Source organism: Streptomyces sp. Sge12 (genome assembly GCF_002080455.1).
GTDB lineage: Bacteria > Actinomycetota > Actinomycetes > Streptomycetales > Streptomycetaceae > Streptomyces.
The window spans coordinates 6,618,057-6,731,894 of the sequence record NZ_CP020555.1 but is presented as its reverse complement, the minus strand read 5'-3'; the positions used below and the strand labels follow the sequence as shown (position 1 = coordinate 6,731,894).

Below are 113,838 nucleotides of genomic sequence, written 5' to 3'. Positions count from 1 at the left end.
GCCACCGTCACGACCCAGCCCACCGGCCGGGACGCCCTGAACGCCGTGCTCGGCGGCCAGGCCCAGCTCGGCGTCGTGGGCGACCTGCCCGCCGTGACGGCCGCCCTGGGCGGGCGCGAGCTGCGGGTCGTCGCCGACCTGTCCCGGTTCTCCGACTGGCGCCTCCTGACCCGGACCGACCGGCAGATCACCGGCTTCGCCGCGCTCAAGGGCCGCAAGGTGGGGGTTCCGCAGGGCACGAACGTCGAGTACGCCCTGTCGCGCATGCTCGCCTCGGCGCAGCTGACGGCGGCGGACGTGACCGTGGTCAACCTCGCCCCGAACCAGGTCACTTCGGCGCTGGCCCGGGGGGACATCGACGCCGGGGTCACCTTCCCCAGCTTCTACGACGCCGCGCGCACCGCCCTCGGCGGCTCCTACGCCGAGCTGCCCTTCACCGGGTACACGGCCAGGACCCTCCTCGTCGCCGGCCCCTCCGCGAACGAGGAGAGCACCACCGCGGTCCTGCGCACGCTGCTGCGCGCCCAGCGCGAACTGGGCGCCGACCCGGCCCGTGCCCGCAAGGCCGTACTGACGCAGTCCAAGGGCGCCCTCCAGGCCGCCTACGTCGACGCCTACCAGCCGCGCTACACCTACGGCGCCACCCTCTCCCCCGAACTGCTGGCGCAGTTGGAGGAGGAGGCGGCCTGGGCCAAGGCCGCCCAGAAACTGCCCGGCGCCGCCGACCGCGCCGCGCTGCTGCGGTACCTGAACCCCGGACCCCTGACGGCCGCCGACCCGGCCGCCGTCACCGTCCGCTGAGCCACGCCACCCCGTCCCGCCCCACCCGCCCCACCACTCCCAGGAGATGTTCATGACCGTCGACCAGAACACCGTGCGCCGCCGCGGCGTCGGCCTGATCGCCCACGACCCCGAGCGCAGCTACGGCGGCCTCACCCTCTACACGCCGATCACCAGCGCCGGCGAGATCCACCTCGTCGACATCGAGGGCCGGCCGGCGCACACCTGGAACTCCCCGCACCCGCCCGGCCGCCAGGCGCAGCTCCTGCCGGGCGGCAACCTCTTCTACGCGGCCAAGGACACCACCGGCCCGACCCTGTTCCCCATCTGGGACGTCTACCACGGCGGCATCTTCCAGGAGCTGGCGCCCGACTCCACGGTGCTCCGCGAGGTCCGGCACCCCTTCCACCACCACGACGCCTCGATCCTGCGCAACGGCAACCTGATCATCGGGGCGGTCGAGCCACTGGACCCGGCCGACGCGGCCCGGATCAGGGGTGGCATCCCCGGGTCCGAGGCGCCCGGTGGGGTGATCTACGGGGACGTGGTGTACGAGCTGACCTGGGAGGGGGAGATCGTGTGGCGCTGGGCCGCCATCGAGCACCTGGACCCGGAGGAGGTGCCGCTGAACCGGCACTTCGCCCGCAACCACTGGCCGATGGCCAACACCGTCAACGAGAGCGCCGACGGCTCGATCGTGGTGGGCTTCCGCAGCGCGTCCACCACCGTGTCGGTCGACCGCGCCGACGGGTCCGTGCAGTGGCGCATCGGCCCGGACGTGCTGGCCCAGCAGCACCACCCGCACGAACTGCCCGGCGGCACCCTGCTGGTCTTCGACAACGGAACCTACCGCGACACCACCTCGGTGCCGTACTCGCGGGTGCTGGAGCTCGACCCGCACACCGGCACGGAGGTGTGGTCGTACGAGGACAACCCGCCGCAGAACTTCTTCAGCCCGTACATGTCCAGCGCGCAGCGCCTGCCCAACGGGAACACCTTCGTGGCGGAGGGCTCCTTCGGCCGGCTCTTCGAGGTGACGCCGGACGGGGACGTCGTGTGGGAGTTCGTGGTCCCGCAGTTCCGGTCCTTCGGCGAGGGCGTGGGCCTGGAGTCCTCGGCCGGCGCCCAGAACTCGGTCTTCCGCGCCCACCGGTACGCGGCCGAGCAGATCCCCTGGCTGTGAGGGATACCCCGGCCGGGCCGAGTTGACGAAGTCACCGACAGGACTCGGCCATTCTTTGGCCGAAATTGCTTTGCAGAAAATGTTGTTGAGAACCCTGTGAAGGCTAGTACGATTTACACCGAACATGTGCCCTTGGCAACCATCGACCCGGACCTCGACCATCCAGTTCTGCCGCCAAAGACACATGCCGCACTGCTGTTTGTTCACCGACACCGCCAGGTGCACGGCCGAGGTCACAAACCTTGACGGGCGGGATACGGCGGGCGCGCGCCACATGCGCGCCTTCCGTCCCTCGCCGGGCAACAACTAGGGGAGTATTTTTTCGTGTCTCACATGCGCAAGATCGTCGTCGCCGCCATCGCCGTTTCCCTGACCACGATCTCGATTACGGCCAGCGCTTCGGCCGACCCCTCCAAGGACTCGAAGGCCCAGGTCTCCGCCGCCGAGGCGGGCATCACCGGCACCTGGTACAACCAGCTCGGCTCGACCTTCATCGTGACCGCGGGCGCCGACGGCGCCCTCACCGGCACCTACGAGTCGGCCGTCGGCAACGCCGAGAGCCGCTACGTCCTGACCGGTCGTTACGACAGCACCCCGGCCACCGACGGCAGCGGCACCGCCCTCGGCTGGACGGTGGCCTGGAAGAATAACTACCGCAACGCCCACTCCGCGACCACGTGGAGCGGCCAGTACGTCGGCGGCACCGAGGCCCGGATCAACACCCAGTGGCTGCTGACCTCCGGCACCACCGAGGCCAACGCCTGGAAGTCCACCCTGGTCGGCCACGACACCTTCACCAAGGTGAAGCCGTCCGCCGCTTCCATCGACGCCGCGAAGAAGGCCGGCATCAACAACGGCAACCCGCTCGACGCCCCTCAGCAGTAGTCACGTCCGGGCACCGGCGGGTGCCGGGACGCCGGACCGCTCACGTGCGGGCCGTCCGCAGACCTGACTTCGGACGGCCCGCCGTCCGCGGCCCCGCCCCAGGGCGGCGTCCGCGCGAGACGCGGCTCACACAGATTCTTCCCCGGCCGGTATTCAGCGCGATCACCAAGGCTTGATACCTTCGAACGGGGGAAGGTGGAATTGACGTGATGTTGGCAATGCCCGTTGACAGTGTGGATCTTTTCGACCAGGGATATGCGCTCGACCCATATCCGGCGATGGCGGCACTCCGGGAAAACGAACCCGTGAAGTTCGACGAGAACACGGGACTTTGGCTGATCAGCCGATACGAGGACGTGCGGTCCATTCTGCTCGACCCGGAGAACTTCCTTCCGGACAATGCGATCGACGCGATCGGGCGATTCTCGGTACAGACGCTTCGCGTCCTCGCGAGAGTCAGGTTCGACCTCCCGCAAACACTTGCAAACAACAGCTCGGACAGCCACGCCGGCTATCGGCGCATCATGACCAAGCTGTTCAACGCCCAGGCCGTGAACGCCTCGATGCCGATGGTCGAGAAGGTCGTGGCGGAGGCGCTCGACGACGTCGAAGGGCGGCTGGCCGCCGACGGCACGTGCGACCTGGCGACGACCATCGCCCGGGACGTTCCCTTCCGGGTGATGCTGCGGCTGCTCGGTCTGGAATCGGCCATCGACGTGGACATCGACACCCTGGCCCGCTGGAGCGACGCCTCCCTGGAACTGTTCTGGGGGCGGCCGCGGGGCGAGCGGGAGGTGGCGCTGGCCCGCGAGGCCGCCGCCTTCTACTCCTGGCTCACCGACCTCGTCTCGCAGCCGGCGCCCGAGGCCGGCACGCTGCTCGGCGCGCTCGCCGAGCACCGGTTGCCGGACGGGGAACCGCTGGGCGTGACCCAGAAGGCGGCGGTGGTCTACTTCATGATCATCGCCGGTCAGATGACGACCACCCAGATGCTGAGCACCATGTACCGCAGGGCACTGCGGGAGCCCGGTCTGTGGCAGCAGTTCGCCGCCGAGCCGGCGACCGTGGCGCCCTGGACCGAGGAGGTGCTGCGCCGGGATCCGCCGATCACCACCTGGCGCAGGGTCACCGGCCGGCCGATGACCCTGTCCGGTGTGGAGCTCCCGGCCGGAGCGCCGCTGCTGCTGATGCTGTCGTCCACCGGCTCGGACACCGAGGTCTTCGAGAAGCCCGAACAGCTCTGCCCGTACCGGTCCAATGTGCGCAAGCACCTGTCGTTCGGCATCGGGCGGCACCGCTGTTCCGGTGCCGAACTGGCCCGGATGGAGGCCGATGTGGTGATGCGGATGACGGCCGCCCGCCTGCCGGACCTGCGGCTCTCGGACGGGACCTCGCCGCGGATGCTGGCCCTGCTCTCGTTCCGCGCCCCGTTGCAGGTACTGGTGGAGCGGGGCTGAGAAGCCGTACGGAGTCGGCCGCCGCGGCCATCGGCCGGTGCGCTTCACCGCACCTCCCGCATGCTGTGGCGGCCGTCCAGCAGAAGGCTCCGTACCCGCCCGTGGTCGATCTTCCCGCTGGAGGTGTGGGGCAGCTCGTCCGTCTCGAAGAGCCGCCGGGGGCACTTCTGCCGCGACACGTGGGCCGAGGCCCGCTCGCGCAGCTCCGCGAGACCGAGACGGGCCCCGCGCCGCCACCTGACCACCGCGCACACCAGATCGCCCCAGCGCTCGTCGGGCAGTCCGACGACCGCGGCCTCGGCGATCTCCTCCAGTCGCAGCAGGGCGGCGGTGACCTCCTCCGGGTACACATTGAGCCCGCCGCTGATCAGCATTCCCTGCTTCCTGCCGACGAGGTGCAGATAGCCGCGCTCGTCGACGCGCCCGATGTCCCCGACGGTGAACCAGCCGTCCGCATCGGGTGCTTCGACATGGTCGGCGGACAGGTACCGGGTGAAGAGCATGTCGCTGCGCACATGGACCTGGCCCGGCTCGTTCACACCGGCCGCCTCGCCCGAGGGCGTGCGCAGCGAGAGCTCCACACCGGCCACCGGTCTGCCGACCGACTCGCGCGGACCGTCGTCGTCGCCGTGGAGCACGGAGACGAGGCTGAGCTCCGTGGAGCCGTAGAACTCCACGGCGTCGGCGTTCGGGAAGAGGTCCGCGGCCGTCGCACGGCTGGCCGGGGACCATTTCGCGCCGACCGACAGCAGGGAGCGCACCGCGGGGAACCGCCGGCCCGGTTGCCGGCGCGCGTGTTCGAGCAGCGCCTGGAACATGGTCGGCACGAGGTAGAGCCGGGTGACGCCGTGGCGCTCGATGTGGTCGAGTGCGCGTCCCGCGTCGAAGGCCGGCATCAGGCGGACGGTCGCACCGACGTGCAGCCCGTGCACGAGCCCGAAGAGGAAGTGCGAATGCGCGAGCGAGCCGGGCAGCAGCACCGTGTCGCCGGCGCCGATGCCGAACTCGGCGGTGTAGCGGTCGAAGGTGCGCAGCCAGGAGCGGTGCGAGCGGACCACCCCCTTGGGGCGGCCGGTGCTCCCCGAGGTGAAGCCGACGTAGAACGGTGCGCCGTGCGGCACCTCGGCGAACTCCTGGCGGGCGTCGGCGTCGGCGTCGGGCTCCCGAGGCTCCTCGTGGTGCGGGCGCAGCCACGCTTCGAGGCCCCCTCCCGCCACTTCCACGAGGGCGTCCGGGGGCAGGAGTCGTGCGAGCGGCCCGTCGGCGCTCTCGCAGAACAGCCGGGCCGGGGGCGTGTCGGAGAGGACGGCGGCCAGTTCCGCGGCGCTCCACGCGGGGTCGAGGACCATCACCGGAATGCCGGCGACGGCGGCTCCCAGGAAGATCCGGGGGAACTCCTCACGGTTGCCCAGGAGCACGGCGACGCGTACTGCGGGTCCGGGAGCGGGGCCGAACTCGGCGCGCAGGGCCCGGGCGACGGCGAGCGCGCCGCGCCGCAGCGCGCCGTAGCTCCACCGCCGCCCGGCTGCGTCGCCGACGGCGAGGGCGGCCCGGTCGGGTGACTTCGTGGTGTGCGCCAGGAACCCACCGGCGATCGTCATGACGGTCTCCCTCACTCGGCCCGGGCCGTTCGTGGTGCCCCGGACTCCCGGGGCAACTGCTTCACCAGGGGCTGTGCTTGACCACCACGTCGATCGCCCGGTCGATCTCGGCCTCGGTCAGGTCGGCGCGGGAGGTGAGCCGGATACGGGAGAACCGGTCGGGCACCGACGGCGGGCGGAAGCACGCCACCTTGAGGCCGTCGTCCAGGCAGTCCTGCGCCCACTGCGCGGTCTGCGCCGCGGAGGGCCCGCGTACGGAGACCACCGCGGCCTGCGCCTCGGTCACCGGCAGTCCGGCGGCCGCCAGGCGTTCGGCGAGGGCGACCGCCACGGCGCGGGTCCGGGCCGGTCGGTCCGGCTCGGCGCGCAGGACCCGCAGCGCCGCCAGGGCTCCGGCGGCGGAGGCGGGGGCGAGCCCGGTGTCGAACAGGAAACTCCGCGCCATGTTCATGACGTGGTCGATCACTCGGCGGGGGCCGATCACCGCGCCGCCCTGGGCTCCCAGGGACTTGGACAGGGTGATGGTGGTGACCACGTCGGGGTGGCCGGCCAGCCCGGCGGCGGCCACCGCGCCCTCTCCCTTCGCGCCGATGACGCCGAACCCGTGGGCGTCGTCGACGAGCAGGCCCGCGCCGTGCCGCCGGCAGACCTCGAGGACGGCCCCGAGGTCCACCAGGTCGCCGTCGACCGAGAAGACCGACTCGGTCACCGCCACCGCGCGCTGCTGTTCCCGCGCGGCGAGCACCCGCTCCAGCGCCTGCGGATCGGCGTGCTCGACGTCGGCCACGTCCGCGCCCGACAGCCGGTAGCCGTCGATCAGGGAGGCGTGGTTGAACGCGTCGGAGGCGATGAGCGTGCCGGGGCGGGCCAGTACGGTCACCGCGCCGAGGTTGGCCAGGTAGCCGGAGGAGAAGACCAGTGCGGCCTCCGCTCCGCTGAACTCGGCGAGCTCACGCTCCAGTTCGGCGTGGACCTCGGTGGTTCCGGTCGCCAGCCGGGACCCGGTCGACCCCGCGCCCCAGGTCAGTGACGCGTCGGCCACCGCCCGGACCACGTCGGGGTGGCGGGTGAGGCCGAGGTAGTCGTTGCCGCCGAAGTCGATCACGTTCGGCCGGGGGCCGCGGACCTGGATCCGGCGGGTGAGACCCGCCCGGTCCCGGCGCCGGGTGCTGTCGTCGATCCACGCGAACACGTCGTGCGGATCGCTCTTTCGCTCTGCTGCCATCGCTTCGCTCCGAACCTATCCGGCGGGGCCGAGGACAAGGACGCCGTTGTGGCCGCCGAATCCGAAGGACTGGGTGAGGGCCGGCCCGGGCTGCCACGTGCGGCCCTCGCCGGTGACCACGTCCACGGCGAGCGCCGGGTCGACGGTGGTGAGGCCGACGGTCGGCGGGATCCTCCCGTGCCGCATGGACAGCAGCACTGCGACGGCCTCCAGCGCGCCGCCGGCGCCGAAGGCGTGGCCGGTGGCCCCCTTGGTGGAGGTCACCGGCGGGCACTCCTCGAACACCGACAGGATGGCGTTGGTCTCCGCCTCGTCGTTGCGCAGGGTGCCCGTGCCGTGGGCGTTGATCTGCCCTACGTCCTGCGGGCGCACGCCCGCGTCCTCGAGGGCGAGGCGGATGCACCGGGCGGCTTCGCCGCCGCCGGGGGCGGGCATGGTGATGTCGTGGGCGTCGGCCGTGCTGGCCGAGCCGAGGACCTCGCCGTACAGGGTGGCGCCGCGGGCCACCGCCGTGTCCCAGTCCTCCAGCACGAGCACCGCGGCGCCCTCGGCGATGGCGAAGCCGTCGCGATCCGTGTCGAAGGGGCGGGTGCGGCCGGTGGAGGACAGGGCCCGCATGTTGGTGAATCCGGCGACGATGGTGGGTGTGATGGCGGCCTCGGTGCCCCCGGCGAGCACCCGGTCACAGGTGCCGTCGGCGATCATCCGGGCGGCGTGCCCGATGGCGTGGGTGGCCGCGGCGCACGCGGTCTCCAGGCTCTCGCACGGGCCCCGCCAGCCCTGGCGCATGGCCACCGTCGCGGCGGCGGCGTTGGCCATCATCATGGGCACGAGGAAGGGGGAGACCCGGCGCCCGCCGCGCTCGTGGTGGATGACGCTCTGCCGTTCGAATGTGCTGACGCCGGCCAGGGCCGTGGCGACGACGACCCCGCTGCGTTCGGCGTCGACCTCGGTGAGGCCCGCGTCGCGGTGGGCCATGTCGGCGGCCGCGACGGCGAACTGGGTGAACCGGTCGGTGTGCCGGGCCTCGCGGACCTCCATCCAGGGCGACGGATCCCAGTCCGCCAGTTCCCGGTGGCCGTCCGGCGGTGTCCGGAAGAGGCCTTCCCAGAAGGCTTCCGCCCCCGTGCCGCAGGCGCTCACGACACCGATGCCGGTGACGGCGACGCGACGTCCCCCGTTGTCCTTGCCGTTCATCACGCGACCAGCGAAAGGATCAGTCGGTGCAGGTCGTCGACGGTCCGGATCTCCTCCACGGACTCGTCGGGTACCGAGATGCCGAACTCTTCCTCGATGGCCATGACCAGCTCCACCTGGATGAGACTGCTGGCGCCGAGATCCTCGGTCAGGCTCGCGTCCGGGGTCACGGACTCGGGCTTGACCTGCAGGACGTCCACCGTGCAGGTGGTGAGGCGGTCGAAAACGTCGTCGTTAGCCACGGGTGGCCAACCTCCCCCAAAATAAGATGAATTATCTGTGGTTGTTGCTTCCCCGGCTTCCGGGCGGCCGTGTCGGCGCCCGGAGCCGGAAGTCTTGGAGATCACACCGGGTCACACCTCGCGTGCGGGCTCCGGCAGCGGGCCGACGGGCACGTGTCCCGCCCGGCCCTTGCGGGCCGCGGACGTTCTCGGCAGGACGACCAGTGCCAGGGCGATCAGCTCCAGGCACGCGCCCGCCCATGCCAGGGCGGCCGGCGAGAGCCGGTCGAGCACGGCGCCGCCGACGGCGCCGCCCAGGGCCACGCCGAGGTACGAGGCGGAACTGTTGACGGAGATGGCCACGCTCGGCGCCGTCGGCGCCAGGTCGAGCACGCGGTGGATGGCGGTGGGCGGTTCGGCCCAGTAGAGCGTGCCCCAGAGGACGGTCACGGCGAGGAACACCAGCCCCACGACCGTCGATCCGGAGGCGAACCAGCTCGCGAGCACGGCCAGCAGCACCATCGACACCACGACGCCCGACACCGCACCGGTGAAGGTGCGTTCCGCGCCGATGCGGTCGCTGAGCCGGCCGCCGACGGCATTGCCGAAGGCGCCCGCCACACCGAACACCAGGAGGACGATGCTCACCTGCGCGTCGTCCATGCCCGTCGTGGCCCGGGTGAAGGCGGCCAGATAGGTGAAGACGGTGAAACAGCCCGCCACCGCGAACAGGTTGGCCAGGACGGACAGCAGCACCGGACGCTGTGCGCCGATCCGCAACCGGTCCCGCATGCTGATCACCGGCGGCTGGGGCACGGCGGGCAGCACCAGGAACAGCCCGATGAACACGGGCACGGCGAGCACCACGACCAGCGCCAACGTGAGCCGCCAGCTGCCGAGTTGCCCGACCAGCGTACCTCCGGGCACCCCGAGCGCGGTGGCCACGGTGAGCCCGCCGATGATCAGGGAGACCGCCCGGCCGCGGTACCGCTCCCCCGCGAGAGCGGTCGCGGTGGCCGCTGCCGTGTTCATGTAGAGCGCGGCGCTGATCCCGGCCAGGATCCGGGCAGCCATCAGCACCCCGTAGGTGGGGGCGACGGCGCCCAGCACGTTGGCGAGCAGGAAGGCCAGCATCGAGCCGCGCAGCATGACCCGCCGGGACAGGCCGGCGGTCAGGGTCATCAGGACCGGGGCACTGATCGCGTAACTCAGGGCGAAGGCCGTGACGAGCTGTCCGGCCACCGGTTCGGACACGTCCAGTTCCCCGGCGATACGCGGAAGAATCCCACTGATGACAAAACCGTCGGTGCCGACGGCAAAGGAGCCGATGGCGAGAAGCGCCAGAATCACCTTGTGGGGCATGACGCCTCCCGGGGACCCTGCGCGGGATCACGCATGTCAGGATCGTGAATTTTTCCAGCTCCCCTTTCAGGTCGAGCCGGTCTCGTGAACCGACTTTACGAACGGGGTTGTTCGGATCAACGTACCAGCAATCAAGTCACGACAATAACGGCATTAACGTGAGGGCGATCACCCCGATCAGTGGCCGAAAAGCGCTGTTCTGCCGACGACTTGATCAGGAAGGGAAGTCGATTTCAAGTCAATCCCCACTCCCCAAGAGTAGATGTGGCTTGAATGAATCGGGCCGGTCGTTATATTCGGACCGCTTGTCGGCGCCCGATTCCGGCGAAGCGCCGCCAAGAGGACGAACCGTCAGGAGGATTCGGATCCCATGTCTTCAGCCATGCCGCCGCCCCTGGACCCCGAGCAACTCGTCGCCCTCGACCGGGCCCACGTATGGCACCCCTACGCCCCCATGCCGGGGCGCACCGACCCGGTGGTCGTCGAGTCCGCCTCGGGCGTCCGGCTGCGGCTGGCGCGGCCCGCCGAGGGCTCCGACGAACTCATCGACGGCATGTCCTCGTGGTGGGCGGCCGTCCACGGCTACGGACACCCGGTCCTGGACGAGGCCGTGCGCGACCAGCTCGGCAGGATGAGCCACGTGATGTTCGGCGGCATCACCCACGAGCCCGCCGTACGGCTGGCCGCGAAGCTCGTCGAGATCACCCCCGACCCGCTGCGGCACGTCTTCCTGTCCGACTCCGGATCGGTCTCGGTCGAGGTCGCGGTCAAGATGTGCCTGCAGTACTGGCGCTCCCTCGGCCGCCCCGCGAAGCGCCGGCTGCTGACCTGGCGGGGCGGCTACCACGGCGACACCTTCCAGACGATGGCCGTGTGCGACCCGGACGGCGGGATGCACAGCGCCTGGGCGGGCCTGCTGCCGGACCAGGTGTTCGCGGACCGCCCGCCGGCCGGCTTCGACGCCGGCGTGGACCAGGAGTACGCCGCCCACCTGGCCGAACTCTTCGAACGGCACGCGCACGAGCTGGCCGCCGTGATCGTGGAGCCCGTGGTGCAGGGCACGGGCGGAATGCGCTTCCACTCCCCCGGCTACCTGCGGCTGCTGCGCGAGCTCGCCGACGCCCACGACGTGCTGCTGATCTTCGACGAGGTGGCGACCGGTTTCGGCCGCACCGGTGAGCTGTTCGCCGCCGACCACGCCGGCGTCACCCCCGACGTGATGTGTCTGGGCAAGTCCCTGACCGGCGGATACCTGTCCATGGCCGCCACGCTCTGCACCCCGCGGATCGCCGAGGGCATCTCGCGCGGCGAGCTTCCCGTCCTCGCGCACGGACCGACCTTCATGGGCAACCCGCTGGCCGCCGCGGTGGCGGTCGCCTCGATCGAGCTGCTGATCCGGGACGACTGGCGCACCCAGGTCAAGCGGATCGAGGCGGAGCTGCGGACGAACCTGGAGCCGGCCCGGGCGCTGCCGGGCGTGGTCGACGTACGGGTGCTCGGCGCCATCGGCGTGGTCCAGCTCGACCACGACGTGGACGTGACCGCGGCCTCCCGGGCCGCGATGCGCGCGGGAGTGTGGCTGCGCCCCTACCGCGACATGGTCTACACCATGCCCCCGTTCATCACCGGTGACAAGGATCTGGCCCGGATCGCGGAGGGTGTCCTGGCAGCCGTGGAGGCGGGCTGATGCGCCCTCAGTACTGAATGCAGCATTCCGTTCTGATGCTCCGCCAACTGACTCGAGTAACAACTCACCGCGTTCCCGCAGGTGGCAAGTGGGTTGGGTCACACGGGGATGCATATTCGGCCCGGCATGGCTAGCATCGAACGTTGGAACGACCTTCTCGGACCGGCGCACCGGCCACACGAGCACAACGTGCGCCCTGAATGATCCGAGCTGTGACAGACATTACGGGGGCTAGAAAATGTCAGTTTCATCCGCATAGCCATGCGCATCCGCCCGGGCATGCCGACGTGCGCTCAATTCAGCGCCATCGATTCACATCACCGATGAATCACCACCGATAGAAAAGTCGGTCAGCCGGATCACTGTGCCCAAAAGGCCGTTCCGGCCATCAAGGAGCTCGACCACATCGTGATAGACCTGCGGATCCTTCTCGTAGACAACTATGACTCCTACACGTGGAACCTCTTCCAGCTGATATGGAAGGTGGCAGGCGTGCCTCCCGTCGTCGTTCGCAACGACGAGGCGACGGCGGACGAACTGCTCGGACAGGACTTCACCCACGTCGTGATCTCCCCGGGCCCGGGCACCGCGGCCAGGGACGAGGACTTCGGGCTCTGCCGGGACCTCCTGGAACAGGCGACCGTGCCCGTCCTCGGCGTCTGTCTCGGACACCAGGGCCTGGCGCTGGCCTTCGGGGGCGACGTCCGGCACGCGCCGGAGATCGTCCACGGGCAGACCAGTGCGATCACCCACACCGGAACCGGTGTCTTCGCCGGTGTACCGCAGGGCTTCCGGGCCGTGCGCTACCACTCCCTCACCGTCACCGAGCCGCTGCCCGCGGACCTCGTCGCGACGGCCTGGTCCGAGGGCGGGCTGCTGATGGGCCTCCAGCACCGCGAACGGCCCCTGTACGGGGTGCAGTTCCACCCCGAGTCGGTGGACAGCGAGTACGGCGAGGAGATCATCGCCAATTTCCTCGGCGTCACGCCCACGCTCCGCTGGAGCGAACTCGACGTCGAACTCGACACCGAGGGCCTGTTCCTGCGCGCCTTCGCGGAGAGCCCGTACAGCTTCTGGCTCGACAGCTCGCGCACGGCGTACGGGATGGGCCGCTACAGCTACCTCGGCGCCTGCGCCGGGGACGGCCTGGAGGTGCTCCGCGCCTACGCGGGCGCCGGCATCGTCGAACGCGAGACCCACGAGGCCATGGAACGCCTCTCCGGCACGGTCTTCGAGCACCTGCGGGCGGGGCTCGCGACCACCCCCGTGGCGGCCGGCGCCTCGCCCGTTCCGTTCGCGGGCGGCTACCTCGGCTACCTCGGCTACGGCATCAAGGGGAGCGTCGGCATCGGCCGACCCGGCAGCGGTGAGCGGCCGGACGCGGAGCTGCTGCGGGTCGACCGCTTCGTCGCCTACGACCACGAGGCCGGCCGGCGCTACCTGATCACGGTGGGGCTCTGCGCCGAGGAGCACGACGCCTGGTGCGAGGAGGTCCGCGCGCTCGCGCGGCGCCCCCTGGTGCCGCGGCCCCGGCGGGAGACCGCACCGGCCGTGCTGGAGCCCGGCGTCGACCGGGAGACGTACCTCGAGCACTTCGACACCGTGCAGCAGTGGCTGCGGGACGGCGACTCGTACGAGGCCTGCTACACGTACCAGATCAGCGGTACCAGCGAGGCCGACCCGCTGGAGACCTACCTGCGGCTGCGGGCGACCAATCCGGCGCCCTATGCCGCGTACGTGCGCCTCGGCGAGCGCTCGCTGCTGAGCTCCTCGCCGGAGCGCTTCATCACGGTGGCGGGCAGCGGCGAGGTCGAGGCCAAGCCGATCAAGGGCACCGCTCCGCGGCACGCCGACCCGGTGGCCGACGAGGCCGCCCGCGCCGCCCTGGAGACGGACCGCAAGATCCGCAGCGAGAACCTGATGATCGCGGACCTGCTCCGCAACGACCTCGGCCAGGTCTGCGACACGGGCACGGTGCACGTGCCCAAGCTGATGGCGGCCGAGTCGTACGCCACCGTGCACCAGCTCGTCACCACGGTGCGCGGGCGGCTGCGCGCCGACCGCGGCGCGGTCGACTGCGTGGAGGCGCTCTTCCCCGGCGGCTCGATGACCGGCGCGCCGAAGAAGCGCACGGTGGAGCTGCTGGACGAACTGGAGCCGCAGGAGCGCGGGGTGTACTCCGGCAGCCTCGGGTTCTTCGGCTTCGACGGGGCGGCGGACCAGTCCATCGTCATCCGCACCATCGTCTGGGAGGGCAACCGCGTGCGCATCGGCGTGGGCGGGGCGCTCATCGTCCTCTCCGACGGCGAGGAGGAGTTCCAGGAGACACGGCTCAAGGCCCGCGCGCTGCTGCGGGTCCTGGGCGTCGACGAGCTCCACGAGGCCACATCGGGAACGGCTGCGAGGTACCAGGGATGAGCACGCTCGAATTCGAGACCGGTCCGGCGAAGCCGGAGGAGGCACAGGCCGTCGCCGAGGCGGTCACCACCCTCCTGCGGGAGCTGCGCCAGGACGACACCCACACGATCCCCGGGCTGGACGGAGCCGTGGACGCGGCCATCGCCGGCCGGGACGGCTCCGGGGTGCTGGTCGCACGGGACGGACAGGGCCGCGTGGTCGGCGTACTGGGGTACACGACCCAGACCGCCCTGCGGCTCGCCGCGCCGTACCGGCACGTCCAGGAGCTGTGGGTGGAGCCGGCGCTGCGTTCCCGCGGCGTCGCCGCCCTGCTGCTGGAGGCCCTCGACGGGCTGTGCGCCGCCGACGGGGTCCGGCGGGTCGAAGTCTGCCTGCCCGGCGAGCAGTTCCCCTCCTTCCCGCGGACCCGGGCGTTCTACGAGCGCTCCGGTTTCCGCGTCATCGGCCCGCGCGTGATCAAGGATCTGTCATGACGCTGCATGTGGTGATACCCGAGGAGTCCGCGGCGCTGCCGTTCACGGTCGAGCCGTCCGGTGCCCAGGTGGCCAGCAAGGAGATCCCCGAGCGGATCCACCACATCCTGGCCGGTCTGCTCGACGGGGGCGCGGTCGCCGCCGCGCTCGGCGAGGACAGCCTGGCCCGCGCCGAGCGGCTGGTGGGCGCCGTGCACGACAAGGAGCTGCTCGACCACCTGCGCCACGGGGTGCCCGAGGGCGCCGAGTCGGTGCTCGACAGCGCGTTCTCGGCCCCCGGCCTGGAGCAGGAGACACCGGTCACCCGCGGGGTGTGGCCGGCGGCGCTGGGGGCAGCGGCCGCGGCGGTCCGGGCGGCCGAGCTGACGGCCCGCGACGGGGAGAACAGCTACGCCCTGGTGCGGCCCCCGGGCCACCACGCGGGCCCCGGCTGGTACGGCGGCTACTGCTTCGTCAACAACGCCGTCGTCGCCGCCCGGACCCTGCAGGAGGAGGGAGTGGCCCGGGTCGGCATCCTCGACGTCGACTACCACCTGGGCAACGGCACCCTCGCCCTCGTCCAGGGCGATCCCACCCTGCCGTTCGCCTCGGTGCACTCCAGCGACCCGAAGGACTTCCCGTACACCTTCGAACCGGGGCCGGGTCTCTTCGGCATCCGGTCCGACCCGGCCCAGGAGGACTTCCTGGCGCTCGTCGCCGACGCCCTGGCGCACCTGCGCCGTGAGGGGGCCGCGGCACTGGTGGTCTCGGTCGGCTACGACGTGCTCGCGGGCGACCCGCACGGCTCCTGGACCCTCGCACCGGAGGTGTTCGGGCCCGTCGCCGCGCTCATCGCCGAGCAGCGGCTGCCCACCGTCTTCGTCCAGGAGGGCGGATACGGAATCCCGTCCCTGCGCGGCGCCGCGCGCGCCCTGGCCCTGGAGGCCTCGTGACGAACCCTACTCCCGAAAGCCTGCTCCAGCCGTTCCGGGAGCGGCTGGAGGCACTGGACCAGCAGCTGGCCGAACTGGTGGCGGCGCGCCTGGCGATCTGCTGCGAGGTGGCCGAGGTCAAGCGGGCCAACGGCATTCCGATGATGCAGCCGAACCGGGTCGCCGCGGTCCGCGAGGCGTACGCGGCCCGCGGCGAACGGCTGGACCTGTCACCCGATTTCATGCGCTCACTGGCGACCCTGCTCATCGACGAGGCGTGCCGCCTGGAGGACGAGATCATCGACGCTCCCGCGGCCGCCGGCGCGGAGGCACTGCGATGACCCTGACCTTCACCACCCTCGGTCCCGAGGGAAGCTGCCACGAGAACGCCCTCCAGCACTACTTCGGGTTCCAGGGCATCGAGAACGACGCGAAGATCGACCTCACCATCGACCTGCACGAGGGCCTCGAGCGGGTGCGCCGCGGCGAGTCCGACTACCTCGTGCAGTGCAGCGCGCACCCCGAGGTGCACCTGCTCACCGAGCGATACTTCAGCGAGGTCCACGTGGTGGACACCTTCGTCTACCCCACCAAGGAACTGGTGCTGCTCAGCCGCGCCGACGTGGAGCGGCCGAGGTCGCTGGGCCTGGTCCCGGCGACCGCCGGCTACGTGGACGTGTCGCAGTGGGAGGAGGTCGTCCCCGTGGCGTCCAAGCCCGTCGTGGGCGCCGAGCTGCTGGCCGGGGTCTACGAGTCCGGCCTGACGCACCTGGAGTACCTGGAGAAGTCGAACGGCGCGCTGCGCCTCGACCGCTACATCGGCGCGGTGACCACCACCTGGGTCGTCTACGGACGCCGTCCCAGGTTCTCGGGCGAAGTGATCGGCACCAAGTGCCGCGAGTACCTGTTGGGAGAGGGCGCATGAGCGGGACCGAATCCCCGGCGCGGAAGATCCGCGTCTGTGACACCACGCTCCGCGACGGTGAGCAGACCTGCGGAGTGGCCTTCCAGGTCGAGGAGAAGGTGAAGATCGCCCGTCTCCTCGACGACATGGGCGTCGACGTCATCGACGCCGGCTTCCCGGCCTCCTCGCAGGCCGACCAGGACGCCGTGCGCGGCATGGCCGAGCTGGGCCTGAACGCCCGTGTGGTGGCGTTCTGCCGGCCGAACCGCGCCGAGATCGATCTCGCCAGGGCGTGCGGCGCCGACTCCATCTACACCTTCGTGCCGACGTCCGACGTGCACATGCGGGTGAAGTTCGGCGGTACGGACAGCGCGGTGCGCGACCGGCTGAAGCGGGAGATGGCCGACGGCATCGCCTACGCCAAGGGCCTCGGCATGTACGTCGGCTGCGGCTCCGAGGACGCCACCCGGACCTCGTACGACTACCTGGAGGAGGTCCTCGTACTGGCCCAGGAGAGCGGGGCGGACCTGGTCGGCGTGGCGGACACGGTCGGCTCCACGACCCCCGACGCGTTCCGGGCGCTCATCCAGCGGCTGCGCTCGCAGATCCACGTGACGCTCTCGCTGCACTGCCACAACGACTTCGGGCTGGCCACGGCCAATACGGTCGCGGGCATCCTGGGCGGCGCGGACGAGGTGCAGTGCACCATCAACGGGCTCGGCGAGCGGGCGGGCAATGCCTCCCTGGAGGAGGTGACGGTGGCCCTCACCCAGCTGTACGGGTTCGAGACCAATGTCGACCTGTCGCGGCTGAGGCCCATGTCGGAGCTGATCGCCGGCCTGTCGGGCATCGAGGTCAGCCCGATGAAGCCGATCGTCGGCGGGAACGCCTTCTCGCACGAGTCGGGGCTGCACGTGTCCTCGGTGATGAAGGACTCCACCGCCTACGAGCCCCTGCGGCCCGAACTGGTGGGCCACACGCGGCGGATCGTCATGGGCAAGCACTCCGGCAAGGGGATCATCGCCCACGTCCTGGACGCCCACGGGCTCGCGTACGACGACGAGGTCCTCGGCGCGGTGCTCCGCGAGGTCAAGGAGGTCTCGGTGCTGTCGAAGTCCAGCGTCACCGAGGCGCAGGTCGTGGAGATCCACCGCAAGCGAACGGCCCTGGTGGTATGAGCACGGAGCAGGCACAGGCACAGGCACAGGAACAGGCATCGGATCGGGACTCCTCCGCCTGGTTCGAGGACCAGGCGTTCTGGAACGACTTCTATCCGCACCTCTTCTCCCCGGAGCGTGCCGCGCAGGCGGTGCGCATCGTGGAAGGGTCCCCGCTGTTCCGCTTCCCGGCCGGTTCGCGCGTGCTCGACCTGTGCTGCGGGCCGGGCCTGTTCACCGTGCCGCTGGCCCGCGCGGGCCACGCGGTCACCGGGGTGGACCTCAGCGCCCCGCTGCTCTCGCGCGCCCGGACGCACTGCCGGGAGGCCGGCGTCGAGGCCCGGTTCGTGGAGGCGGAGATGCTCGGCTTCGCCGAGCCGGGGGCGTTCGACGCCGTCGTCAACATGTTCACGTCGTTCGGGTACTACGACCGGCACGAGGACAACGTGCAGGTGCTGCGCAACACCCACGCCAGCCTCGCGCCGGGCGGGACCCTGCTGATCGACGTCGTCGGCAAGGAGATCCTCGCGAGGCTGGACGAGCGCGTGTCCCTCTCCGAGCGGGACGGGAAGGTGCTCGTGCAGCGCGACACGGTGCTCGACGACTGGACCCGGCTGCGCAGCGACTGGTACTCGATCGAGGGTTCGCGCGCGGCGACCGGTTCGATGACGCTGTTCCTCTACAGCGCCGGCGAGCTGCGGGACATGCTGGGGGCCGCCGGTTTCACCGACGTGCGGTTCCACGGGGACTACGACGGCGGGCCCTACGACCACCGGGCCGAGCGCCTGATCGCGGTCGCCACGAAGGGCGTGGACGTCCGTGGGAACTGAGGTCGTCGTCGTACGGTCGGCGGCGGATGTGGGCCGCGAGGAGTGGGACGCGCTGGTCCCCCCGGCGCAGGTGTACCTCTCCCACGACTGGCTGAGCGCGGTCGAGGAGTGCTTCGGCTTCGAGCTGGTCCTGTTCCTGCTGCGGGACGGGGAGCGGACCGTGGCCGCGGTGCAGGGTCTGCTGGTCCGGGACCCGGACGCCTTCCCGTACCACGATCCGACGGGTGCGCTCTTCGGCGAGTACGAGATCGACCACCTCACGCAGGCCCTGGGCCGCGACCGGTCGCCGCAGGAGTCCGCCGAGGCGGCGGCCCTGCTCGCCGCCGTCGTGCGCACGGAGGCCGGCCACACGCGGGCGTCCGGCTATCCGGCGCTCGTGATGACCAGTCCCTACGGGTACGCGAGCGGGGTGCTCACGCTGCCGGGCATCGACCGGCGGGCCGCAATCGGCGAACTGCTGAGCGGGGTCGAGGCGTTCTGCCGGGACGAGGCGGTCCCCTCGCAGTCCTTCCTGTGGGAGTCCGGCGCGGACGAGGACCTGCACCGCGCCCTCGCCGACCACGGCTACCTGGAGTTCCTCTCCGACCTGGAGTACGACCTCGACACCGGGCCCAGCACCTCCCTGGAGGAGTACCTGGGCACCTTGGAACGCAAGCGCCGCAATGTCGCCCGGGCCGAGATCCGCAAGTTCGCCGAGGGCGGGATGCGGGTCGAGCGGATCACGGACCCGGACCCGGCGGTGCTCGCCCGCTGCGCCGAACTCTCCGAGGGCCAGCAGAAGAAGTACGGGCTGCCGGTCGACCGGGCGGCGATGGAGCGGCTGTTCACCGCGCTCGTCGCCGCGCCGCGACTGGGTCCCGCGCTGTACGTGGTGCGCCGCGAGGAGACGGAGGGAGCCGACTTCGGCGGCTTCCTGCTGTGCCTCGAGGCGGGCGGCGTCCTGCACCCCAAGTTCCTCGGTTTCGACGACGCCGCCGTCGGGGCCACCTACTCCTACTTCAACCTCGTCTTCTACCACCTCGTCGAACTGGCTGTCGGCGGAGACGCACACCGCATCGCCTACGGCATGGGTTCGGCGGACGCGAAGCGGCTGCGCGGCTGCCGTCCGGCGGCGGTGCGCGGCTGGATCCGGTTCTCCTCACCTGCGGCGCAGCGGCGGATCGAGCCGTACGTCGCCGTCTTCGACTGCCTCAAGAAACAGCTTCTCGGCAACCAGGATGGACGCGTTCTGCGATGACACTCGTACGCCAGCTCTTCGAGCACAAACTCGGCCGTCCCGTCAGCACCGGCGAGGTCGTGGACCTGCCGTTCGACCTGTGCTGGGGCAGCGAGATGACCGTCAAGTGGGCCCTGGACATCCTGCGGGACTCCGGCTTCAGCGACGAGTACATCGCCGCCGGCCTCGCCGCACAGCGGGAGCGGACGGCTTTCGTCTTCGACCACGTCGTCCCCACCCACACCGCTTCGATGGCCTCGATCCTCGTCGAGCTGCGCCGGTTCGCCCGGGAGCACGGCATCAAGGTCTTCGACGTCGGCTACGACGGCGGCATCCAGCACAAGATCCTCATCGAGCAGGGGCTGATCCGCCCCGGCGACGTGGCGGTCGGCGCCGATTCGCACAGCTGCACCGCGGGCGCGATCGGCTCCCTCGCCACCGGCATCGGCTCCACCGACCTGGCCATGGCGCTGGTCCGGGGCAGCGTCTGGATGCGGGTGCCCGAGGCGACCCTGGTCCGCTTCCGCGGGAGCCTGCGCCCGCACGTGCAGGGCAAGGACGTGGCACTGTACCTGTGCGGCCTGATCGGGGTGCACGGCGCGGTCTACCGCAGCCTGGAGTTCGGCGGCCCCGGCCTCGCCTCCCTGGCGATCACCGACCGGCTGTCGCTGAGCAACATGGCGGTGGAGATGGGTGCCAAGTACGGCCTGTTCCCCACGGACGGGGTGCTCGCCGACTACCTGGGCGACGAGGTCGCCTACCCGACCTTCGCCATCGACGAGGACGACGCCGAGTACGTCGACGTGATCGACGTCGACCTGGGCCTGATCGAGCCCACCGTCGCGCTGCCGTTCTCCCCCGACAACGCCGTCGGCACGCACCAGTTGCAGCACCTGCTGCGCCACTGGGACGAGTACGAGGGCCGTGCGGACCTGATGACCGGGGTGGCGCCGCTGGCCCGGCGGGCCGACGCGAACGGCGAGATCCCGGTCGACCAGGTCTTCATCGGCTCCTGCACCAACGGGCATCTGGAGGACCTGCGGGTCGTCGCGGACGTCCTGCGGGGCAAGCGCGTCAAGGAGGGGGTGCGGACCATCGTCATCCCGGCCTCCCAGAAGGCCTACCGGGCGGCGATGAAGGAGGGCCTCATCGACGTGCTGCTGGAGGCCGGCTGCTACGTGGAGTCCTCCAGCTGCGGGCCCTGCATCGGCATCAAGTCCGGTGTGCTCGGCAAGGGCGAGGTCGCGATCTTCACCTCCAACCGCAACTTCCGCGGCCGCTGCGGCGACGTGGACGCCAGTGTCGTCCTGGCCAGTCCCGCCATCGCGGCGCGGGCGGCGCTGACCGGCATGCTCGCCCCCATCGGCGACCGCGGCGACTACTACGCCGACGAGGCAGCGGTGCGCGCCGGTATCGAGGAGCTGTTCGCGCTCCACGCGGCGCGCGAGGGACGGGCGCCCCTGGCCGACTCGGCGGACGATGCGCCCAAGGCGGCGCCGGACCCGGCCGCGGCGGCCGGCACCGGAAGCCTGGCCTGGGTCTTCGGCGACCACATCAACACCGATGTGATCCTGCCGGGCGTCTTCTGCCAGATACCCGACCCGGCCGAGTACAAGAAGCACATCATGGCCCACGCGGGCAACCAGCCGTTCCTGGACCACTACGCGGCCGCCGGGCACGACCTGAGCGGCTCGGTGATCGTCGGCGGGATGAACTTCGGCTGCGGCTCCTCCCGGGAGAACGCCCCCATGGGCATCAAGGCCTCGGGCGCGCCCTTCGTCGTCGCGCACAGCTTCGCGCGGATCTTCTTCCGCAACGCCCTCAACATCGGCCTGCGGCTGGTCGAGGTCGGGGACTTCGCGTACGAGATCCGGGAGGGCGACCGGCTGGTCGTCGACGACGAGCGCGGCGAACTGGTCAACGTGACCCGGGGCACCTCCGCACCGATCACCCCGCCCTCCGCGTTCGAGCGCGAGCTGCTGACCGCGGGCGGCCTCGTGGCGTACGCCGGGGAGCAGGTCCGGGCGGAGGCGTCGGCCGGATGAGTACCCTCGCGGTCATCCCCGGAGACGGCATCGGCCCCGAGGTCATGGCCGAGGTGCTGAAGGTGCACGCCGTGGTCGAGGACGTCTTCGGTACGGGGCTGAAGACCGAGGTACTGCCCTACAGCGCCGACTGGTTCCTCGAGCACGGGGACGTGGAGATCGACATCCCCGCGATCGGCAGGGCCTACGGCGCGGTGCTGCTCGGCGCGCTCGGCGACCCGCGCGTACCGGACAACCGGCACGCGATCCGGATCATCGGCGGGCTGCGCCAACAGCTCGAACTGAGCGTGAACCTGCGCCCGGTCCGGCTGCGCACCCTGGCCCACTGCCCCCTCAAGCACGTGCGCGAGGTCGGGGACGTGGACCTGGTCGTGGTGCGGGAGAACACGGAGGACGTGTACGTGGGGGCCGGCGGCACGGTCCGCGGCGGCCGTCCCGGCCATGTCGCCATGGAGGTCGGGGTGCACACCCGGTGGGCCGTGGACCGGGCCCTCACGGCCGCCTTCGAGCTCGCCCGCTCCCGCCCGCGCCACCGGCTCACCCTGGTGGACAAGAGCAACGCGATGCCGAGCGCCGGCCCGCTGTGGCAGGGCCGCTTCCGTGCCCTCGCCGCGTCCTACCCGGACGTGGAGTGCGACCACCTGTACGTCGACGCCGCGGCCATGGAGCTGATCCGCAATCCGGCCCGGTTCGACGTGGTGGTGGCGAGCAACCTCTTCGGGGACATCCTCAGCGACGAGGCCTCCATGCTCGCGGGCGGGCTCGGGGTCGCGCCGTCGGCGAGCTACGACCCCCAGGACACCTCGTTCTTCGGCGTCTTCGAGGCGGTGCACGGCAGCGCGCCGGACATCGCCGGCACGGGCCGGGCCAATCCGCTGGCCTCGGTGATGAGTTACTCCCTGATGCTGGACCGGATGGGGCTGCGCGCGGCGCACCGCGCCGTGGAAGGCGCCGTCGACGAGGTACTGCGCGGGGACCTGCTGACACCCGATCTGGGCGGCACCGCACGCACCGACGAGGTGGGCGATCTGATTTGCCGGGCGATCGCCCGGCACGACAAGGACCGATGATGAACGAACCAGCGAAGCTCATGTGGTGGCAGGGCGGCATCGTCCCCGCCGGCGACACCGCGCTGACCCTCGCCAACCACAGCCTCCACTACGGACTCTGTGTCTTCGAGGGCATCTCCGCCTTCCCCTCCGGGGACGAGGGCCACCACATCTTCCGGCTCCAGGAGCACATGACCCGGTTCGCCGAGTCCTGCCGCCTGGTGGGGACCTCGCTCGCGCAGTCCCCCGCCGAGCTCGCCGCCGCCTGTCACGAGACGCTGACCGCCAACGGGCTGCGCCGGGCCTACCTGCGTCCCCTCGCCTTCCTCGGCGACGGGGTGCTCGGCCTGGCCGCGCCCGGCGCGCAGGCCCAGGTGGCGGTCCTGGCCTTCGACGTCTCGGGCTTCGACGCGGTGATCCGCGCGCAGCAGCCCCGGCTGGCCCTGTCCGAGGTGGCCCGGCTGAGCCCGCACGCCTTCCCGACCAAGGCGAAGGTGTCGGCCGGCTACCTCAATTCCAGGATCGCCTGGCTGGACGCCCAGCAGCGCGGCTGCGACGACGCGCTGATGCTGGACGACACCGGAGCGGTCGCCGAGTGCACCGTGCAGAACGTCTTCGGGGTGCGCGGCCGCACCCTGCTGGTGCCCGACTCGCCCGCCGCACTGGACGGGATCACCCTGGCCTCGGTCATCGAGCTGGCCGGCGACCTCGGGTACGCGGTGGACCGCGGCCCGCTGGCCCCGGCGGACCTGCTGGCCTGCGACGCGCTGTGCGTGGCGAGCACCGCCGGTGGCGTGCGCCCCGTACGGAGCGTGGACGCGGCCGTGTTCGACACGGACAACCCGGTGGTGGCGGAGCTCGTACGGACCTACCGGCAGGCCGAGCTGGGGCTGCTGCCCGGCTACGCGAAGTGGGTGTCGGCGGGATGAGCGGGGCCCTCGTCGTCGATCTGTACGACACCCTCCCCGGGGAGGTGCGCGCACGGATCGACGCGCTCGGCCGGGAGCACTGGCGCCGGGCGCACACAGGGGTGCCGCGTCTCGCGGACTCCTGGTGCCCCACCCGGCCCCTGATGCTGGGCGCCGAGGCGTACGAGCTGGTCGGCGCGGTGGCGGACCGCGCGGCGGGCCTGGTGCTCGACGCCTGCCTGCGCCGGGTGACCACGGCCGGTGGGCTGCTGGCCGCCCTCTCCATGCCGCGGGAGCAGTTCCCTCTGCTGGATCCGGCGGAGCCGCTGGGCCCGCACCTGCTGACATCCCTCCGCGCCGACGTGATGGTCGAGCGCGGCGTGCCCAAGGTCGTCGAGCTCAACATCGACGGGGCGATCGGCGGGGCCATCGAGGCCGACCTGATCGCCGCACAGTTCCAGGAGGTGTACGCCGATCCGGCCGGGGCCGGTGCGCAGGTGCCCGTGGGCCCGCTGCGGACCCCGCCGTCCGCGGTCGACGCGTTCTTCACCGAGCTGGTCTCCTTCCTCGGTCTGGCCGACGGCAGCACGCTCGCGGTCCCCGTCTTCCGCGAGGACGGCCTCGACTACCTGGCCGACCTGGACGACTTCATCTCCTTCCTCGCCCCCATGGGCGAGCGGGGCAAGGCGCACGGCATCACCGTCGTCGGGTACCCGCTCGACCGGCTGGCCCTCGACGACCGGCAGCGGCTGCGCGCCGGCGAGCAGGTCGTGCACGGGGTGTTCCGGCTCTTCCTGCCCGTCGAGCAGGCGGGCCCGGGGCTCGACGCCCTGGGCGGGGCCCTGCGGGCGGGCACGGCTCGGATGTACACCCCGGAGGCGACCAGCCCCGTCAGCGACAAGCGGCTGCTGGCCTGGCTCTGGGAGGACCTGGACCTGCTGGACCCGGCCGACCGGGACTTCGTACGCCGCCACGTGCCGCACACCACGATGGCGACGGCCGATGCCCTCGGCGGGGACCGGACCTCCCTGGTGCTCAAGCCCGGGGACGGGTACGGGGGCGCCGGGGTGACCATGGGCCGCTCGGTGACCGAGGAGGAATGGCGGGAGCTGGTGCTGCGGGCCGCCGGATCGGGCGACCACATCCTCCAGCGGGTGGTGGAAGCCGACCTCGTCGCCCTGGAGTTCGCGCACGACACCACCGGTGAGATCCGCAGCGCCGCCGTGCCCTGCGTGCTGGGACCGATGATGTACGGCCGGGCGCTGTCGGGCATCTACGTCCGGCACGCCACGCCCAAGCCCGGTGAACTCATCAACACGCATCAGGGCGCTGCCTCCAACAGCGTGCTGATCGTGGAGAGTCCGACGGTCCGGCAGTGAGCGTCGACGGCACCCGGGCACCCACGCTGCGCGACCCGCTGCGGCACCGGAACTTCCGCTGCCTGGCGGGCGGCCGCATGGCCACGTACTTCGCCAACGCCATGGCCCCGATCGTGCTCTCCTTCGCGGTGCTCGACCTGACGGGCTCGCTGATCGACCTGGGGATCGTCGTCGGGGCGCGGTCGGTGGCCAATGTGGCGCTGCTGCTGTTCGGCGGCGTGATCGCGGACCGGCTGCCGCGCCGGCTGGTGCTCCAGGGGTCGAGCGTGGCCGCCGGGCTCGCCCAGGCGGTGATCGCGGCGAGCGTGCTGCTGGGCTTCGCGTCGATCCCGGTCCTGGTCGTCATCAGCGTCATCAACGGGATGGTGTCGGCGGTCTCGCTGCCCGCGGCCGCCGCCCTCGTACCGCAGACCGTGCCGTCCGACATGATCCGGCCCGCCAACGCGCTGGTCCGGATGGCCGTGAACGCGGGCATGGTGCTCGGTGCCTCGACCGGCGGGATCGTCGTCGGCTTCGCGGGACCGGGCTGGGGCATCGCCGTCAACGCGGCGGTCTTCCTGCTGGCGGGGCTGAGCTTCGCCGGACTGCGGGTGGCGAAGGCGCCGGCGGCGGCGGGCGGACCGGCCCGGCCGCTGGCCGAACTGCGGGAGGGCTGGTCGGAGTTCACCTCCCGTTCCTGGGTGTGGGTCGTGGTGCTCCAGTTCCTGGTCATCAACGCGGTGGTCGCCGGCGGACTGCAGGTCCTCGGGCCCACCCTCGCCGACCAGTCCTTCGGCCGGACCACCTGGGGGCTGCTGCTCGCCGCACAGACGGCGGGCGCGTTCGCGGGCGGCATCATCGCGGCCCGCACCCAGCCCCGGCACGCCCTGCGGATCGGGGCGGCCGTCGGCGCGTTCGAGGCGGTGCCGCTGCTCGCCCTCGCGACCACCTCGCACACGGCGCTGCTGCTGGTCGCGATGTTCATCAACGGTGTGGCGCTCGAACAACTCGCGGTCGCCTGGGACGTGTCCCTCCAGGAGAACATTCCTCCCGAGCGACTCGCCCGCGTGTACTCCTACGACGCGCTCGGCTCGTTCGTGGCCATCCCGATCGGCGAGGTGGCGGCCGGCCCGATCGCGCTCCACGTGGGCATCGACACCACGCTGGTGGCCGGTGCCGTACTGGTCGTCACGGCCACCGGCCTCGCGCTGTGCAGCGCCGGCGTGCGCGGCCTGACCGTCAGACCCTCCGCACCTCGGCTGCCGGCCGGGGACGCGGCCGCATGACCACCATCGCACCGACAGCGGGAACAGCACCGCACACAGGGGGATCACCATGCCGCACGGCATATCTCTGATCGACAAACCGGGCTGGTACGCGGGGGAACCGTACCCGGCCGACGCACTGGAGCACATCGCCGCGCTGCCGGCGGCCCAGCAGCCCGACTGGGCCGAGCACCCCGAACTCGGCCCGGTCGTCGGGGAGCTGCGCACAGCCCCGGGACTGGTCGGCCCCCGCGACATCAGCCGCTTCGGCCTCCTGATCGCCGAGGCCGCGCAGGGGAACGTGAGCATCCTGCAGGCCGGGGACTGCGCCGAGGACCCGGCCGACAGTACGCCCGAGGCGGTGGGCGCCAAGGTCCGCATGCTCGATGTCCTCGCCTCGGCGCTGTCGGAGATCACCGGGCGGCCGACGGTCCGGGTGGGCCGCATGGCCGGCCAGTACGCCAAGCCGCGCTCCCGGCCTACGGAGCGCCACGGGGACCGTGAACTGCCGGTGTTCCGCGGCCACATGGTGAACCGGCCGGAGCCGGACGCGGCGGCCCGCGCCCACGACCCGCGCCGGCTCGTGGACTGCTACCGGGCCGCGCACGCGGTGTTCGAGAGCCTGCGCACGGACACCGGATGGGACTTCCGGAACACCTGGACCAGCCACGAGGCGCTCGTCCTGGACTACGAGCTCCCGCTGATCCGGGGCGACGGGCCGGGCCGGGCGTTCCTGACGTCCACGCACTGGCCCTGGCTCGGCGAGCGCACCCGCTCCGCCGGCGGGGCCCATGTGCGCCTGCTCTCCGTGGTGGAGAACCCGGTGGCCTGCAAGGTCGGGCCGACGACGACCCCCGCCGAACTGCTCGAACTGTGCAGGCTGCTCGACCCGGAGCGCCGGCCCGGCCGGCTCACCCTGATCGCCCGCCAGGGCGCCGGCCGGGTACGGCAGAACCTCCCCGCCCTCGTCGGGGCCGTACGCCGGGCCGGGCATCCGGTGGTCTGGATGTGCGACCCGATGCACGGGAACACCGTGACCGCCCCGGACGGCCGCAAGACCCGCCTCGTCGAGGAGATGGTCCAGGAAATCGAGGGCTTCCTGGACGCGGTGGAGTCGGGCCGCGGCACCGCCGGGGGGCTCCACCTGGAGGCCACCCCCGACCGGGTGCTGGAGTGCGTCCTCGACGCCGAGGGCATGTCCGGGCTCGCCGGCCGGAGCAGACCGCTGTGCGACCCCCGGCTGAATGTGGAACAGGCGCTCGACGTGGTCTCCGCCTGGCGCGCCTGACCACCGCCGCCCCACCTGCATCGGCCGACCCTTTCACACCATCACACACGGGGGAACATCCGGCATGAACCACCATCCCGACCAGTCGGTCCGGGCCCTGCGCGGCCCGACCGTGGACCATTCCGCGCCCTACGGAATCCCGGGCCTGATCCGGGGCGCGAGCGAGCGCACACCCGACGCCGTGGCCTGCGCCGGCGCCGGGGAGACCTGGACCTACCGCCGCCTGGAGGAGGTCTCCGACCGCCTCGCCGCCGAACTGCTGCGCCGCGACCTGCCCGAGGACCGGCCCGTGGCGGTGCTGGCGCAGCGCGGACCGCACATGGTGGCCGCGCTGCTCGGCGTGCTCAAGGCCGGACTGCCCTATCTGCCACTGGCCACCGACGAGTCGGCCGAGCGGCTCGCGCTGATCCTGGACACCGCCCGGCCGGACCTGGTGGTGGGCACCACCGGAGCGCTGGCCGGCTGGCGGGGGCCGGCCGGCGTCGCCCTGCTGGACGTGGAGCCGCTGTCCGCCGATCCCGACGCGGCCTTCGTGCCCGGCCCGCTGCGGCCGGTCGCCGCCGACCAGCCCGTCAACATCATCTTCACCTCGGGCTCCACCGGCACGCCCAAGGGCGTCGTCGTGCCCAGCGGCGGGGTCACCAATCGGCTGCTGTGGGGGCAGCGCCACTACGGGCTGACTCCCGAGGACCGCGTCCTGCAGAAGACCCCGTACACCTTCGACGTGTCCGGCTGGGAGATCTACTGGCCGCTCACCGTCGGCGCGCGACTGGTCCTGCTCGCCCCCGGTGAGCACGCGGACCCCGCCGCGATCATGCAGACCGTGACCGAACACCGGGTCACCGTCTGCCACTTCGTGCCGTCCATGCTCGACGAGTTCCTGCGCTGGCCGAACGCCGCCGACTGCACCGGCCTGCGGCACGTGTTCTGCAGCGGGGAGGCGCTCCCGGCCGCGCTGGCGCGGGCCTGCGTCAAGACGCTGCCCGCCCGGCTGCACAATCTCTACGGCCCCACGGAGGCCTCGATCGAGGTCACCTACTGGGACAGCCCCGAGGACCCCGCGCTGATCGACGACGTACCCATCGGGCAGGCCGTCGACAACTGCACGCTGCTGGTGCTGGACCGGCAGGGCAGGTCCGTCCCGGACGGGGAGAGCGGTGAACTGGCCATCGGCGGCGTGCCGCTGGCGCTCGGCTACCTCGGTCGCCCGGACCTGACGGAGCGGGTGTTCGTCCCCGCCCCCGAGGGCAGCGGCCTGGACCGCGTCTACCGGACCGGCGACCTCGTACGGGTCGTGGACGGCCAGATCCGCTACCTGGGCCGGATCGACGAGCAGGTCAAGATCCGGGGCGTGCGCGTGGAGCCCGGGGAGGTCGAGAGCGTCCTGCGCGAGCACCCCGCGGTCGACGAGTGCGCCGTGGTCGTCGCCGGCGACGGGGCGCCCCGCCTGGTCGCCTTCGTCCGGCCGCACGGGGCGGCGGACTGGACCGCCGCCGAGCGGGACGCGGCGCAGGACGGCGGCCCGGCCCCCTGGCAGGAGGAGTGCCGCGCCCATGTCGCGGCCCGGCTGCCCTCCGCGTACGTCCCCACGCATTTCGTGGCCCTGGACGCGATGCCGCTGACCCGCAGCGGCAAGCAGGACCGGGTACTGCTGCGGCAGCGGGCCGCCGGACTCCTCGCGCCCCGCGCCGACGCCCCGGCCGCCGCGGGCGACCCGCTGGCCCGGCTGTGGGCGGAAGTGCTCGGGGTCGACACCGTCGACGAGGACGCCGACTTCCTCGCGCTCGGCGGCCACAGTCTCGCCGCCGTCCGGCTGCGCGGCGAACTCCTGCGCTCCTACGGCGTGCGGATCACCCTCGCGGAGCTGCTGCGCGAGCGGATCACCCTGGCCGCGCTGCGCCGCCGTACGGTCACGGCCACCGCGCCCGGGGCGGGCGACGGCGCCGGCGGCACCCCGGCCCGGCGGCCCGACCCGGCCCGCGCGCCCGTCTCCGGCGGGCAACGCCGACTGTGGCTGATGGAACAGCTCTACCCGCGGCTGAGCGCCTACAACGTGGTCGCCGCCGTACGCGTCCCAGGCGGCCTCGACACGGAGCGGCTGCGCGCGGCCCTGGCACTCGTGATCCAACGGCACGAGTCCCTGCGGACCGCCGTCGTCGGCGACGCGTCGGGCCCCTACCAGGCGGTCGCCGAGCACTTCGAACCGCCGCTGGAGACGCAGGTGGTGGACGGGGCGCTGACCGCGGACCGGTGCCGTGCGCTGGCCGCCGAGGCCGCGGCCGTACCGCTGCCGATCGACCGCGCGCCGCTGCTGCGGGTCGTGCACACGCGGGGTGCGGACGGCGACGGCCTGCTGGTCGCCGTCCTGCACCACGCGATCGCCGACCAGCGCTCGGTGGACGTCTTCCTCGCGGAGCTGGCCGCCGCCTACGACGGGTCCGCGCCCTCCGGCGAGCCGCCGCACTTCGGTGACCTGCTGGTGGAGCGGGCCGCCCGGGAGGACCCCGACGAGCAGCGGGCACACCTCGCGTACTGGGTGGACCGGCTGCGCGACGCCCCGCGCACGCACGGGCTGCCCTTCCAGGCACGCCGTCCGGCCGTCACCACCTTCGAGGGGGGCGCCGTCGAGTCCGCCCTGGGCGGGGCCGACGCCCGGCTCCTCGACGAGGTGGCACGGCGTATCGGGGTCACTCCCGTCGCCGTGGTGCTCGCGGCCTTCACCACCGTGCTCACCTCGTGGAGCGGGCAGGAGGAGATCGTCGTCGGCGTCCCGTGGTCCTCCCGCGACGGAGGCCCCAGTGAGGACGTGATCGGGTTCCTGGTGGACACCCTGCCGGTCCGGGTCGGCGTGGCGGCCGCGGAGAGCTTCTCCGCGCTGGTCCGCCAGGTGTCCGACACGATGATCGACGCCCACGGGCACGCCGGGGCGGACTTCGAGGAGATCGTCCGGGCGCTGGGCCTGCCCCGCAACCTGAGCCGCAACCCGCTGTACCAGATCTGGTTCAACGACCTCACGCACGCCGCTCCCGCCCCCGCGTTCGACGGGGTGCCGGCCGCTGCGGTGGAACCGGGCACCACCGGCTCCCTGTTCGACCTGGGCCTGTACCTGCACCGGGACGGCGAGTCGGGCTACCGGCTCCAACTGGTGCACGCCCGCGACGTCTTCGACGCGGAGACCGCCGGGCACCTGCTCGGCCAGGTCGTCCGGCTCCTGCGGGAGGCGCCCGCCGACCTCGGCCGGGCGCCCACCGGTTGGCTGCTCGGCGGCGACCGGCCGCCCGCGGAGCCGGCCCCGCAGCCGGCCCTGCCGAGCGTGGCCGAGGCCTTCGGGCGGGCCGCCGCGCTGCACACCGACCGGGTGGCGCTCCGCTTCCCCGGCGGCCGGCTGACGTACGGGGAACTGCGCGACCGGGTGGAGGCGCGCGCGGCCGCCCTGGGCGGGGCCGGCTGGTCGGGGCACGCCGTACTGCTGCCGGGCGACCGGTCCCCCGCCACCGTCGTCGAACTCCTGGCGGCCTGGCGGGCCGGGTGCTCGGTCGCGCTGGTGGACGCGGCCCTGCCGGCCCGGCGGCAGCTCGCCGCGCTCTCCGGGTCCGGCGCCGAGGCGGTGCTCACCGGCGACGGCGCCGACTGGCCGGTGCCGGTCCTGACCGGGCCCTCCCTGCCGCGTCCGGCCACGGGGGCCGTACCGCTCGACTGGGGGCACGCCCTGTGCACCTCGGGCACCACCGGGGAGCCGAGCGTGGTGTTCGCGCCGCGCGAGGCCCTGCCCGAGGCCCTGCACTGGTACCGCGAGACGTTCGGGACCGGGCCCGACGACCGCTTCCTGATGCTGTCGGCGCCGGGGCACGACCCGGTGCTGCGCGACATCCTCGTCCCGCTGACCAGCGGCGCCGCCCTGCACCTGCCGGCCGCGGGCACCGAACCCGGGGCTCTCGTCGACCTGCTGCTGGAACACCGGATCACGGCCGTGCACGCCACCCCGGGCCTGGCCCGGCTGCTCGCGTCGGCCGCGGTCGCCTCGGGCAGGCGGCTCGACCGGCTCCGGCACGTGGTGCTCTCCGGGGCGCTGCTCACCGACCCGGTGGCCCGGGAACTGCGGCGGGCCGCCCCCGCCGCGGAGATCCACCACGGCTACGGGTCCACCGAGACCCCGCAGTTGAGCTCCTGGCTGCGCTGGCGCGACCCGGCCCGCGACCCCGAGCGACGGCGGCGCGACCGGGCGGGCGTGCCGCTGGCGGCCCACAGCCCCTGGCGCGAACTGGTGATCGAGGGCGCGGGCGTCGGACAGCTCGGGGAGATCGTGGTCCGCGGCCGGGGGATGGCGCTCGGCACCAGCCCGGTGCAGGACCCCTCCCCCTTCGGGCCCGATCCGTACGGTCGGCCGGGGGTGTCGACGTACCGCACCGGCGACCTCGGCCGGTACACGCCCGACGGGCTGATCGAGTTCGCCGGACGCCGCGACCGCCAGGTCTCGGTCGGCGGGCATCGCCTCGAACCGGCCGAGATCGAGGCCGCATTGCGTGCGCACGCGGCGGTGGCGCAGTGCGTCGCGGTCGTCTCCGGTACGGAGATCACCGCCTTCGTCGCGGCCCCCGGCGCGAGCCCGGTGCTCGCGGAGGAGCTGCGCCACGAGCTGGGCTCCGTACTGCCCGGGTGGGCGGTGCCGGGCCGGATCGTCGTCCTGGACGAGCTCCCGCTCGACCGCAACGGGAAGGTCGACGTCCGCGCGGCCGCGGCCGCCCTGGTCCCGGAGGAACCGGCGGCCGCACCGGTGGCCTCGGCCACCGAGGACGTGATCGTGGACGCCCTGCGGGAACAGCTCGGCACGGGGGCCGGCGCACGGGACGACGGGCTCGGCTCGCCCGACCCGCTGGACACGGGCACGAACTTCTTCGACTCCGGTCTCACCTCGCTGTCGCTGCTGCGGATGCACGCACGGCTGCGGGCGCGGGGCCTGGACGTGGAGGTCGTGGACCTGTTCCGGTTCCCCAACCCCCGGCTGCTCGCCCGGCACCTGAGCGGTGCCGGCTCCGCCGCGCCGGGCACCGCGGCGCCCACGGCGGCCCGGTACACGACACCGGCGGGTGCGGCCGCCGCGTCGAGCGGCACGGCCGCCGCACGGCGGTCGGTCCGCCGACGCCTGAACGACCAGAAGAGGACCCAGCGATGAACCCGTCGGAGATGCACGACATGGACGAACAGACCGCCGAGCCCATCGCGATCGTCGGTATGGCGGGACGGTTCCCCGGGGCGGGGAACCTGGAGGAGTTCTGGCGCGCCCTGTCGGAGGGCGAGGACTGCTTCAGCACCCTCTCCGACGAGGAGTTGCGGGCCGCGGGTGTCGAGGAGCGGCACCTCACGGACCCCCACTACGTGCGGCGGATCCCGCTGCTGGCGGACGCCGACCGGTTCGACGCGGCGTTCTTCGGGATGACCCCGCGCGAGGCCTCCATGCGCGACCCGCAGCAGCGGCTCTTCCTGGAGCTGGCGCACACCGCCCTGGAGGACGCCGGCTACGACGCGTTCGCCGTGCCCGGCACGGTCGGCGTGTACGGCGGGGCCGCGTCCAACCGGTACGCGGAGTTCAACATCCGCGCGAACAAGGAACTCGCGGCCCGCGCGGGCGCCCTGTCCCTGGACATCTACAACAACAACGACTACGTCGCCAGCACCGCCTCGTACCGGCTGGGCCTGACCGGGCCCGCCCTGTCCGTGGCCACCGCCTGCTCCACCTCGCTGGTGGCCGTGCACCTCGCCTGCGAGGCGCTGCGTTCGGGCGAGTGCGACGTCGCGCTCGCGGGCGGCACGGAGATCGAGCTGCCGTACGCGCACGGCTACCGCTGGGCGCCGGGCAGCATCTACGCGCAGGACGGCGTGTGCCGTCCGTTCGACGCCAGGGCCACCGGCACGGTCTTCGGCAACGGCGGCGGTGTCATCGTCCTCAAGCTGCTGTCCGACGCCCTGGCGGACGGGGACCCGGTGCGCGCCGTGATCCGCGGTTCGGCCGTCACCAACGACGGCTCGGACCGGGTCAGTTTCAGCGCGCCGGGCGTGGACGGGCAGATGCGGGCCGTGGTGGAGGCGATGACCGTCGCCGGACTCGGGCCCGGGGACGTCGACTACGTCGAGGCGCACGGCACCGGCACGGACATCGGCGACTCCATCGAGATCGAGGCCCTCACCTCGGCGTACCGGTTCCTGGCCGACGGCGGCGGGCTCGGCCCCGCCGCCGTGGCGCTCGGTTCGGTGAAGTCGAACATCGGCCACCTCGGTCCGGCTGCCGGGGTCGCGGGCCTCATCAAGACCGTCCTGTGCCTGGAACACGGCGAGCTGGTGCCCACGGTGCACTTCACCGAGCCCAACCCGAAACTGAACCTGGACGCGACGCCCTTCCGCGTGGTCAACCGGCGTGACGTGTGGCCGGTCCCGGGCGAGCGGCCCAGGACCGCGGCCGTGAGTTCGTTCGGCGTGGGCGGCACCAACGCGCACGTGCTGCTGGAGCAGGGGCCCGCGGCCCGGCCCGGCACCCCGGCCGACGGCCCCGAGCTGCTGGTCTGGTCGGCGCGTACCGGGGCCGCCGAGGCGGAGGTCCGTACGCGGCTCGCCCGCCACCTCACCTGGCGGGGCGAGGACGGGTTCGTGGACACCGTCACCACCCTGCGCAGCGGCCGGACCGCCCACCGGGAGCGCCGTGCGGCCGTCGCCGGCTCGGCCCGCGAGGCGGTGACCCTGCTCTCGGACGCGGAGGGCCGCGGCGTGATCCGCCCGGCGGACGGGGCGGCGGCCCGCCCGGTCGCGCTGCTCTTCCCGGGCCAGGGCTCCCAACGCCCTGAGATGGCTGCCGGGCTGATGGGGTACGACACGGTGTTCACCGAGACGATGCGCCACTGCCTCGACACGGTGGCCGGGCTCGGCCTCGACCTCGAACCCGCCTGGCGCGGACCGCACGCCGGCGAACTGCTCGGTCGCACCGAGTACGCGCAGCCGCTGCTGGCCTCGGTCGGCATCTCGCTGGCCGCGATGTGGCGGGCCTGGGGCGTGTCCCCCGTGGCGCTGCTCGGCCACAGCGTCGGCGAGCTGGTGGCCGCCGTGGTCGCCGGGGTGACCGGGCCGGAGGACGGCCTGCGGCTGGTCACCGCGCGGGCGCAGGCCATGCAGGCCATGCCCGCCGGTTCGATGCTCGCGGTGTCCCTGGGCGAGCAGGAGGCGCGGGAGCTGCTCGCGGACGGTGTGCTGCTCACGGACGGTGTCGTGCTCGCCGCCGTCAACGGTCCCCGCCAGAGCGTGCTCGCGGGGCCCACGGAGGCGATCGCCGCGCTGGAGGAGCGGCTGCTCGGGGCCGGGGTGCAGGCCAAGCGCCTCGCCACCTCGCACGCCTTCCACAGCCCGGCCATGGCCCCGGCCGCCGACCGGTTCCTGGAGGCCTTCGACGGGGTGACCCTGTCCGCGCCGAGGATCCCGGTGGTCTCGGCCGCCACGGGGCTGGCGTTGACCGACGAGCAGGCCGTGGACCCGGCGTTCTGGGCCGGGCAGCTCACCACCCCGGTCCTCTTCGGGCCCGCTCTGGCCCGGCTCCTGGACGGACAGCGCCTCACCACGCTGGAGGCCGGCCCCGGCCGCGCCCTGTCCGTGCTGGCGCGCCGGCACGGTACGGACTCCCTGGCCGTACCCGGCCTCGGCCCGGCGGGGAGCGACCGGGAGGCCGTCCTCGCGGCGGCGGGAGCCCTGTGGACCGAGGGCCACGACCTGCGCTGGGAGGCCGTCGGCCCGGCCCGTCCGGCGCACCGCATCTCCCTGCCGGCCTATCCGTACCAGCGGGAGCGGCACTGGATCAGCCCGCCCGCACCGGAGGCGCAGCAGCCGCAGACGGCCGCGCCCGGGCCCGAGCAGCCCGGGCAGCCCGAGCGGTCCGGCGCGCGGGAACAGGCGCCCGCAGTCGCGCAGTCCGCGCCCGCACCGCAGTCCGCGCCCGAGGCCGTGCCCGCGACCGGCGCCGCCCCCGCGCTCTCCCCCCTGTCGGTGATGCGCTGGGAGGAGCTCCCGACCGGGACGCGCCCGCCCCGCCACCGCAGCAGCGTCGCCCTGGCCCTGCTGCCGCAGGACCCCGACGCCGCCCGCCAGGTGACGGCCGTACTGGGCCGCGCCGGTCACCGGGTGGTGCCCGCCCGCCCGGACACCCTGCGGTCGGTGCTGGACGGCCTGCTGTCCCGGGGCGAGGAGCCCGCCGTCTACGTCCACGCCCTCGCGGCGCAGCCGTGGCCCGAGGCCACCCCCGACACCGTCGAGGAGCAGGCCGCCGCGGGCGTGGAGAGCGCGTACGCCCTCGTCAAGGCCGTGGTCCGGCAGTCCCGGCTGCGGCAGCCGGCCCGCTTCCTGCTGCTCGCCGCGCAGGCCGCGGACGTGTCCGGCGGCGAGCGCGTCAACCCGGCCAAGGCCGCACTCGCCGGTCTGGCCAGGACCGTCCCGCTCGAAGTGCCCGGCGCACAGTGCATGCTGCTCGACGTGTCGCCGGGCACCGACGAGGACCTGATCACCCAGCAGGTGCAGGAGCCGCAGTGGCCCGCCGTGGTCGCCCTGCGCGGCGACCGCCGCTGGGTTCCCGTGGAGGTGCCGATCCCCCACGAGCCGGCCACCGAGCCCCCGGTCCGCCCGGGCGGCACGTACCTGATCACCGGCGGGTTCGGCGGCCTCGGCCTGGCCGTCGCCCGCGGACTGGCCGAGACCGGACTCGCCCCCACCCTGGTGCTGGTCGGCCGTTCCGGGCTCACGGACGCGGCCGCCGAGGAGGTCGCCGGTCTCGAACAGCTCGGTGCGACCGTGCTGGCCGAGCGCGGGGACGTCACCGACGAGGAGTCCGTACGCGCCCTGGTCGAGCGGGTGGAGAGCACGGCGGGGCAGATCCACGGCGTCCTGCACGCGGCCGGTCTGCCCGGCGAGGGGATGATCGCCTTCCGTACGCCCGAACAGGTCAGGGCGGTGCTGTGGCCCAAGCTGCTCGGCACGCTCGTGCTGGAGCGGGTGTTCGCGGACCGCCCCCGGCTGGACTTCTTCACGTCGTTCTCCAGCCGGGCGTCGATCTCCGGGCTGGTCGGCAGCGCCGACTACGCGGCGGCCAACGCGTTCCTCGACGCCCATGCCGCCGTCTCCCGGCAGCGCTGCGTGAGCGTGAACTGGCCGAGCTGGGCGAGCGTCGGCATGGCCGCCAGGTCCACCGTCGATCCGGGCAGCGGTGAGCCGCTCTCCGCGTGGACCGCGGAGCAGCGCCGGGCCCCGGAAGGGCTGGTGCACGAGGAGGAGTTGTCGGAGAAGGACTGGGAGCTCGACGAGCACCGGTTCGCCGGGCGTGCGGTCCTGCCGGGCACCGGCCACCTCGACCTGGTGGTCCGCGCGGCCCGGGAGCTGTGCCCGCAGCTCGCGGGCGTGCCGGTGAGCCTGGGCGAAGTGGTCTTCCGCCGGCCCCTGTTCGTCGACGGTACGCAGCGGGTGCGGGTCGTTCTCGAACCCCGCGGCGGGGACACCTGGGCCTTCTCGGTCCGTACCGGGTCCACCGTGCACTGCGACGGCCGGATCGGCGCCGCGGCCGGGCCGGCCGCGCCCGAGGTGGACCTGGCGGCCGTGGCCGCGCGCATGACGGAGAGCGTCGACGCGTCCGGCGCCGGCGACCTCGCCGAACTCGGGCCGCACTGGCTGAACGTCACCGCACTGCGGCGCGGAGCGGACGAGCAGCTGGGCTCGCTGGCTCTCGACGAGCGCTTCCGCGCCGAAGCGGCCACCCGTCCGCTGCACCCGGCGCTGCTCGACAGTGCCACGGCGCTCACCCGGCGCCGGGAGGACGCCCACCACCTGCCGCTGCTGTACGGCACGGTCACGGTCTACCGCGACCTGCCCGGCGAGTTCACCAGCCATGTGCGGCACGTGCGCGGCGGCGGGGACAGCGGGGTGCTGGTCTCGGACATCGACCTGGTCGGCCCGGACGGGGTGGTGGCGGTCGCCGTGCGCGGCTTCACGATGCGCAGGGTGGAGGGCAATCCCTTCGGGGCCGGCTCCGCCGAGGAACAGCCCGCGACGGAGCCCGCGGAACCGGTGGATGCCGCGGATGCGGCGGATGCGGCGGCCGGACTGCCTGCCTCGGACGGCATCCCGCCCGGTGAGGGCGTGGCCCTGCTGTTCGACGTGCTGAGCGGGCGCCCGGCGCGTCAGGTCACGGTGCGTCCGTACCGCGACGGGGCGCCGCTGGCCCCGGAGACGGTACGGGCGCCGCTGTCGGCGGCACCCGCGACGGCCCCTGCGACGCCGACGGCCACGGCCCCGGCCACGGCCCCGCCGGCACCCGAACCCGCCGCCGTACCGGCCGTTCCCGTACCGGCCGCCCCGGGCGGCGGCAGTGACCGGGACCTGGCCGGGATGCTGGAGGAGACCTGGCGGGCCGCCCTCGGCATGGGCTCCATCGACCACGGCGCGGACTTCTTCGACCTCGGCGGGGATTCCCTGAGCGCGGTCGGGCTGATCGCGGAGGTCCGGGACCGGCTGGGCGTCGAGCTGAGCATCGGCATGATCTTCGAGTTCCCGACCATCTCGGCCCTGGCCGCCGAGCTGGCCCGGCAGGCAGGGGGAGCCCGATGAGCACGCCCGTACGCGGCGCCGGGGAACCGCGCTGGTCCGTCCGCGGTGAGCTGCGCGCGGACCCGCGGCTGCGGCTGTACTGCTTCCACCACGCGGGCGGGTCCGCGTCCGAGTTCACGCAGTGGCACCGCTACCTGCCCGAGGACGTCGACGTGTGCGCCGTCCAGCTCCCGGGCCGCGGGGCGCGGATCAAGGAGCCCCCGCACACCCGTATGGGCCCCCTCGTGGCGGAACTGGCCGGGCAGATCGCCACGGACGTGCCCATGGTGTTCTTCGGGCACAGCTTCGGCGCGCTGGTCGCCCACGAGCTGGCCCGGGCCCTGGTGGAGGCGGGTGGTCCCGCACCGCGGCACCTCTTTCTGTCCGCCCGCCCGGCGCCGGGCCTGGTCACCCACCGGGGCAGCATCCACGACCTGCCCGAGGAGGAGTTCCTGGACGTCATGGACCGTCGCCACGGCGGGGTCCCGGGCGAGCTGCGCGAACACCCCGAACTGCGCGGGATGGTCCTGCCGTACTTCCGGGCCGACTACGAGGTCATCGAGACGTACGAGCCGGCCGCGGCCGCCCCCGTACCGGTGGCGGCGACGGTGCTCGGCGGCACCGACGACGGGATCCCCCTGGAACAGCTGGAGGCGTGGCGGGAGCACCTGTCCGGCCCGTTCGGGCTGCGGATGTTCCCCGGCGACCACTTCTACCTCCGGCCGCACCGCTCGGCCGTGCTGGACCTGGTGCGCGCGGTGGCCGGATGAGTACGGACGTGCGCGCCGGGCTCGCGGGACGGCGGCTCGGCGCACCGTACGAGCTGTTGCTGTTCGCCTTCGTGGTGTCCGGGCTCGGCAACTGGATCTACCGCCTGGCGCTGCCGCTGATGGTGTTCGAGCTGACCGGGTCGGCACTGAACACCGCGGTGGTGTACGCCCTGGAGTACGCCCCGCTGCTGTTGCTCTCGTTGCCGGGCGGCGTGATCGCCGACCGGTTCGAGCGCCGGCGGATCCTGGTGGTCGGCGACCTGGCGGCGACGGTGCTCGCGGGGGTCCTCGCGCTCATCGTGACGTCGGGTTCCTCGTCGGTGCTGCTGGTCTACCTGGCGGCGTTCCTGCTCGCCTGCGTGGAGCCGCTGTACTACCCGGCGTTCCAGGGGATGGTGCCGGACCTGGTCCGCGACAAGGACCTGGAGCGCGCCAACGCCTGGATGCAGATGGGCGACAACGTGATGAGCCTCGCCGGTCCCGCCGTGGCCGGCGTGCTGATCGCGGCCGTCGGGTACGAGGGCGCGATCTGGGCCGACGCGGGCACGTTCGCCGTGTCGGCCCTGGCCATGGTCGCCATCAGGGCCCGGTCGAAACCGCCCGCCGGGACGGAGCGGGACGGGGCGGCGGCCGGGCCGGTACGCCGCGACCTGCTGGGGGAGGTGAAGGACTCCCTGGTCCACATCACTCGGGAGAACCGGCCGCTGCTCAGCGGGGCGGTCCTGTTCGCCCTCGCCAATCTGGGCACCTGGCTGGTGCAGGCGAACCTCGTCTACTACCTGAGCGACTACCAGGCGATGTCGCCCGCCCTGATCGGCGTGGTCTTCGCCGCACAGGGCGCGGGGGCGGTGCTGGGGGCCGCCGTGTGCCCCTGGCTGGGCCGTCGCTTCGCACCCGGCCGGGTCGTCATCGCGGGCACGGTGCTCGCGGGCGCCGGCATCGTGCTGCTGATCCCGCTGCGGGATGTCGTCAGCATCTCGGTGCTGTGGGCGCTGATCTACGGCATCGGCACCGTGAACATGGTGAGCTGGTTCGTCCTGCGCCAGCGCACGGTGCCCGCGCGGATGCTGGGCCGGGTGGTGGCGACCACCCGGATGATCGCCTTCATGTCGATCCCGGTCGCGTCGGTGCTGGGGGGCGTGCTGGAGCAGCACTGGCACAACATGTACCTGATCATCGCGATCGCGGGCGGTCTGCGCCTGCTCGTCGGCCTGGGCGCGCTGTTGTCGCCGCTCAACTCCGCTGCCGGATGGCGTAATCCAGCCGATTCCTGACGGAGGGGTCGGCCGGTACGACGGTCGCCGCGAGGAGCAGTTCCGGGGTGGCCGTCCAGCGTCCTTCGTAGCGGAGGGGCACGGGCGGCTCCCCGGCCCCTCCCCCTCCGGCGATCACGGAGCTCCCACCCGCACCACCGGTCCCGCCCGCCCCATCCGTCCCTGCCGCCGCGCCGAGATCGCCGACATCGACGAGCTCGGCGCGGAAGGTCCCGGCCGCCCGGTCGAAGGAGACCGACGCGTCCGCGAACCCCAGCCGGCGCCGCGTCATCGGGAACCACGCCTTGTACACGGACTCCTTCACGCAGAACAACAGCCGGTCCCAGCGCACCTGCGGGCACTCGGCGGTCAGGACGGCCAGCCGCTCGCGCTCCTCGGCTCGGGCGATGGCCCCCAGCACCCGCCCGGGCAGGGGTTCGTGCGGCTCGGCGTCGATCCCCACGGCCCGTACCCGCGTGCGGGACGCCACCGCCGCCGCCCGGTACCCGGCGCAGTGCGTCATGCTGCCGACCACCCCCTGAGGCCACACCGGCGCCCCGCGCTCTCCGGGCAGCACCGCCACGGGTGGCACGCCGAGGTCCGCGAGGGCGCGCCGGGCGCAGTGCCGGACGGTGGTGAACTCCCTGCGCCGACCCTCGTGGCGCGCCGCCCCCAGCGCTTCCAATTCCTCGGGAAGAAGGGTGGATTCGGGTACGTCGGCAAAGCTCTCGGCATAGGCCACAGCGGTCGGAAGGATCAGTTCGAGCACCTCAGGACCCTAACGACCGGAACCGTTCTTCCGCCATTTCTGCCGGTCGGTCCGGCTGCTAGCGTGATTCGGGACCAGCAATTGCATTCGAACAAAACGCAGATGTTCGTCCACCTAGGGGGATTTCCGCAATGACCAGCGGTATTGATGATGTGTCGACCGCCATAGGCGCGGCCGAAAGCGGTTCGACGAAGCGGCCGCCCGGTCTGCGCCTGCCCGCGGTGGTCCAGACCCTGCTGTTCGCCCAGTACCGGCACAAGCTCTTTCCCGCGCTGCGCCGCAGGCACGGGGACATCTTCACGCTCCGCCTCACCACGCCCACCCGCCATCTGGTGATCCTCACCAAGCAGGAGGACATCAAGACCGTCTTCGGCGGTCCGGTGGACGTCCTGCACGCGGGCGAGGGCAACGCGATCATGGGGCCGGCCCTCGGTGACCACTCGGTGCTCCTCACGGACGAGGGCGAGCACCGCAGGTCCCGGCGGCTGCTGATGCCCGCCTTCACCGGCGCGGCGCTGGCGGGCTACCAGCAGATGGTCGGCGAACTGACCAGGGCGGAGGTGGAGAGCTGGCCCGAGGAGACCGTCTTCAGTTCCCACGAGCGGATGCAGGCGCTCACCCTGGAGGTGATCCTGCAAGTGGTGTTCGGGGTGACCGACGAGGCGCGGCTGACGCGCATGCGCCCCCTCGTGCGCGGCATCGCGGACATCGGCCCCGTCACCCTGCTCGGCCTCCCCTACCCCCTCCTCCAGCGCGTCGGTCCGTGGCGCCGCCACACCGACCTCCAGCGGGGGCTGGACAAGCTGCTGTACGCGGAGATCACCGACCGGCGCCGCGCCGCCGACCTGCACAGCCGGACCGACGTGCTCTCGCGTCTGCTCCAGGCGGCGGAGAACGAGGAGGGCGGCGGGTTCACCGACGCGGAGCTGCGCGACCAGCTCATCACGCTGCTCCTCGCCGGGCACGAGACCACGGCCACGGGCCTGGCCTGGGCGCTGCACGAACTGGTCCGCCGACCCGAGCAGTTGCAGCGGGCGCAGCGCGCGGCGGACGAGGGTGACGACGCCTACCTCACGGCCGTCGCCAAGGAGGCGCTGCGGCTCAAGCCGGTGGTGTACGAGGTGGCCAGGCAGCTCACGAAGCCGCTCACGGTGGGCGGCTACCGACTGCCCGCCGGCGCCACGGTGATGCCCGCCATCGGCATGGTGCAGTCGGACCCGGCGTACCACGACCAGCCGGACGAGTTCCGTCCCGAGCGCTTCCTCGACGGGCAGCCGCCCGCCCACACCTGGATTCCGTTCGGCGGCGGCGCCCGGCGCTGCATCGGCGCCGGTTTCGCGCTGCTGGAGGCGACGGTGGCGCTGCGCGAGGTGCTCCAGCAGTACGAGATCCGGCCCGACCGGCCCGCTCCGGAGGAGCAGAAGGCCCACCACGTCACGCTGATCCCCTCCCGGGGGGCGCGTCTCGTGGTGAGCCGTCGCCGCTGAGCCGCATCGGACGGCCGGGCCGCGGCCACCCCCGTACGAGGGCGGCCGCGGCCTGCGGCCCGTTCAGCGGGCGACGTCCGCCAGGACCTCCAGACGGCCCGTCAGCAGGCGCTCCCGGCACAGGCTCCGCTGGACCTTGCCGGAGGAGGTCCGCGGGATCGCGCCCTTGGCCAGGACCACGACCCTGTCGGGGGCGTGGCCGAGCTGCTCGCGCAGTCGCTTCATCACCCGGGCCGCGGTCTCCTCGTGGTTCTCGAAGCCCTTCGCGGACTCGAAGGCCACGATCATGCGCTCGGTGTCCGGCACGGCGAAGGCCGCGCACACGGGCCGTACGCCCTCCACCTTGGCGGCGACGTGCTCGTAGTCCTCCGGGTAGAGGTTGCGGCCCGAGACGATGATCATGTCCTTGACCCGGCCGCAGACCACCAGGCCGCCGTCCTCGGTCCGGTAGCCGAGGTCGCCGGTGTGCAGCCAGCCGTCGCGCAGGACGGCCGCGGTCGCCTCCGGGTCCTCCCAGTAGCCCTGCATCAGGGAGGGGCTGTGCACGCAGATCTCGCCGACCCGGCGTTCGCCGAGCGGTGTGCCGTCCGCGTCCCTGATCTCGATCCGGACTCCCGGCACCGGAGGTCCGCAGACCGCCAGCGCGCGGGCGCCGGGGGCATCGGCGTCCACCGGGGCGGCCACTGCACCCGGCTGGAGGCCGTCGCGCGACACGTGGTCCCAGACCAGCGGCCGGGTGGCCTCTCCCATGGCCACGGCCAGGGTGGCCTCGGCCAGTCCGTACATCGGGGTCATCGCCTGCGGCCGGAGCCCGTACACGGCGCCGGCCTGCGCGAACTGTTCGAGGGTGGCGGCGCGGATCGGCTCCGCGCCGTCCCCGCACACCTCCAGGGCCGAGAGGTCGAGCTCGCGCGGACGCAGCCGCATGCCCTGGGCGGCGAGACCGTAGGCGAAGTTCGGGGCGACCGTGCTGGTGGCCCCGAACCGGGAGAGGGCGTCCACCCAGGAGTCCGGCCGGGCCAGGAAGTCCTCCGGCGGCTGGAGCACCATCTTGATCCGGTAGGCCATGCCGGAGAGCACGGAGATCAGGCCCATGTCGTGGTAGAGCGGCAGCCAGCTGACGTGGACGCTGCGGTCCCGCTCCAGTTCGAGCCGCTCGCAGCAGACGGCGGCGTTGGTGAGCATCTGCCGGTGGGTGAGCGCGACCGCGCGGGGCAGGCCGGTGGTGCCGGAGGTGAACTGCAGGTAGGCGAGGTCCTCGGGGCCGACCGGGACCGGACCGCTGATCTCCGTGCGCTCCGCGGCCAGTTCGCCGCAGGTCAGCACGGGCCGGTCGCCGGTGATCCGGCCGGTGACGAAGTCGCCGAAGGCATCGGCGACCACCACGCAGCGCGCGTCCACGTGGTCGAGCCTGCGGTTGATCTCGGCGATGAAGTCGGGCAGGTCCGAGAGCCGGTGCGGCAGGGGCAGGATGACGGGGACGGCGCCCGCCCGCCAGACGCCGAAGAGGCTGAGCAGGAAGCCGGGCGAGGTGGAGGAGACGATCGCGACGCGGTCCCCCTTCGCGACACCCGCCCGGGCCAGCCCGCCCGCCACCCGCCGCGCTCCGGCGGCCAGCAGCGCGTACGGCAGTGGCGTCCGGTCCAGTTGCCGGTTGACCACGGTGATGCCCCGGGGGGTCGTGGCGGCGAGTTCCAGGACCTCGGGCACGGTGACCGCGCCGAACATGTCCTCGGGACGCGGATGGTCCATGGTCTTCTCTTCCCCGTTCATCCGGCGCTCCGCGCCAGGGCGTGCAGTTCGTCGATGAGGCGGTCGGCCAGGGCCCGGACCGTCGCCTCCGTGTGCAGGTTGCTGCTGTAGGTCCACACCAGCCGCAGGGTGCCGTCCGAGGCCATCGCCATCAGGTCGAGGGTCCGGGTCCGGTGGCCGCGGTCGCTGCGGTGGTGGCCGAAGGAGTCGACGACCGGCCGGGCGTCACCGGTGAAGTACTCGCTGACGTCTCCCCAGTAGTTGAAGCCGATCTCGGGTACCGGGACCTCGGCCATCCGGGCCCGCACCGCCGGGTCGGGGTGCAGATACCGCAGCAGGCCGTATCCGACGCCCTGGTGGGGCATCTCGCGGATCTGGTCGCGTACCTGGGCGAGGTCGCCCGGGCGCAGCACCAGCGGTGACAGAGTGGAAAAACGGGCGACGGTACGGGAGATGTCCAGTGCTCCGAAGGCCCGCCGGCGGCCGTGTCCCTCGACCTCGACGACCAGTTCCGGCTGCCCGGTCCAGTCGGTCACGGCGCGGGCGAGGGCGGTCAGCAGCACCTCGCGTATCTCGGTCCCCTGCCGGCGGGAGAGGCCGTTCAGCACGGCGTCCGCGGTCGCTCCGGTCACCTCCGTGAAGTGGCGGACGGCGGAGGCCTGTGTGTTGGGGCCCACCCGGTGGTCCACGGGCAGCGGTGCGGGCGACAGGTCGGCGAGCCTGCTCCAGTAGGGGAGTTCGGCCGTGACCTCCTCGCTCGCCGCGTGGGCGTGGAGTTGCTCCGCCGCCTGCGGCAGTGCGGCCGTCTTCGGCGGCAGGACCGGTGCGTCGCCCCGTTCGAGGGCGAAGTAGGCGGTGCGCAGGTCCTCGTAGAACACCCGGGAGGAGTAGTAGTCCATGACCAGCCAGTGGGCGCTGACGAGGAGCCGCGGGCGGCGCCGCGGGCCGAGGTCGAACTGGGTGAGCCGGACGGTCGTGCCGGTGGCCAGGTCGAGCCCGCCGTTGCGCAGGGCGACGTGCCGGGCGATCTCCGCCTCGATGTCGGCGTCGGCGACGGCGCCGAGGTCGACCTCCGTGACCGCGGCGGCCTCCAGGGGCCGGGCCGGGGGCAGCTCCGCGTGCGGCCCCTGCTCCGGCGTGCTGCGGAACTCGGCGCGCAGCCCGTCGTGGTGCGCGAGCACGGTGGCGAGGGCCTCGCGCAGCGGTCCGGGTTCCAGCCGCCGGTCCAGCTCGAAGACGGGCCACATGCCGTTCCAGTGGTCCGCGTCGGCGAAGTCCTGCTCGAAGAACCAGAGCTGGCTGGGTGAGAGGCCGGCCCGGCCGGTGATCTCCCGCTGGTCCGCGTCGGCCGGCGGACGGTCCGTGGCGAGGGCGGCCTGTTCGGCAACGGTCGGGTGGGCGAAGAAGTCCGCGAGGGTGAGGTGGAGGCCCTGTTCGGCGGCCTTGGCCACGACGCGCACGCCGAGGAGCGAGTCCCCGCCGAGCGCGTTGAAGTTGTCGTGGCGCCCGATCCGCTGCACCGGGAGTACGGAGGCCCAGGCGCGGGCCAGCGTCTCCTCGGCCGGGGTGGCCGGAGGCTCGTCCCCCGGGGCGGTGGCCTCCGGCACGGGCAGCGCGCGCCGGTCGAGCTTTCCGTTGGGGCCGATCGGCAAGCGGTCCAGGATCACCACGGCCGAGGGGACCATGTACGAGGGCAGCTTGGCCGCGAGGTGGCTGCGCAGCTCCTCCTCCGCGGGTGCGGCCCCGCTCTCGGGCACGGCGTAGCCGATGAGCCGCCGCGCGTCACGGGCCACGACGACCGCGGTCCGCACGCCGGGATGGGCGGCGAGCACGGCCTCGATCTCGCCGAGTTCGATCCGGTGACCACCGATCTTGACCTGGAAGTCGTCCCGGCCGAGGAGTTCGAGGGTGCCGTCAGGTCGGTAGCGGCCCAGGTCGCCCGTGCGGTAGAGGCGCTCGCCGGTGACCGGGTGGACGATGAACTGCGCCGCGGTGCGCCCGGGGTCGTCCCAGTAGCCCTGGGCCACGCCCGCGCCCCCGATGTGGAGGTCGCCGGTGACGTGGTCCGGCTTGTCGGTGAGTTCGGCGTCCAGGACATGGAAGGTCTGGTTCCGTAGCGGGGTGCCGTACGGAACGCTGCGCCACCCGGGATCGATCCCCTCGATCGGGTGCCAGATCGACCAGATCGCGGCCTCGGTCGCGCCCCCCAGGCTGATCAGCTCGGGCGCCCGGTCGGCGATGGCCCGGACCCGGCCGGGCAGGGTCAGCGGGATCCAGTCGCCGCTGAGCAGGGCCGTCCGCAGCGATCGCGGGAAGCCGGCGCCCTGCTGTTCGCAGTGCTCGACCAGCAGTTCGAGCAGGGGCGGGACGGTGTTCCACAGCGTCACCCGGTGCTCGTCGGCCAGGGCGGCCCAGCGGCCGGGGTCGCGGGCCTCGCCGGGTGCGGGCAGCACCAGGGCGCCGCCGGCTCCGAGCACGCCGAAGACGTCGTAGACGGACAGGTCGAAGCTGAGCGAGGACAGTCCGAGGACGCGGTCCCGGGGGCCGACGGCGAAGCGGCTGCTGATGTCGTCGACGGTGTTGACCGCCGAACGGTGGGTGATCATCACCCCCTTGGGGCGGCCGGTCGAGCCCGAGGTGAAGATGACGTACGCGAGGTCGTCGGGGCCGGTGGCCGGGGCGTCGGCCGGTTCCCCGGCGCCCTGCGGTCCGTCCGGCCGGTCCTCCTCCGACTGCCGGTCCTCCCCCGGCTGCCGGTCCACGACCAGGGCGGTGACGCCCGCCGGGACGCGGCCGCCGGGCTGGACGAGGGCCACCGCCGCGCGGCCCGCCGCGATCAGCTGGTCGATGCGCTCCTGCGGCAGGCCCGCGTCCACCGGCAGGTAGGCCGCGCCGGAGCGGAGCACGCCGAGGACGGCGGGGATCTGCTGCCACCCCTTGTGCATGAGGACGGCAACGAGGGTGTTGGGGGCCGCGCCGAGTGCGCGCAGCCGGTGGGCGATCCGGTCGGCCATGCGGTCGAGTTCGCCGTAGGTGAGCGTGGTGTCGGCCGTGATCACGGCGGGTGCCCCGGGCCGCGCGGCGGCCTGCCGGCCCACGGCGGCGTGCAGGAGTTCGTCCGGCAGCGGTCCCGCGGTGTCGTTCACGGCCCCGCGCACGGCGCGCTGCTCCGCCGGCAGGGTGACCGGCGGCGGTGCCTCCTGTTCGGCGATGGCAGCGACCAGGTCGAGGTAGGCGGCGAACATGTCGTCGAGCACGCCCTCGGGGAACATCTCCTCCACGGCGTCCCAGCTGATCAGCAGGTCGCTGCCGCGGGCCACGACCTGGTTGTCGAGGTAGACCTGCGGGGTCTGGGAAAGGGCGTAGGCGGTCTCGAAGACCACGCCCTCGAGGGATCCGAGGCTGTCCTGCTCACGCAGCAGACTGGTGAACACCACGGGCATCCGCGCCTGGGTGGCGTCACCGCGCCGCCCCAGCTCGCGCTGCACCTCGACTCCGCTGAAGCGGGCGTGTGCCAGGTCCTGCCGCAGCTGCGTCTGGATCCGCTGTGCGGCGACCGCGAGGTCGGGCGCGCCGCCGAGATCGCACTCCAGCAGGATGGTGCTGGTGAAGTCGCCGATCAGCCGGTCGATGTCGGCGTGCCAGCGCGGCCGGTCGGCGAGGGTCAGGTTGAGGGTGAACCGGGAGCTGCGGCTCCAGGTGCGCAGGACCTGCGCGTACGCGGCGCACAGCAGCACGGAGGGGGTGACGCCGAGGGCGTTGGCGCGGTCCCTGAGCTGCCGCCACACCCGGCCGGTCAGCCGGCGCTCGCGGCGTACGAAGGCGGGTGCCGCCCCGGAGTCGGCGAGCGCGCGGACGGGCAGCTCGGGTGCGGGCGGCAGGGTGTCGAGGCGGCCCTGCCAGTAGGCGCGGGCCTGCTCGTGGCCCGGCTGCGTACGGTGCGCGGCGACCCCGTCGAGGTAGTCGCGGAAGGTCGGTTCCGGCGCCGGACCGAGCGAGTCGGGGTCGAGGACCAGGCGGATCCACTCGGCCAGCAGCACCTGGATGCTGCCGGCGTCGACGAGCAGCAGGTCGATGCTGATGTGGAGGCGGAGCCGGCCGGCGTCCAGCCGGTGGGTGCGGATGTCGTACAGCGGCCAGGTGTGCGGGTCGAAGACCTGGGCGGCCATCTCCTCGCGGGTCTCTTCGAGCCGACATCGGCCGTCGGCCTCCGGGACGCCGCTCAGGTCGCCGTGGCGGAAGCGGTAGTACGGGACCTCCCGCGCGACCTGCTGGCGGCCGTCGGGGAGCAGGGTCGCCCGCAGCATGCCGTGGCGGCCGATCAGGGTGTTGAAGGCCTCTTCGACGCGCTCGCGGTCGGCGGTGAACAGGTCCACTTCCACGTAGAAGTGGGCGGAGCGCCCGCCGAGGTCGAATCCCCGGCTGCCCAGCCAGTACGCCTGCTGGACGTCGGTGAGGGCGAAGGGCTCGTGGTCGTGCTCGGGTGCCGGAACCAGCTGCGGGACCGACCCGCCGTCCGTACCATGGTTGAGGAGCGCCCCGGTGAGCGTTTCGAGCGTGCAGTGGCCGAAGAACAGCTCCAGCGGGAGGTCGACGGTGCACGCGGTGTCGATCGCGGACTTGAACCGTACGGCGTCCAGCGAGTCGAGGAAGAGCGGTTCCTGCGGGTCGATCCAGCGGTCGTAGTCGCTGTTGACGCCGGCCAGCAGGTCTCGTATCTGGTTGAGGCCCTTGTCCTGGTCAGGAATGGGCACAGCGGATATCTCTGACATCGGTCCCCCGTATCGACCAGCCGGTCAAGCTGGTTCCAGAGTGTTCATTGCGATGTGGCCTGCGCGTCGGCGACCTTGCGCAGGTACGAATAGATGCCGCCATTGCGGGCGATCCAGGCAGTGAGTCGTGGCGAGAGGGCGCTGACCACGTCCGCGACCTTCTCCATGACGGGCGCCACGGTGATCTCCACCTTGTTCTCGCGGATGCACTTCAGCACCGCGCGCGCGACCTCGTCCGGCCCCACCCGGCCGAGCATCGGCGGCCGTCGGCCCGCCTGCCAGGCCGCGGAGATCCCGACGTCGGCGATCAGCGTGGGGTAGACCGCCGACACCCCCACACCGGTCCCCCGCAGTTCCTCGCGCAGGGACCAGGTGAAGCCGACCAGGCCGTGCTTGGCCGAGGAGTTGATCGTGGCGTACGGATAGGCCGTCCGCCCGCCCACCGAGCCGATGTTGACCACGTGGCCGCGCCCCGCCTCCAGCATGTGCGGGAGCACGAGCCTGGTCATCGCCTCGGCCCCGAAGAGATTCACCAGGAGGACTTTCCTGATGTCCTCGATCGAGGCGTCCTGGAACCGGGTGATGCGTTCGATTCCGGCATTGTTCACCAGGATTCCGGGCGGACCGAGTTCGCTCCGGACCGTTTCCACGATCTGCCGTTGGGCCTCCTCGTCGGAAATGTCGGCGGGCACCACGAGCGCCTTGTGGCCGTGCCGGCCGATTCTTTCCGCGGTGGCCCGCAGCCCTTCTTCCGATCGGGCGACGAGTGCCAATCGGACGCCCGCCGCCGCCAGATGTTCGGCGATGTGCGGACCGACGCCGCGCGAGGCCCCCGTGACGATTCCCACCACATCGTTCAATTCGCGCACGAACATCGTCCTTTGCCGAGAGTGACGGAGCTAGCGGGACGGCTGCGGAGCGCCGCGGCCGCCGGACAAGAGCTGGACCAGGACCGCCACGCAGCACAGCAGCGCTCCGGTCAGCGCCACGGCGCCGATGCCGACGTGGTCGAGCACCGCACCGCCGATGACCCCGGACAGTCCGATGCCCAGGTAGAGGGCGGAGGCGTTGAGCGCGAGCAGCAGGCTGCCGGCGCCCGGTGAGAGTTCGAGGAGGCGGCGCTGGACCGGCGGGTTGAACCCCCAGCTCGAGATGCCCCACACGAACAGCAGCACGGCGGCGAGGGCGGTGCTGTGCACCACGGACAGCGCCGACAGCGCGATCACGCTGCCGGACACGGCCACCAGCAGCGGCATCCGGTATCCGAACCGGTCGGCCGCGACACCGCCGACGACATTGCCGATGGCGCCGCCGATGCCGTATCCGAACAGCAGCAGGCTCAGCCCCGTGCCGTGCGCCCCGACGGTGTCGGCCAGCACGGGAGCCGCGTAGGTGTAGACGGTGAACACGCCCAGGCTGGCGGCCAGGGTGATCCCGAGGACGCTGACCACGCGTGCGTCCGAGGCGACTTCGACGCGCCGGCGCAGCGAGACCCTCGGGGGCGCCGCCACCTCGGGCACGGCCACGGCCACGGCCACCGCCGAGAGCGTGCAGAACCCGGCGACCAGCCAGAAGACGCCCCGGTACCCGAGCGGTCCGACGAGCAGCGTGCCGGCGGGCACCCCGACGATGGTGGCCGTCACCAGGCCGCCGAACACCCAGGCCGCCGCGCGGGCCCGGCGCTCCGGTCCGCTCAGTTCGGCCGCGACGGCGGTGGCCGCCGGGGTGAACACCGCGGCGCCGACGGCCGTGATGATCCGGGCGGCCATCAGGACACCGAAGTTCGGGGCCAGCGCGGCGAGTGCATTGCCCACTGCGGCCACCAGCAGCGCGGCGACGATCAGCGGACGGCGGCGCCACCCGCCCAGGGCCACGGCCAGCAGCGGGGAGCCGATCGCGTACGCCACGGCGAAGGACGTGGTCAGCAGCCCCGCCGTGGAGAGGGATACGGACAGCTCCTCGCTGAGCTGTGGCAGGACGCCGGTGACGACATAGCCGCTCGTCCCCACTGCGAACGCTCCGAGCGCGAGCGTCAAAACCTTGCCCAACACGAAATGAACCCCCTGCCCCCGGCCGGTCGGTGCCGATTGCGATCATGGCACGGGCCGCGAAGGCCACGCGAACCGGAGTCATCACCACACTCCCACAACAGAAGTTGCAGGCCAACGGGGGTTTTGCGCCAAGATCGACAGGCCCGGGTCCGGACGCGGGCGAGCCGCCCGCAGCAAGGGACACCTTGCCGCGAGCGGTCACGTGCCAGGTCCTACGACCGGTTCACTCCTGGCCGGAAGCCGCCGGATTCGCAGAGGCGATGCCGAGCTGACGGGCCTTTTCGATGTCGGCGGCGGACGGCTTGACCCGGCTGAACTCGTCGTGCCCGACCACGGTGGACTTCCACTGGTCGGCGGCGGTGGTCCCGTAGCTCAGCAGCCACTGGGTCACGATCCGCTCCTGGCTGCCGCCGATGTACTGGCCGCTCCACGTGGCGACGGAGTGGGCGTTGCGGTAGGCGTTGCGGTAGGCGACGGTCCATCCGACGGCGGTCCCGCTGCCGTCGGTGGCGGGCGCGCTGTCGTAGCGGCCGGTCATGACGTAGCGCTTCTCGGCGTTGCCGACGGCGGACTCATAGGTCCCGACGAACCCGCCGTTCGCGGCCTTGGTCACGACCATGGTCGAGCCGAGCTGGTTGTACCAGGTACCGAGCACGGACGGGCGGCCGTCGGCCGCTTCCCCGGTCCCGGCGATCTCGGCGGACGCGGCCACCGGGGTGTCCGCGGCAGCGCTCGCGGAGACGGTGGCGAAGGTCAGGAGCGCTGCGCTGAGGGCTATGGAGACATGGCGTACACGCGTCACGAGATCGATCCCCCTGTGCGGGCCGACGGCCCGATCGGTCGCCGGTGATGGCGGAAGGCCACATGGCCGCTTTCGGGGGAAAGCGTAGGGCTGTGCACCGGCAACGGGCCGGATGTCGCGCGTGAATGTCGGAGTTCGTACGAAGACTCGGCGCGATTCGTTCGCCCGCCTGCCCCCGGGGAATTCCGGAGGCAGGCGGTCCGTGTCAGCTGTCGCGGACCGCGACGATGCCGTTGAACACGCCGACGTACGCGGTTCCGTCGGGCCCGAGCGTGATCGGGGCCCAGTTGTTGTCGTACAGCGGACCGGTACCGGTCAGCTGCCGCCAGCGCCGCTCACCGGTACGGAAGTCCACCGCCGTGAGGTACCAGGCGTCGATCCCCCAGACATTGGGCTCCTTCTCGTAGAAGTAGAGCAGCCCGTTCGCGGTGGAGAGCTTCGGGACCACGGAGGGAGCGCGGATCGCGCTCTCCCAGACCGTGTCGCAGCCGCTGCCGTCGGCGCGCACGTCGATGCGGGCCGCGCCGCCCACGACGGACTTGCCCAGCAGCAGGGTGGTGGGGTTCTCGTAGCCGTAGTTGTTCTCGACGACGATGCTGTTGCCCCAGGTGATCAGGGAGTTGTCGGTGGTGGAGGCACCGGAGCCGAAGACCGGCACCTTGCAGACCAGCCGGCGGTCGGCGGGCACGTCCACGCCCCGCCTGTAGACCAGGACGTTCATCCGGTCGTCGGCGTTGTCGGTGATGGCGACGTAGCCCGGGCCGAACAGGTCCGGGGTGGTGCCCGAACCCTGGTTGACGGAGCCGGGCTTGGACGCCGTGCCCCGGTCGTACGTCTGGCGCCACTGCACCTCGGGGGTGCCGTCGGCACCGGCGCGGAAGCTGTACAGCGCGTGGTCGGAGACGATCGAGACGCCGTCCTCGGCGACGGAGAAGGAGTTCTGGATCTCCTCGCCGGGCAGCCGGACGGAACGGATCCGGTCGGTCGCCGGATCCACCGTGCCCACCCGGCCCTGGCGGGTGACCCACCAGATCCGGCCGTTCCAGTCGGGCATCACCGAGGTGACGGGGTCGCAGGTGCCACTGGGCCACAGGTTGGTCCAGGTCACGCAGTCGTGCGGGACCTGTCCGGTGAGGTCCCAGTCGTCGTCGACCGTGAACTTCCAGCTGCCGTCCGGGTTCTGGGAATGGGCGAGGCGCAGGATGTGCTGGCGGGAATCGGCCAGCACGGCCCGGTCCTGGTGGTCCAGGTAGAAGTAGGCGCCGCCGGAGGTGTCCTTGAAGATCTTCGCGAAGTCGAGCGAGGTGATCGCCTCGACCGTCGAGGAGCGCTGCGGGAGCTGGTACTCCGCGAGCGTGGCCAGCGTACGGGGCTCCAGGAGCTTGACCTTGAAGCCGGAGAAGGTGCCGCACACCGTGACGAGCCGGCCGCCCGCGTCGAAGGTGGCGGTCGCGCACTCGCCGCCGAGGGCGGCGATCTTCTCGCTGGTCACCTTCGGGTTCCTGCCGAGCGGGCCGGACCAGGGGGAGGTCGCGCTGCCCGCGGCGTCGGAGTGCATGCCGCTACGGCCGTTGGGCGCGAGGAACGGGTGCTGCGGCGGTGCCTCGCCGGGCAGCGGGGCGGCGGCCGCGGGGCTGCCGTCGTAGTGGGTGACCAGCCGGTGGCCGGGGGCCTTGGGTATGTCCTCGGCCTGGGCCGGCGAGCCGCCGTACATCACCGTGAGTGCGGCGACGACGGGCAGCACGGCGCAGTTCAGCGATCTTCGGAACATCCGGGCGTCCTCCGGTTCTCTGCAGTCTTGTTGACAATGCGTCTGATGTCGCGCCGCCGCCAGACGCTAGATCGCACTGCCCGAGGAGTCCATGGATGGGCCGGATGATTCATGAAGGCGCAACAGTCGATCAAGGATTCAGGCTGGAGACCACGTTCGCGGTGGCCGTCAGGCCGTCGTGGATGGTCGCGGCCATGCTGCTGCTCGCGAGGTAGAAGCCGAGCAGCGCGCAGACGACGGCGTGCGAGAACTTGAGCCCGCCGCTGCGCAGGAAGATCCACGCCAGGATGAGGAGCAGGACGACCACCGAGAGGGAAATCACCATAGAAACCTCCTTGCTCGCCGTCATGGTGGCGCAGGAGGGGGTGCCTTCGGGCGAAAGACGTGTCCGCCGTACGGGTGTTGACCGTCCGTGACGAGCGTCAGTCCTTGACGATCTCCGCCCAGTGGGTCGTACGGTCGCACCAGCGCTCCAGCAGCACCGGGTCGTGGCCCACCGCGAGCAGCCCGGCGCCGGCCTCGGCGCGGTACTCCTCCACGACGCCGACCAGGGCGGCCGTGGTGGAGGCGTCCAGCATCGCGGTCATCTCGTCGCAGACCAGCCAGCGCGGGCGCAGCACCAAGGCGCGCGCCAGGCAGGCGCGTTGCAGCTGTCCGTCGCTGACCTCGTGGGGGCGGCGGCCGAGCAGGTCACCGCCCAGGCCTACCTTAGGAGCCAACTCGGCGAGCCTCGCGTCCACTTCCGCACGGCGGCCCGTCGCGCGCAGCGGTTCGGCGATCAGGTCGTGCAGTCGCAGCCGCGGGTCCGCGGAGAGGCGGGGTTGCTGGAAGACCACCCCGATGGCGGTGCGCAGGGAGCGCGGGGCCCGGTGGGAGAAGCCGGTCACCGTGCGGCCGTCGAGCGTCACGCTCCCGCGGTCGGGGCGGTGCAGCAGCGCGGCGACGCGCGCGAGGGTGGACTTGCCGCAGCCGCTCGGCCCCAGCAGGCCGAGGGATTCTCCGGGCCGCAGCGTGAGGTGGGCCCCGCGGACGGCGGGGGCGCGGCGGTCGTAGCCCGCGGTGATGTCCTTGAGCTCAAGCACGGTGACAGGCCACCCCTTCGGAGAGTTCGGGCCGCCGGGTGCGGCACAGGTGGTCGGCGGCGGCGCACCGGGCGGCGAAGGCGCAGCCCGCCGGGAGCGCGCCGAGTTCGGGCGGGGCTCCGGGCACGGGCGTGAAGGCGCGGTCGGGGAGGGCGTCGAGCAGGCCCCGGGCGTAGGGGTGGCGGGGGCCGGGCGCCCCGAAGAAGGCCTCGGCCGGGCCGGTCTCCACGATCCGCCCGGCGTACATGACGGCGACGCTGTCGGCGATCCGCTCGGCCGCCGCGAGGTCGTGCGTGATCATCAGCAGCGCCCGGCCGGCGGCGCGGGTGTGGGCGCGCAGCTCGTCGACGGTGCGCAGGACGAGGTCGCGGTCGAGGCCCGTGGTCGGCTCGTCGGCGAGGAGCAACGGGGCGTCACCGACGAGGGCGAGGGCGGTGGCGGCCCGCTGGGCGAGCCCGCCGGACAGCTCGTGGGGGTGGCGGTCGAGATGGGTGGCGGGAAAGGCGGCCCGCTCGGCGGCCGCTTCGGCCGCCGCCCGCAGCGCGGTCCGCCCGCGGGTCCCGGTGAGCTCGCGGACCGCCTCGCGCAGGTGGGACCGGATGGTGCGCACCGGAGTGAGGTGGGCGGCCGGGCTCTGCGGAACCAGGCCGACGCGTCGGCCCCGTACGGTCTCGGCCAGGGTGCGCTCGTCGGCGGCGAGCAGGTCCGTACCGTCGGCGAGCCGGGCCGATCCGGCGGTCTCGGCGTTCCCGGGCAGCAGGCCGAGGAGGGCGGAGGCCAGGACGGACTTGCCGCAGCCGCTCTCCCCGACCAGGACGAGGCACTCCCCGGGCGCCAGGCGCAGGCTCGCGTCGGTGACGGCCTCGACGTAGCGGCCTTCGCGCATGCGGAAGCGTACGGAGAGCTGCTCGACGGTGAGCACGGGCGGCGGCGGGGTCACAGGGTCAGCTCCGAGCGGCGGCGGGGGCTTTGGCGCTCGCGCCAGGCGCCCGCGAGGCCGGCGACGGCCAGCGTCGGGACGATCAGCAGGAGGCCGGGGAAGAGGGTGGGCCACCAGTCGCCGGCGAGCAGCGAACCACGGGCGCTCTGGACCAGGTTGCCCAGGCTCGCCCGGTGGGACGGGAGTCCGAGGCCGAGGAAGGACAGGGCGGACTCGTGCCACATCGCGTGCGGGATCATCAGCACGGCGGCCAGGCCCGCCTGCGGGAGGACGCCCGGCACCAGGTGCCGTACGGCGACCCGCAGGCGGGAGGCGCCGCCCGAGACGGCCGCGTCCACGTACGGGCGGCCGCGCAGGGAGAGGACCTCCGCGCGGACGATACGGGCCGTCGAGAGCCAGTGGGTGACGGCCACGGAGACCACCACGGGCCAGACCCCGGGCCGGAACATGGCCACGATGAAGATGCCGAGGAGCAGGTGCGGGATCGAGGCGAGCGTGTCCACCGCGCGCATCACCAGCCGGTCGGTCCAGCCGCCGAGCGCGCCCGCGGCGGCGCCCACGGCCGTACCGATGACGGTGGCGGCCAGCGCGGCCACCAGGCCGACGAGCAGGGAGACGCGGAGCCCGTAGACGCACCGCAGCAGCAGGTCGCGCCCCATGTCGTCGGTGCCGAAGGGGTGGGCCCACGAGGGCGGTTGCAGCCTGGCCGCCAGGTCGACGGCCTGCTGGTCCAGTTGCGCCAGCGGCGGAACGACCAGCACCGCCAGCACGATCACCGCCATCACCAGTGCCGATGCGCGTACGCGCAGGGTGCGCGTGGAGCGGCGGTCCCGGCCCCGCGGGCGCCAGATCACCTCAGCCATCGAAGCCCACCCTCGGGTCGGCCAGTCCGTACAGCAGGTCGGACAGCAGGTTCCCGGCCAGCACCGCCGCCGTGGCCAGCACGGTCAGTGCCGCGAGCAGCGGGAAGTCCACCGAGGTGGCCGCCTGGACGGTGGCGGCCGCGATGCCGGGCCAGCTGAAGACGGTCTCCACCAGCAGCGCACCCGTGATCAGTTCCGGTACCCGGGAGCCGATCAGCGTCAGCATCGGCAGCATGCCGGAGCGCAGGCCGTGCCCGAGCAGGACGGTCCGTTCGGCGAGCCCCCGGGCGCGGGCCCCGCGTACGGGGTCCTCCGCCAGTGCGTCGGCCACGCCCTGGCGGACGTAGAGGAAGAACCAGGGGAGTTGGGACAGGCCCAGCACCAGGGTGGGCAGGACCAGGTGCGAGGCGACCTGGCCGAAGCCGATCGTGTCGCTGCCCGCGTCGGTCAGACCGCCCGAGGGCAGTGCCCCCAGCCGTACGGAGAAGAACCAGATGGCCAGCAGGCCCAGCCAGAAGGCCGGGGCGGCCTCCAGGGTGTAGGCGAGGCCGGACACGATCCGGTCCAGCGGGCCGCCGGGGCGGCGCGCGGCGAGCACGCCGAACACCGTGCCCACGAGCACCGCCACCGCGAAGGCGCAGGCGGCGAGCAGGGCGGACCAGCCCACCCGTTCCGCGATGACGTCGGCGACGGGGCGGCGCATCACGGAGGAGGTGCCGAGGTCCCCGGTGAGCGCCGAGGTGAGCCAGTCCCACCAGCGGGTGACCAGCGGCCGGTCCACCGCGAGGTTGAGGCGGAGCTGGTCGAGGTCGGCCTGTGAGGCGGTGAGGCCGGCGGTGCCGGCGTAGGCCTTGACGGGGTCGAAGGGGGACAGGTCGGCGATGGCGAAGACGCCGAAGGTGACGGCGAGCAGGACCGGGGCGGCGAACAGGGTCCGCCGCCCCGCCATGCGCGCCATCCGCCCCCAGGGCACGCGGGCGGTACCGGTTGCCCGGGCAGGACCGGTGGCTTCGGTGCTACCGGCGGCGCGGGTGGTGCCGGTGGTGCGGGTGGTCACTTGGCCGGGCTCACTTCTGCTTCGGCTTCCAGGTCTCGACGTTCCACCACGGGCCGGAGCCGAGGCCGTGGTCGTGCGGCTCGACCTGCGTGGTGAGCCCCTCCCACTTGTCGCCGACGACGTACACGTGGTCGATGTGGGTGAGGAAGACGTAGCCGGGGTTCTTCACGAGCTCGCGCTGCACGGTGTCGTACGCGGCCTTGCGCGCCGCCGGGTCGCCGCTCCTGCGGCCCTCGGCGAGGGCCGCGTCCACGGCCGGCTCGTCGTACCGGGCCATGTTGTTGAAGCCGTCCCCGCCGAGCGAGGAGGTCAGCAGCTGGTACTGGTCGAAGTCCGGGTCGGCCGGGGAGCCGCCGCCCGCGAGGACGGCCTCGGTCCTCATCCGGGGCTCGATGACCTCCCAGGTGCCGGCCTCGGTGCGCACCTCGACCCCGGCCTTCTTGGCGTCGGAGGCGAAGGCGAGCGCGTGGTCCTGGCGGATCTTGTCGCCGGAGGTGTACCAGAGCGGGAAGGAGGCGCGGACCCCGTCCTTGACGCGGATGCCGTCCTCGCCCGGCTTCCAGCCGGCCTCGTCCAGGATCCGCTTCGCCGCGTCGAGGTCGTGCCGGCGCTCGGTGCCGGCGGCGAACCACGGGCTGCCGGTGGGCACCGGGCCGTGCGCGGGCCGGCCGGCACCCTCCAGGAGCTTGTCGACCATCGCTCCGCGATCCACGGCGATGTCGAGGGCCCGCCGGACGGCCACGTCACCGGTGACCGGGTGGTGGGTCGGCAGGGTCACGTTGCGGTAGTCGAAGGTCTTGGCCGCGTAGGTGCTCCGGGCAGGGTCCTCGGCGAAGCCCCTGGCGAGGTTGGGCGGCAGGATCGCGCCGTCCAGCTCGCCGGAGCGCAGCCGGGTGGCGCGGACGTCGTCGTCCTTGACGACGGCCATGGTGAACCGTTTCACCGCGGGCTCGCCGCCCCAGTACCCCGGATTGGCCCTGAAGCTGATCTTCTCGCCCTTGGACCAGCCGGCGAGCGTGTACGGGCCGGTGCCGACGGGCCGGGTGGTGAAGTCACCGCTGTTGACGTCCTGCTTGCCCGCGATGTGCTCGGGAGCGATGGGCAGCACGGTCCGCTCGGCGAACGGCGCGTAGGGGTACTTCAGCGTGAAGACGACGGTGGCCTCGCCGCGCGCCATGACGCTCTCGATCGCGTCCAGTTCGGTCTTGGAGGCGTTGTTCGTCCCCGCGTCGAGGATGGTGCGGTAGGTGAAGACGACGTCCTTGGCGGAGAAGGGCTCCCCGTCGCTGAAGGTGACGCCCTTGCGGAGCCCGTAGGTGTACGTGCGCCCGTCCGCGGAGACCTCCGGCAGGGCCTCGGCCAGTGCGGGCTTCAGCCGCATGTCCGCGTCGTGCGTGAGCAGCCCGTCGAAGATCTTGGAGTTGCCGTCCTTGCCGTAGCCCAGCAGCGGGCTGAGGGTCTCCGGCTCGGTCGCTATGCCGACCACGACCGCGTCGGCTCCCGATCCGCCGGCCGCGGGGGCGGAGCAGGCCGTCACGCCCGTGATGAGTGCGGCGGCCAGCGTCGCGCCGGCCACTCCCCGTGCTGTCCGGGCCGTCATGTGCTGCACATCCCTGTTCAAAATCATCCGCTATTGCAAAGAGCTGGCAATAATGCCAGACGGGGTCAGAAGAACACGAACCCGGTCACCACGCGGGCCATCGGCCGCAGGGGTCTTGTCGGGCTCCCGTCCGCCGTGCCATACATGTCTAGACCTTTAAGGAAGCCGAGGAAGGCACCCCGTGCGACGCAGCGCCCCCACGCTCGCCCCCTGCCTGGCCGCCCTGGGCCTCGCCGCCCTCACGGCCTGCACCGCGCCGGACACGCGGCCCCCGCCCGCCCCGGGCGGACTCACCGCCCAGGCCGGCAGCGCCACCAGCGTGCACGTGATGTGGGAGGCCGCGGCCGGCCGGGACGGGGTGATCGGCTACCAGGTCTTCGAGGCCGACCACATGGTCCGCGAACTCCCCGCCGAGAAGACCATGGTGGACATCACCGGCCTGGCCCCGCAGACCGGATACACCTTCACCGTCCGGGCCAAGGACGCCGCCGGGAACCTCTCCGGCCCCGGCCCCGCCGCCCGGGTCACCACCCCGGCGGCCAAGGCGGAGGACCGCGGGGCCCCCACCACCCCGGCCACCACCACCGCCCGGGCGACCGGCCCCCGGTCCGCCCAGGTGTCCTGGACGGCCTCGACCGACGACACGGGCGTGACGGCCTACGACATCTACCAGGGCGGAGTCCGGATCCACACCGCCGGCCCCGCCGAGAGCGGCACCGCGCTGACCGGCCTCCAGCCGGACACCGTCTACACCTTCACCGTCCGGGCCCGCGACGGGGCGGACAACTCCTCCCCCGACGGTCCGGCGGTGGACGTGACGACCCCGCCCGCCTCCGGCGACGGGCCGGGCACCGCCCCCGCCGCATTCACCGCCACCGCCTCCCCGGGCGCGGTCACGCTGAACTGGACCGCCCCGGACACCGGCCGCGAGACCACCGAGTACGAGCTGTACGTCAACGGACTGCCCACGACCGTCATCCAGTTCGGAGCGGGCGCGGTGCCCAGCGGGCGGGCGGAACACCGGCTCACGGTGGCCGAGCCGGCCGGCACGGTGTGGACCGTCAAGCTGCGGGCCAGGCTCCCCGACGGCAACTGGGGATCCTTCTCCGCGGAGCGGCGGATCACACTCGTCGCGTGAAAGGTACCGATCCGGCCTGAACGGCACGCCCGAACGGGAAGATCGCGCACAATACTTCCGTGTTCGGTGAGTACTCGTTCAATGACAATCAGGCAGACTCCGCGGACGGCGATCCAGGACCGGACCGCCGCCCGGTGCCGGGCAACCTGCCGCCGGAACCTGCGAGCTTCATCGGTCGCGAGCGTGAACTCACGCTGCTCGAAGACCTGTTGCGCGAGCGAAGACTGGTCACCCTCACCGGGGTGGGGGGCGTCGGCAAGTCACGGCTCGCCCTGCGGGCCGTCGCCGCCGCCGGCCGGTCACGGCCCGACGGGGTGTGGTGGACGGAGCTGTCACCGCTGCGCGATCCGAGCCTGCTCACCGCCACCATCGCCCACACGCTCGGTCTCGCCGACCACTCCCCGCGCCCTCCCGACGAGGAGTTGTGCGCGTGGATGGCGGACAAGGAGCTCCTCCTCGTCCTGGACACCTGCGAGCACCTGGTGGCCGCCTGCCGCCACCTCGTCGGTGAACTCCTGCAGTCCGCACCGGGCCTGACGGTCCTGGTCACCTCCCGCGAGCCGCTCGACATGCCGACCGAGGAGGTCGTCGAGGTCCGGCCGCTGCCCTGCGAAGGACCCGACAGCGACGCCCTCGCCCTCTTCCGGGCCCGCGCGCTGGCGGCGGCCCCCCGGGCCGCCGCCGTCTTCACCGACCCCGCCCGGACCGCGGTGGCCGCCGAGGTGTGCCGGCGCCTGGACGGCATTCCGCTCGCGCTGGAACTCGCCGGCGCCCGGATGCGGTTGTGGACGCTGGAGCACATGGCCGAACGGATCGGCGAACGCTTCGAGGTGCTCTCCGACGCCCGGGTCGCCCTCCCGCACCGGCACCGGCACCGGACCATGCGCACCACCATCGGCTGGAGCCACGAACTGTGCGAGCCGCTGGAGCGGCTTCTGTGGGCCCGGCTCTCGGTCTTCACCGGCGACTTCGACATCGCGGCGGCGCGCGCGGTCTGTTCGGGCGGCCCGTTGGCCGCCGCCCGCGTGGAACGGGTGCTGGCGGGCCTGGCCGCCAAGTCCGTGGTCCTGCGCACCGAGGAACGCGGTGCCGGGGCCCGCTACCGGATGCTGGACACGATCCGCGAGTACGGGCAGGACTGGCTGGACGAGCTCGGCGAGGTGGGGATCGTCACCGACCGGCACGCCCACTGGTACGCGGCCCTCTCCCAGGCCGCCGACCAGGGCTGGATGGGCCCCGGGCAGGTGGACTGGTACCGCAGGATCGCCGCCGAGCACGCGCAGCTGCGTACCGCCCTGGAACACCTCCTCACCGCCGACCCGACGGCGGCGCTGGAGATGGCGGGGGCGCTGTGGTTCTACTGGTTCGCGTGCGGGCACGTGCACGAGGGCCGCGGCTTCCTGGAACGGGCCCTGCGGGCCGCTCCGCGTACCGGGAGCGCGCACAACCAGGCCGTGTGGGCCCTCGGGCTCACCGCGCTGCTCCAGGGCGAGTTGGAGGCGGCCCAGCGGCTCGGCGACACCTGCTCGCGGGACGCCGCCCGGCTCGCGGACCCGGAGCGGGAGTTGCGCGCGGCCTACCTGCACGCGGTCTCGGTCCTCATGCCCGGCGACCCGGTACGGGCCCTGCGGCTCGCCGGCCCACGGGCCCGGGCCGGCCACGGCGGGCGGACCAGCGGCGCCGGCTGGCTCCTGTGCAAGCTGGCCACCGGCTACGCCCTGTGCGACCTGAGGCGTTTCGAGGAGGCGACCGAGGAGGCGCGGTCCCTGCGGGAGGCCTGCGTGGAGCTGGGCGATCGCTGGCTGCGGGCGTACGCCGACTACATCCTGGCGGTGGCCGCGCTGGGCATGGGGGACCACGGGGAGGCCGCCCGGCACGTGAGGGCCATGCTCTCCGGGAAACGGCTGCTCGGCGACCGCTTCGGCATCGCGCTGGGCCTGGACGTGCTGGCCGCGGCGGTGGCCGGACTCGGCGACGGGGAGCTGGCGGCGCGGCTGCTGGGCACCGGGCACGCCTGGTGGCGCACGGTGGGCCGGCCGCAGATGGGCGGATCGCCCTCGCTGACCGCCCTGCGGGACCAGGGCGAGCAGCAGGCCCGCGCGGCGATCGGGGACACCGCGTACGAGACGGCGTTCCTGGGCGGCGCGGCTGCGCCCACCGGCTGACTCACGGCCGGTGGGCCGGGTGAGTGGTCAACACCTGGGCTCCCGTCAGTACGGGAGGGGTCTGCCCGACGGTGTGCGCAGGTCCAGGTCTCGGGGGGCGGGCTTCGGGACGGGCTTACGGATCAGCTGCTGGCGCATGCTGCCTCCTCGCTCAGACCAGTGCCGGGCGGCGGGGTTCCACCGTGCGGCTGTCGGGGAGCAGTTCACCGGTGTCGTCGAACATCACGACTCCGTTGCACAGCAGGCTCCAACCCTGTTCGGGGTGAGAGGCCACAATGCGGGCGGCGTCGTGATCGGCGCTGTCGGCGGTAGGGCAGGGTGGCTGGTGGGAGCACATGGCGCACCTCCTCGCGAAGTGGGGCGGGAGCGCCGGTGGTCACCCGGTCGATTCCGCGATCCACAGTGGCGGTGAGTATTACTGATCGCCGCCCCCGGACGGAACCCATATTCGCCGTCCAGTTCAGGGTGTGTATGCCCGATTACCATGCGCTCATGCCCGCTATCCGGATCGTTCACCGCACGTCTTTCTCCCCGGTCGAGGCGTGGCCGATGCTCACAGACTGGGAGCGCCACGGCGCGCAGGTCCCGCTCACCCGGACGATCATCGAGACGGCTCCGCCGACGCATGTCGGAACGATCTTCACGGCCCGCACGGGCGTGAGCAGGATCACGTTCGACGACCGCATGGAGGTCGTCGTCTGGCGGCCCCCCGCGGACGGTTTGCCGGGATTGGTCCGGCTGGAGAAGCGCGGCCGGGCGGTGACGGGCTGGGCGGAGATCGAGATCCGCCCCCTCGCCACGGGCGGCTCGGAGATCCACTGGCGCGAGGAGCTGCGGATGCGCGGCCTCCCCCGCGCCCTGGACCCGGCGGTCGCGGCGGCGGGCCGGTTCCTCTTCGGCCGAGCCCTCGCCCGGCTGCTGCGGCCCTGAGGCCCGGACGCTACGAGCCCGGCATGCCCCTAGGGTGTCTTGATCACCGCACCGGTGATCAAGAGCGACCGAGGAGACCCCCGTGGCCACTCCGCCACAGCCCCCGCCCCCGCAGGGCGCCGGCCCGTACGGCCCCTACACCGTGCCCGTCCCGCCGCAGAGCGGTCCGCCCGGCCCAGGGGGGTTCGGCTCACCGCAGCCCTACGGCGCGTACGGCACGCACCCGGAGCCCGGCCGGTACGGCTGCCGGCTGTGCGGGGCCTGGCCGGCCGCGCACGCGACCGTACGCGGCCACCAGGGCATGGTCGTACTGATGCGGTTCCTGAGCCTGGGCGGGCCCTTCTGCCGCGACTGCGGGCTCGCCACCTACCGCCGGATGTCGTCAGACACCCTGTGGCAGGGCTGGTGGGGGCCGCTGTCCCTGTTCATCACGCCCGTGACCCTGCTGATGAACCTCGGCCCGCGGGCGTCCTTCCGCAGGCTCGCTCCCCCGGCGGGCGGCCACCGGCCCGCGCTCGACCCGGGCAGGCCGCTGTGGCGCCGGCCCCCGGCGCTGCTCCTGATGACGCCGGTGCTGCTCGCCGTGCTGGCCGTCCCGGTCCTCATCCTGCTCGGCATCATGATCGGCGACGCGAAGCTGACCACGGGCCAGTGCGTGCGCAACGAGGGCAGCTGGAGCGACCAGGACCTGCGGACCGAGCCCTGCGCCTCGCCCCGCGCCGAGTTCCGCGTCACGGGCGGGCCCGGCGCGTCCGATGCGCCCTGCGCCCCGGGCGACTACATCGCCGATCCCAAGTACGGCCCCGACGAGTTCACCACGTTCTGCCTCACCCGCCTGGGCCGGGCGCAGGGCGCGGCCACCGCACCCGCCGCCCCGCCCTCCGCGTCCTCCCCGGCCTAGCGGATCGGCATACCGGAGATCGTGCGCGCGATCACGAGGCGCTGGATCTCACTGGTGCCCTCGAAGATCGTGTAGATGGCGCTGTCGCGGTGCATGCGCTCCACGGGGTACTCGCGCGTGAATCCGTTGCCCCCGAGGATCTGGACCGCCTGGGCGGTGACCTCCTTGGCGACCTCGCTCGCGAAGAGCTTCGACATCGAGCCCTCCGCCGACTCGAACGGCCGGCCCGCGACGGCCATCCAGGACGCCCGCCACACCAGCAGCCGGGCCGCGTCGATCCGGGTCCGCATGTCGGCGAGCTGGAAGGCCACGCCCTGGTTGTCGATGATCGGGCGGCCGAACTGGGTGCGGGTCTTCGCGTAGTCGAGGGCGACCTCGTACGCCGCGCGCGCCGTACCGACGGCCATCGCGCCGACCGCGGGCCGGGAGGCCTCGAAGGTGGCCATGGCCGCGTTCTTCACCCGCTCGCCCCCACCGCTGCGCGCCCGCTCGTGGGCCCGCGCGAGGCGCTCGTCCAGCTTCTCCTTGCCGCCGAGCAGGCAGGAGCCGGGGATCCGTACGTCCTCCAGCACCACCTCGGCGGTGTGGGAGGCGCGGATGCCGTGCTTCTTGAACTTCTGGCCCTGGGACAGTCCGGGGGTGTTCGGCGGGACGATGAAGGAGGCGTGCCCCTTGGTCCCCAGCTCGGGATCCACGACCGCGACCACGATGTGCACGTTGGCGATACCGCCGTTGGTGGCCCAGGTCTTGGTGCCGTTGAGCACCCACTCGTCCCTGGCCTGGTCGTAGACCGCCCGGGTGCGCATCGAGCCGACGTCGGAGCCCGCGTCCGGCTCGGAGGAGCAGAAGGCGGCGACCTTCACGTCGTCCGGGGTCCCGTACATCTGCGGGATCCAGGTGCCGATCTGCTCCTCGGTGCCGTTGGCGACGACGCCGATGGCCGCGAGCCCCGTGCCGACGATGGAGAGCGCGATGCCCGCGTCGCCCCAGAAGAGCTCCTCCATCGCCATCGGGATGCCGAGGCCGGTCGGGTCGAAGAACTGCTGGGCGTAGAAGTCCAGCGAGTAGATGCCGACCTTGGCGGCCTCCTGGATGACGGGCCAGGGAGTCTCTTCGCGCTCGTCCCATTCCGCGGCGGCGGGTCGCATCACATCGGCGGCGAAGCCGTGGATCCAGTCCCGTACCTGCTTCTGGTCGTCGTTCAGCTCCATGGTGAACTCCGCCATGTCCCCTCCACCTGTCTGTACTCGTCCCTGCGGAGGTTACTAGCGGTAACCTACGCGAAGACCACAGTCTGTTACTGGCGAGTAAGCACTGTCAAGCAGCATCCGCACCGGCCACGACGCCGGACGGGGTGGCCGCCGATTGGATCGACAGGGTGTGCCGGGTGTTACGTTGCGTGGGCGTCACGCACATCGCAAGGGCGGGGAGAGAAACACGTCATGGAGACCACTCAGCGGGCCGGCGAGCCGGGAGCGGCCGAACGCCGCCGGCGGGAGCTGCTCGAAGCCGCCGACCGGGTCGTGCTCAGGGACGGCCCCAAGGCCTCCATGAACGCGATCGCGGCGGAGGCCGGCATCACCAAGCCCATCCTCTACCGGCACTTCGGGGACAAGGCGGGCCTCTACCAGGCGCTCGCCGTCCGGCACACCGATGCCCTGCTCGACTCCCTGCGGGCCGCGCTGGACGCGCCCGCGGAGCGGCGCCGCCGGGTGGAGGCGACCCTCGACACCTACCTCGCCGCCATCGAGGCCCGCCCGCAGGTCTACCGCTTCCTCATGCACCCGGCCGAGGACTCCCACAGCGCCGAACGCGGCTTCGACGTCGGGCTGCACTCGGCCCCGCTGCTGCGCAGGCTCGGCGAGGAGCTGGCGGAGGTGATCGGCGAACGGGTGGACCTCGGCCCGGGCGGCGAACGGCTCGCCCGGATCTGGGGCCACGGCATCGTCGGCATGATGCACGCGGCCGGCGACTGGTGGCTGGGCGAACGCCCCTGCGACCGCGCGGAGCTCGTCGCGGGCCTCACCGACCTCCTCTGGGGCCGCCTGGCCACGGCCGGCAACCGCAAGGACGGCCCGGGCTTCTAACCTCGCCGGGCCGAATCCAGCCTCGCCGGGCGGAGTCCAGCCTCGCCGGCGTTTGAGGCGCGGGTCCGGGCGGAGCCCGGTGCCCGGCGGAGCCGGGTTTCGCGGGGCTCCGCCCTAGTCCTGCTGGGCCCGGGCTCCCCAGGGGGTCTTCCGGATGGCCCGCCGCAGGCGACGGGCCCGCAGCCCCGTCACGCGGTCCGCGTACACCGTCCCGTCGAGGTGGTCGCACTCGTGCTGCAGGCACCGCGCGAAGAACCCCGTCCCCGAGATCCGCACCGCCGCACCGTCCGAGGTGACCCCTTCCACCACCGCGTGGTCGAAGCGGACCGTCCCCGCCTCCAGCCCCGGCAGGGACAGGCACCCCTCCGGCCCCAGGAACTCGTCCCCGTCGGCCGTCACCAGCCGCGGGTTGACGATGTGCCCGACGTGGCGGACGTCCTCGTCGTCGGGGCAGTCGTAGACGAAGACCCGCTGTCCGACGCCGATCTGGTTCGCGGCGAGCCCGACACCCTCGGCGGCGTACATCGTCGCGAACATGTCCTCGATGAGCCGGTCGAGTTCCGGGCCGAATGCGGTGACGTCCGCGCACGCGGAGTGGAGCACCGGATCACCCAGCAGGCTCATGGTGCGGACGAGGCCGGTGGTACCGGGGATGGGGCGCTGTCGCATGGCCGTAAGCCTACGACGGGCGACTATATGAGGAGATCCGCGGCGGGCCGGGGGCGCCGCGGTCAAGGCCCGGGCCGGTACTGGATAGGCTGGGGCCGACCGACGCAAGGAGGACAAGGGACGATGGCAGGCAACACGGAGCCGCTTTCGCCGCGGGCCAAGCTGGCCGTGACGGCGGGCAAGGCCGCGGCGGCGGTGTCGCGGGCCGCGGGACGCGGAAGCGGATCGGTGATCGGTGGCAAGGTCGCACTCAGGCTCGACCCCGATCTCCTCGGCGCGCTGGCGCAACATCTCGATGTCGTCCTCGTCTCCGCGACGAACGGCAAGACCACGACGACCCGGCTGATCGCGGAGGCCCTGCGGGCCAGCGGTCCGGTCGTCTCCAACGCCCTCGGCGCCAACATGCCCGCCGGCATCACCTCGGCGCTGGCCGGTGGTTCGGACGCCAAGTACGGCGTCATCGAGGTCGACGAGAAGTACCTGGCCGGAGTAGCCCGGGACGTCACCCCCAAGGTGATCGCCCTGCTCAACCTCTCCCGCGACCAGCTGGACCGCGCCGCCGAGACCCGCATGCTCGCGGAGAAGTGGCGCGAGGGCCTCCAGGGCTCCAAGGCGGTCATCGTCGCCAACTGCGACGACCCGCTGATCGTGTGGTCCGCCTCCTCCTCCCAGAACGTGGTGTGGGTCGCGGCCGGCCAGGAGTGGAAGGACGACGCCTGGTCGTGCCCCTCCTGCGGCGGCGTCATGCAGCGCCCCGGCGACGACTGGTTCTGCGGCGAGTGCGGCTTCCGGCGCCCGACCCCGACCTGGGTGCTCTCCGGCGACCACGTCCTGGACCCCCACGGCAGTGCCTGGCCGATCCACCTCCAGCTGCCGGGCCGCGCCAACAAGGCCAACGCCGCCACCTCCGCCGCCGTGGCCGCCGTCTTCGGCGTCCCGCCGCAGGTCGCGCTGGAGCGGATGTACCAGGTGCAGGCCGTCGCCGGCCGCTACGACGTGGTGAACTTCCAGGGCCGTGAGCTGCGGCTGCTGCTCGCGAAGAACCCGGCGGGCTGGCTCGAAACGTTTTCGCTGATCGATCCCCCGCCGACCCCGGTGATCCTCTCGGTGAACGCGCGCGGCGCCGACGGCACCGACACCTCCTGGCTGTGGGACGTGGACTACCCGCGGCTGCTCGGTCACCCGATCTTCGTGATCGGCGACCGCAAGCTGGACCTCGCGGTCCGCCTCGAGGTCGCGGGCCTGGACTTCCGGGTGTGCGAGACCCTCGACGAGGCCGTGCAGCTCGCGCCGCCCGGACAGATCGAGCTGATCGCCAACTACACCGCCTTCCAGGACGTGCGCCGCCGCGTCGGCAACTAGTACCCATAAGGACAAGAGCATGAGCGACAACAGCCTGCGTCTGGTGTGGGTCTACCCGGACCTGCTGAGCACGTACGGAGACCAGGGCAACGCCCTCGTGGTGGAGCGCCGGGCGCGCCAGCGCGGCCTGGACGTGCAGCGCGTGGACGTGCGCAGCGACCAGCCCATCCCCACCTCGGGCGACATCTACCTGATCGGCGGCGGCGAGGACCGGCCGCAGCGCCTCGCCGCGGAGCGCCTGCTGCGCGACGGCGGCCTGGAGCGCGCCGTCTCGAACGGGGCGATCGTCTTCTCCGTCTGCGCCGGGTACCAGATCCTCGGCAAGGAGTTCGTCAACGACCAGGGCCAGCGCCAGGAGGGCCTCGGCCTGCTGGACGTCGTCACCCTGCGCGGTGAGGGCGAGCGGTGCGTCGGCGACGTCCTCGCCGACATCGACCCGCGCCTGAACCTGCCGCAGCTGACCGGCTTCGAGAACCACCAGGGCGTGACCCACCTCGGACCGACGGCCCGGCCGTTCGCCCGGGTGACCATGGGCCGCGGCAACGGCACCGGCGACGGCACCGAAGGCGCGTACAACGACACGGTGTTCGGCACGTACATGCACGGTCCCGTGATGGCCCGCAACCCGCAGATCGCGGACCTGCTGCTGAAGCTGGCCCTCGATGTGAACGCACTGCCGGCCATAGACGACCGGTGGTACGAGGCGCTGCGCGCGGAGCGCATCGCCGCCGCGACGCAGCCCGCGTAGCACCCGGCGGACCGCTCATCGGGGCGGCCCCTCCATCATGTGTTCGGCCCGGTTTTCCCTAGGGGGAACCGGGCCGACGTGGTTTTGTACGACGAGTGCGACCAGCATGTGGAGGATGGTTCAGCCCACCGCTCCACCGCTTGTAGGGTGGCCGTAGTTCCAACCGGACGACGTGGTCCGGTCGTCGGCCCACGTTGCAAAGGTCCGTTCCTGCCATGCGCATAGGTGTGCTCACTTCCGGTGGCGACTGCCCCGGTCTCAACGCCGTCATCCGTTCCGTCGTGCACCGCGCCGTCGTCGACCACGGCGATGAGGTCATCGGCTTCCTCGACGGCTGGAAGGGCCTGCTGGAGGCGGACTACCGCAAGCTCGACCTCGACGCCGTCGGCGGCATCCTCGCCCGCGGCGGCACCATCCTCGGCTCCTCCCGGGTCCAGCCCGCGCACCTGCGCGACGGTGTGGAGCGCGCCCGCGGCCACGTCGCGGACCTGGGCCTCGACGCGATCATCCCGATCGGCGGCGAGGGCACGCTGAAGGCCGCGAACCTGCTCTCGCAGGCCGGTCTGCCCATCGTCGGCGTCCCGAAGACCATCGACAACGACATCGCCTCCACCGATGTCACCTTCGGCTTCGACACCGCCGTCGGGGTGGCCACCGAGGCGCTGGACCGGCTGAAGACCACCGCCGAGTCCCACCAGCGCGTGATGGTCGTGGAGGTCATGGGCCGCCACACCGGCTGGATCGCCCTGCACTCGGGCATGGCGGCCGGCGCGCACGCGATCGTCGTGCCGGAGCGCCCCTTCGACATCGACGAGCTGACGGAGATCGTCGGCGAGCGGTTCTCGGCGGGCAAGCGGTTCGCGATCGTCGTGGTGGCCGAGGGCGCCAAGCCCAGGCCCGGCTCGATGGACTTCGAGGAGCGCGGCAAGGACATCTACGGCCACGAGCGGTTCGCCGGCATCGGCAACCGGCTCGCCGTGGAGCTGGAGAACCGCCTGGGCAAGGAGGCCCGGCCGGTGATCCTGGGCCACGTCCAGCGCGGCGGCACGCCCACCGCGTACGACCGGGTCCTCGCCACCCGCTTCGGCTGGCACGCCGTGGAGGCCGCCCACCGCGGTGAGTTCGGCATGCTGACGGCGCTGCGCGGCACGGACATCGTGATGGTGCCGCTCTCCGAGGCGACGTCGACCCTCAAGACGGTTCCGGCCGAGCGGTACGACGAGGCGCAGACGGTTCTCTGACGCCCCTTTTGTACGCCCCCTCTATCCTGGGCCGCCCCCGCGCGCAAGAGCGTACGGGGGCGGCATTACTGTGGTGGGGCACCACGGTCAAGGGAGTGAACAGATGGATCACAGCGGGCACGGCATGGACATGGACATGGACCTGCCGCCGTTCACTCTCGGGCGTGGTCTGGAGTTCTCCTTCGACGCCTTCTTCCTGTTCGGCTCGCTGATCGGGCTCGCCCTGTACGGGTGGGGCGTGCTGCGGCTGCACCGGCGCGGGGACGCCTGGCCGATGGGCCGGACGGTCGCCTTCGTGACGGGCGTGCTGACCGTGGTCCTCGTGATGTGCACCAAGCTGAACGACTACGGCATGGTCATGTTCAGCGTGCACATGGTGCAGCACATGGTGATCAGCATGATCACCCCGATCCTGGTCCTGCTGGGCGCTCCGGTGACACTGGCGCTGCGTGCGCTGCCGCCCGCCGCCCGCGGTCACAAGGGGCCGCGCGAGCTGCTGCTCATGCTGCTGCACAGCCGGTACATGAAGGTGATCACCCACCCGGCCTTCACGATCCCGATGTTCATCGCGAGCCTGTACGCGCTGTACTTCACCCCGCTCTTCGACTTCCTGATGGAGAGCCGCACCGGGCACATCGCGATGATGGTCCACTTCCTCGCGGTCGGCCTGATCTTCTTCTGGCCGATCATGGGCATCGACCCGGGGCCGCACCGGCCGGGCTACGTCATGCGGATGCTGGAGCTGTTCGCGGGCATGCCCTTCCACGCCTTCTTCGGCATCGCCCTGATGATGGCGAGCCAGCCGATGATCAAGACGTACGCGAACCCGCCGGCGTCGCTGGGCATCGATCCGCTGCTCGACCAGCAGTGGGGCGGCGGCATCGCCTGGGCCTTCAGCGAGATCCCCTCGGTGCTGGTCCTGATCGCCCTCGTCTACCAGTGGTACCACTCCGAGCAGCGGGCCGCACGGCGGTCCGACCGGGCCGAGGAGCGCAACGGCGACAAGGAGCTGGAGGCGTACAACTCGTATCTCGCCTCGCTCCAAGCGCGTGGCCAGTAGCGCGATCCCGCCTTTGCGCGCCACCATGGGGCATGACCGGATCCGTTAAGGCGATGGCAGTCATGACCTTCGCCGCACTGGTGGCCGTGGCCGCGTACTCCGTGGCGCTCGGCAGCAACGGCTGGCTGTGGTTCGGCTGGGTCGTGCTGGGACTGCTGACCGCCGGGATGGCCGCCGCGCGCAATGTCTGAGCAATGTCACCTCCGCCCCCTGCACCTCGCGTCTCACCGTCCGTAAACTGGCGGTGACAACGGGATATCGACAGGAGCGGCCTGGTGTTCTACCACTTGCTCAAGCACGTGTTGCTCGGTCCCCTGCTGCGGCTGCTGTTCAGACCGCGGATCGAGGGCCTGGAGAACATCCCGGCCGAGGGTGCGGCGATCGTCGCGGGCAACCACCTGTCGTTCTCCGACCACTTCCTGATGCCGGCGATCCTCAAGCGGAGGATCACTTTCCTCGCGAAGGCCGAGTACTTCACGGGCCCCGGGGTCAAGGGGCGGCTCACCGCCGCCTTCTTCCGCAGCGCCGGGCAGATCCCCGTGGACCGCTCGGGCAAGAACGCCGGGCAGGCGGCCCTGCGCGAGGGGCTGTCCGTACTGGCCAAGGACGAGCTGCTGGGCATCTATCCGGAGGGGACGCGCTCGCACGACGGGCGGCTCTACAAGGGCAAGGTGGGGGTGGCGGCGCTGGCGCTGGGCGCCGGGGTGCCCGTGGTGCCCTGCGCGATGGTGGGCACCTTCGAGATCCAGCCGCCCGGGAAGAAGATCCCGAAGATCCGGCGGGTGACGATCCGCTTCGGCGAGCCGCTGGACTTCTCCCGGTACGCCGGGATGGAGGGCGAGCGCGCCGTCCTGCGGGCGGTCACCGACGAGATCATGTACGCGATCCTCGGGCTGTCCGGCCAGGAGTACGTCGACCGGTACGCGGCCGAGGTCAAGGCCGAGGAGGAGGAACAGCGGAAGAGGGCCCGGCGCTCCGCGCGCTGAGCCCTCTCCCGCTCGTCCTGTGCCGTGCCGTCCCGCGCGTCCTTAGCGGACGGCGGGGAGCTCTTCCGGCGCCGGGAAGACCGAGGACTCGGCCGGGGCGTCGGTGGACAGGGACTTCGCCGCGGCCGCGGCCGGGGCCACGGGGGTGGCGTGCGGGGCGCACGTCACGTCCTTGGCGTCGACCTTGCCGGTGAGCAGGTAGGTGTCCACCCGGGTGTTGATGCAGGGGTTCACCAGGCTGGTGACACCGTGCGAGCCCGCGCTCTTCTCGGTGATCAGACGCGAGCCGGCCAGGCGGCGGTGCAGCTCGACCGCGCCCTTGTACGGCGTGGCCGCGTCCCGCTCGGACTGGACGATCAGCACGGGGGGCAGGCCGTGCTTGGCGCCGACCGCGATCGGGTTGCTCTGCTTGGACTTCCAGGTCGCGCAGGGCAGGTTCATCCACGCGTTGGACCAGGTCAGGAACGGGTACTTCTGGTGCAGCTTGGAGTTGTCGCGGTCCCACTTGGACCAGCTGGTGGGCCACTTCGCGTCGGCGCACTCGACGGCGGTGTAGACGGCGTTGCCGTTCTCGGAGGCCGCGTTGCCCTTGGTGTCCGACATGTCCGGGGCGATGGCGTCGATGAGCGCCTGCTCGTCACCGGCGGCCCAGGCCGCGAAGGTCTGGGCGACGGGCACCCAGGAGGAGTCGTAGTAGGGGGCGCCCTGGAAGAAGCCGATGAGCTCGGCCGGGCCGACGATCCCGCCGAGCGGCTTGGCCTTGGCCTTGCCGCGCAGCTCCTGCCACTTGGCCTCGACCTTGGCGCGGGTGTCGCCGAGGTGGAAGACGGCGTCGTTCTTGGCGACCCAGTCCTGCCAGTCGTTCCAGCGCATCTGGAAGGCGACGTCCTGGCCGAGGTTGGCCTCGTACCAGATGTTGTCCTGGGACGGGTCCACCACGCTGTCGACGATCATGCGGCGCACGTGGGTCGGGAAGAGGGTCGCGTAGACCCCGCCCAGGTAGGTGCCGTAGGAGACGCCGAGGTAGTTCAGCTTCTTCTCGCCGAGGCCGGCCCGGATCACGTCGAGGTCGCGGGCGGTGTTCGGCGTGGTCATGTGCGGCAGCATCTCGCCGCTGCGCTCCTTGCAGCCGTCCGCGTACTCGGCGGCGAGCTTGCGCTGGGCGCGCTTGTCGGCCTCGGAGTCGGGGACCGGGTCGGCCTTGGGGGCCTTCACGAACTCCTGCGGGTCGATGCAGGAGATGGGCGCGGAGTGGCCGACACCGCGCGGGTCGAAGCCCACGAAGTCGTAGGCCTTGGAGGTGTTGACCCACAGCGGGCTCTTGGTGGTGACGCGGCGCGGGAAGCGCATGCCGGAGCCGCCGGGGCCGCCGGGGTTGTAGACGAGGGCGCCCTGGCGCTCCTCCTTGGTGCCCGTGCTGCCGATCCGGTCGACGGCGATGTCGATGGTCTTGCCGTACGGCTTCGCGTAGTCGAGCGGGACCTTCACCCAGCCGCACTGGATGGGCTTCTCGAAGCCCCAGTCCGCCGGGCAGTCCTTCCAGTCGATCCCGGCGCGGGCGGCGCGGGCGGCGGCGATCTGCGCGCCCAGCGCCTCGGGCAGCCTGCCGTCGCTGCCGGCGGAGGCCGCCGAGGCCGGCGGGGCCAGCAGCAGGCTCGCCGCAAGTGTGCCGGTGATCAGTGTGGCGGCGCTCGCCAGCGCCGCGTTGCGTATCACGTGGTTGTTCCCCCTGCGTCAGATGCCGCCGTGGGCGGCCTGGTTGGTCGGGTTCGATCGTCGGCGTGCAGGGGGATCCTGTCGTCTGATCCCGACCCGGCGACAGGGCCGGATCGACTTCTTTGCCAACCCGATAACCGGCGAGGCGTGTACCGCTGAGCGGTGCCTGATGCGTCCCGCTTTCACCGGCCGTAGGTACGGCAGGCCGCGTCGAGCAGTTCGCGCACCCGCAGGGCGTCCGGGGCCAGGGCCGTCACCAGAACGGCCGGACCGGCCAGCGGCGTCACCACCGCGAACTCCCCCAGGACCGCCGCCGTCGGCGGACTGGCGGCGAAGGTCGGTTCCACCACGAGGAGTTGGCCGAGCGCCCGGTGTCCGGCCAGGCCGGCCGGGCCGTCCCAGCCGCCGGGCGCGCCGGGGCCGCAGGCGAGCTCCTGGTCCAGCAGCGGACGGCCCCCGAGGTCGACGGTGAGGCGGCTGCGCAGCAGGCCCGGAGCCTCCCCGGTGCGGCCCAGTACCTGCTCCTCGCGCAGTACCAGGCGTGCGGTGGGGGCCATCCGGACCCGGGTGCGCACCCGTAGGTCGCTGCCGCGCACCGAGACCAGCGGTTCGGGGAGCCAGCGCACCGACGCCCCGTCCTCCAGGGTGAGGTGTACGTCGTACCGCGCGGGTTCGCCGGACCGGCCGGGCAGTGCCAGGGTGGCCGCCGCCGAGGCGAGGGCGAGGTGCGCCCCGGGCCCGGCGGTGGCCTCGACGGTGAGGTGGTCGCCGCCCAGCGGGGCGCTCATCGCGCCGACCAGCATGACCCCGGCCCGGTCCCCGGCCGATGAGCGGGTGCGGCGCAGCGCGAGCGGCCCCTCCCCGGCCAGCAGGGGCAGGGCGGTGCCGCCCCGCCCGTCGGCCGCGGCGTGGATGCGGGCGGTGGCCCGCAGGCCGGCCGGCGGCGCCGCGGGGGCGGTCTGCGCGAGGTCCGCGGAGGCCCGTCCGAGGTCCGCAGCGGCCTGCGCGAGGTCCGCCGTGGCCGCGCCGCTCATCGCGGGGACCAGGCGGCGATTCGCTCGCGGACCCAGGCGGCCACCGGGCCGACCCCTTCGGGGCCGCGCAGCGACTGGAAGGCGACGGGCAGTTTACCGCGCTGTGCGGCGGCGTCGCGGGCCATCCGGTCGAGGTCGGAGCCGACGTGCGGGGCGAGGTCGGTCTTGTTGACGACGAGGAGGTCGGCGGTGGTGACACCGGGGCCGCCCTTGCGGGGGATGTCGTCCCCGCCGGCCACGTCGATGACGAAGATCTGGGCGTCGACGAGTCCGCGGGAGAAGGTGGCGGTGAGGTTGTCGCCGCCGGACTCGACGAGGATCAGGTCCAGTCGGCCGTGCTCCCGGAAGGCGTCCTCCAGTTCCTCCACGGCCTCCAGGTTGGCGGAGATGTCGTCGCGGATGGCGGTGTGCGGGCAGGCCCCGGTCTCGACGGCGGTGATCCGCTCGGGCGGCAGGACGGCCTCGCGGAGCAGGAACTCGGCGTCCTCGCGGGTGTAGATGTCGTTGGTCACGACGGCCATGGACAGCTCGGAGCGCAGCGCGCGGCACAGGGCGGCGACGGTGGCGGTCTTGCCGGAGCCGACGGGACCGCCGAGTCCGATGCGCAGGGCCCGCCGGGTGCCGTCGGGCCGCAGCGGATCGGCGCTGTGGGTGTGCCGGTGGGGATAGGTCACCGCGTGGTCGAGGTGCATGGGGGGTGTCTCCTTCGGGGAATCAGGAAGCGAAGAGCCGTACCGGCCAGTCGGCATGGACCTCGGCCGAGATGTCCAGCAGCGGCGAGGAGGCCGCGGGAAGGGCGCCTGTGCCCTGCGAGCGGGCCCGCAGCGCGGCCCGCTCCGCCCGGGCCGCGACGGCGTCGAGTTCGGGGGCGAGCCGGGCCAGTACCCCGCTCGCCTCGAAGGGGTCCAGGCCCAGCAGCCGCACGGTCGCGGTGGCGGGCCCGCCGACGCTCTCGTACGCCGCCACGTGCGCGGCGTCCCCCGGCCCGAGCCCGGCCGCCCGGGCGGTGACGCCGAGCACCACGGGCTGGTGCGCCCCGCGCGGGAACGCCGCGGCCAGGGCCTCCAGTTCGGCCGCGGGCCAGGTGGCCCGGGCGGCCCGCAGCAGCTGCCGTCCCAGCCGCCGGGCGGCGGTGCGCAGTGCCGGCGAGGGGGTGCGGGCGTCGGCGGCGGCGTCCAGTTCGGCCGGGTCGAGCCCGAGGGCGGCGGCCGCGGCGAGCGCGGCGGCGGTGAGGCCGGCGGTGTGCAGCCGGCCCCGGCAGAAGTCCTCCAGGGTGGCGGCGTCGTGGATCCGGCCCGCCTTGCAGGCGGCCTCGGCCCCGCCGGAGTGGGCGTGGCCCCCGGCGGGGAACCGGCCGTCGGCGAGGACGAGCAGCGCGGCGCGGCTCATCGGCAGGGACCTCTTCTCAGAACAGGAAGTAGCGCTGGGCCATGGGCAGTTCCGTCGCGGGTGCCGGTTCCACGGCCTCACCGTCGATGGTGACCGTGAAGGTGTCGGCGTCGACCTCGACCCTCGGCATGGCGTCGTTGCACCGCATGTCGGCCTTGCCCACCTTGCGGGTGCTCTCGATGGCCACGAACTGCTTGCCCAGGCCGAGCCGTTCGGGCAGCCCGTCGTCGAGCGCGGCCTGCGCGGTGAAGTTCAGGGAGTTGAGGCCGGGCGCCCGGCCGTGGCTGCCGAACATCGGCCGGGGCAGGACGGGCTGCGGGGTGGGGATGGAGGCGTTGGCGTCGCCCATCTGCGCGTAGGCGATCTGGCCCCCCTTGATGACGAGTTCGGGCTTGACCCCGAAGAAGGCGGGGTTCCAGAGCACCAGGTCGGCGAGCTTCCCGGTCTCGACGGAGCCGATCTCACGGGCGAGGCCCTGGGCCACGGCGGGGTTGATCGTGTACTTGGCGACGTAGCGGCGGGCCCGGTGGTTGTCGGCGGGGCCGTCGCCGGGGAGGAAGCCGCGGCGCTTCTTCATCACGTGGGCGGTCTGCCAGGTGCGCAGCACGACTTCGCCGACCCGGCCCATGGCCTGGGAGTCGGAGGAGATGATGGAGATGGCCCCGAGGTCGTGGAGGACGTCCTCGGCGGCGATGGTCGAGGGCCGGATCCTCGATTCGGCGAAGGCGAGGTCCTCGGGGACGGCCGGGTTGAGGTGGTGGCAGACCATCAGCATGTCGAGGTGTTCCTCGATGGTGTTGACGGTGTGCGGCCGGGTGGGGTTCGTGGAGCTGGGCAGGATGTTGGGCTCGGAGACCACGGTGATGATGTCGGGTGCGTGCCCGCCGCCCGCGCCCTCGGTGTGGTACGAGTGGATGGTCCGTCCGGCGATGGCCGCGAGGGTGTCCGCGACGAAACCGGCCTCGTTGAGGGTGTCGGTGTGGATGGCGACCTGGGCGCCGGTCTCCTCGCACACCCCGAGGCAGGCGTCTATGACGGCCGGGGTGGCCCCCCAGTCCTCGTGGATCTTGAATCCGAGTGCGCCGCCGCGCAGTTGGGAGTACATCCCCTCGCGGGACATGGTGTTGCCCTTGCCGAGCAGGCCGATGTTGACCGGGTAGGCCTCCAGGGCGGCGAACATCCGGGCCAGGTGCCAGGGCCCGGGGGTGACGGTGGTGGCCTTGGTTCCCTCGGCCGGTCCGGTGCCGCCGCCGACGAGGGTGGTGGTCCCCGAGGCGAGCGCCTCCTCGATGACCGTCGGGGAGATGAAGTGCACGTGGGCGTCGATGGCCCCGGCGGTGACGATCTTCCCGTTGCCGGCGATGATCTCGGTCTCGGGGCCGATGACCAGGGTGGGCTCCACCCCGTCCATGGTGTCGGGGTTGCCGGCCTTTCCGATGCCGCAGATCCGGCCGTCGCGGATGCCGAGGTCGGCCTTGACGATGCCCCAGTGGTCGAGGACGACGACGCCGGTGATCACGGTGTCGGGGGCGCCCTCGGCCCGGGTGGTGCGGGCCTGCCCCATGGATTCGCGGATGACCTTGCCGCCGCCGAAGACGGCCTCGTCGCCGGCCCGCCCGGGGCCGCCGCTGAGGTCCCGCTCGATCTGGACGAAGAGGTCGGTGTCGGCGAGCCGGATCCGGTCGCCGGCCGTCGGCCCGAAGAGGTCGGCGTACGCCCGGCGGGAGAGCTCAGCCATCGATCGGCCCTCCGGTCTCGCCGCGCAGCCCGGGTACGGTGCGCAGCCCGCCCAGGGGTACGAGTTCCACCGCGACCGGGATGCCCGGCTCGAAGCGGACGGCCGTGCCGGCGGCGACGTTGAGCCGGAGCCCGCGGGCGGCGGGGCGGTCGAAGTCCAGGCCGGGGTTGGCCTCGGCGAAGTGGTAGTGGGAGCCGACCTGGACCGGCCGGTCGGCGGCGTTGAGCACGGTGAGGCGGGTGACGGGACGGCCCTCGTTGAGGAGCACCGGGCCGTCCCCGTGGACGATTTCGCCGGGGATCATGCGGGTACTCCGTTCAGACGATGGGGTCGTGGACCGTGACGAGCTTGGTGCCGTCCGGGAAGGTCGCTTCGACCTGGACGTCGTGGATCATCTCGGGGATCCCCTCCATGACCTCCTCGCGGGTCAGGACGGTGCGGCCCGAGGCCATCAGCTCGGCCACCGTGCGCCCGTCGCGGGCGCCCTCCAGGAGGTGGGACGTGATCAGCGCGATCGCCTCCGGATGGTTGAGGCGGACCCCGCGCGCCCTCCGCTTCTCGGCCACGTCGGCGGCCACGTGGATGAGCAGTCTCTCCTGCTCGTGCGGTGTCAGTTGCACGTGTATCACCAAGCTTCCGGGACAAGATCAACTGTGGGCGGGGCGACCCTAACGGCCTTCAACACTCTGTTGACCTGCGCTTATCCGAACCAAGCGAGTCTTGCCCCATACGGGGAAAGGCTTTCCGCCCCGACCACCAGCGCTTTACCGGATCATGGGTGATCATTGGCGGTCGAACGTGGCGCCACGCTAAGCCCTGCGCTTTTCCACTGCGTTAACCCACGTTTCGGGCAGGTACCCGGTTCAACTCCGGTCCCCCGCGCGCCCGATTCCGTATACGGATCCGCGAACGGATCCCCCATCGAGGAGACAGATGTTCGTCAACGCCGTCCGGCACATCACCTTCGACGCCCTGGACCCCTACCGGATCGCGGAGTTCTGGTCCGCGGTGACCGGCTTCCCGATCCACCCCGACGACGTGGAGGGGGACGACGAGGTCCTGCTGGAGCCCGGGCAGCCCGGTGTGCCGGGGCTGCTGTTCATCCGGGTCCCGGACGCCAAGTCGGTCAAGAACCGGGTCCACTTGGACATCCAGCCGCCGACCGGTACCCGGGACGAGACCGTGGAGCGCCTGATCGGGCTCGGCGCGAAGCTCGTGGACGACCGCCGCGACGCGGACGGTGTCGCGGGCTGGGTGGTCCTCGCCGACCCCGAGGGCAACGAGCTGTGCATCGAGCGCAGCGCGGGCGAACGCGGCCTCCTCTAGGCCGTGGCCGCCCCTTCCGCAGGTCAGCGGCCGGTGACGCTGCCCGCCGGGGCCACTGCGTTCCAGGGCAGCGCGATCCACACCGTCTTGCCGCCGTCCTGGGTCGGGGTGACCGAGAGCCGGCCGCCCGCCTCCGCCGTCAGCCAGCGGATGATGACCATGCCCCGGCCGTTGTCCTGCTGGACGGCGGCCGGGAGCCGCTTGGGCCAGCGGGGGTGGCTGTCGGTCACCCCGATGCGCAACCACTCCTGGCGTTCCAGCAGGACGTCGACGGTGAAGGTCGGCGATTGGCCGAAAGTGTGCTGTACGGCGTTGGTGGCGAGCTCCGAGACGATCAGCCGGACGCTGTCGGCGGTGTCGGCGTCATCGGGGAGTCCCCATTCGCCCAGCACCTCCGCGACATAGCGTCGGGCAGCGGCGACCGAGGCGGGATCGCTCGGCAGAGTGACGGATGCTTCCTGGTGATCTGCCATGGCGACGGTCCCTTTCCCACCGGGGCGAAAAGCCCCGGATCTGTGCTGGACGCCAGAGTGCCACCCATCGTGCCGTCACATCTGCCTTTCCCCCAAGATATGCATATATCTGTCGCTCGATGCGGTGAACTCTGCTACGGAAGAGCGTATTTGGACGGCAGACTGGTGCGAGCTGTGCCGGTGGAAGGAGGCGGGTGTGCAGCACGGTCCCGCGGTGCGCCGACGCAAGCTCGGCGAGGAACTGCGCGCCCTGCGCGACCGGTCCGGACTCACCAGTGGTGAGGCGGCCCGGATCGTGGGGTGGCACCAGTCGAAAATCAGCCGTATCGAAACAGGGCGGAGCGGCGTCAAACCGGAGGACATCCGGCTGCTCCTCGACGCCTACGGGGAGATCGTCAGCCCGCAGCAGCGCGCCCTGCTGGAGGCGCTGTCGGCCTCGGCGACCGGCCCCGGTCCGGCGGGCGACACCGGCCGCGGACGCCAGTGGTGGCACGACTACCGGGGGCTGCTGCCGCAGGAGTACCGGGACTTCATCAGCCTGGAGGCGGGGGCCCGCGCGGCCCGCACCGTGGAGCTGTCCGTGGTACCGGGGCTGCTGCAGACCCCGGAGTACGCGCGGGCCGTGACCCGGGCCGCGCTGGGCGGGCTGCCGGAGCCGAAGGTGGACGCGCTGGTCGACGTACGCCTCGCCCGGCAGTCGGTACTGCGGGCCGATCCCCCGCTGGAGCTGAGCGCCGTACTGGACGAGGCGGTGCTGCGCCGGCAGATCGGCGGGCCGGGGGTGATGGCCGAGCAGTTGCGGCACCTGGTGGAGGTGTCCCGGCTGCCTCAAGTACGCCTGCAGGTGCTTCCGTTCAGCGTCGGCGGGCATCTTGGCCTGACCGGACCGTTCGTTATTTTTTCATTTCCGGACATCGCTGATCTGGATGTGGTGGTACTCGACCATTTGACGAGTAGCCTCTATCTGGAGCGGAAGGAAGACCTTGAGGCGTACGGCGCCGCGTTCCGCACCATCCAGGCGCACGCCCTCCCGCCCCAGGACTCGTCGGATCTCATCAGCTCACTCGCTGACGACGCGTAAGGAGGCACCCCCGTGTCCGCAACCCCCTTATCAAGCAGCGGACTTCTGATCAGCGCGCGGTGGCGGCGGAGCAGCCGCAGCACCGGAATGAACAACTGCGTGGAAACGGCCGTCCTTCGCGGCGGCCTGCTGGCCGTCCGCGACTCCAAGCGGACGGACGGCCCGGCCGTGCTCTTCACCGGGCCGGCCTGGGACGGCTTCCTCGCCACCGTACGGGTGGACGCGCAGGCGTAACACCCGCCCGGCAGTGCCCGGGACCCGGGCCGAAGCGCCCTACCGGCCCCGGCCTTCCGTGGCTCCGGCGGGCGCGGTCGCCAGGATCGTCCCGACCGCCCGATCGATCTCGTCCCCCGTGAGGTCGGCGCGGGCGGTCAGCCGCAGCCGGGAGATGCCGTCCGGCACCGACGGCGGGCGGAAGCACCCCACGGACAGACCTGCCTCGCGGCAGTCGGCGGCCCAGCGCAGTGCCGCCGATGCCGACGGGGCCCGTACCGACACCACGGCCGCGTCCGGCCGGGCCGCGGTCAGGCCGGACGCGGTGAGTCGCCCGTACAGCTGGGCCGCCACCTCGCGGGCGCGGCCCGCGCGCTCGGGTTCCCGCCGCAGCAGCCGCAGGCTCGCCAGCGCCGCCCCCGCGGCGGCCGGGGCCAGCCCGGTGTCGAAGATGAAGGTGCGCGCGGTGTTGACCAGGTGTCGGATCACCCTGGCCGGACCGAGCACGGCACCGCCCTGACTGCCCAGGGACTTCGAGAGGGTCAGGGTGGCGACCACGTACGGCGCGCCCGCGAGCCCGGCGGCCTGCAACGCGCCGCGGCCGCCCTCCCCCAGCACGCCCAGCCCGTGGGCGTCGTCGACGACCAGGGCGGCGCCCTCGTCCCGGCAGGCGGCGGCGTAACCGGCGAGCGGCGCGGCGTCCCCGTCCACGGAGAACACCGAGTCGCTCACCAGCAGCGCCCGGCCCTCGTGCGCGGCGAGCGCCTTGCGGGCGGCGTCCGGGTCCGCGTGCGGCACCACGGCCGTCTCGGCGCGCGAGAGCCGGCAGCCGTCGACGATCGAGGCGTGGTTGCCCGCGTCGGAGACGACCAGCGTGCCCCAGTCGCTCAGCGCGGTGACGGCCGCGAGGTTGGCCGCGTACCCGGAGGAGAGGACGAGCGCGGCCTCGAACCCGCAGAAGGCGGCGAGCTCCCGCTCCAGTTCCGTGTGGAGCTCGGTCGTCCCCGTGACCAGACGGGAGCCGGTGGCTCCGGCGCCCCAGCACTCGGCCGCCCGCTGCGCCCCGCGGACGGTCTCGGGATGGCGGGACAGGCCGAGGTAGTCGTTGCTCGCGAGGTCCAGCAGCGGCGACACCGGCGGCCTGGGCCGCAGCGTGCGGACCAGTCCGGCCTCCTCCCGCGCGCGCTCCGCGGCGTCGATCCAGGCGAAGACATCCACGGGGTCGGGAGTGTGCTGGGGCATCGGCAGGTCCTCGTGTTTTGTCGGCAGTCCACAGACCTGCCCGACCCTAGCTTCCGCGGCTGCTGCGCCAGGTGTGGTGATACACACACACCCATCCGGCCATGTTGTGCGATCTCTCCTTGGCCGGGAGCGGGGGTGTGGTCCAGGATCGGGTTCATGGACCTGCTGAACACCCTGGTGGACAAGGGGCTGCGGCGCGAGCTGCCGACCCGCGAAGAAGCGCTCGCCGTACTGGCGACTTCTGACGACGAACTGCTCGACGTGGTGGCCGCGGCCGGCAAGGTACGCCGCCAGTGGTTCGGCCGTCGGGTCAAGCTGAACTACTTGGTCAACCTGAAGTCGGGCCTGTGCCCCGAGGACTGCTCCTACTGCTCCCAGCGCCTGGGGTCGACGGCCGGGATCCTCAAGTACACGTGGCTGAAGCCGGAGGAGGCCTCCCAGGCCGCCGCGGCCGGTGTCGCGGGCGGCGCCAAGCGGGTCTGCCTGGTCGCGAGCGGCCGCGGGCCGACGGACCGGGACGTGGACCGCGTCGGCAAGACGATCGCGGCGATCAAGGAGCAGAACGAGGGCGTCGAGGTCTGCGCGTGCCTCGGCCTGCTCTCGGACGGCCAGGCGGAGCGGCTGCGGGACGCGGGCGCGGACGCCTACAACCACAACCTCAACACCTCCGAGGCGACGTACGGGCAGATCACCAAGACCCACACCTACGCGGACCGCGTCGACACGGTGCAGAAGGCGCACGGCGCCGGTCTGTCCGCGTGCTCCGGTCTGATCGCGGGCATGGGCGAGAGCGACGAGGACCTGGTCGACGTCGTCTTCTCGCTGCGCGAGCTGGACGCGGACTCGGTGCCGGTCAACTTCCTGATCCCGTTCGAGGGCACCCCGCTGGCCAAGGAGTGGAACCTCACCCCGCAGCGCTGCCTGCGCATCCTGGCGATGGCCCGGTTCGTCTGCCCCGACGTCGAGGTCCGCCTCGCGGGCGGGCGCGAGGTGCACCTGCGCACGCTGCAGCCGCTGGCCCTGCACGTGGTCAACTCGATCTTCCTCGGCGACTACCTGACCAGTGAGGGCCAGGCCGGCCAGGCCGACCTCGACATGATCGCGGACGCCGGTTTCGAGGTGGAGGGCGCCGGTACGTCGACCCTTCCCGCGCACCGCTCCGACGTCGCGGCCGCCGCCACCGGCGGGGGCTGCGGTTCGAACGGCGGCGCCTCGCTCTGCGGTTCGGGCGCGTCCGCCGAGGGCGACGCCCCGGCCGCGGGCTGCGGCTCGGCGTGCGGCGGCTGCTCCGGCCACGCGCACGCGGACCAGACGCCCGTACCGGTCCAGGCCGAGGCCGGCGAGGTCCGGCCGGAGCTGGTGGCGGTCCGCCGCCGCGGCGCGGGGACGGACATCGCCCCCAATGCCTGATCGGCTCCACCGGCTGCCGTCCGGCGCGGAACTGCTCGCGCTGGACCGGCAGCACGTCTGGCACCCGTACGGCCCGATGCCCGGGCGGCAGGAACCGCTGGTCATCGCCTCCGCCTCGGGGGTGCGGCTGCGGCTCGCCGACCCGTCCCAGGGCCACGGCCACGAAGAGCTGGTCGACGGCATGTCGTCCTGGTGGTCGGCGATCCACGGCTACAACCACCCGGTACTCAACGAGGCGGCGACCGCGCAGCTGGGCCTCATGTCGCACGTGATGTTCGGCGGACTCACCCACGAGCCCGCCGTCCGGCTCGCGGCGAAGCTCGTCGAGATCACCCCGCCGGGGCTGGAGCACGTCTTCCTCTCCGACTCGGGCTCGGTCTCGGTCGAGGTCGCGGTCAAGATGTGCCTGCAGTACTGGCGTTCGCTGGGGCGGACGGGCAAGACCCGGCTGCTGACCTGGCGCGGCGGCTACCACGGTGACACCTGGCAGCCGATGGCCGTCTGCGACCCCGACGGCGGCATGCACGAGCTGTGGCAGGGCCACCTGCCGCGGCAGGTCTTCGCGGACGCCCCGCCCGGCGGTTTCGACACGCCCGTCGACCCGGCGTACGCGGACCACTTGCGCTCCATGATCGCCGCGCACGCGGACGAGCTGGCCGCGGTCATCGTGGAGCCGGTGGTGCAGGGTGCGGGCGGCATGCGCTTCCACCACCCGGGCTACTTGCGGGTGCTGCGCGAGCTGTGCGACGAGTACGGGGTCCTGCTGATCCTGGACGAGATCGCCACGGGCTTCGGCCGTACGGGCGCGCTGTTCGCGGCCGACCACGCGGGGATCACCCCGGACGTGATGTGCCTGGGCAAGTCACTGACCGGTGGTTACCTCACGCTGGCGGCCACCTTGTGCACGGAGCGGGTGGCGGACGGCATCTCGCAGGGCGAGGTCCCGGTGCTGGCGCACGGGCCGACCTTCATGGGCAACCCGCTGGCCACGGCCGTGGCCCTGGCCTCCGTCGAGCTGCTGCTCGGCCAGGACTGGGCGACGGACGTCAAGCGGATCGAGGCGGGGCTGCACGAGGGGCTGGCGGCCGCCGCCGACATCCCCGGGGTGAAGGACGTACGGGTCCTGGGCGCGATCGGCGTGGTGCAGCTCGACCACGAGGTCGACGTGGCCGCGGCCACCCGGGCGGCGGTGCGCGAGGGCGTGTGGCTGCGCCCGTTCCGGGACCTGATCTATGTGATGCCGCCGTTCGTGACCGGCGACGAGGACGTGAACCGTATCTGCCGCGCCGTGTGCGCGGCCGCGCAGGAAGGCTGAGATGTCCGTACTGATGGTGTCCGGGACGGGCACCGAGATCGGCAAGACGGTGGTCACGTCGGCGATCGCGGCGGCCGCGGTGGCCGCCGGCCGCTCGGTGGCAGTGCTCAAGCCCGCACAGACGGGTGTCGGCCCGCAGGAGCCGGGGGACGCCGCGGAGGCCGTCCGGCTGGCCGGGCCCTCCGTGACAGCGGTGGAACTGGCGCGCTATCCGGAGCCCTTGGCCCCGGACACGGCGGCCCGCCGTTCGGGGCTGCCGACGCTGGCCCCGGCACAGATCGCCGAGGCCGCGGAGCGGCTGTCGCTGGACCACGACCTCGTCCTGGTGGAGGGCGCGGGCGGGCTGCTCGTCCACTTCGACGAGTCGGGCAACACGCTGGCCGACGCGGCCCGCCTGCTGGGTGCGCCGACGCTGATCGTCGCCCAGGCGGGTCTGGGCACGCTCAACTCCACCACCCTCACGGCGGAGGCGCTCCGGGCCCGGGACCTGACCCCGCTGGGCGTGGTGGTGGGCAGCTGGCCGCAGAGCCCGGACCTGGCGGCGCGCTGCAACCTGGCGGACCTCACGAAGTCCTCGGGACTGCCGCTGCTGGGCGCCGTCCCGGAGGGCTCGGGGACCCTCGCGCCGGAGCTCTTCCGGGCATCGGCCCCGTCCTGGCTGGACCCGACCCTGTCGGGCACCTGGTCGGCAGAGTCCTTCCTGTCCACCTGGTCCCCCCCGGCCTTCGCCGGCGCCTAAAGCGCAACCCCGGCCCCGCCGGCATAACCAGCCCCGCCGGCGTTTGAGGCGCGGGGTCCGGGGCGGAGCCCCGAGTCTGTGAGCCCCGCCGGCCACTGCGGTGCGGCCGCCCGACCAAGGCACCCGCCCCGCACCGGCACGGCTCCGCACCGGCGGCTGGCCGAGCGGTTTGACCCAGCGCGTCCACTGCTCCTGCGGCCGGTAGCCCACCGCGTCCCACACCCGGTGCGCCCGCTCGTTGCGGTCGAGCACCATCGCGTCCCCGCGCCGGCCGCCGAGGGCCGCGAAGCGCTCCTCGGCGGCGGCCAGCAGGGCGGCTGCGATGCCCTGCCTGCGGTGCCCGGGGTGGACGGCGAGCCGGTAGAGGTGGCAGCGCCACCCGTCGAAGCCCGCGATCACCGTGCCGACGAGCTCGCCGTCGCGCCGGGCGAGGAGCAGCGCCTGCGGGTCCCGGGCGTGCAGGCGCTCGACGCCGGCGAGGTCGTCACTGATACTCGTTCCCTCCGCGGCGGCCTTCCAGAAGTCCAGGACGGCACCCAGGTCGGCGGCCGACGCGGGGCCGATATGAAGATCAGTCATGTCCGGATCCCACCACCCGGTCACACCCCGCCAAAAGTATGATCCGTTCCCTTTGCTCTTCCTTTACCATGTGGTGAAAGGTCCCTCTTGAGTGAAAGGTGTGAGCGTCCGCCCATGGGCGAGCCTCCCAGTCCCCGACATACCCGTTCGCGACACGACGCTTCGCGACGCACCCGTTCGCGACATCGCGCGATCCCCCGCCTCCTGGCCGATCATGGGACGGAGGTGATCGACCGATGACCGAAGTGCTCCTGCTCGTCGTGGCACTGCTGCTCTGTCTCGTCTGTGGAGTCTTCGTCGCGGCCGAGTTCTCGCTGACGACCGTCGAGCGCAGCGAACTCGAACGGGCCGTCGAGCGCGGTGAGCGCGGCGCCGACAGCGCCCTGGCCGCCGTCCGCACCCTGACGTTCCAGCTCTCCGGCGCCCAGCTCGGCATCACCGTCACCGGCCTGATCATCGGCATGATCTCCAAGCCGTCGATCTCCGCCCTGCTCCAGGGGCCCTTCGAGGCCCTCGGCCTGTCGGCCGGCGCCGCCTCCTCCACCGCCCTGGTGCTGGGCACCGTCCTGTCGACCGTCGTCCTGATGGTCGTCGGCGAGCTGGTGCCCAAGAACTGGGCGATCTCCTCCCCGCTCGCGATCGCCAAGCGCGTGGCGACCATGCAGCGGGTCTTCAGCCGGGCCTTCAAGCCCCTGATCAGCCACCTCAACACCACCGCGAACCACATGGTGCGCCGCTTCGGTCTGGAGCCGGCCGAGGAGCTGGCGTCCGCGCGGACCCCGCAGGAGCTGGTCGCCCTCGCCCGCCACTCCGCGAAGGCGGGCGCGCTGGAGAAGGACACGGCCGAGTTGTTCGTCCGGACCCTGAACCTCGCGGACCTGACCGCGGAGAATGTGATGACCCCGCGCGTCCAGGTCACCGCGCTGGACGTGCAGACCACCGCGGAGGACGTGGCGAACGCGACGCTGGCCACCGGCCTGTCCCGCTTCCCCGTCTACCGGGGCAGCCTCGACACCGTCGTCGGCACCGTCCACATCAAGGACGTCCTGGCCCTGCCGGCCTCGGAACGCCGCCGCCGTCCCGTGTCGCAGCTGCTGCGCGAGCCCCTCCTCGTACCGGAGTCGCTCACCGTCGACCGGCTCCTGGACCGGCTGTCCGGCAAGCAGACCATGGCCGTGGTCATCGACGAGTACGGCGGCACGGCCGGAGTGGCCACGCTGGAGGACATCGTCGAGGAGGTCGTGGGCGAGGTCCGCGACGAGCACGACCCGCACGAGACCCCGGACCTTGCCCCGGCCGGTACGGACGCCTCCGGGCGCCTGCTCTACTCCGCCGACGGCGCGGCGCGCACCGACCAGCTCCGGCGGATCGGGCTGCGCGTGCCGGAGGGTCCGTACGAGACCCTGGCCGGCCTGATAGCGACCGAGCTGGGCCGGATCCCGGCGGTCGGCGACCGCATGGATCTGGACGGCTGGCGTCTGGACGTGGTGGACGCCGTCGGGCGACGGGCCTCGCGCGTGCTGCTGCACGCCCCCGTCGAGCCCGCCGAGGGTACGGAGGAGGGCCGATGACCGTCATCCAGCTGTTGATCGGCCTGGCGACCCTGGTCGTCAACGCCTTCTTCGTCGGCGCGGAGTTCGCGCTGATCTCGGTCCGGCGCAGCCAGATCGAGCCGTACGCCGAGCAGGGCGACCGGCGCGGCCGCGCCGTCCTGTGGGGCCTGGAGCACGTATCGGCGCTGATGGCGGCGGCCCAGCTGGGCATCACGCTGTGCACCCTGGTGCTGGGCGTGGTGGCCGAGCCGGCCATCGCCCACCTGCTGACCCCGCTGTTCGACCTCGTCGGAGTACCGGCGGGCCTGACCCACGCGATCTCCTTCGTGGTGGCGCTGGCGCTGGCGACGTACCTGCACATGCTCTTCGGCGAGATGGTGCCGAAGAACGTGGCGCTGGCCGAGCCCGTGCGCACCGCCCTGCTGCTGGGGCCGCCGCTGGTGACCGTCACGCGCGCGCTGCGACCGGTGATCTTCGCGATCAACGCCTTCGCCAACACCCTGCTGCGCCTGCTGCGGGTGGAGGTCAAGGACGAGGTCGCGGCGACGTTCACGGACGACGAGCTGGCCCGGATGGTCAAGGACTCCAGTGCCGCGGGGCTCCTGGACGACCGGGCGAGCGAGCGCCTGCACGACGCCCTGGAACTGGGCCGCAGGCCCGTGACCGACGTGGTGCTGCCGGCGGACCGGGTGGTCACGGCCCGGGAGGGCATCAGCCCGGCCGGGCTGGAGCGGCTGTCGGCGGAGTCCGGGTACTCGCGCTTCCCGGTGGTGGACGCGCAGCACAGGATCCTGGGCTACCTGCACGTGAAGGACGCCCTGGACGCGGACGACCAGGCCCGGGACGAGCCCTTCCCGGTCTCGGCGCTGCGGCCGATCGCCCAGGTGCGGGCGGAGACCCCGCTGGACGACGTGCTGACCGCCATGCGGCGCAGCCGTACGCACCTGGCGGCGGTCCTCGGGGCGGAAGGCGCCATGACGGGACTGGTGACGATGGAGGACGTCCTGCGGGAGCTGTTCGGCAGGCCCGCGTCGGCGTGATCCGTCGGGACCGCGCGGTCCCCGGCCCTGCCGGGTCGGGGTACCGCGCGGTAACATCTTCTCCGCCATGGAGATGAATGCCTCTTACACCAGTTTCGTCGCGGTCGGCGACTCCTTCACCGAGGGAATGTCCGATCTGCTCCCTGACGGCTCCTACCGCGGCTGGGCGGATCTGCTGGCCGCCCGACTCGCGGCGCGGGAGCCGGGCTTCCGCTACGCGAACCTCGCGGTGCGCGGCAAGCTGATCGGGCAGATCGCCGAGGACCAGGTCCCGGTGGCGGCGGCGATGGGCGCGGACGTGGTGACCCTGGTGGGCGGGCTGAATGACGCCCTGCGCCCCAAGGTGGACATGGGCCGGGTCCGCGACCACCTGGAATCGGCCGTGGAACTCCTCGCCCCCTCCTGCAAGCGCCTCGTCCTGATGCGCTCCCCGGGGCGCAACGGGCCGGTGATGGAACGCTTCCGGCCGCGCATGGAGGAGCTCTTCGCCACCATCGAGGAGCTGGCCGCCCGGCACGGCGCCGTGGTCGTGGACCTGTACGGGGCCGCCGCGCTCGCGGACCCCCGGATGTGGGACGTCGACCGGCTGCACCTGACCGCCGAGGGGCACCGCCGGGTGGCCGAGGCCGTCTGGCAGGCGCTGGGCCTGCCCGCCGAAGTTGACTGGCGCACCGAACTGCCGCTCGAGGCTCCCCCCGGCTGGACCGTGCGCCGGGCCCAGGACCTGAGCTTTGCCCGTCAGCACCTGCTCCCCTGGATCGGCCGCCGCCTGACGGGCCGCTCCTCGGGGGACGGCCGCCCGGCCAAGCGCCCCGATCTCCTGCCCTACGGGGACACGCGGCTCTCGTAGCAAGCCACAATCCCGAGTGGTGGCCCTACCTGCGTAAACGCACAGCCGCGGCCCAAGTAGAATTCCTCCACGTGACAGCCAAGCCCCGCATCCCCAATGTCCTGGCCGGCCGCTACGCCTCCGCGGAGCTCGCCGTCCTGTGGTCCCCCGAGTACAAGGTGACGCTGGAGCGGCGGCTGTGGCTCGCCGTGCTGCGCGCCCAGAAGGACCTCGGTATCGAGGTCCCGGACGAGGCCCTCGCCGACTACGAGCGTGTCCTCGAGACCGTCGACCTCGCCTCCATCGCCGAGCGCGAGAAGGTCACCCGGCACGACGTGAAGGCCCGCATCGAGGAGTTCAACGCCCTCGCCGGCCACGAGCACGTCCACAAGGGCATGACCTCGCGCGACCTGACCGAGAACGTCGAGCAGCTGCAGATCCGGCTCTCGCTCGAGCTCGCCCGGGACCGCACGGTCGCCGTCCTCGCCCGCCTCGGCAAGCTGGCCGGCGAGCACGCCGAGCTGGTCATGGCCGGTCGCTCCCACAACGTGGCCGCGCAGGCGACCACCCTGGGCAAGCGCTTCGCCACCGCGGCCGACGAGCTGCTGGTGGCCTACGAGCGCCTCGAGGACCTGCTGGGCCGCTACCCGCTGCGCGGCATCAAGGGCCCCGTCGGCACCGCCCAGGACATGCTCGACCTGCTCGGCGGCGACGCCGCCAAGCTCGCCGACCTGGAGCAGCGCATCGCCGCCCACCTGGGCTTCGCCCAGGCCTTCACCTCGGTCGGCCAGGTCTACCCGCGCTCGCTCGACTACGACGTGGTCACCGCGCTGGTGCAGCTGGCCGCCGCCCCGTCCTCGATCGCCAAGACGATCCGCCTGATGGCCGGCCACGAGCTGGTGACCGAGGGCTTCAAGCCCGGCCAGGTCGGCTCCTCCGCGATGCCGCACAAGATGAACACCCGCTCCTGCGAGCGCGTGAACGGCCTGATGGTCATCCTGCGCGGCTACGCCTCGATGACCGGTGAGCTGGCGGGCGACCAGTGGAACGAGGGCGACGTCTCCTGCTCCGTGGTGCGCCGCGTGGCCCTGCCGGACGCCTTCTTCGCCTTCGACGGCCTGCTGGAGACCTTCCTGACGGTCCTCGACGAGTTCGGCGCCTTCCCGGCGGTCGTCGCCCGCGAGCTCGACCGCTACCTGCCCTTCCTCGCGACCACCAAGGTCCTGATGGGCGCGGTGCGGGCGGGCGTGGGCCGCGAGGCCGCCCACGAGGTCATCAAGGAGCACGCGGTGGCCTCCGCGCTCGCCATGCGCGAGCAGGGCGCCGAGCGCAACGAGCTGCTCGACAAGCTGGCCGCCGACGAGCGGATGCCGCTGGACCGGGCCCAGCTCGACGCCCTGATGGCCGACAAGCTGTCCTTCACCGGTGCCGCGGGCGACCAGGTCGCGGCGGTGGTCTCCCGGATCGAGTCGATCGCCAAGCAGCACCCGGAGGCCGCGGGATACGCGCCGGGGTCGATCCTCTGACCCCCGACGAGCTGAACGCCGCCCGCGACCGCGTCCTCCCGGACGTGGTCGCGGGCGGTCTGCGTGTGCTCTTCTGCGGCATCAACCCCGGACTCCTCTCCGCCGCGACGGGCCACCACTTCGCCCGCCCCGGCAACCGCTTCTGGCCGGTCCTGCACCTCTCGGGCTTCACCCCGCGCCGGCTGGCCCCCGCCGAGCAGGAGGAGCTGCTGACCTACCGCCTCGGCATCACCAACGTCGTGGCCCGGGCCACGGCCCGCGCCGACGAGCTGAGCGCCGAGGAGTTCCGCGAGGGGGGCCGCATCCTGACCGCCAAGGTGGAACTGCTGCGCCCCCAGTGGCTGGCGGTGGTCGGCGTGACCGCCTACCGCACCGCTTTCGGCGAGCCGAAGGCGAAGATCGGCCCCCAGGAGCGGACCATCGGCGCCACCCGCGTCTGGGCCCTCCCCAACCCGAGCGGCCTCAACGCCCACTGGACCGCCGAGTCCATGGCCCAGGAGTACGCCCGCCTCCGCACGGCCGCCGAAGCCTCGGATCCCTGCTAGGTCGTCTCTTTCGGATCTTGTCGGCCGAGCCCGCGGTGCCCGGTGCCATGGGGTCTCCCCAGGCCCGCCAGGGCCGAGGGGAAGCCCGGCAAGGCGGAGGGGCGCCCGTGTACTGGACGTACTCGGGTGCCCCGACAACGCGGCCGGGTGCGGTGCCGGGCGTCGCGGGCCCGGCAGGATCCGAAAGGGACGGCCTAGGGAGGGTCGGTGACCGTGACCCCTGCCATCAGCTGGTAGGGGTCCTCGGAGTCCCACTGCGCGACGTAGGCGACCAGCCAGTGGGCTTCGACCCGCCACAGGTGCACGTGGTCGGTGCTGTTGCCCATCTCCCCCCACGGCTGCGGTATCTCCTCCCCGTCGAGCCCGCGGTCCCGCAGCGTCCGCAGCGAGAAGATCTGCGGCTCCCCCCACCGGTCGGTCGCGGCCTGGGCGAGCGCCCCGTACTCGGCACCGATCTGGTCGGCCGCCTCGATCCGGCCCGTGCCGTCGTCGTCCCAGAAGTCCTGTGTCCTGGCGAGCTGGACCAGGTGAAATCCCGGGCCGCTGCTGTTTCCTCCGGTCCGGACCGGCTCGGGCGGGAACTCCTTCGCCCGGAGCCGGTCGATCGTGTCGAGGTGCTCTGCCGTGGTCATACCGTCAGTATCCCGAGGGCCACTGACAACTGGCCTGACGTCACGCGTCCCGGCGGCGCACCGCCAGCCAGCCTCCCAGGACCGCGACGCCCGCCCACAGCGCCAGCACTCCCAGTCCCGCCCAGGGACCGAGGTCTCCGTACGACTGACTGCGCATCATCGCCTGTCCGGCCCGGTCCGGCATGAACTGCCCCACCCCGCTCGCCGCCGATCCGACGATGAAGGACACCATGACGACGAAGGGTATGAGGATGCTCAGAACGGCCACTCCGCTGCGCAGCACCGCCGTGAGTCCGGCCGCGAACAGCGCCATGAGCGTCAGGTAGAGGCCGCAGCCCACGACGGCGCGCACGGCCCCGGGGTCGCCCAGTTCGAGTGCGCGCTCCCCCATGAGGGCCTGTCCGGCGACGAAGGTCAGCAGTCCGGTGAGCTGGCCGGCGACGAGCGCCAGGGCGCCCAGCATCGAGCTCTTCGACAGGTAGAACCTGGTGCGGTCCGGCACTGCGGTCAGGCTGGTGCGCAGGGCTCCGTTGTGGAACTCGGCGGAGAAGGCGGTCGCTCCGAAGGCGATGGCCGCTATCTGGCCGAAGTTGAGTCCGTAGAAGGCCGCGAGCAGCGGATCCTCCCCCATGCTTCCCTCCTCGGCCCGGCCCAGCGCCGCGGCCGTCAACGCCTGGATGCCCACGGTGGCGACGAGGACGGATATCAGCGACCAGAAGGTGCCCCGGAGGGACCGGATCTTGATCCATTCCGAGTGCAGTACGGCGGTTGTGGGCAGAGCGGCGCTCATGGCGAAGCCTCCTGAGGGTGCGGGAGCGGGGGTACGTCAGTGGGTTGCGGTGAACTGCGCGTGATCGGCGGTGAGGTCGAGGTAGGCCTGCTCGAGGGAGGCGCGCTCGTCGGAGAGTTCCAGCATGGGAACCCCTTCACGGGCGGCCAGGCCGCCGAGCTGCTCGGCCTGTATGCCCTCGACGGTCCATCGCCCGTCGCCGGAGGTCACCAACTCGAAGCCGTCCCGGGCCAGCGCGGCCCGCAGCCGGACCGGATCGGAGGTGCGCAGGCGCACCCTCGGGGTGCTGCGGGCGTCGATGAACTCCTCCATCGAGGTGTCGGCCAGCAGTTTGCCGTTGCCGAGGACGACCAGGTGGTCGGCGAACGCCGAGGTCTCCGACATCAGGTGACTGGAGACGAGGACGGCGCGTCCTTCGGCGGCGAGGGAGCGCATCAGCTCGCGGATCCAGATGATGCCCTCGGGGTCGAGGCCGTTGGTGGGCTCGTCCAGCAGGAGCACTCCGGGGTCGCCGAGCAGTGCGGCTGCGATACCGAGGCGCTGGCGCATGCCGAGCGAGAAGGATTTGATCCGCCGCTCGGCGACGGAGGCTATGCCGGACTGCTCCAGGACCTCGTCCACCCGGCTGCGGGGGATCCGGCCGGCCGCGGCGAGCAGCCGGAGGTGGTCACGGGCACTGCGCCCGCCGTGCGCCGCCTGGGCATCCAGGAGGACGCCCACCCGGTGCAGCGGGTCCGGCAGGTCCAGGTAGTGCCGGCCGCCGATGGTGGCCGTGCCGGACGTGGGGCGGTCGAGCCCCAGCAGCAGGCGCATCGTCGTGGACTTCCCCGCGCCGTTGGGGCCCAGGAATCCGGTGACCCGCCCGGGCAGGACATCGAAGGTGAGGCCGTCCACCGCACGGTGGGTGCCGTATCGCTTGGTGAGTTCTCGGATCTCGATGCTGTTCATGGCTCAAGACTCCCCGCCGGCCCCACCCCCTTCCCTCCCCCGTGCGGGGGTGCCGTCTCCCCCACGTGGGGGAGACGGCCCTGAGCAGGGCGCTGTCACCATGGGGGCATGTACCGACTGCTGCGAGCCCCGTTTCAACCAGTGACGTATTCACGCTGGTTGCATCTCTGCGTGCCGCTGCTGCTGCTGGCCATATGGATGTTCATCATGCCCGAGTGGCCGTGGGGGCCTCTGCTGCTCATCCTGCCCTTCGGGCTGGTGCCCTGGGTGCGGCTGGCGGAGGGCATGCAGGCGCAGTTCCTGCTCACGCCGCACGCCCGCGACTCCTCCGACAGCGCCATAAGCCTGGCACCGTCGGCTCATTGGGGGGACCGCTGGCGCACCGTGCTGTGGCTGGAGGCGCGGATGATCGTCGCGGTCGGTGCGGTGGGCGCCTCCGTCTGGCTGCCCACGATCGCCGTGGAGCTCATCGCGATAGCGGTCGGCCATCCCGTGGGCGACGAGCTCCTTCCGTTCCTGCCCGACCGCTGGCTCGCCGCGCTGCTCGTGCCCGTGCCGCTGGTGCTCCTCATCGTCGTCGTGTCCCTGCTCGGCGAGTTGATCACCGCGATCGCCACCCGCCTGCTCAGCCCGTCCGCGGCGGAGCGGCTGAGCGTGCTGGAGGCGCGTACGGAGCAGCTGTTGGAGCGCACCCGGATCGCGCGGGAGCTGCACGACTCCATCGGGCACGCGCTCACCGTGGCCGTCGTGCAGGCGGGGGCGGCGCGGGCCGCGGGCGATCCCGTCTTCACGGAGCGGGCTCTGTGCGCGATCGAGGAGACGGGCCGGGCCGCGCTGGAGGATCTGGAGCGGGTGCTGGGGGTGCTGCGCGAGTCGGGACCGCCGCCGTCGCAGTGGCCGACGCTCGCCGAGGCCGACCGGCTGCTGGAGTCGGCCCGGGCCTCCGGCTCCGCGGTGGACGCACGGCTGACGGGTGAGCTGGAGAAGTTGCCGGGCCCGGTCACCCGGGAGGGGTACCGGATCCTGCAGGAGTCGCTGACCAACGTCCTGCGGCACTGCGGCCCCGTCCCGGTGCGCGTGCGGGTGGAGATGACCGCGGCCCTGCTGGAGATGGAGGTGACGAACCCGCTGCCGGAGCGCCCCGGCGTCACCTTGGGCGGCGGCAGCGGGCTGCGCGGGATCCGCGAGCGTGCCGCGCTGCTCGGCGGGGAGGCCGAAACCGGTCCGTACGAGGGGGGTTGGAGGGTGCGCGCCCGGCTTCCGCTGGAGCGAATACGCTGACCGGATGCCGGTTACCGTACTGCTCGTCGACGACGAACCCCTGGTGCGCGCGGGGCTGCGCGCCGTGCTGGACGCCCAACCCGACATCGAAGTGGTGGGTGAGGCGGCCGACGGCGCCTCCGTGATCCCGCTGGTACGGCAGTTGCGGCCGGATGTAGTGGCCATGGACGTGCGGATGCCGCTCCTCGACGGGATCGAGGCGACCCGTGCGGTGCTGCGGACCGTGGACTCCCCGCCGAAGATCCTCGTGGTGACCACCTTCGAGAACGACGAGTACGTCTACCAGGCGCTGCGGGCGGGAGCGGACGGTTTCCTGCTGAAGCGGGCCCGGCCCTCGGAGATCGTGCACGCGGTACGGCTGGTGGCGGAGGGTGAGACGCTGCTCTTCCCGGCGGCCGTGCGGGCCCTGGCCGCGGAGTACGGGAACCGGCAGGCCCGGGCGGTGCTGGAGCGGGCGGCCCTGACCGAGCGGGAGGAGGCGGTTCTGCGGCTGATGGCGAGGGGGCTGACCAACGTGGAGATCGCCGCCGAGCTGATCATCGGTACGGAGACGGTCAAGTCCCACGTCAGCGCGATCCTGGCGAAGCTGGGGGCGCGGGACCGGACGCAGGCGGTGATCACGGCGTACGAGTCGGGGTTCGTCTCCCCCGCCTGAGGGAAGGGCTGCTTCCGGCCGATGGGGGGCTGCTTCTCGCCGACACACCGGGCGGGCAGTACGATCCGGCTGACAAGCTCGCTAGCTGGGAGGACACACGTTGGGGCAGCTGACCGGCGGGGACCCCTCTCTGCTCCGGCGGATCAATTCCGCCGTGGTGCTGCGCGCACTGCGGACGGCCGGATCGCCGACCCTCACCGACCTCACACGGCTGACGGGGCTCTCCCGGCCGACCGTCGAGGGCGTGGTGGAGGGGCTGATCGCGACCGGCCTCGTCGTCGAGGCGGACGCGGAGGAGGGCGCGCGGCGGCAGGGCCGCCCGGCCAGGCGCTTCCGCTTCCGGACCGAGGCGGGGCACCTGCTCGGCATCGAGATCGGCGCGCACCGGATCGCGGTGCTGCTGTCCGGGCTGGACGGCAGGGTCATCGGCGCCGGCACCAAGGACGTCGCGGAGACGGCGTCCGCCGATGAGCGGCTGGAGCGGGTGCGGGCGGCCGTCGCCGACCTGCTGCGCCGCGCCGGGGTGCCGCGGGACTCCCTGCGGGCGGTCGGGGTCGGCAGCCCGGGGATCGTGGAGGCGGACGGCACGGTCCGCCTCGGCACCGCCCTGCCCGGCTGGACGGGGCTGCCGCTCGGGGAACGGCTGCGGCGCTCGTTCCGCTGCCCCGTCCAGGTGGAGAACGACGCCAATGCGGCGGCGGTCGCCGAGCACTGGAAGGGGGCCGCGCGGGACACCGGCGACATGGTGTTCGTGATGGCGGGTCTCAGCCCCGGCGCGGGCTCGCTGATCGGCGGACGGCTGCACCGCGGCTTCGGCGGCGCGGCCGGCGAGATCGGCGCCCTGCACCTGCTGGGCCGCGAGGCCACTCCGGAGCGGCTGCTGTCGACGACCGGTGAGCCCCTGCATCCGCTGGACGAGCCCGCCGTCGCCGAGGTCTTCGCCATGGCCAAGCGGGGCGACGAGCGGGCGGTGGCCGCCGTGGAGCGGTTCCTGCAGCGGCTGGTGCACGATGTGGCGGCGCTGGTCCTGGCGATGGATCCGGAGCTGGTGGTCGTCGGCGGCTGGGCGGCCGGCCTGGACGGGGTGCTGGAGCCGCTCCGTCAGGAGCTGGAGCGCTACTGCCTGCGCCCGCCGAGGGTGGCCCAGTCCATGCTCGGCGAGGCCGCGGTCGCCACCGGCGCGCTCCGGCTCGCGCTGGACCACGTCGAGGAGGAGCTCTTCGCGGTGGAGAAGACGGTCACCGCGCGCCCCTGACCCCGCCCCGTACGACGCAGAACGGCCCGGCCCCGGAGTTGCCTGGGGGCCGGGCCGTTGCGCGTGGTTCAGGAGGCGACGCGCGGCTCGTGGGTGATCTCGACGTTGCCCGAGTCGCCGAAGGTGAGGCGGCAGGTGTCGGCGCGGTAGGTGGCCACCGAGACCGCCGCGGTGCCCGCGGTGGTGAAGTAGCGCGTGGTGACCAGGAGCACCGGGGCGCCGGGCAGCCGGTCCAGTTCCTTGGCGTCGTCGGCGCGGGCGGAGCCGAGCTCCACCGAGCGGTCCTGGCCGTCGAGCACCAGCCGCTGGAGCTCACGCAGGACGGCGCGGGCACGGGCCGGACCGGCGGGGGCCTCGATGGCGGGCAGTCCCGGTACGGAGGCGGCCGGGACGTAGAGCAGCTCGGCGGCGACGGCCTGTCCGTGGGTGACCCGGGTCCGGCGCACCGTGTGCACCGGCTGGTCGGCGGCGAAGGCGCCACCGGTGCCGAGGAGCTTGAGCACGGCGGGCGTCGGCAGGGTCTCGGCCGCGTCCAGCGGCTCCCAGCCGTCGACGCTCTCGCCGGGCCAGCTGTGCTGCGCGCTGCCGACCGCGACGCCGACGCGCGGCGGGGCGACGGTGGTTCCGACGCCACGGCGACGCTGCAGCCGGCCTTCGAGCTCCAACTGCTCGAGCGCCTGGCGCAGGGTCGCACGGGCGACGCCGAACCGGGCCGCGAGCTCACGCTCGTTGGGCAGCACCTCGCCGACGGCGAAGTCCTGGTCGAGCGCCTCGCTGAGGACGGTCTTGAGGTGCCAGTACTTCGGCTCCGGCGCCGTTTCGAGCTGCGTGGTCCCCACCCTGACTCCTCCTGCCATCGCTGCACTCGCCGTGTGTTTCAGCGGCAGTTCTGCGCCCTTGTTTATTAAAGGTTCCTGCACTATCCCTGCGACGATAGGACGGCGCACCCCCTTGGTCAAGACCAATGCTCATGCCTTTGCCGGGCAGAACGGGCATACGTATCAAGCCGTTCATGGGATGTTCTCGATGGCACGGAAGGCTTGTAGTCAAGGGCTACCGGACGGTAATCATGACGGTAGGCACTACTGACATCCTGTCTCGCACGCGCCCACCGACGAGGAGCAGCATGACCGCCACGGTCTCCTTCACGATCGATTCGCCGCTCGGCCCCCGCACCGCCACCGTCGCCTACGAGCGCAAGGGCGCCGGCGAACCGCTCCTCCTGCTCCACGGCATCGGCCATCACCGCCAGGCCTGGCACCCGGTGCTCGACATCCTGGCCGCCGAGCACGACGTGATCGCCGTCGACCTGCCCGGCTTCGGCGCCTCGGAGCCCCTGCCCGCGGGCGTCCCGTACTCCCTCGGGACCGTGGCCCCGGCCCTCGGAGCGCTCTGCACCGCCCTCGGCGTCGAACGCCCGCACGTCGCGGGCAATTCGCTCGGCGGTCTGCTCGCCCTCGAAATGGGCCGGAGCAACCTCGTCCGCTCGATCACGGCCCTCTCCCCCGCCGGTTTCTGGACCGAGGGCGAGCGCCGCTACGCCTTCGCCACGCTCCTCGCGATGCGCGCCGGCGCCAAGGCTCTCCCCCTCCCCGCCGTGCGCCGGCTCTCGCGCACCGCCGCCGGCCGCGCCGCGCTCACCGGCACCATCTACGCCCGCCCGTCCCGCCGCCCGGCCGAGGCCGTCGTCGCCGAGACCCTCGCCCTGCGCGATGCCACCGGCTTCGAGGACACGCTGGCCGCGGGTGGTTCCGTACGGTTCACCGACGACGTGCCCGGCCTGCCCGTCACCATCGCCTGGGGCACCCGCGACCGCCTGCTGCTGCGCCGGCAGGGCGTCCGCGCCAAGCACACCGTCCCCGGCGCCCGGCTGGTGCGGCTCCCGGGATGCGGTCACGTCCCGATGAACGACGATCCGGCGCTCGTCTCCCGGGTGATGCTGGACACGGCCCGCAGCGCGCGGCTCGCGGTCGCCTGAACGACCGAACGGGACCGGCCGACCCGACCGGCCCCGGACCCGGCGGACCCGACCGACCCGGCGGACCCGGCGGACCCGGCGGACCCGCCGGCATGCCCGGACAGCTGAACGAATGAGCGGCTGACGGCTGTTCATCCGCGGTTCGCGTGGGCGACGCGGCCGGGCCGGTGTGCGACGGCACGCTGGTCCGACCCGTCCTCGCCGGCCCCAGGAGACGTACCCGATGGCATCGATCCCGCACACCCGACGGTCCCTCATCGGCGGATCCCTCGCCCTGTCCTCCGCGCTGATCGCCGCTCCGGCGCTCGCGGCCCCCGCCTTCGCCCGCTCCGGGCGGCCCAATGCGCTGTGGGGCGTCCAGTCCGGCGAGATCACCGCCCACTCGGCCACCGTGTGGACCCGCGCCGACCGCCCGGCACGGATGTACGTCGAGACTTCCCCGAGCGAGGCGTTCCGCTACGCCGTACGCCGCCACCGCGGTCCGCTCCTCGGCCCGTCGAGCGACTTCACCGGGACCACCGTCCTGCGCGACCTGCCGCCCGGCCAGCAGATCCACTACCGGGTCGTCCTGACCGACCCCGACGACCCCCGCCGCAGCTCCTCGCCGGTCCACGGCACCTTCCGCACCACCCCGGTCTCCCGCCGCCACGACGTGCGCTTCCTGTGGTCCGGCGACCTGGCGGGCCAGGGCTGGGGCATCAACCCCGACCTCGGCGGCTACCGCGTCTTCGAGGAGATGCGGCTGCGCAACCCCGATTTCTTCCTCTTCAGCGGGGACACGATCTACGCCGACGGACCGGTCAACGCCACCGCGCCCCTCCGCGACGGCACCGTCTGGCGCAACATCACCACCGAGGAGAAGGCGAAGGTCGCCGAGACCCTCGCCGAGTTCCGCGGGAACTTCCGCTACAACCTGCTCGATCGCAGCCTGCTCGGCTTCAACGCCCAGGTCCCGGTCCTCGCCCAGTGGGACGACCACGAGGTGCGCAACAACTGGTACCCCGGCCAGCTGATCGACGACCCCCGCTACACCGTCAAGGAGGCCGACACCCTCGCCGCCCGCGCCCGCCAGGCCTTCGGGGAGTACTTCCCCGTCACCGACCTGCGCGGGGGCCGCGCCGAGGGCCGGATGTACCGGGTCATGCGGTACGGCCCGCTGCTCGACGTCTTCGTGCTCGACATGCGCACCTACCGCAACGCCAACTCCCCCGGCACGCAGACCGAGGACCCCATCGGCATCCTCGGCGCCGAGCAGCTGGCCTGGGCCAAGCGCGAGCTCTCCCGCTCCCGCGCGACCTGGAAGGTGATCGCCGCCGACATGCCGCTGGGCATCGTCGTACCCGACGGCGCCGCGAACTTCGAGGCCGTCGCCCAGGGGGACCCGGGCGCTCCGCTGGGCCGCGAACTCCAGATCGCCGAACTCCTGCGGCACATCAAGCACCAGCGCATTCCGGGCACCGTCTGGGTCACGGCCGACGTGCACTACACCGCCGCGAACCACTACGCGCCCGAGCGGGCGGCCTTCACCGACTTCGCGCCGTTCTGGGAGTTCGTGTCCGGCCCGATCGGCGCCGGCGGGTTCCCGGCCGGGCGGCTGGACGCCACCTTCGGTCCGCAGACCGCCTTCGTGCAGTCGGCCCCCTTCGCCAACATGTCGCCCTCGGAGAACCCCCCGTACTACGGCGAGGTCGACATCGACGGCGGCAGCGGGGAGCTCACCGTCCGGTTGCGCCGCCAGGGAGGGGACGTACTCTTCACCCGCACCCTCCAGCCCGGGCGCGTGGGCCAGTAGGGCCGAACGGGGCGCCAACCGGAGGCGGACCGGCAGCCGAGGCGCAGCGGACCGACCCGCAATCCGGAAATGGCTCGGAAAACTGGGTGAAATCGGCCAGATGGACACTTAACCAGTCGGTCACAGATCGTTCGTGATCACGCAACACCCCTGCGCCACAGTGGTGTGCATGACTGACCGTAACCTCGCCTCCGCCCAGCGTCCCCACCGTCACCACTGGCGCCGTGACATCGTCGAACTCGCCGCGCTCTTCTGCGCCGTCGCGGTCGCCGACGCCATCGCCAATCTCGTCGTGCACGGCCCGCGGGGCCCGATCATGCTCATCGCCTCGGCCGTCGCACTCCTGGTGACGGCGGCCTTCCACACCTGGTGGGCACGGCGCCACAGCCATGCACCGCCGCCGCCGCGGAGCACAGCGCCCGGCGATCCGAAGCCGCTCGCACCCACCGACTCCGGCACGAACGCGACCGCCAGCAGCACCGCGCTCTGGCGGATGCGCACGACCGTACGGGACGAGCCGGGCTCCCTGGCCGCCCTCTGCACCGCCCTCGCCCGCAACAGCGTGGACATCCTGACCCTCCAGACACACCCGCTCCCCGAGGGCGGCACCGTCGACGAGTTCCTGCTGCGCGCCCCGCAGGAACTGCCCTCCGCCGACCTGGCCCGGGCCATCTCCCGCGCCGGCGGCCACAGCACCTGGATCGAGCGCGCCGACGCCCACGACCTCGTCGACACTCCGACCCGGGTCCTCGGCCTGGCCACCCGCACCGCCCTGGACGCCGCCGAGCTGCCCCTGGCCCTGCGCCAGCTGCTCGGCCGCTGCACGATCCACTCGATCCCGGCGACCACCCTCTCCGGCCGCCCCAACGCCGGAGCGGACGCCCCCGTCGAAGGCGTCCTGGAGGCCACGGTCATGCGGCTGCGCGACCCCTCCGGCGGCGCGATCACCGTGGAGCGGCCCTACCTCCCGTTCACCCCGACCGAGTTCGCCCGGGCCCGCGCCCTCGTCGAGCTCGATGCCCGGCTCGGCCCCCGCGTCCCGCGCAGCCAGGACGTACTGACCCTGCCCGAGGGCAACGAGATCACCGTGCGCCGCGCCGACGGCTCCGACCTGCCGGCGGCGCGTGCCATGCACGACCGCTGCTCGGACCGCACCCTGTCGCTGCGCTACCACGGCCCCGTCGCCGACGCCGACCGCTACCTCGGCCACCTGCTGAGCCCCCGCTTCGGCCGCACCCTCGCCGCGACCACCGCCTCCGGAAAGCTCGTGGCCCTCGGCCACCTGCTGTGGGACGGCGACGAGACCGAGGTCGCGCTGCTCATCGAGGACGACTGGCAGCGCCGCGGCATCGGTTCCGAGCTGCTGCGCCGGATCGTCGCGATGGCCGTCGAGGCCCGGTGCGACAGCGTGTACGCCGTCACCCAGGCCGCCAACACCGGCATGGTCGCCGCCATGCGCGGCCTCGGCCTCCCCCTCGACTACCAGATCGAGGAGGGCACCCTGGTGATCACGGCCCGGCTGGACGCGATCCCGGCCGGCTCGCGGCTGCCCCACGGCCTTCCCCGTGAGCTGCCCCGCGCGCTCCCGCACGAACAGCCGGCTCCCCGGCGCCGCCACTGACCGGTCCGCCCGGACCGGAGCCCTCCACGGGTACCGGCTCCGGGCGCACCCGTCCGCGCCGAGCAAGGCCCCCTCGTTCCCCACGCGCCCACACGGGCCCCCACGGACGGCGGGATCCGGCCAAACTGCGCGCGCCCACCCCCGGCAATCCCTCCCCCGCAGGCCCGAAGTCGCTTGCGTGCAGGGCTGGTTGACCGATTCCCGTATGCGCCGCCCGCCCCGCTCCGGCCCGCGTCGGCAGGCCGACTGCCACGGGTGATGACGGGAACACGTCCCACATACGAAGATGGCCGCATGTCAGAGATCCTCCACAACGGCAGCGCACCCCGGCTGCCCCGCCAGGTGGCCGACGCGTACGTCGACGACCTCATCGCCCTCGACCCGATCACGGGCACCTACCTCGGTGTCGCCGCGAGTTCGAGCAAGCTCCCGGACTTCTCCCCGGCGGGCCGCGCGGCCCTCGCCGAGCTCGCCCGTGAGACCCTCGCTCGCCTCGACGCCGCCGAGTCCGTGCCCGGCGCCGACAGCGACGCCGAACGCCGGTGCGCCCGGCTGCTGCGCGAGCGCCTCACCGCCGAGCTCGCGGTCATCGAGGCCGACGAGGACCTGTGCGCGGTCAGCAACATCCACAGCCCCGCGCACTCCGTCCGCGAGGTCTTCTCCCTGACCCCCGCCGACACCGACGAGGACTGGGCGGCGATCGCCGAGCGCCTGCGCGCCGTGCCGGCCGCCTTCGACGGCTACCGCGAGAGCCTCGGACTCGGACTGGAGCGCGGCCTGTACGGCAGCCCCCGCGCCACCACCACCATGATCGGCCAGCTCACCACCTGGGCCGGCCAGGACGGCAGCGAGGCCCCCTTCTTCGAGGGCTTCGTCGCCGCCGGTCCGGACTCCCTGCGCGCCGAGCTGGACGCCGCGGCCGCCGGTGCGACCGCCGCGGTCGTCGACCTGCGCGACTGGATGGCCTCGGTGTACGCCCCGGCCGTCGAGGGCAGGCCGGACACCGTGGGCCGCGAGCGCTACGCCCGCTGGTCCCGCTTCTTCAACGGTACGGACCTGGACCTGGACGAGGCGTACGCCTACGGCTGGTCGGAGTACCACCGCCTGCTCGCCGAGATGAAGTCCGAGGCCGCCAAGATCCTCCCGGGCGCCGGCCCCTGGGAGGTGCTCAAGCACCTGGACGAGCACGGCACCCACATCGAGGGCGTCGACGAGGTCCAGTCGTGGCTCCAGGGCCTGATGGACGAGGTCATCGAGAACCTCGACGGCACCCACTTCGAACTCGCCGAGCGCGTCCGCAAGGTGGAGTCCCGCATCGCCCCGCCCGGCGGCCCCGCGGCCCCGTACTACACCTCCCCCTCGGAGGACTTCTCCCGCCCGGGCCGCACCTGGCTGCCCACCATGGGCCTGACCCGCTTCCCGGTGTACGACCTGGTGTCCACCTGGTACCACGAGGGCGTGCCGGGCCACCACCTGCAGCTCGCGCAGTGGACGCACGTGGCGGACCGGCTCTCCCGCTACCAGGCCACCGTCGGCATGGTCAGCGCCAACGCCGAGGGCTGGGCGCTGTACGCGGAGCGGCTCATGGACGAGCTGGGCTACCTCAAGGACGCCGAGCAGCGCCTCGGCTACCTGGACTGCCAGATGATGCGCGCGGCGCGGGTCATCGTGGACATCGGCATGCACGTGGGTATGGAGATCCCGGCGGACTCGCCGTTCCACCCGGGCGAGACCTGGACGGTGGACCTGGCTCAGGAGTTCTTCGGCCTGCACAGCGGCCGCCCGGCGGACTTCGTCGAGAGCGAGCTGACCCGCTACCTGTCGATGCCGGGCCAGGCGATCGGCTACAAGCTGGGCGAGCGTGCCTGGCTGCTGGGCCGGGACAACGCCCGGGCCGCGCACGGCGATTCCTTCGACCTGAAGGCCTGGCACATGGCGGCTCTGTCGCAGGGTTCGCTGGGGCTGGACGACCTGGTGGACGAGCTGTCGAAGCTCTGACGGCACGCGGCCGCTCCACCGACGAGCGGCAAACGACGTGTGGCGCATGACGCGTGACGTATGACGCGTGACGTATGACGGACGGGCCGCTCATACCCCGGGGGACGAGCGGCCCGTCCGCGTGACGGCCACGGTCACGATCACGGCCACGGCCACCGCCGCCTCAGCAGCCGCAGTCGTCCGAGTCGGTCGGCGCGGTCAGCGGGTCGGCCCCGGCACGCTGCTGGTTGCCCTGCCAGGTCTCGACCTCGAAGCCCTCGCGGATCCAGTACTCGATACCCCCGAGCATCTCCTTGACCTGGAAGCCGAGTTCGGCCAGGGCGAGGGCGGAGCGGGTGCCTCCGTTGCACCCGGGGCCCCAGCAGTACGTCACCACGGGGACGTCCTTGTCCAGCAGCCGCTCGGCCTGCTCGGGAATCAGCGCGGTGGGCAGGTGGACGGCGCCGGGCACGTGGGCCTGGTCCCAGGACGGTGTGGAGCGGGAGTCGACGAGCTGGAAGCCCAGCTCGGCGCCCTGCTCGCGGTGGGCCCGGAAGGCGGCGGCGACGTCCGACACGTCCGCGTGGAAGGCCAGGCTCGCGGCGAAGTACGCGGCCGCCGCGGCCGGGGAGGCCGGCGGCACGCGGAGCACGGGGTTGGTGGTGGCGGGGGCGGAGGAGGCGTTCTGCGTCGTCGTCATGGCCAAAAATCTACGATCTGTTGATCACTACCGGAAGTGGATTTCCCCGGCCTTTTCCTTGTCCGACCGGGGAATCCCCTGCTAGACCTGCCCCATGACCGACTATTCCCCTGACACCACCGACTGGCGGATCCTCGAAGTCCTCCAGCGCGACGGCCGGGCCAGTTTCACCGAGCTCGCCCGCGCCGTGTCCATGTCCGCGAGCGCCGTCACCGAGCGGGTCCGGCGGCTGGAGGAGACCGGGATCATCACCGGCTACACGGCGGTGGTGGACCCGGAGAAGCTCGGCAAGTCGATCCTCGCGCTGGTGCGGCTGCGCTACCCGCACGGCAATTACAAGCCGTTCCACGACTTCCTGGAGTCCACCCCGGAGATCCTGGAGGCCCATCACGTGACCGGCGACGACTGCTTCGTCCTCAAGGTCGCGGCCCGCTCGATGGCACACCTGGAGGAGGTCACGGGCCGGATCTCGGGCCTGGGACCGGTGACGACGAGCATCGTCTACTCCTCCCCGCTGCCCCGCAGGCCGCTCAGTCCGTGAGCGCCGCCGTCCGGTGGCGCACCACGGAACCGCCGCGCTGCTTGACGATCTCCAGCTGGGCCTGGACCCGGGTCCGCAGGTCGGCGACGTGGCTGACGATGCCGACGCTGCGGTCCCGCTCGCGCAGCGAGTCCAGGACGTCGAGCACCTCGTCCAGGGCCTGGTCGTCGAGGCTGCCGAAGCCCTCGTCGATGAAGAGGGTGTCGAGGCGCATGCCGCCGGCCTCGTCGGTGACGACGTCCGCGAGGCCCAGCGCCAGGGCGAGCGAGGCGAAGAAGGTCTCGCCGCCCGACAGGGTGGCGGTGTCCCGCTCGCTGCCGGTCCAGGCGTCGACCACGTGCAGTCCGAGGCCCGAACGGCCCCGCCCGCCGGACCGGGCGTCGGAGTGCACGAGGGTGTAGCGGCCGCCCGACATGCGCAGCAGCCGTACCGTCGCCGCGGCGGCCACCTGCTCCAGGCGCGCGGCCAGTACGTAGGCCTCCAGGCGCATCTTGCGCTCGTTGTCGGCGGAGGTGCCCGCGGTGAGTCCGGCCAGCCGGGCGACCCGGTCGTAGGCCTCGCGCAGCGGGCCCAGGGCGCGCAGTTCCTGCTCGGCCTGCCGGGAGAGCCGGTCCAGCTCCGTACAGCGGACCCGGGCGGCGTCGGCGGCCGACCCTGCCGTACGAAGCTTCGCCGCGGCCGAGGCGGCGTACGCCTCGGCCGCATCCGGTGCGGCCGGAGGCAGGGCTGCCGCTTCGGCGGCGCCGCTCTCGCGCCGGCGGTCCGCCAGCAGGGCCTCCTCCGTCTGCCAGGCGTCCAGCCGGTGTTGGAGCGCGGTGCGTTCGTACTCGGGGAGCACGGCGTCGGCGGCGGCCTCGATGGTGTCGAAACCGGCCTTGAAGGCGGCGTCGGCGAGCTGGTCGTCGGCCTCTTTCAGCCGGCCGGCGGTGCTCTCGGCCCGCCGCAGCGAGGTGGCGGCGCCGGAGACCATCCGGACCCGGTCCTCCAGGGTCCGGGCGCGGGCCGCGACGGTGGGCGCGCCGTCCCGTACGAGGGCGAGTTCGGCCTCCAGCCCGGCCTGTTCGCGGTCCAGGGCCTCGCGCCGGGAGGCCCGGGCGGCGGCTCGCGTCTCGGCGCCCTGCCGGTCGGCGCTGCGCGCGGCATGCTCCCGCTCGGCCCGGGCCAGCTGCTCACGGGCGGCGTGCAGACCGGCCGCGGAGGCGTGCGCGGCAGCGTGGCGGGCGCTCAGGTCGGCGGTCAGGGCGAGCAGTTCGGCGGTGGTCGCCTCCCCGGCCGCGGCCGCCGCCTCGGCGCGGGCCTCCTGCGCGGCGGCGAGCCTGCGCTCGACGGCGGCCCTGGCCTGCTCGGCGCGTTCGAAGAGGGCGTGGGCGGCGTCCTCCGCCGCGCGGTCCACGTGGCCGGGGGCCGGGCGGGCCGGAGCGGGGTGTTCCGCGGACCCGCACACGGTGCAGGCCTCCCCGGCCACCAGGGCCTCGGCGAGCTCTGCGGCGATTCCGCGCAGCCGGGCCTCCTTGAGCTCCAGCCAGCGCTCCCGGGCTGCCCCCGACTCCTCGCGCAGGGTGAGCAGTTCCGCTGCGGCCCGCTCGGCCTCGGCGTCGAGCTCGTCGCGCCGGCGGGCGGAGTTCAGCTGCATGCGGGCGGGTTCGAGCCGGCCGGCGAGCTGCTCGGCCAGGGTCGCGGCCTGCTGGGCGGCGTCCGCGCGGTCCTGCAGCTCGGTCCGGGTCGTCTCCCAGCGCTCCAGCCACTCGGCGGACTCCTGGTGCTGCTCCTCTGCGGCCCGGGACTCCCGTTCCAGGTCGGCGCGTTCGCGGCCGATCTCGGCGCTGCGCTGCTCGGCCCGCTGCGCCGCGCCGAGGGCGCCCAGGGCCTCGCGCAGCCGCTGCTCGACGTCGGCGAGCTGCTCGGTCCCCGCCTCCTTCAGCGTGGGCGGCAGCTGCGCCCGGGCGGAGGCCTCGGCGTGCGCGGCGGCGAGGTGTGCGGCGGAGGCGGCTCCGCGCAGCTCCAGGGCGGGGGCCACCAGGGCGCCCCGCCGGGCCCGGTCCAGCAGGCCGCGGACCCGCTCCCGCTCGGGCTCGGCCTCGGCGAGCAGGGCGGCCCGGCGGACGGTCTCCGCGTGCCGGCGCTGCAGCCGGTCGAGCTCCCGGGCGTCCTCGGCGGCGCGCCGGGCCGCGGCGTGCCGGCTCTCCACGGCGGCCAGCGCGTACTCGGCGACGTCGAGGCGTTCGCGGGCCGCGCACCGGGCGACGGCCGCCCAGGCCCGGACGGCCTCGGCGAGTCCGGGGTCGCCCGGCTGGTGTCCGGGCATGGGCCAGGCCCGCAGGTCGGCGCTGTCCCCGGCGGCCTGGGCGAGCCGCTGGGCGGTGTGCAGCACCTTCTCGTCGCCGGCCCGGACCTTCGCCTCGGCGGCCCGGCGTCGTTCACCGAGCAGGGCCTCGACGGCGGCGAAGCGGCGGGTGTCGAAGAGCCGGCCGAGCAGGCGGCCGCGGGCGGCCTCGTCGGCGCGCAGGAACCGGGCGAACTCCCCCTGCGGCAGCAGCACGACCTGGCAGAACTGCTCGCGGCTCATGCCGAGCAGCTGCTCTACCTCCTCGCCGATCTCCTGGTGGGAGCGGCTGAGCGGCTCCCAGCCCTCGCCGGTGTGCTCGCGCAGCCAGCTCTGGGCCTTGTCCTTGGTGGTGCCCGTACCGCGCTTCTTCGGGCGCTCCTGCTCGGGGCGGCGGGTGATCTCCAGGCGGCGGCCGCCCGCGGTGAGTTCGAGGGTGACCTCGGTCGGGGTGTGGGCGGCGGCGTGGTCGCTGCGGAGCGTGGTGCCGGGGGCCTGGCGGGGGCCGGGTACGGAACCGTAGAGCGCGTAGCAGACGGCGTCGAGCACGGAGGTCTTCCCCGCGCCGGTGGGTCCGTGGAGCAGGAAGATCCCGGCTGCGGAGAGTGCGTCGAAGTCGATCTCCTGGGGCTCGGCGAACGGCCCGAAGGCGGTGACGGTCAGCCGGTGCAGCCTCATCGGTGGGTCTCCCGGTGGCTGTCGTCGGCCCGTACGTCGTCGAAGGCGCCCTGGAGGACGGCCCGTTCGGCCTCGTCCGCGTGACCGCCGCCGCGCACGTGGGCGACGAAGTCCTCGGCGATCTCCTGGTCGGTGCGGCCGCGCAGCCGCTGGGCGTAGGAGGCGCCGCTGTCCTCCTGGCGGCCCTCGGGTTCGAAGACGAGGGTGAGGGTGTGCGGGAAGCGGGCGGCGAGCCGGGCCATGGGGTCGTCGGGCCGGACCGGGTCGGTGAGGGTGGCCTCGACCCAGGCGTCCTCGTGCTCCTGGTGGGCCGGGTCCTCCAGGAGGTCCTCCAGCCGTCCGCGGAGCCGGGCGAGGGCGCGTGGTACGGGGGTGTCGATGCGCTCGGCGGCGGCGATCGCGCCCTGCGCGTCGAGCTCGATCAGCCACATGGTCTTGCGGTGGTCGGCCTCGGAGAAGGAGTAGGCGAGCGGGGAACCGGAGTAGCGGACCCGTTCGTTGATGGTCTGGCAGCCGTGGAGGTGGCCGAGGGCGGCGTAGTCCACCCCGTCGAAGACGGAGGCGGGTACGGCCTCGACGCCGCCGACGGTGATGTCGCGTTCGCTGTCGCTGGCCTGCCCGCCCGTGACGAAGGCGTGTGCGAGGACGATCGAGCGGGTGCCGGGCGGGCGGGCGGCGAGGTCGGCGCGGATCCGGTCCATGGCGGCGCCGAGGACGGCCTCGTGGCTCACCTTCTCCGCGCTGAACTCGTCCTTGACCAGGGCGGGCTCCAGGTACGGCAGGCCGTACAGCGCCACGTCACCGTGTACGTCGGTCAGAACGACGGGGTCGGCGCAGCCGGCCGGGGCGGTCCTCAGGTGGATGCCCGCCCGGTCGATCAGTCCGGCGCCGACGCCGAGCCGGCGCGCGGAGTCGTGGTTGCCGGAGATCATCACGGTGGGCACACCGAGGTCGGCGAGGCGGTGCAGGGCGCGGTCGTAGAGCTCGACGGCGGGCAGCGGGGGCACGGCCCGGTCGTAGATGTCACCGGCGACGAGGACGGCGTCGACCTCGTACGCGCGGGCGGTCTCGATGAGGTGGTCGATGAAGAGCGCCTGGGCGCCGAGCAGGTTGACCCGGTGGAAGGCCCGGCCGAGGTGCCAGTCGGAGGTGTGCAGGAACTTCACTCGCCGGCCCCGCCGCACATGCCGTCTCCCCCTGGTCGTCTCCCGCTCGCTGAACCCCTCTACGCTAACCCGTCCCGGGGGTCGCTCAGGGCGCGTACGTCTCCCCGCCGAGGGTGAGAGCGGCGCTGCCGGCCGTGGTGTCGGCGAGCCAGGCCTCGAAGGCGGGCAGGTCGGCCTCGGGGAGGGCGACCTCGATCTCCACGGCGGACCCGTAGCGCAGGTCCACCACGGTCCGGCCGGTGGAGCGCAGGTCGTTCTGGGTCTTGCCGGCCCGCTGGTGGTCGACGGTGACGGTGGCCAGCCGGTAGCGGCGCCGGGTGACGGTGCCGAGCTCGTCGAGGGCTTCGCCGACGACCCCGCCGTAGGCCCTGATCAGGCCGCCGGCACCGAGTTTCACGCCGCCGTAGTAGCGGGTGACGACGGCCACCGCGTAGCGGACGTCGCGGCGCATGAGCATCTGCAGCATGGGCACCCCGGCGGTGCCGCCGGGCTCGCCGTCGTCGCTGGCCTTCTGGACGGACGCGTCGGCGCCGACGACGTAGGCGAAGCAGTTGTGCGAGGCGGTGGGGTGCTCCTTGCGGATGCGCGCGACGAAGTCCTGCGCCTCCTGCTCGGTCGCGGCGGGCGCGAGCGAGCACAGGAAGCGCGAGCGGTTGATCTCGGACTCGTGCACGCCCTCACGGGCCACCGTCACGTACTGGTCTGCCTTCACCTCACCACCCTAAGCCGTGGTGAGGGGCTACCTTGGCGGTCATGAAGCTGCGGGGGCGGAGCTACCGGTACGTGGGACCGGCCGGGCCGATGGAACTCGTACGGCCGGGGGCCGCGGGCCGGAGCATCCGCTCGGCCGCGGACTTCGCGCAGTGGGCCGCGGGTCTGCCGGCGGCGGAGCTGTCCGAGCCGTTCACGTTCGTCGTCGACACCACCGGTGTGCTGCGGCTCGCGCCGCGGCGCAGCGAGCACCTGGTCTGTGCGGGCGGTGGCCCGGTCCTGAGCGCCGGGGAGATGGGCTTCGGGCGGGAGTCCGGGCGGTGGGTGGTCCGTACGGTCAGCAACCAGTCGGCGGGGTACTGCCCGGACACCGACTCGTGGCCGGCGGTCGCGGACGCCCTGGACGCGGCGGGTCTCGGCCGGCTCCCGGGCGGCTTCACGCACGAGGTGGTCTTCCGCCGGTGCCCGGACTGCGGGCAGCTGAACATCGTCCGGGACGAGCACTTCGTCTGCGTCTTCTGCGACGGATCCCTGCCGCCGGCCTGGAACGTGGATCCGTCAGCCGGGGAATCGTGCACGGCTCGGCGCGGTTGGTGCCGGTGAGCGCCGGTCCGACGCAGCGGACGGAACCGGCGGGGACGAGAACATCAGGAGGCGGCACACGTGTACGGCGATCCGGCAACCATCCGCAAGATCCTCACCGAGCTCGGCGACACCTGGGCGGTGGTGGGCCTTTCGAACAACCAGGACCGCGCGGCCTACGGGGTGGCGCGCGTGCTCCAGCGGTTCGGCAAGCGGGTGGTCCCCGTGCACCCGAAGGCCGAGACCGTGCACGGTGAGCCCGGGTACGCCTCGTTGGCGGACATCCCGTTCAAGGTGGACGTCGTGGACGTCTTCGTGAACAGCGAGCTGGCCGGACCGGTGGCCGACCAGGCCGTCGCCGTCGGCGCCGAGGCCGTCTGGTTCCAGCTCGGCGTGATCGACGAGGCCGCGTACGCCCGCACCCGCGAGGCGGGGCTGGCGATGGTCATGGACCGCTGCCCCGCGATCGAGATCCCGGCGCTCTAGACGCCCCTAGGCCGTCGCGCCCGTGCCCGTGCCCGCGTGCGCATGCGTATGCGCGGGCACCGGCGCCGAGACCGGGGGGACCGACACCGCGAGGGTCATCTCCATCGGTACGGAGCCGTCGTTGCGGTAGGAGTGCGCGAGGTTGGCCTCGAAGGTGGCCGCGGCCCCGGCGGGGACGCGGAACTCCTCCTCGCCGACCACCAGGGTCAGCTCCCCCGCCGTGACGTGCAGCATCTCGATGGTGCCGGACGGGTGCGGGACGGAGTCCGTCCCCTCGCCCGGCACCAGGTGCCAGGTCCACAGCTCCATCGGCCCCCGCTCGTCGGTGCCGATGAGCATCGTCGTCGAACTGCCCGCCTCGCTGGACCAGATCCGGACGACCTGGTCCGGCGGGACGACCCGGACCTGCGGGCCCCGGTCGTGGTCCAGGAGCGCGGAGATGCTGACGCCCAGTGCGTCGGCCAGCCTGACCGTGGTGCCGACGCTGGGGTTCGTCCGGGCCTGCTCGATCTGGATGATCATCCCGCGGCTCACTCCCGCGCGGGCCGCCAGGGAGTCCAGGGTGAAACCGCGCTCTCCGCGCCACCGCTTGAGGTTCCGGGCGAGCGCCTGGGTGAGCTGTTCGAGATCCGACACCATTCCGTCCAATATTTTGGATGACACAGTCCAACAGAGTGCACTACCGTGTCTGTATTCGATGCTGCACTCCCACGTTCACTGCACTGTACTGCGAGGCCCGCCATGACCGCCCTCTTCGCCCTGGCCACAGCCGTGCTGTGGGGGCTCGCCGACTTCGGCGGCGGGCTGCTGACCCGCCGGATCCCGGCGCTCACCGTGGTCGTCGTCTCGCAGGTCGTCGCCGTCCTCGTGCTCGGCGCGGTGGTCCTGGGCACCGGTGCCTGGCACGAGGCCGGACCGCAGCTGTGGTTCGCGGTCGGCGCGGGCCTGGTCGGGCCGGTCGCCATGCTCAGCTTCTACAAGGCACTGGCCCTCGGCCCGATGGGGGTGGTTTCGCCGCTGGGCTCCCTCGGCGTGGTCGTACCCGTCACCGCGGGGCTGATACTCGGCGAGCGGCCCGGCCTCGGCCAGTTCGCGGGGATCGCGGTGGCCGTCGTCGGCATCGTCCTCGCCGGTGGCCCCGAGCTGCGCGGCGCTCCCGTCCAGCGGCAGGCCGTCGTCCTCACCCTGGTCGCGGCCTTCGGCTTCGGCGCGGTGATGGCCCTGATCGCGGAGGCGTCCACGACCGTGACCGGGCTGTTCCTCGCACTGTTCGTGCAGCGGGTCACCAATGTCGCCGTCGGCGGCGCCGCCCTGTGGGCACAGACCCGGCGCGGAATACCCGCTCTCCCGGCGGGCACCGGGCCGCGGGTCCTGTGGGGACTGCTGCCCGCGCTCGCCTTCGTCGGCCTCGCGGACGTCGCGGCGAACGGCACGTACTCCATAGCCGCCCAGAACGGCCCCGTCACCATGGCGGCCGTCCTGTCCTCGCTGTACCCGGTGATCACCGCGCTCGCCGCCTTCGCCGTCCTCAAGGAACGACTGCGCACGGTCCAGGCGGCGGGTGCGGGCCTGGCCCTCGCCGGAACGGTGCTCCTCGCCGCCGGCTGACCGACCGGACACCGCCGGCTGACGGACAGGGCCTAGGAGTGCTCGGCCTCCGCCAGCTCGGCCAGGCCGCGCAGCTGCTCGGAGG

At 72.8% G+C, this 113,838-nt stretch carries 97 protein-coding genes and 1 pseudogene (2 of these 98 running past the window's edge); 57 read left to right on the top strand and 41 right to left on the bottom strand.

The features are described from left to right. The 4 genes from B6R96_RS30270 to B6R96_RS30255 all read left to right on the top strand — a co-directional run. Positions 1 to 801 carry the 3' portion of an ABC transporter substrate-binding protein gene (locus tag B6R96_RS30270; protein WP_053704952.1) on the top strand. Its footprint begins 198 nt before the window's first position, so the window shows 801 of its 999 coding nt (coding positions 199–999); the start codon falls outside the window, past its left edge; its stop codon occupies positions 799 to 801. A gap of 52 nt (positions 802 to 853) precedes the next feature. After that, positions 854 to 1,963 (top strand): aryl-sulfate sulfotransferase, encoded by a 1,110-nt coding sequence (locus B6R96_RS30265; protein WP_081524181.1) that lies wholly within the window; start codon positions 854 to 856, stop codon positions 1,961 to 1,963. A gap of 333 nt (positions 1,964 to 2,296) precedes the next feature. After that, positions 2,297 to 2,848 carry a streptavidin gene (locus B6R96_RS30260; RefSeq protein WP_081524180.1) on the top strand — a complete coding sequence of 184 codons (552 nt, stop codon included), beginning with the start codon at positions 2,297 to 2,299 and terminating at the stop codon, positions 2,846 to 2,848. Between the two features lie 524 nt (positions 2,849 to 3,372). Continuing rightward, entirely contained in the window at positions 3,373 to 4,305 is a 933-nt protein-coding gene (locus tag B6R96_RS30255) for a cytochrome P450 (protein ID WP_237291551.1), read from the top strand. Positions 4,306 to 4,349: 44 nt separating this feature from the next. Here B6R96_RS30255 and B6R96_RS30250 read toward each other — a convergent pair whose 3' ends face one another. From B6R96_RS30250 to B6R96_RS30230, 5 genes are all read right to left on the bottom strand, one after another. After that, entirely contained in the window at positions 4,350 to 5,906 is a 1,557-nt protein-coding gene (locus B6R96_RS30250; protein ID WP_081524178.1) for an AMP-binding protein, read from the bottom strand. Between the two features lie 61 nt (positions 5,907 to 5,967). Beyond that, on the bottom strand, positions 5,968 to 7,131 hold the full coding sequence (locus B6R96_RS30245; protein WP_081524177.1) for an 8-amino-7-oxononanoate synthase: 1,164 nt from the start codon (positions 7,129 to 7,131) through the stop codon (positions 5,968 to 5,970). Between the two features lie 15 nt (positions 7,132 to 7,146). After that, entirely contained in the window at positions 7,147 to 8,328 is a 1,182-nt protein-coding gene (locus tag B6R96_RS30240; protein ID WP_081524176.1) for a beta-ketoacyl-[acyl-carrier-protein] synthase family protein, read from the bottom strand. Continuing rightward, positions 8,328 to 8,570, bottom strand: a complete 243-nt coding sequence (gene acpP, locus B6R96_RS30235; protein WP_030388248.1) for an acyl carrier protein — start codon at positions 8,568 to 8,570, stop codon at positions 8,328 to 8,330. The genes B6R96_RS30240 and acpP overlap by 1 nt, the downstream gene beginning before the upstream one ends. 111 nt (positions 8,571 to 8,681) lie before the next feature. Further along, positions 8,682 to 9,911: an MFS transporter gene (locus tag B6R96_RS30230; protein ID WP_053704792.1), complete on the bottom strand. Its 1,230-nt coding sequence runs from the start codon at positions 9,909 to 9,911 to the stop codon at positions 8,682 to 8,684. Positions 9,912 to 10,293: 382 nt separating this feature from the next. Between B6R96_RS30230 and B6R96_RS30225 the strand changes: the two genes are divergently transcribed. The 19 genes from B6R96_RS30225 (at position 10,294) to B6R96_RS30135 (ending at position 40,069) form a co-directional block, all read left to right on the top strand. Beyond that, complete coding sequence (locus tag B6R96_RS30225) at positions 10,294 to 11,598, top strand: adenosylmethionine--8-amino-7-oxononanoate transaminase (RefSeq protein ID WP_053704793.1); 1,305 nt, start codon at positions 10,294 to 10,296, stop codon at positions 11,596 to 11,598. Between the two features lie 408 nt (positions 11,599 to 12,006). Further along, a complete protein-coding gene (gene pabB / locus B6R96_RS30220; RefSeq protein ID WP_237291550.1) occupies positions 12,007 to 14,016 on the top strand; it encodes an aminodeoxychorismate synthase component I in 2,010 nt (669 codons plus the stop codon). Then, on the top strand, positions 14,013 to 14,489 hold the full coding sequence (locus B6R96_RS30215; RefSeq protein ID WP_081524175.1) for a GNAT family N-acetyltransferase: 477 nt from the start codon (positions 14,013 to 14,015) through the stop codon (positions 14,487 to 14,489). The genes pabB and B6R96_RS30215 overlap by 4 nt, the downstream gene beginning before the upstream one ends. Beyond that, a complete protein-coding gene (locus B6R96_RS30210) occupies positions 14,486 to 15,421 on the top strand; it encodes a hypothetical protein (RefSeq protein WP_081524174.1) in 936 nt (311 codons plus the stop codon). The genes B6R96_RS30215 and B6R96_RS30210 overlap by 4 nt, the downstream gene beginning before the upstream one ends. Beyond that, positions 15,418 to 15,741 carry a chorismate mutase gene (locus B6R96_RS30205; RefSeq protein ID WP_030388242.1) on the top strand — a complete coding sequence of 108 codons (324 nt, stop codon included), beginning with the start codon at positions 15,418 to 15,420 and terminating at the stop codon, positions 15,739 to 15,741. The genes B6R96_RS30210 and B6R96_RS30205 overlap by 4 nt, the downstream gene beginning before the upstream one ends. Continuing rightward, positions 15,738 to 16,325 (top strand): hypothetical protein, encoded by a 588-nt coding sequence (locus B6R96_RS30200; protein ID WP_030388241.1) that lies wholly within the window; start codon positions 15,738 to 15,740, stop codon positions 16,323 to 16,325. Before B6R96_RS30205 ends, B6R96_RS30200 begins: the two co-directional genes overlap by 4 nt. Beyond that, the gene (locus tag B6R96_RS30195; RefSeq protein ID WP_081524172.1) at positions 16,322 to 17,482 is read left to right on the top strand and encodes a LeuA family protein; all 1,161 of its coding nucleotides are present in this window, start codon (positions 16,322 to 16,324) and stop codon (positions 17,480 to 17,482) included. Before B6R96_RS30200 ends, B6R96_RS30195 begins: the two co-directional genes overlap by 4 nt. Then, positions 17,479 to 18,291, top strand: coding sequence for a class I SAM-dependent methyltransferase (locus B6R96_RS30190; RefSeq protein ID WP_081524171.1), 813 nt, complete (start codon positions 17,479 to 17,481; stop codon positions 18,289 to 18,291). Before B6R96_RS30195 ends, B6R96_RS30190 begins: the two co-directional genes overlap by 4 nt. Beyond that, positions 18,281 to 19,528, top strand: coding sequence for a GNAT family N-acetyltransferase (locus B6R96_RS30185; protein ID WP_081524170.1), 1,248 nt, complete (start codon positions 18,281 to 18,283; stop codon positions 19,526 to 19,528). Before B6R96_RS30190 ends, B6R96_RS30185 begins: the two co-directional genes overlap by 11 nt. Further along, a complete protein-coding gene (locus tag B6R96_RS30180) occupies positions 19,525 to 21,552 on the top strand; it encodes a LeuD/DmdB family oxidoreductase small subunit (protein WP_081524169.1) in 2,028 nt (675 codons plus the stop codon). The genes B6R96_RS30185 and B6R96_RS30180 overlap by 4 nt, the downstream gene beginning before the upstream one ends. Next, entirely contained in the window at positions 21,549 to 22,622 is a 1,074-nt protein-coding gene (locus B6R96_RS30175; RefSeq protein ID WP_081524168.1) for an isocitrate/isopropylmalate dehydrogenase family protein, read from the top strand. The genes B6R96_RS30180 and B6R96_RS30175 overlap by 4 nt, the downstream gene beginning before the upstream one ends. Then, a complete protein-coding gene (locus tag B6R96_RS30170) occupies positions 22,619 to 23,530 on the top strand; it encodes an aminotransferase class IV (RefSeq protein ID WP_078626530.1) in 912 nt (303 codons plus the stop codon). The genes B6R96_RS30175 and B6R96_RS30170 overlap by 4 nt, the downstream gene beginning before the upstream one ends. Continuing rightward, a complete protein-coding gene (locus B6R96_RS30165) occupies positions 23,527 to 24,888 on the top strand; it encodes a hypothetical protein (protein WP_159396381.1) in 1,362 nt (453 codons plus the stop codon). The genes B6R96_RS30170 and B6R96_RS30165 overlap by 4 nt, the downstream gene beginning before the upstream one ends. Continuing rightward, positions 24,885 to 26,153: an MFS transporter gene (locus B6R96_RS30160; RefSeq protein ID WP_237291549.1), complete on the top strand. Its 1,269-nt coding sequence runs from the start codon at positions 24,885 to 24,887 to the stop codon at positions 26,151 to 26,153. Before B6R96_RS30165 ends, B6R96_RS30160 begins: the two co-directional genes overlap by 4 nt. Before the next feature lie 49 nt (positions 26,154 to 26,202). Continuing rightward, on the top strand, positions 26,203 to 27,420 hold the full coding sequence (locus B6R96_RS30155) for a 3-deoxy-7-phosphoheptulonate synthase (protein WP_081524166.1): 1,218 nt from the start codon (positions 26,203 to 26,205) through the stop codon (positions 27,418 to 27,420). A gap of 64 nt (positions 27,421 to 27,484) precedes the next feature. Then, positions 27,485 to 32,593, top strand: a complete 5,109-nt coding sequence (locus B6R96_RS30150; RefSeq protein WP_159396380.1) for a non-ribosomal peptide synthetase — start codon at positions 27,485 to 27,487, stop codon at positions 32,591 to 32,593. Continuing rightward, the gene (locus B6R96_RS30145) at positions 32,590 to 38,046 is read left to right on the top strand and encodes a type I polyketide synthase (protein ID WP_081524164.1); all 5,457 of its coding nucleotides are present in this window, start codon (positions 32,590 to 32,592) and stop codon (positions 38,044 to 38,046) included. Before B6R96_RS30150 ends, B6R96_RS30145 begins: the two co-directional genes overlap by 4 nt. Then, the gene (locus tag B6R96_RS30140; RefSeq protein ID WP_081524163.1) at positions 38,043 to 38,795 is read left to right on the top strand and encodes a thioesterase II family protein; all 753 of its coding nucleotides are present in this window, start codon (positions 38,043 to 38,045) and stop codon (positions 38,793 to 38,795) included. The genes B6R96_RS30145 and B6R96_RS30140 overlap by 4 nt, the downstream gene beginning before the upstream one ends. Next, positions 38,792 to 40,069 carry an MFS transporter gene (locus B6R96_RS30135; RefSeq protein WP_081524162.1) on the top strand — a complete coding sequence of 426 codons (1,278 nt, stop codon included), beginning with the start codon at positions 38,792 to 38,794 and terminating at the stop codon, positions 40,067 to 40,069. Before B6R96_RS30140 ends, B6R96_RS30135 begins: the two co-directional genes overlap by 4 nt. On the opposite strand, the gene B6R96_RS30130 is transcribed toward B6R96_RS30135, so the two are convergent. Continuing rightward, positions 40,029 to 40,817: a 4'-phosphopantetheinyl transferase family protein gene (locus B6R96_RS30130; RefSeq protein WP_081524161.1), complete on the bottom strand. Its 789-nt coding sequence runs from the start codon at positions 40,815 to 40,817 to the stop codon at positions 40,029 to 40,031. The genes B6R96_RS30135 and B6R96_RS30130 overlap by 41 nt on opposite strands. A 131-nt stretch (positions 40,818 to 40,948) precedes the next feature. On the opposite strand from B6R96_RS30130, the gene B6R96_RS30125 reads away from it, so the two are divergent. Next, positions 40,949 to 42,304 carry a cytochrome P450 gene (locus B6R96_RS30125; protein ID WP_053170302.1) on the top strand — a complete coding sequence of 452 codons (1,356 nt, stop codon included), beginning with the start codon at positions 40,949 to 40,951 and terminating at the stop codon, positions 42,302 to 42,304. 63 nt (positions 42,305 to 42,367) lie between these two features. Here the strand turns inward: B6R96_RS30125 and B6R96_RS30120 are convergent, their stop codons facing one another. The 12 genes from B6R96_RS30120 to B6R96_RS30065 all read right to left on the bottom strand — a co-directional run bounded on the left by B6R96_RS30120 (position 42,368) and on the right by B6R96_RS30065 (position 58,994). Further along, positions 42,368 to 44,077: an AMP-binding protein gene (locus tag B6R96_RS30120; protein WP_081524160.1), complete on the bottom strand. Its 1,710-nt coding sequence runs from the start codon at positions 44,075 to 44,077 to the stop codon at positions 42,368 to 42,370. After that, positions 44,074 to 48,828 carry a non-ribosomal peptide synthetase gene (locus B6R96_RS30115; protein WP_081524159.1) on the bottom strand — a complete coding sequence of 1,585 codons (4,755 nt, stop codon included), beginning with the start codon at positions 48,826 to 48,828 and terminating at the stop codon, positions 44,074 to 44,076. Before B6R96_RS30115 ends, B6R96_RS30120 begins: the two co-directional genes overlap by 4 nt. A 44-nt stretch (positions 48,829 to 48,872) precedes the next feature. After that, positions 48,873 to 49,697 carry an SDR family NAD(P)-dependent oxidoreductase gene (locus tag B6R96_RS30110; protein WP_159396379.1) on the bottom strand — a complete coding sequence of 275 codons (825 nt, stop codon included), beginning with the start codon at positions 49,695 to 49,697 and terminating at the stop codon, positions 48,873 to 48,875. Positions 49,698 to 49,727: 30 nt separating this feature from the next. Beyond that, entirely contained in the window at positions 49,728 to 50,879 is a 1,152-nt protein-coding gene (locus B6R96_RS30105; protein ID WP_081524157.1) for an MFS transporter, read from the bottom strand. A 223-nt stretch (positions 50,880 to 51,102) separates the two neighbouring features. After that, on the bottom strand, positions 51,103 to 51,681 hold the full coding sequence (locus B6R96_RS30100) for a streptavidin (RefSeq protein WP_081524156.1): 579 nt from the start codon (positions 51,679 to 51,681) through the stop codon (positions 51,103 to 51,105). Between the two features lie 205 nt (positions 51,682 to 51,886). Beyond that, complete coding sequence (locus B6R96_RS30095) at positions 51,887 to 53,452, bottom strand: hypothetical protein (RefSeq protein WP_081524155.1); 1,566 nt, start codon at positions 53,450 to 53,452, stop codon at positions 51,887 to 51,889. Positions 53,453 to 53,582: 130 nt separating this feature from the next. Beyond that, complete coding sequence (locus B6R96_RS30090) at positions 53,583 to 53,777, bottom strand: hypothetical protein (protein ID WP_030388219.1); 195 nt, start codon at positions 53,775 to 53,777, stop codon at positions 53,583 to 53,585. Positions 53,778 to 53,874: 97 nt separating this feature from the next. After that, the gene (locus B6R96_RS30085) at positions 53,875 to 54,534 is read right to left on the bottom strand and encodes an ABC transporter ATP-binding protein (RefSeq protein ID WP_081524154.1); all 660 of its coding nucleotides are present in this window, start codon (positions 54,532 to 54,534) and stop codon (positions 53,875 to 53,877) included. Continuing rightward, positions 54,527 to 55,420 carry an oligopeptide/dipeptide ABC transporter ATP-binding protein gene (locus B6R96_RS30080; RefSeq protein WP_081525321.1) on the bottom strand — a complete coding sequence of 298 codons (894 nt, stop codon included), beginning with the start codon at positions 55,418 to 55,420 and terminating at the stop codon, positions 54,527 to 54,529. Before B6R96_RS30080 ends, B6R96_RS30085 begins: the two co-directional genes overlap by 8 nt. Before the next feature lie 50 nt (positions 55,421 to 55,470). After that, positions 55,471 to 56,337, bottom strand: coding sequence for an ABC transporter permease (locus tag B6R96_RS30075; RefSeq protein WP_081524153.1), 867 nt, complete (start codon positions 56,335 to 56,337; stop codon positions 55,471 to 55,473). Beyond that, positions 56,330 to 57,295: an ABC transporter permease gene (locus B6R96_RS30070; protein WP_081525322.1), complete on the bottom strand. Its 966-nt coding sequence runs from the start codon at positions 57,293 to 57,295 to the stop codon at positions 56,330 to 56,332. The genes B6R96_RS30075 and B6R96_RS30070 overlap by 8 nt, the downstream gene beginning before the upstream one ends. 109 nt (positions 57,296 to 57,404) lie before the next feature. Then, positions 57,405 to 58,994, bottom strand: a complete 1,590-nt coding sequence (locus B6R96_RS30065) for an ABC transporter substrate-binding protein (protein ID WP_081524152.1) — start codon at positions 58,992 to 58,994, stop codon at positions 57,405 to 57,407. A gap of 181 nt (positions 58,995 to 59,175) precedes the next feature. On the opposite strand from B6R96_RS30065, the gene B6R96_RS30060 reads away from it, so the two are divergent. Then, positions 59,176 to 60,132, top strand: coding sequence for a fibronectin type III domain-containing protein (locus B6R96_RS30060; protein ID WP_081524151.1), 957 nt, complete (start codon positions 59,176 to 59,178; stop codon positions 60,130 to 60,132). A gap of 59 nt (positions 60,133 to 60,191) precedes the next feature. Then, a complete protein-coding gene (locus B6R96_RS30055; protein ID WP_237291548.1) occupies positions 60,192 to 62,297 on the top strand; it encodes an ATP-binding protein in 2,106 nt (701 codons plus the stop codon). A 151-nt stretch (positions 62,298 to 62,448) separates the two neighbouring features. On the opposite strand, the gene B6R96_RS30050 is transcribed toward B6R96_RS30055, so the two are convergent. Next, positions 62,449 to 62,634, bottom strand: a complete 186-nt coding sequence (locus B6R96_RS30050) for a DUF5999 family protein (protein WP_030388211.1) — start codon at positions 62,632 to 62,634, stop codon at positions 62,449 to 62,451. 155 nt (positions 62,635 to 62,789) lie between these two features. On the opposite strand from B6R96_RS30050, the gene B6R96_RS30045 reads away from it, so the two are divergent. Together B6R96_RS30045 and B6R96_RS30040 are read left to right on the top strand one after the other, a co-directional pair. After that, positions 62,790 to 63,227: an SRPBCC family protein gene (locus tag B6R96_RS30045; RefSeq protein WP_081525319.1), complete on the top strand. Its 438-nt coding sequence runs from the start codon at positions 62,790 to 62,792 to the stop codon at positions 63,225 to 63,227. A gap of 82 nt (positions 63,228 to 63,309) precedes the next feature. After that, entirely contained in the window at positions 63,310 to 64,128 is an 819-nt protein-coding gene (locus B6R96_RS30040) for an LppU/SCO3897 family protein (RefSeq protein ID WP_237291547.1), read from the top strand. On the opposite strand, the gene B6R96_RS30035 is transcribed toward B6R96_RS30040, so the two are convergent. Continuing rightward, positions 64,125 to 65,354, bottom strand: a complete 1,230-nt coding sequence (locus B6R96_RS30035; RefSeq protein ID WP_081524150.1) for an acyl-CoA dehydrogenase family protein — start codon at positions 65,352 to 65,354, stop codon at positions 64,125 to 64,127. The two genes, B6R96_RS30040 and B6R96_RS30035, sit on opposite strands and share 4 nt — an antisense overlap. Positions 65,355 to 65,570: 216 nt before the next feature. On the opposite strand from B6R96_RS30035, the gene B6R96_RS30030 reads away from it, so the two are divergent. Further along, positions 65,571 to 66,215, top strand: coding sequence for a TetR family transcriptional regulator (locus tag B6R96_RS30030; protein ID WP_030388207.1), 645 nt, complete (start codon positions 65,571 to 65,573; stop codon positions 66,213 to 66,215). Positions 66,216 to 66,329: 114 nt separating this feature from the next. On the opposite strand, the gene def is transcribed toward B6R96_RS30030, so the two are convergent. After that, on the bottom strand, positions 66,330 to 66,884 hold the full coding sequence (gene def / locus B6R96_RS30025) for a peptide deformylase (RefSeq protein WP_081524149.1): 555 nt from the start codon (positions 66,882 to 66,884) through the stop codon (positions 66,330 to 66,332). A gap of 123 nt (positions 66,885 to 67,007) precedes the next feature. Between def and B6R96_RS30020 the strand changes: the two genes are divergently transcribed. The 6 genes from B6R96_RS30020 (at position 67,008) to B6R96_RS30000 (ending at position 72,281) form a co-directional block, all read left to right on the top strand. Then, positions 67,008 to 68,246, top strand: a complete 1,239-nt coding sequence (locus B6R96_RS30020; RefSeq protein WP_052873103.1) for a MurT ligase domain-containing protein — start codon at positions 67,008 to 67,010, stop codon at positions 68,244 to 68,246. Positions 68,247 to 68,265: 19 nt separating this feature from the next. Further along, positions 68,266 to 68,994 (top strand): type 1 glutamine amidotransferase, encoded by a 729-nt coding sequence (locus B6R96_RS30015; RefSeq protein ID WP_030388205.1) that lies wholly within the window; start codon positions 68,266 to 68,268, stop codon positions 68,992 to 68,994. Between the two features lie 215 nt (positions 68,995 to 69,209). After that, positions 69,210 to 70,235: a 6-phosphofructokinase gene (locus B6R96_RS30010; protein ID WP_081524148.1), complete on the top strand. Its 1,026-nt coding sequence runs from the start codon at positions 69,210 to 69,212 to the stop codon at positions 70,233 to 70,235. Positions 70,236 to 70,338: 103 nt separating this feature from the next. Beyond that, positions 70,339 to 71,295 carry a cytochrome c oxidase assembly protein gene (locus B6R96_RS30005; protein WP_081524147.1) on the top strand — a complete coding sequence of 319 codons (957 nt, stop codon included), beginning with the start codon at positions 70,339 to 70,341 and terminating at the stop codon, positions 71,293 to 71,295. Positions 71,296 to 71,327: 32 nt separating this feature from the next. Then, complete coding sequence (locus B6R96_RS37780; protein WP_030388202.1) at positions 71,328 to 71,486, top strand: hypothetical protein; 159 nt, start codon at positions 71,328 to 71,330, stop codon at positions 71,484 to 71,486. Positions 71,487 to 71,570: 84 nt separating this feature from the next. Continuing rightward, the gene (locus B6R96_RS30000) at positions 71,571 to 72,281 is read left to right on the top strand and encodes a lysophospholipid acyltransferase family protein (protein ID WP_081524146.1); all 711 of its coding nucleotides are present in this window, start codon (positions 71,571 to 71,573) and stop codon (positions 72,279 to 72,281) included. Between the two features lie 42 nt (positions 72,282 to 72,323). Here B6R96_RS30000 and B6R96_RS29995 read toward each other — a convergent pair whose 3' ends face one another. The 7 genes from B6R96_RS29995 to B6R96_RS29965 form a co-directional block, all read right to left on the bottom strand. Beyond that, positions 72,324 to 73,997, bottom strand: a complete 1,674-nt coding sequence (locus B6R96_RS29995; protein WP_081524145.1) for an alpha/beta hydrolase — start codon at positions 73,995 to 73,997, stop codon at positions 72,324 to 72,326. A 182-nt stretch (positions 73,998 to 74,179) separates the two neighbouring features. Continuing rightward, positions 74,180 to 75,031: an urease accessory protein UreD gene (locus B6R96_RS29990; RefSeq protein ID WP_081524144.1), complete on the bottom strand. Its 852-nt coding sequence runs from the start codon at positions 75,029 to 75,031 to the stop codon at positions 74,180 to 74,182. Continuing rightward, on the bottom strand, positions 75,028 to 75,723 hold the full coding sequence (gene ureG, locus B6R96_RS29985; RefSeq protein WP_081524143.1) for an urease accessory protein UreG: 696 nt from the start codon (positions 75,721 to 75,723) through the stop codon (positions 75,028 to 75,030). Before ureG ends, B6R96_RS29990 begins: the two co-directional genes overlap by 4 nt. A gap of 22 nt (positions 75,724 to 75,745) precedes the next feature. Continuing rightward, on the bottom strand, positions 75,746 to 76,420 hold the full coding sequence (locus tag B6R96_RS29980) for an urease accessory protein UreF (protein ID WP_079404262.1): 675 nt from the start codon (positions 76,418 to 76,420) through the stop codon (positions 75,746 to 75,748). 16 nt (positions 76,421 to 76,436) lie between these two features. After that, a complete protein-coding gene (locus B6R96_RS29975) occupies positions 76,437 to 78,158 on the bottom strand; it encodes an urease subunit alpha (RefSeq protein ID WP_081524142.1) in 1,722 nt (573 codons plus the stop codon). Next, positions 78,151 to 78,462 carry an urease subunit beta gene (locus B6R96_RS29970; protein ID WP_030388195.1) on the bottom strand — a complete coding sequence of 104 codons (312 nt, stop codon included), beginning with the start codon at positions 78,460 to 78,462 and terminating at the stop codon, positions 78,151 to 78,153. Before B6R96_RS29970 ends, B6R96_RS29975 begins: the two co-directional genes overlap by 8 nt. Positions 78,463 to 78,475: 13 nt before the next feature. Further along, positions 78,476 to 78,778, bottom strand: a complete 303-nt coding sequence (locus tag B6R96_RS29965) for an urease subunit gamma (protein ID WP_030011137.1) — start codon at positions 78,776 to 78,778, stop codon at positions 78,476 to 78,478. Positions 78,779 to 79,091: 313 nt separating this feature from the next. Between B6R96_RS29965 and B6R96_RS29960 the strand changes: the two genes are divergently transcribed. Continuing rightward, the gene (locus tag B6R96_RS29960; protein WP_081524141.1) at positions 79,092 to 79,484 is read left to right on the top strand and encodes a VOC family protein; all 393 of its coding nucleotides are present in this window, start codon (positions 79,092 to 79,094) and stop codon (positions 79,482 to 79,484) included. 23 nt (positions 79,485 to 79,507) lie between these two features. On the opposite strand, the gene B6R96_RS29955 is transcribed toward B6R96_RS29960, so the two are convergent. Then, positions 79,508 to 79,957 carry an ATP-binding protein gene (locus tag B6R96_RS29955; protein ID WP_081524140.1) on the bottom strand — a complete coding sequence of 150 codons (450 nt, stop codon included), beginning with the start codon at positions 79,955 to 79,957 and terminating at the stop codon, positions 79,508 to 79,510. Positions 79,958 to 80,153: 196 nt separating this feature from the next. Between B6R96_RS29955 and B6R96_RS29950 the strand changes: the two genes are divergently transcribed. Further along, entirely contained in the window at positions 80,154 to 81,038 is an 885-nt protein-coding gene (locus tag B6R96_RS29950; RefSeq protein ID WP_030388193.1) for a helix-turn-helix domain-containing protein, read from the top strand. Positions 81,039 to 81,050: 12 nt separating this feature from the next. Next, positions 81,051 to 81,272 carry a DUF397 domain-containing protein gene (locus B6R96_RS29945; RefSeq protein WP_081524139.1) on the top strand — a complete coding sequence of 74 codons (222 nt, stop codon included), beginning with the start codon at positions 81,051 to 81,053 and terminating at the stop codon, positions 81,270 to 81,272. A 39-nt stretch (positions 81,273 to 81,311) separates the two neighbouring features. Here the strand turns inward: B6R96_RS29945 and B6R96_RS29940 are convergent, their stop codons facing one another. After that, positions 81,312 to 82,493, bottom strand: a complete 1,182-nt coding sequence (locus B6R96_RS29940) for an 8-amino-7-oxononanoate synthase (RefSeq protein ID WP_053704820.1) — start codon at positions 82,491 to 82,493, stop codon at positions 81,312 to 81,314. Between the two features lie 156 nt (positions 82,494 to 82,649). On the opposite strand from B6R96_RS29940, the gene bioB reads away from it, so the two are divergent. From bioB to bioD, 3 genes are read left to right on the top strand one after another with little or no spacing between them, the layout of a single operon-like run. After that, entirely contained in the window at positions 82,650 to 83,903 is a 1,254-nt protein-coding gene (gene bioB / locus B6R96_RS29935) for a biotin synthase BioB (RefSeq protein WP_030388190.1), read from the top strand. Continuing rightward, positions 83,896 to 85,218, top strand: coding sequence for an adenosylmethionine--8-amino-7-oxononanoate transaminase (locus tag B6R96_RS29930; protein ID WP_053704822.1), 1,323 nt, complete (start codon positions 83,896 to 83,898; stop codon positions 85,216 to 85,218). Before bioB ends, B6R96_RS29930 begins: the two co-directional genes overlap by 8 nt. A gap of 1 nt (position 85,219) precedes the next feature. Further along, the gene (gene bioD / locus B6R96_RS29925) at positions 85,220 to 85,957 is read left to right on the top strand and encodes a dethiobiotin synthase (protein WP_053704823.1); all 738 of its coding nucleotides are present in this window, start codon (positions 85,220 to 85,222) and stop codon (positions 85,955 to 85,957) included. 162 nt (positions 85,958 to 86,119) lie between these two features. Here the strand turns inward: bioD and B6R96_RS29920 are convergent. Next, positions 86,120 to 86,536: pseudogene (locus B6R96_RS29920) on the bottom strand (GNAT family N-acetyltransferase); the annotation flags it as partial. A gap of 236 nt (positions 86,537 to 86,772) precedes the next feature. Here B6R96_RS29920 and B6R96_RS29915 point away from each other — a divergent pair. The 5 genes from B6R96_RS29915 to mug all read left to right on the top strand — a co-directional run bounded on the left by B6R96_RS29915 (position 86,773) and on the right by mug (position 92,029). Next, entirely contained in the window at positions 86,773 to 88,107 is a 1,335-nt protein-coding gene (locus B6R96_RS29915) for a hemolysin family protein (RefSeq protein ID WP_030388186.1), read from the top strand. Continuing rightward, on the top strand, positions 88,104 to 89,129 hold the full coding sequence (locus B6R96_RS29910; protein WP_081524138.1) for a hemolysin family protein: 1,026 nt from the start codon (positions 88,104 to 88,106) through the stop codon (positions 89,127 to 89,129). The genes B6R96_RS29915 and B6R96_RS29910 overlap by 4 nt, the downstream gene beginning before the upstream one ends. Positions 89,130 to 89,196: 67 nt before the next feature. Then, entirely contained in the window at positions 89,197 to 89,979 is a 783-nt protein-coding gene (locus B6R96_RS29905) for an SGNH/GDSL hydrolase family protein (protein ID WP_081524137.1), read from the top strand. Between the two features lie 71 nt (positions 89,980 to 90,050). Next, positions 90,051 to 91,484 (top strand): adenylosuccinate lyase, encoded by a 1,434-nt coding sequence (purB, locus tag B6R96_RS29900; protein WP_030388183.1) that lies wholly within the window; start codon positions 90,051 to 90,053, stop codon positions 91,482 to 91,484. Further along, entirely contained in the window at positions 91,481 to 92,029 is a 549-nt protein-coding gene (gene mug / locus B6R96_RS29895; protein WP_081525317.1) for a G/U mismatch-specific DNA glycosylase, read from the top strand. The genes purB and mug overlap by 4 nt, the downstream gene beginning before the upstream one ends. A gap of 194 nt (positions 92,030 to 92,223) precedes the next feature. Here mug and B6R96_RS29890 read toward each other — a convergent pair whose 3' ends face one another. Genes B6R96_RS29890 through B6R96_RS29880 form a run of 3 tightly spaced genes read right to left on the bottom strand, consistent with a single transcriptional unit; the run spans position 92,224 to position 94,399 of the window. Beyond that, positions 92,224 to 92,661: a hypothetical protein gene (locus B6R96_RS29890; protein ID WP_030388181.1), complete on the bottom strand. Its 438-nt coding sequence runs from the start codon at positions 92,659 to 92,661 to the stop codon at positions 92,224 to 92,226. 40 nt (positions 92,662 to 92,701) lie between these two features. After that, positions 92,702 to 93,451, bottom strand: a complete 750-nt coding sequence (locus B6R96_RS29885; protein ID WP_081524136.1) for an ABC transporter permease — start codon at positions 93,449 to 93,451, stop codon at positions 92,702 to 92,704. Between the two features lie 36 nt (positions 93,452 to 93,487). Then, entirely contained in the window at positions 93,488 to 94,399 is a 912-nt protein-coding gene (locus B6R96_RS29880; protein ID WP_081524135.1) for an ABC transporter ATP-binding protein, read from the bottom strand. A 108-nt stretch (positions 94,400 to 94,507) separates the two neighbouring features. Here B6R96_RS29880 and B6R96_RS29875 point away from each other — a divergent pair, with 108 nt between their 5' ends. The 3 genes from B6R96_RS29875 to B6R96_RS29865 all read left to right on the top strand — a co-directional run bounded on the left by B6R96_RS29875 (position 94,508) and on the right by B6R96_RS29865 (position 97,590). Next, positions 94,508 to 95,680: a sensor histidine kinase gene (locus tag B6R96_RS29875; RefSeq protein WP_081524134.1), complete on the top strand. Its 1,173-nt coding sequence runs from the start codon at positions 94,508 to 94,510 to the stop codon at positions 95,678 to 95,680. A gap of 4 nt (positions 95,681 to 95,684) precedes the next feature. Continuing rightward, positions 95,685 to 96,335: a response regulator gene (locus B6R96_RS29870; RefSeq protein ID WP_030388177.1), complete on the top strand. Its 651-nt coding sequence runs from the start codon at positions 95,685 to 95,687 to the stop codon at positions 96,333 to 96,335. 100 nt (positions 96,336 to 96,435) lie between these two features. After that, positions 96,436 to 97,590, top strand: coding sequence for an ROK family transcriptional regulator (locus B6R96_RS29865; RefSeq protein ID WP_053704829.1), 1,155 nt, complete (start codon positions 96,436 to 96,438; stop codon positions 97,588 to 97,590). 68 nt (positions 97,591 to 97,658) lie between these two features. Here the strand turns inward: B6R96_RS29865 and B6R96_RS29860 are convergent, their stop codons facing one another. Then, complete coding sequence (locus B6R96_RS29860) at positions 97,659 to 98,429, bottom strand: GntR family transcriptional regulator (protein ID WP_030388175.1); 771 nt, start codon at positions 98,427 to 98,429, stop codon at positions 97,659 to 97,661. 287 nt (positions 98,430 to 98,716) lie between these two features. Between B6R96_RS29860 and B6R96_RS29855 the strand changes: the two genes are divergently transcribed. From B6R96_RS29855 to B6R96_RS29840, 4 genes are all read left to right on the top strand, one after another. Further along, positions 98,717 to 99,568, top strand: coding sequence for an alpha/beta fold hydrolase (locus B6R96_RS29855; protein WP_081524133.1), 852 nt, complete (start codon positions 98,717 to 98,719; stop codon positions 99,566 to 99,568). Positions 99,569 to 99,791: 223 nt separating this feature from the next. Beyond that, positions 99,792 to 101,360, top strand: coding sequence for an alkaline phosphatase D family protein (locus B6R96_RS29850; protein ID WP_081524132.1), 1,569 nt, complete (start codon positions 99,792 to 99,794; stop codon positions 101,358 to 101,360). A gap of 169 nt (positions 101,361 to 101,529) precedes the next feature. Beyond that, positions 101,530 to 102,981, top strand: coding sequence for a GNAT family N-acetyltransferase (locus B6R96_RS29845; RefSeq protein WP_053704831.1), 1,452 nt, complete (start codon positions 101,530 to 101,532; stop codon positions 102,979 to 102,981). A 294-nt stretch (positions 102,982 to 103,275) separates the two neighbouring features. Next, a complete protein-coding gene (locus tag B6R96_RS29840) occupies positions 103,276 to 104,979 on the top strand; it encodes a DUF885 domain-containing protein (protein WP_081524131.1) in 1,704 nt (567 codons plus the stop codon). 163 nt (positions 104,980 to 105,142) lie between these two features. Here the strand turns inward: B6R96_RS29840 and B6R96_RS29835 are convergent, their stop codons facing one another. Next, entirely contained in the window at positions 105,143 to 105,658 is a 516-nt protein-coding gene (locus B6R96_RS29835) for a rhodanese-like domain-containing protein (protein WP_053170242.1), read from the bottom strand. A 94-nt stretch (positions 105,659 to 105,752) separates the two neighbouring features. On the opposite strand from B6R96_RS29835, the gene B6R96_RS29830 reads away from it, so the two are divergent. Next, on the top strand, positions 105,753 to 106,199 hold the full coding sequence (locus tag B6R96_RS29830) for an Lrp/AsnC family transcriptional regulator (RefSeq protein ID WP_081524130.1): 447 nt from the start codon (positions 105,753 to 105,755) through the stop codon (positions 106,197 to 106,199). Here the strand turns inward: B6R96_RS29830 and B6R96_RS29825 are convergent. The 3 genes from B6R96_RS29825 to B6R96_RS29815 all read right to left on the bottom strand — a co-directional run bounded on the left by B6R96_RS29825 (position 106,189) and on the right by B6R96_RS29815 (position 111,078). After that, positions 106,189 to 109,200, bottom strand: coding sequence for an AAA family ATPase (locus B6R96_RS29825; protein ID WP_030388168.1), 3,012 nt, complete (start codon positions 109,198 to 109,200; stop codon positions 106,189 to 106,191). The two genes, B6R96_RS29830 and B6R96_RS29825, sit on opposite strands and share 11 nt — an antisense overlap. After that, a complete protein-coding gene (locus tag B6R96_RS29820; RefSeq protein WP_081524129.1) occupies positions 109,197 to 110,366 on the bottom strand; it encodes an exonuclease SbcCD subunit D in 1,170 nt (389 codons plus the stop codon). Before B6R96_RS29820 ends, B6R96_RS29825 begins: the two co-directional genes overlap by 4 nt. 85 nt (positions 110,367 to 110,451) lie before the next feature. Further along, the gene (locus tag B6R96_RS29815; RefSeq protein ID WP_030388166.1) at positions 110,452 to 111,078 is read right to left on the bottom strand and encodes a YigZ family protein; all 627 of its coding nucleotides are present in this window, start codon (positions 111,076 to 111,078) and stop codon (positions 110,452 to 110,454) included. Positions 111,079 to 111,119: 41 nt separating this feature from the next. On the opposite strand from B6R96_RS29815, the gene B6R96_RS29810 reads away from it, so the two are divergent. Next, positions 111,120 to 111,680 carry a hypothetical protein gene (locus B6R96_RS29810; RefSeq protein ID WP_081525316.1) on the top strand — a complete coding sequence of 187 codons (561 nt, stop codon included), beginning with the start codon at positions 111,120 to 111,122 and terminating at the stop codon, positions 111,678 to 111,680. Between the two features lie 60 nt (positions 111,681 to 111,740). Then, positions 111,741 to 112,145: a CoA-binding protein gene (locus B6R96_RS29805; protein ID WP_053170238.1), complete on the top strand. Its 405-nt coding sequence runs from the start codon at positions 111,741 to 111,743 to the stop codon at positions 112,143 to 112,145. 6 nt (positions 112,146 to 112,151) lie between these two features. Here B6R96_RS29805 and B6R96_RS29800 read toward each other — a convergent pair whose 3' ends face one another. Further along, on the bottom strand, positions 112,152 to 112,781 hold the full coding sequence (locus B6R96_RS29800) for a helix-turn-helix domain-containing protein (RefSeq protein WP_081525315.1): 630 nt from the start codon (positions 112,779 to 112,781) through the stop codon (positions 112,152 to 112,154). 105 nt (positions 112,782 to 112,886) lie between these two features. On the opposite strand from B6R96_RS29800, the gene B6R96_RS29795 reads away from it, so the two are divergent. Then, a complete protein-coding gene (locus B6R96_RS29795; protein ID WP_053704838.1) occupies positions 112,887 to 113,753 on the top strand; it encodes a DMT family transporter in 867 nt (288 codons plus the stop codon). A 32-nt stretch (positions 113,754 to 113,785) separates the two neighbouring features. On the opposite strand, the gene B6R96_RS29790 is transcribed toward B6R96_RS29795, so the two are convergent. After that, positions 113,786 to 113,838, bottom strand: the final stretch of a protein-coding gene (locus tag B6R96_RS29790; RefSeq protein ID WP_053704839.1) for an acyltransferase. It continues 694 nt past the right edge of the window; 53 of the gene's 747 nt are visible here — the last part of the coding sequence; its start codon lies beyond the right edge, outside the window; the stop codon is at positions 113,786 to 113,788.

Excerpts from the sequence above, each read along its gene's own strand:
- B6R96_RS29885 (WP_081524136.1), bottom strand. The coding sequence starts at position 93,451 with ATGAGCGCCGCTCTGCCCACAACCGCCGTACTGCACTCGGAATGGATC.
- B6R96_RS29840 (WP_081524131.1), top strand. The coding sequence starts at position 103,276 with ATGTCAGAGATCCTCCACAACGGCAGCGCACCCCGGCTGCCCCGCCAG.
- B6R96_RS30045 (WP_081525319.1), top strand. The coding sequence starts at position 62,790 with ATGCCCGCTATCCGGATCGTTCACCGCACGTCTTTCTCCCCGGTCGAG.
- B6R96_RS30125 (WP_053170302.1), top strand. The coding sequence starts at position 40,949 with ATGACCAGCGGTATTGATGATGTGTCGACCGCCATAGGCGCGGCCGAA.
- B6R96_RS30090 (WP_030388219.1), bottom strand. The coding sequence starts at position 53,777 with ATGGTGATTTCCCTCTCGGTGGTCGTCCTGCTCCTCATCCTGGCGTGG.
- B6R96_RS30190 (WP_081524171.1), top strand. The coding sequence starts at position 17,479 with ATGAGCACGGAGCAGGCACAGGCACAGGCACAGGAACAGGCATCGGAT.
- B6R96_RS29990 (WP_081524144.1), bottom strand. The coding sequence starts at position 75,031 with ATGAGCGGCGCGGCCACGGCGGACCTCGCGCAGGCCGCTGCGGACCTC.
- B6R96_RS30260 (WP_081524180.1), top strand. The coding sequence starts at position 2,297 with ATGCGCAAGATCGTCGTCGCCGCCATCGCCGTTTCCCTGACCACGATC.
- B6R96_RS30245 (WP_081524177.1), bottom strand. The coding sequence starts at position 7,131 with ATGGCAGCAGAGCGAAAGAGCGATCCGCACGACGTGTTCGCGTGGATC.
- B6R96_RS29970 (WP_030388195.1), bottom strand. The coding sequence starts at position 78,462 with ATGATCCCCGGCGAAATCGTCCACGGGGACGGCCCGGTGCTCCTCAAC.
- B6R96_RS30250 (WP_081524178.1), bottom strand. The coding sequence starts at position 5,906 with ATGACGATCGCCGGTGGGTTCCTGGCGCACACCACGAAGTCACCCGAC.
- B6R96_RS29905 (WP_081524137.1), top strand. The coding sequence starts at position 89,197 with ATGGAGATGAATGCCTCTTACACCAGTTTCGTCGCGGTCGGCGACTCC.
- B6R96_RS29875 (WP_081524134.1), top strand. The coding sequence starts at position 94,508 with ATGTACCGACTGCTGCGAGCCCCGTTTCAACCAGTGACGTATTCACGC.
- B6R96_RS30265 (WP_081524181.1), top strand. The coding sequence starts at position 854 with ATGACCGTCGACCAGAACACCGTGCGCCGCCGCGGCGTCGGCCTGATC.
- B6R96_RS30165 (WP_159396381.1), top strand. The coding sequence starts at position 23,527 with ATGAGCGGGGCCCTCGTCGTCGATCTGTACGACACCCTCCCCGGGGAG.
- B6R96_RS30180 (WP_081524169.1), top strand. The coding sequence starts at position 19,525 with ATGACACTCGTACGCCAGCTCTTCGAGCACAAACTCGGCCGTCCCGTC.
- B6R96_RS29855 (WP_081524133.1), top strand. The coding sequence starts at position 98,717 with ATGACCGCCACGGTCTCCTTCACGATCGATTCGCCGCTCGGCCCCCGC.
- B6R96_RS29940 (WP_053704820.1), bottom strand. The coding sequence starts at position 82,493 with ATGCCCCAGCACACTCCCGACCCCGTGGATGTCTTCGCCTGGATCGAC.
- B6R96_RS30230 (WP_053704792.1), bottom strand. The coding sequence starts at position 9,911 with ATGCCCCACAAGGTGATTCTGGCGCTTCTCGCCATCGGCTCCTTTGCC.
- B6R96_RS30115 (WP_081524159.1), bottom strand. The coding sequence starts at position 48,828 with ATGTCAGAGATATCCGCTGTGCCCATTCCTGACCAGGACAAGGGCCTC.
- B6R96_RS30155 (WP_081524166.1), top strand. The coding sequence starts at position 26,203 with ATGCCGCACGGCATATCTCTGATCGACAAACCGGGCTGGTACGCGGGG.
- bioB (WP_030388190.1), top strand. The coding sequence starts at position 82,650 with ATGGACCTGCTGAACACCCTGGTGGACAAGGGGCTGCGGCGCGAGCTG.
- B6R96_RS30050 (WP_030388211.1), bottom strand. The coding sequence starts at position 62,634 with ATGTGCTCCCACCAGCCACCCTGCCCTACCGCCGACAGCGCCGATCAC.
- B6R96_RS30200 (WP_030388241.1), top strand. The coding sequence starts at position 15,738 with ATGACCCTGACCTTCACCACCCTCGGTCCCGAGGGAAGCTGCCACGAG.
- B6R96_RS30140 (WP_081524163.1), top strand. The coding sequence starts at position 38,043 with ATGAGCACGCCCGTACGCGGCGCCGGGGAACCGCGCTGGTCCGTCCGC.
- B6R96_RS37780 (WP_030388202.1), top strand. The coding sequence starts at position 71,328 with ATGACCGGATCCGTTAAGGCGATGGCAGTCATGACCTTCGCCGCACTG.
- B6R96_RS29980 (WP_079404262.1), bottom strand. The coding sequence starts at position 76,420 with ATGAGCCGCGCCGCGCTGCTCGTCCTCGCCGACGGCCGGTTCCCCGCC.
- ureG (WP_081524143.1), bottom strand. The coding sequence starts at position 75,723 with ATGCACCTCGACCACGCGGTGACCTATCCCCACCGGCACACCCACAGC.
- B6R96_RS30255 (WP_237291551.1), top strand. The coding sequence starts at position 3,373 with ATGACCAAGCTGTTCAACGCCCAGGCCGTGAACGCCTCGATGCCGATG.
- B6R96_RS29870 (WP_030388177.1), top strand. The coding sequence starts at position 95,685 with ATGCCGGTTACCGTACTGCTCGTCGACGACGAACCCCTGGTGCGCGCG.
- B6R96_RS29830 (WP_081524130.1), top strand. The coding sequence starts at position 105,753 with ATGACCGACTATTCCCCTGACACCACCGACTGGCGGATCCTCGAAGTC.
- B6R96_RS30225 (WP_053704793.1), top strand. The coding sequence starts at position 10,294 with ATGCCGCCGCCCCTGGACCCCGAGCAACTCGTCGCCCTCGACCGGGCC.
- B6R96_RS30150 (WP_159396380.1), top strand. The coding sequence starts at position 27,485 with ATGAACCACCATCCCGACCAGTCGGTCCGGGCCCTGCGCGGCCCGACC.
- B6R96_RS30095 (WP_081524155.1), bottom strand. The coding sequence starts at position 53,452 with ATGTTCCGAAGATCGCTGAACTGCGCCGTGCTGCCCGTCGTCGCCGCA.
- B6R96_RS30005 (WP_081524147.1), top strand. The coding sequence starts at position 70,339 with ATGGATCACAGCGGGCACGGCATGGACATGGACATGGACCTGCCGCCG.
- B6R96_RS30065 (WP_081524152.1), bottom strand. The coding sequence starts at position 58,994 with ATGACGGCCCGGACAGCACGGGGAGTGGCCGGCGCGACGCTGGCCGCC.
- B6R96_RS30075 (WP_081524153.1), bottom strand. The coding sequence starts at position 56,337 with ATGGCTGAGGTGATCTGGCGCCCGCGGGGCCGGGACCGCCGCTCCACG.
- bioD (WP_053704823.1), top strand. The coding sequence starts at position 85,220 with ATGTCCGTACTGATGGTGTCCGGGACGGGCACCGAGATCGGCAAGACG.
- B6R96_RS30070 (WP_081525322.1), bottom strand. The coding sequence starts at position 57,295 with ATGGCGCGCATGGCGGGGCGGCGGACCCTGTTCGCCGCCCCGGTCCTG.
- B6R96_RS29910 (WP_081524138.1), top strand. The coding sequence starts at position 88,104 with ATGACCGTCATCCAGCTGTTGATCGGCCTGGCGACCCTGGTCGTCAAC.
- B6R96_RS30145 (WP_081524164.1), top strand. The coding sequence starts at position 32,590 with ATGAACCCGTCGGAGATGCACGACATGGACGAACAGACCGCCGAGCCC.
- B6R96_RS30015 (WP_030388205.1), top strand. The coding sequence starts at position 68,266 with ATGAGCGACAACAGCCTGCGTCTGGTGTGGGTCTACCCGGACCTGCTG.
- B6R96_RS30035 (WP_081524150.1), bottom strand. The coding sequence starts at position 65,354 with ATGGCGGAGTTCACCATGGAGCTGAACGACGACCAGAAGCAGGTACGG.
- B6R96_RS29975 (WP_081524142.1), bottom strand. The coding sequence starts at position 78,158 with ATGGCTGAGCTCTCCCGCCGGGCGTACGCCGACCTCTTCGGGCCGACG.
- B6R96_RS30210 (WP_081524174.1), top strand. The coding sequence starts at position 14,486 with ATGACGCTGCATGTGGTGATACCCGAGGAGTCCGCGGCGCTGCCGTTC.
- B6R96_RS30020 (WP_052873103.1), top strand. The coding sequence starts at position 67,008 with ATGGCAGGCAACACGGAGCCGCTTTCGCCGCGGGCCAAGCTGGCCGTG.
- B6R96_RS30080 (WP_081525321.1), bottom strand. The coding sequence starts at position 55,420 with ATGCGCGAAGGCCGCTACGTCGAGGCCGTCACCGACGCGAGCCTGCGC.
- B6R96_RS30030 (WP_030388207.1), top strand. The coding sequence starts at position 65,571 with ATGGAGACCACTCAGCGGGCCGGCGAGCCGGGAGCGGCCGAACGCCGC.
- B6R96_RS30240 (WP_081524176.1), bottom strand. The coding sequence starts at position 8,328 with ATGAACGGCAAGGACAACGGGGGACGTCGCGTCGCCGTCACCGGCATC.
- B6R96_RS29795 (WP_053704838.1), top strand. The coding sequence starts at position 112,887 with ATGACCGCCCTCTTCGCCCTGGCCACAGCCGTGCTGTGGGGGCTCGCC.
- B6R96_RS29960 (WP_081524141.1), top strand. The coding sequence starts at position 79,092 with ATGTTCGTCAACGCCGTCCGGCACATCACCTTCGACGCCCTGGACCCC.
- B6R96_RS30170 (WP_078626530.1), top strand. The coding sequence starts at position 22,619 with ATGATGAACGAACCAGCGAAGCTCATGTGGTGGCAGGGCGGCATCGTC.
- B6R96_RS29930 (WP_053704822.1), top strand. The coding sequence starts at position 83,896 with ATGCCTGATCGGCTCCACCGGCTGCCGTCCGGCGCGGAACTGCTCGCG.
- B6R96_RS29835 (WP_053170242.1), bottom strand. The coding sequence starts at position 105,658 with ATGACGACGACGCAGAACGCCTCCTCCGCCCCCGCCACCACCAACCCC.
- B6R96_RS29880 (WP_081524135.1), bottom strand. The coding sequence starts at position 94,399 with ATGAACAGCATCGAGATCCGAGAACTCACCAAGCGATACGGCACCCAC.
- B6R96_RS30175 (WP_081524168.1), top strand. The coding sequence starts at position 21,549 with ATGAGTACCCTCGCGGTCATCCCCGGAGACGGCATCGGCCCCGAGGTC.
- B6R96_RS29810 (WP_081525316.1), top strand. The coding sequence starts at position 111,120 with ATGAAGCTGCGGGGGCGGAGCTACCGGTACGTGGGACCGGCCGGGCCG.
- B6R96_RS29955 (WP_081524140.1), bottom strand. The coding sequence starts at position 79,957 with ATGGCAGATCACCAGGAAGCATCCGTCACTCTGCCGAGCGATCCCGCC.
- B6R96_RS29825 (WP_030388168.1), bottom strand. The coding sequence starts at position 109,200 with ATGAGGCTGCACCGGCTGACCGTCACCGCCTTCGGGCCGTTCGCCGAG.
- B6R96_RS29850 (WP_081524132.1), top strand. The coding sequence starts at position 99,792 with ATGGCATCGATCCCGCACACCCGACGGTCCCTCATCGGCGGATCCCTC.
- B6R96_RS29890 (WP_030388181.1), bottom strand. The coding sequence starts at position 92,661 with ATGACCACGGCAGAGCACCTCGACACGATCGACCGGCTCCGGGCGAAG.
- B6R96_RS30120 (WP_081524160.1), bottom strand. The coding sequence starts at position 44,077 with ATGAACGGGGAAGAGAAGACCATGGACCATCCGCGTCCCGAGGACATG.
- B6R96_RS30215 (WP_081524175.1), top strand. The coding sequence starts at position 14,013 with ATGAGCACGCTCGAATTCGAGACCGGTCCGGCGAAGCCGGAGGAGGCA.
- B6R96_RS29845 (WP_053704831.1), top strand. The coding sequence starts at position 101,530 with ATGACTGACCGTAACCTCGCCTCCGCCCAGCGTCCCCACCGTCACCAC.
- B6R96_RS30195 (WP_081524172.1), top strand. The coding sequence starts at position 16,322 with ATGAGCGGGACCGAATCCCCGGCGCGGAAGATCCGCGTCTGTGACACC.
- B6R96_RS30010 (WP_081524148.1), top strand. The coding sequence starts at position 69,210 with ATGCGCATAGGTGTGCTCACTTCCGGTGGCGACTGCCCCGGTCTCAAC.
- B6R96_RS30135 (WP_081524162.1), top strand. The coding sequence starts at position 38,792 with ATGAGTACGGACGTGCGCGCCGGGCTCGCGGGACGGCGGCTCGGCGCA.
- B6R96_RS29915 (WP_030388186.1), top strand. The coding sequence starts at position 86,773 with ATGACCGAAGTGCTCCTGCTCGTCGTGGCACTGCTGCTCTGTCTCGTC.
- def (WP_081524149.1), bottom strand. The coding sequence starts at position 66,884 with ATGCGACAGCGCCCCATCCCCGGTACCACCGGCCTCGTCCGCACCATG.